Here is a 115,343-nt window from a genome sequence, read left to right on the forward strand (position 1 = left end):
GTCACAGCTTGCCGCTGGGCCATCGTTAGCTCCATGAAAACGGGCATAGCCCCGAACCGCCGCCACACTTGCGAACCACGCCGTTACGCGGAGGTTTTCAAATGAGGCAACGTATCCGGCTACGCGGAGGTTTTCAATGAGTCAACGCGATCCCTAGACCCCGCGCACAGCTTGCCCTATCGTTGGGGCATCAACGGTCATTGGCCGGAGGAGCTCCGCTGCGGAGGTAAATCATGGGTATCATTTCTTCCGGTTTCCGTGGACGACGGTCCGAGAATTCTGCGTTGCCTCCGGGACAGCATGAAACGCAGGACTTTCCCGTTCTGACCGCTGGACCCGCTCCGCTCATTCCCCCCGATGAATGGGAGTTCTTCATTACTGCGGAGGATGGCCAGCGTCTCGCATGGTCCTGGGATGAGTTCATGGCTTTGCCACAGGAGGAGATCACCGAAGACATTCACTGCGTGACCAGCTGGTCAAAGTTGGGAACGACGTGGCGTGGAGTTTCAGTGGACACGCTTTTCGAAAACGTGGAGACCACCCGCGACTTCGCCACCGCCCATTCCTTCGGCGGCTACACAACCAATGTTCCGCTGTGGGATCTCCTGGGCGGTAAGGCCTGGGTGGCCTGGGAATTTGATCACGAACCTCTTGAACGGGCACACGGCGGTCCGGCGCGGCTTTTGGTGCCGCATTTGTATTTCTGGAAAAGCGCCAAGTGGATTCATGGCTTGGAACTGACTGACGAAGACGTTCCAGGTTTCTGGGAATCGAATGGATATCACCTTCACGGCAATCCGTGGCGCGAGGAGCGGTACTCGTGAGGCCTTTGCCGTGAGTTCTGTATGGCGGGTCGCGGAAGTGGTGGGCGGGGAACTGGAAAACGCCACAGCCCGAACCATTAGGCTGCGCGTGGATGGTTTGATGGGATATCTGGCCGGGCAACACATTGATATCCGCCTCACCGCAGAGGACGGGTATACAGCCATCCGGTCCTACTCCGTGGCATCGGCAAGTACGGATGAGCATCTGGAAATCACCGTTGATGAACTGCCCGACGGCGAAGTGTCACCTTACCTTGTCCGGGACCTGGCCGTGGGGGACCAGTTGGAAATCCGGGGACCGGTGGGCGGCTGGTTTGTCTGGCGGCCAGCCAATGCGAACCCGGTGCAGCTGATCGGGGGAGGGTCAGGTGTGGTGCCGTTGATGTCGATGATCCGTGCCCATCGGGCGTCCAACAGCGGGGCCCCTTTCAGGTTGCTCTATTCCCTCAGATCTCCGGATTCTTCGCTTTATCGGGACGAGCTGCACCGTTTGGATCAGGAATCAGCCAAGCTGATGGTCGATTACATCTACACGCGTTCGACGCCGGACGGCTGGCCGGCAGCGCCAGGTCGCCTTACTTCCGAGGGCCTTTTGGGCAAGATCTTCCCAACAGAGGAGAACCCCGATGTTTTTGTTTGCGGCCAAACCGTCTTTGTGGAGACCGTTTCGGACTGGCTTGTAATGGCCGGTTATCCGCCGGAGTCCATAAAGACCGAGCGGTTTGGCGGGACGGGAGGCATCCGGTGAACAGCACCGACGACTTTGCTGTCCCCGAGTCCGATGACCAGGACATTGCAGCAGCACCCCATGACCCGATTCCGTATGTAGACGGGAACGCCGCAGCCGGCGCCCTATCCGAAGTGTTCCGCATCGACATCATCGCGGCGCTGGGACGCTGCAGACACTGCGGTTCCGTCAGGGCTTTTGGCGAGGCCATGGTCTTCACCGACGCGCCCGGAATTGTGGTCCGGTGCCGCGACTGTCAGGGCGTGCTGCTGCGATTGGTCCAAACACCAACCAAATACTGGCTGGATTTGAGTGGCCTCAGCTACTTGGAGATCGACCGCGAAGAGTAGGCGTCCGTTGCCTTGGCACCGCGAGCGGGGCCGCCTCACTGCCCAATCCTGGAAGATGTGAAGTTTACCCATGCGCTGGCCAGGAGTCGGTCACCGGTTCTCCTAAGTCTGAATAGGAGTGAGCTTATTCCTATTTTCTGGCCAAAGTACGAATAACGGCGTCATTGGTGATGGCTTGTGACGATCCAGTGGCGAGCAGCGCGGGTTGCCACCGCAGAGACGCTCCGGCGCTTCTCGTCGTCGTCACGGTGGTGCTTGGTGTATTCGTTCACCGGGAGGCTGCGGGTTCCCACCCGTGAACGCGTCTGTCGAGCAGCAGCACCAGAACCAAGTTCCTGATTCGGCGCGCAGGGCTGCTAATCGTCGCGTGGTTAGGAGTGAAGTAGCCGATTAACCGCCGCCATTATCGCTTTGAGGAGACCTGGCGACAAAGTGCTCAACCCGGCGGTCCGGGACCAGCCAGATCAGCGCCACAACGGTGAAGATGGCGATCCCGAACAGGGGCTGGACCAGGGTGGCTGCGATGCCGGCCATATAGATCACGGGGGATGCTTTGCCTTTCCAGTCCCGGCCGACAGCCCGGGCAAGGGCCCCGTCCTTGCCTTGGGCGGCGATCAGGCGACGTTCCAGGATGTAGTACCCGAGCGCTGCACACAGCAGGTTGATTCCGTATAACAGGACGGGCACCTGTGTGAAGCCGGACTCATCCATCCACCGTGTCGTGAAAGGGAAGAGAGACAGCCAGAACAGCAGGTGCAAATTGGCCCAGAGAATCCCGCCGTTCACTCGACTGGCCAGGTGGATCATGTGGTGGTGGTTGTTCCAGTAGATCCCGACATACACGAAGCTCAGAAGGTAGCTGAAGAGGGTCGGCAGAACTGCGGCCACGCCCTCCCAGGTTGGCGTTTCCGGGGTGTGCAGCTCCAGGACCATGATGGTGATGATGATGGCCAGCACGCCGTCACTGAACGCCTCGAGCCGGTTCTTGTTCACCGACCCCGGTCCCGTCGCACGTAGCACTGCTTTCGGCTCACCCTGTCATCAGCCATAGTCGGCTCCTCTGAAGGTCTGCACTGTCGGGGACGACGCGCACCTGGTGGATAGAGTACACCCGGTCGCCGAGTGGCCCGCCAGCCCAAGATACAAACACCAGCGGAGGCCGCCTCTCGCATCACTTTGTGCTGCCACTCCTCGGTCCTGCAGAAAGCCTCGTGATCATCTCCGGTGCCTGGGGATATTCCTGGCTCACTTCTTGCTATCGGTCAGCCATGCGTCCAGTTCCTCATCAGTGGAGGAGTCAATCAGTTGTACTAAAGCCCAGTTGTCTCGATGGTTTGGGGCCGCGCGGAGGTGGTCCTCCCAGTCTTCGGCGTATTCACGGAGAGCATCGATTAGATCAATGGTCGCTTCTTCCAACGTCGTCCCGTCAGCCGCCAGGGGCAGGCCGGGCAGGAACATGCCCCAAACCCCGTCCTCGTTGACGACCTGCGCTTTTGCCGAAACGTTATTCACTAAGAATTCCTTGGACAATCTGGTGTTCACCACAGAGGCGGAGCTCCCTCCAAGCTCAATCATAAACAGGCTGCTGCCTACGCACGCATCTGGATGATCGTCTTCCCATTCCGTCGGGTGGCAGGGTTGAGGGCATTGAGCGCATCGTCGAATTCTCCGACGTTTCCGATGTTTGTCCGCAATCGTCCGTCTCGGATTCGCTGGACGATTTCACCCAGCTGCGCACGATCCGATTCGACAACGAAATCCACTGCCAGACCATCCGTAGGGCGGGCTTCAACCGGACCGGTGATGCTTACCAGTGTTCCGCCGGGCCGGATCAGGGCCGCTGACTGCTTCTGGATGTCGCCCCCGATCACATCGAATACCAGGTCAACCCCGCTGACGTCTTCCAAGGTGTCATTGGCGAGATCGAGGAACTCGTGCGCTCCGAAGTCAAGTGCCTTCTGTCGATCGGCAGTGCGTCCTGTGCCGATGACGTAGGCGCCCGCTTCACGTGCCAGCTGAGTCACCATCGCTCCGACTGCCCCAGCGGCGCCATGCACCAGAAGGCTCTGCCCCGACTGGATGCGGCCATGGATAAACAACCCTTGCCATGCGGTCAGGCCAGAGATGGGCAGGCTCGCGCCAACTGTGAAGGCGACGTCCCCCGGCAGCGGTGCAAGGTTACGTGCCTCCATCGCCACATACTCCGCCAAGGTCCCATCTCGGTGCCAGTCCGCAAGGCCAAACACTCGTTGACCCACCGTCAGCCCTGTGGTGCCGTAGCCGAGCGAGGTTACGACGCCGGCCACCTCGTGCCCAATGATGGAGGGTGTCCGATCCCGGCCGGCTCGATCAGTCCAAGTCGAGGGCCACCCAACCTCAGTCGGGACGAATCCCCCGGCATGAATCTCAACAATGACGTCGTTTATCGATGCCGACGGCTCCGGCCGTTCGGCCATCCTCAGCCCGGCCATTCCGGCGGACTGATCTGTCACAACAATTGCTTTCATCAAAAGCTCCCTCTACTCGACCCTGACCTACCCCGCAGTTTTACTTTTGTACCTTTAGCTTCCACTAATTTGCCGAGACTGACCCCGGGTGGGAGTGGTCCGGTGCCGCGACTACGAGGGCGTCCTGCTCCGGTTGGTGAAACACCAACCCAATATCCAGCCGTTTCCTGCTGGTATCGTTTCGGTACCATCGAGCTAAGGCTATGAATCTGGGTGTCCCTGAAGACCTCGATCCTCCACTGGAGAAGTTGGCCACCGAGGAAAACACGTCCAAGACCGCGCTCCTGTCGCAGGGGGCAGAGTTGCTTATGCAGCGCCATGCACGCAGACGTGAATTCAGTGAAGGCCTTGATTTCGTCATGACTCATGATGCTGAGCTGCTGACGCGCCTTGGGGACGCGTGACAGCGTACATGGACATGGAAGACGCCCCTTCACGTCGTCGATGGGTACGGCTTCCACACCCGCGATGTTGGATTGTTGGCCTCGGCGTTGGCCAGGCCGACTACAAGACCCGCAAAGGCTCCGCGATCACCACAGGATGATCGCGGCCCACGTCCTCTAAGAAATCCGCCTCGAAGAACTCCGCGTTCGCCCTGATGTAGTCTGCCCACTCGTCAGGGACATCGTCCACATAGTAGATCGCCTCCACGGGGCACACGGGATCGCATGCCCCGCAGTCAACGCACTCGGACGGATGGATGTAGAGCGACCGTTCGCCCTCGTAGATACAATCCACCGGGCATTCGTCAATGCACGCCTTGTCCTTAACATCCACGCAGGGCTGTGCGATCACGTAGCTCATGGCGCACTAAACACCGGTGTAGACGGTCTTGCCCCAGGTGTAGAAGTCCAGGGCGGACCTGCCTTGCTCGCGGAAGGTGTTGGTGGAGGAATCCTTCACACCGCCGAAGGGGACGTTCAGGTCCAGCCCGGCAGTGGGTCGGTTGATCTTCACCACGCCGGCTTGGGCGCGAGCAGCGAAGTCCGTGGCGAGAGCCAGCGAGTCCGTGCAGATGCCGGCGGTGAGCCCATAGCGGGAATCGTTGATCGCAGCCAAGCCTGCTTCATAGTCGGCCACCTCAAGAACTGCCACCACTGGCCCGAAGATCTCTTCCGTCACGGCTGCGTCGTCGAAGGGCAGTCTGGTGAGAATCGCCGCCGGGAAGAACAGCGCGCCGGCGGGGTCGCCGTCGTACTGTCCGTGCAGAAGTGTGGCACCGCGTTCGACGGCGGTACGCACCGCTGCCTGGTCCTGCTCGAATTGCTGCCTGCTCACCACAGCGCCCATACGGGCGTCGCCATCAAGTCCGTCGCCGGTGGTGTAGTCGGCGGCCTCCTGAACCAAAGCATCGAGGAAGGCGGAACGGATGCCGGGCGTCACGTAGACGCGGGACGTCGCTGTGCACGCCTGGCCGGTCAGGCCGAACGCGCCTGCCGCTACTACCTGCGCAGCTTTGCGGGGGTCGGCGTCATCCAGCACCAGGACACCGTTCTTGCCGCCCATTTCGAGCTGGACGCGGGCGCGCCGGGCATTGAGGATCTCCTGCAGTCCAAGGCCAACATTGGTGGAACCCGTGAACGACAAACCGGCAATCCGGGTGTCCCGGGCCAGCGCGTCACCCACCACGCGTCCCTTCCCGTGAACCACGTTGAACACGCCGGCGGGAAGTCCAGCATCCTGCAGGGCGCGCGCCAGGTGGGTTGTGGACAAGGGAGTGAGCTCGGCCGGTTTGATCACCACGGCGTTGCCGCTGATCAGGGCAGGCGCAGTTTTCCACGCCGGAATGGCGATGGGGAAGTTCCACGGCGTAATCAGTCCCACCACGCCCAGCGGTTCCCGACGCGTCGTGACGGTGGTGTCCGGCAGGCCGCTGGGCAGGACTTCGCCGGTTGCTGCCCAGCCGAGTGAGCCGAAGAAGCGCAGCACGTCCGAGGCACGCTTGACCTCACCCTTTGCCTCCGCAAGGGTCTTGCCTTCCTCACGGACCAGATCCTCGGCGATGGCGTGGTGGCGCTCGTTGAGCAGGTTTCCGGCCGCGATGAGGATGGCGCCCCGGGCTGGTGCGGGCAGGGCCGCCCATGACGGCTGGGCTGCGGCGGCCGCGGTGATGGCGGCGTCCACGTCCTGGACGGTGCCACTGGGTGAGAGCGCTGCGACTTCGCCGGGCCGGGCGGGATTCATTCGCTGCGTGTCCGCGTTTCCGAGCCATTGGCCATTGATGAGGTGCTGGGCGGTCATCGTCTGCGGGTCGGTGATCGTCTGGGGGTCAACTGCTGTGGAAGTCATGATGTTCCTATCGGATTTGAGGGGAGGCTAGAGGCTGCGGATGAGGCCGCCGTCGCACCTGAGCGCGACGCCGGTGATGTACGACGCCGGCGCGCTGCACAGGAAGGCGGCAGCGGCACCGAACTCGGCAGGTTCTCCATAGCGCCGGGCGGGGATGGTCTTGCGGGATTCGAGCTGGATGTCTTCGAGCGTGGTATCGCGGCGCTTGGCGGCGGCGTGGTCAAGCTGGGTGACCCGGTCGGTGGCGATGCGGCCAGGCAAGAGCAGGTTCACTGTGACCTCGTCCAAGGCCACTTCGGCAGCGAGGGTCTTGAGGTAACCGGCCAAGGCAGCCCGTCCGGTGTTGGAGACGGCGAGGTTGGGGAGCGGGGCTGTCACACCGCTGGATCCGATAGCCAGGATCCGGCCCCATCGCCGTTCCCGCATTCCGGGAAGCACGTGGGAAACCAAGGCGTGCTGAGGTTTGACCAGGAGATCAAACGCCGCCGAGATGTCGTCCGAACTGAGCGTGGCTGCGGCACCGGGTTTGGGGCCTGGGCCGTTGAGGACCAGGATGTCGATCGGTCCCAAATCCGCGACCGTCTGTTCCACGGCCGATTCGATGCCCTCGGGCGTGGTTAGGTCTGCCTCGATTGCCACAGCGTCGAAGCCTTTGGTGGATATGTCCGCGGCACCAGTCCCGTACGCGGCCTGCAGTTCACCGACGATCTCCTTGGCACGGTCCCGACGACGGCCCACGATCGCCACGCGCACGCCTTCGGCAGCCAAAGCACGGGCAACGGCCAGACCCAGCCCGCCAGTGGATGCAGCCACCAAGGCTGTCTTGCCAGCAATTCCCAAATCCATCAGAAGCTCCTTGCCGGGGCGGCGGCATTTTCAAGGGCCGACGCTGCCTCGCGAAGATGTGTGGCCATACTCCCGCGCAAGGCTTCGGGGAAGCCCGCTGCAGGGGCGCGAACACCCGAGTCCTTAATGAGTCCCCGTTCGCGCAGGCATTCCTTGCGAATAGCCAGCGCCACCTTCGCTTGCTGCTCGAAGTTGATCAGCGGCAGATAGGGGAGTAGTTCGCGCTGGGCTGCTTCATAGCCATCCTGCTGCCATGCCCGCACACACGCTATGAGGGCTTCGGGGTACGAGAAACCAGTCATGGCACCTGCTGCGCCGGCCATCAATTCGTCCAGCAGTCCCTGCCCGCCGAGGCCACCAAAGACTGAAACCCCGACGCCGGCACTCAACTCCGCGATCGCGACGCTGGTAGGCGGTGCTTCGGCCTTGACGGCAATGACGAAGTCGCATGCGGTGACTACGGAGATCAGGGCAGGCGTGGCAACGTTGACGCCGCTCGCCAGCGGATAATCCTGCAGGACCACCTTGGCGCCAGTAGCCCGGAAGATGGCCTCCAAATGCGCAGTCACCGTTTCAGGCTTGGCCGAGTTAGCCTGCACCATCACTGCTGCCAAGCGGTCTCCGGCAACCTCCTGCGCTGCCCGGACTTCCTCAATGGCGGGTCGGGTGGCCAGGGCGGTCACGCCCACTACCAACGGCAGCGCGGTGCATTCGACGACGGTTTCCAGCACTTGCCGGCGTTCCTCAGCAGTCAGTGCGGCTGCTTCGCCGAAGACTCCCAACACGGTGAGTCCCGTGGCACCGATGGCCTCGTAATGCTCCACGAGCTCGGACAAACTGTCCAGGTCCACGTCCAGCATGCTGCCTTGGAATGGCGTGGCAACAACGCCCCACACTCCAGGAGCCAAAGATTCACGGTGCTGTATTTCATGGTTTAGGGATTCGGGTTTTAGGGATTCGGGCGCGACTGATGGCGGCATCGGTATCTCCTCTATTTCCTTTGAAATGGTTTTTGTTGGCGAGCCGGGTCAGTGGTCGTGCCGGAACACTGAGCCGATCAGCGCCCCGGCCAGACGGGCGAGCGCTTTTCCTGGAAAGCACGCACGCCTTCAGCGGAGTCTTCACTGTCCAGCGCCGCCATAAGAGCCGGCAGTCGCAGGCCGCGCGCTTCCTTGGCTGTCAGGTGGGAAGTCTGAGTGACCATCTGCTTCACGGCCCGGACCGAGGTGGGTGCGCACGCCAGGACCTGGTCCACCCAACGCTGCACAGCGGCGTCGAGCTCTTCAACAGGAACTACCTCGTTGACAAGACCCATGGATTGCATCTCGGCGGCGTCTGCCTTGCGGCCTGTCAGGAGCATCCCCATGGCCTGGGTATAGGGGATGCGCCGCACCATCTGGTGGATGCCGCCGTCGAGCGCTAATCGCCCAACGCGAGGTTCCGTCAAGCCGAACTTCGCGGTGTCGGCTGCCACCACGATGTCGGCACCCAGCACAATTTCCATGCCGCCACCCAGGGCGTAGCCATTGACCTTTGCGATGACCGGGATGTCCAAGCTGGTGCGTAGGCTGAGGCCACCGAAGCCGTTGGGGTCCAGGCCGGCCCAATACTCCAGTCCGGTCTTGTCCACGGCCGACGCCGACATGTCAGCACCAACGCAGAAGGCACGGGACCCAGCACCGGTGATGACAACCGCACGTACGGACGGGTCCTGCTCAAGCTGCGCCCAGATCTCGTTGAGCCGTGCATGCGTGGCGGCATCCACGGCGTTGAGGACGTGTTGACGATCGATGACCACCGTCGCCACGTGGTTCTCGATGGTCAGAGTCACAGCATCCACTGGCGCCTGAACTGGTGCTTGAACTGCTGTCGCCGTCATCGCAACACACCCAGCTGCTGCAGGCGCTCGATCGTCTCTTCATCGAAGCCGTTCTCCAGCAGGACCTCCACATTGTGCTCACCGAGTCGCGGCGCGGCGCGGCGGATGGTGGGCGGAGTAGCGGAGAGCCGGATGGGAGCGTTCAGCATACGGACCGTTCCTACGCCGGGGTGCTCTGCTTCCACGATCATCCCGTTGGCCTCTGTCTGCGCGTCGGCCAGTGCCTGTTCCAGGGTGTGCACGGGAGCATTCAGCAGCCCCTGCTCCTCAAGCTGGTGCGTCCAGTACTCGGTGGTATTGGTGGCGATGCGCTCGCGGAAGATGGCCTGCAGTGCCGGCTTGTTCTTGAATTGCTGCTCAAGGTTGGCGAACTCGGGCCGCTGGGTGAGGTCCTCGTCCAGGCCAAGTGCTTCAGAAATCCTGGCCAAGGGATCGGGCGTGAAACCACCCACCATGCACACGGCGCCGTCGGTGGTTTCGAAGACACCGCTCAGCGGCATGGCGCCCCAGTTGACCTCGTAGCCGCGGTTGAGCTGCATGCAGGCTTCCTGCATCTGCAGGTGCAGCATGGAGTCGTACATGGTCACCTCCACCTTCTGGCCCACACCCGATGCCTCGCGGGTGCGCAGCGCCAGAAGGATGCCCTGCATGAGGTGCATGCCGGTGATGTAATCGCACAGGGTGGTGGGGTAGATGGAGGGCTTGGCGTCATCGGATTCCCGGCGCCACATCACTCCGGAATACGCTTGCGCGATCGCGTCCTGGCCACCTTTATGCGCGTAGGGTCCCTCAGGACCGAAACCGGTGCCAGAGGCCCAGATGATTCCCGGGTTCGCAGCTTTCAGGTCCTCGTAGCCGAAGCCCATCCGTTCCATGACTCCGGAGCGGAAGTTGCTGACCACAACGTCTGCATCAGCTATGAGCCGGTGCAGCACCTCGCGCCCTTCGTCTGTGCGCGTGTCCACGGAGACGCTGCGCTTGTTCCGGTTGATGGACAGGAAGATCGGGTTGTCCTGGCCGTCCTGGTCGGGGAAGGAATTGCGTGAAATGTCGCCTGCGCCGGGGCGTTCCACCTTGATGATGTCCGCACCGTAATCGCCCAGTAGTTGGGTGCAGGAGGGGCCCATGAACACCTGGGTGAAGTCCACGATCTTGATGCCGTCCAGCGGCAGCGGGGTAACTGCCGCCGCAGCTGTGGTGCCGGTGGCAGCGGCGGTGGGTGCCGGCGTCGTGCTTTCAGTCTGATCGAGGAGGACGGTGCTCATGCCGGCACCGCCGTGGTTACGTCGACGCTAGCGTTCGACGACGGGACGTCGCCCGGGTCTGCACCATGCCGGCGCATGCCCTGCTGGATATCCAGCGCGGAGACGTCTCGGACCAACACGTTGTTTTCTACGGCGAGGGCCGCTGCAACGCCGACGGCCTGGCCCATTGCCATGCAGGGCGGGATCTCGCGCGACATTTTCTGTGCCTCCGGGGTGGCGGAGTARTGGCGGCCGGCGACCAGGAGCTGGTCCACTTCCTTGGGGAGCAGCGAGCGGTACGGGTAGTAGTAGTCACGGCCGCGGGCAACGGTGTCCGCGAAGTGGCGGCGCTGGGTGACGTCGTCCTTGGTCATGACGTACTCGCCTTGCAGGAGGCGGGTTTGGCGGACGCCCATTTGGGAGGCGACGTCCAGCATGTAGCAGTTTTCGAAGCCAGGCAGGTTGGCGCGGACGTATTCCACGGCCTCGGAGATGCGGTCCCTGGCTGCGAACTCAGCGGCAGTCATGTCCGCCGGGTCAACGCCGTCGAATCCGCTCATGTGCGGAGCGTTGCACCAGACCACGCCGTCGATGGGGGTCTTGAGCCACCAGAGTTCCCACGCGCCGCCGAGGAGGCGCTTGATCTTGCGGTTGATGGCCCGCGCTTCCTTGGGGTTGGCCTGTTCGAAGGCTTCGGCTGCCTTGGTGTTCACATTGCCGAGGCGGAAGACCAGCGTGGTGAGGTAGTTGTCCTTGGCATAGCTGGCGCCGGCGCGCGAGGCGACGTCAATGTCACCGGTGGTGTCGATCACGACGTCGGCCATGAAGGCCTGCGGGCCCAGTTTCGTTTCGCAGATGACGCCCTTGATCACGCCGTTGTCCACGATGGGACGGGAGAACCAGGAGTGCAGTCGGAGGTCCACGCCAGCCTCGCGAACGAGGTCGTTGGAGACGCGCTTCCAGCCGTCGGGATCGAAAGCCGCTGCGTAACAGATGGGCTTGGGGTTGGTGTGGGAGTGGAAATCGAAGGTGCCGTAGCGGCCCCACTTGTTCCAGAGTTCCTCGGACGTTTTGCGGTCATCGGCGGGCGGGACGATTGCCAGGCCAAGCTTCTGCAAGCGCTCCACGTACTCGGAGACGATGCCCGTGACGGTGATTTCCTGGCCGTTGATCATGTCATCGAGAACCAGGACCATGCCACCGGAGGCCAGGCCGCCCAGGGATGAGTAGCGTTCCAGGAGCGTGACTTTGGCTCCCGAGCGGGCAGCGGTAACCGCCGCGGCGACGCCTGCGGGACCACCGCCGACTACCAGGACGTCGGATCGTGAGATGACCGGGGCGGTAAGGTCCGCCGTCGTAGTGCTGAGTTCAAGGGTATTCATGGGAGGTTCCTTACTTTCCGACGAAGATGCCGTTGGAGCGGCGTGCGGCGAGGTAGAAAACGATGCTGAGGATGGAGAGGACGGCCACGTAGACCGGGAAGATCCAGGTGAGGTTCAGGGACTGGAACCAGACCAGAAGGTAGGAAGCGGTGCCGCCGAACAGGGCTACGCCGATGCCATAGCCCAGGGCCACACCGGTGCCGCGGATGTTCTTGGGCATCAGGGATGAGCTGACCACGTTGTAAAGGGTCATGTTCAGCACCAGGACGATTGAGCCGCCCAGGAGGACTGCGGCGAATCCGCCAATGCCTGGCTGGACGTACATCAGCATGAGGAACACGGACGGGATGGCGAGGATGCGGGTCACCAGGAACCAGCGGGACATTGCTTTGCCGTCGGCCAGCTTGCCGATGATCCAACTGCCCACTACGAGGATGACGGCCAGGATGGTGGTGAGGGCGAAGACCGCGGTGGGATCTTCCTTGAAACCGCTGCGGGCTGCGGTGGGAAGGCCAACGTTCCAGGCGTAGTTGTAGGCCTGTGCTGCGCCCACCACGAAGATGATGGCAAGGACGGAGAGCCAGTGCTTACGGACTCCGGACCACACGGCACGTGGAGTGTTCGTGGCCATTTCCTCGGCCTTGAGGGTTTCCGGCAGGGAGCGGCGGAGGTAGAGAACCACAAAACCGAAGGCAGCGCCGATGATGAACGGTACACGCCAGCCCCAATCGGCCATGGCTGCGCCGCCGAGGACAAGGCTGCAGAGGAAGCTCACCAGCGAGGCCAACAGGATGCCGATGTTCACGTAGAAGGACATGATGCCGGCCACGTAGCCTTCGCGGCCTTCCGGGGCGAGCTCTACAGCGTGGGAGGTGGAGAGCGGGGCTTCGATTCCTGTGGAGATACCTTGCAGGACGCGGCACACCAGCAGGATGACGCCGGCCCAGGCGCCGATGGTGGCGTAGTTGGGCGTGATGGCAATGACCAGCGTGGTGCCGGCCATGAGCATGATGGACAAGAGCATGACCCGACGCCGGCCGATCCGGTCGGCAAGCGTCCCCAGCAGTATGCCGCCAAGGGGGCGGAAGGCGAACCCGACGGCGAACACGGCCAGTGCGTTCAGGGTGGCGGAGAGTGGCTCGGTGTTGGGGAAGAAGTTCGGTCCGATGAAGGCTGACAGGAGGCCGAAGACCATCCAGTCGTACCATTCAAGGGCGTTGCCGAGGCCCAGGCCCAGCAGTCCTTTGCGGACCTGGGGAGTGAACTTTGCGTTGGCGGGGGAGGAGTGGCTGGTGCTTTGTGACGGGACGGCGTTGTGCGTCGTTTGGGTGTTGAGCATGGAAGTGTCCTTACGCTGACGCCCCGGAGGGCGTGGGAGGGTATGACGCAGGAACGCCTGTTGGAGGAGGCGTGTTGTGCGAAAGTGGCAAGGATTGTCTGCGGCCACGGTTCGTGTCCGGACAGTTAAGGGAAAACGCTGGCGCCGTTGAGGGGCAGCAGTGTTACCACGCGTGTGGTGCGTTGACCCAGATGGCTACGCATACCTCTTCGTAGCTGTTCTTGTACCAGTGGGGGATCTCTGAGGAGTAGGTGATCGAGTCGCCCTCTTCGAGGCTGTAGCAGACGCCGTCGAGATAGACGTCCTTACGGCCGGAGATGATGTAGCAGAACTCTTCACCGCTGTGGGTAAAAGGGGTTGCGCTGGTGTCGTGCCCTGGGGGCGTGCTGATCCATTGCGCTTCGATGCTTCCGTCGCGGTTGGGGGTCAGCAGTTCGTGTACGGCTTCGCCCACGGATTCGCGGGTGACGTTCTTCAGGTTGCGTCGATCGGATCTGCGGACCACGGGTGAGCTGGATTGGTCCTGGCCAATGAAGAATCTCCCTACAGGGATATCCAGGCCGTGGGCCAACTGGGCCAGCGTGGTGAAGGAAGGGTTGGCCATTCCGCGTTCGATTTGGCTGACGATCGCCTGGCTGAGGCCGGTGATGTCCGAGAGTTGGGCGAGGGTCAGGCCCTTTGCCTTGCGCATGGTGCGCACCTTGTTCCCCACAGTTGCCAGCAGTTCGCTGGTGGCTGGCGGTGCAGGAGTCTCGGTAGTCATTGCCGCATCCTTCGTTGGTGAGCTAACTCACACAACTATAGTGAAGATTTTTAGCGAGTCAATGGTTTTCTTTATTTTCGTGAAGATCTTTAGGAAAGTGAGGGTTGGAGTTCGCAAATCGTGCCGAACACGAAGGCCTCGATCATCTGCACTTGCGGCCTGAGTTCCTGAAGATGCCCGGCGTTGGGGAGGAGCCTGATGCTGATCTCCAGTTCCGTGGCCAAGCGGCGCATGCAGATTGCGCCCACCATGTGGCTTGATGTCTTCAGGCTCAGCACGGCGTCCATGGCATCTTCCATGTCCAGGTTGTTCAGGGCATGATGCAGCCGATCAACCCGCCACGGCAGGAGATCTATGTAGTTGCGGACGAACGTTCTGACGATGGATGGGTCTCCGCCAAGTTCTGCCTGGAGTTCGGTGAGGATGGTGGGATCAACCAGTGAGTCTGTGCACTCGTCATACTCAGACACCAAACCCCTCCCGCCTCCGAACAATAGATTCACGATTCAACAGTAGGCTCCGGGGAACTCTGAGGGCGCCGGAAAAGCAAAGCTTGATCCAATCTTGAGCGGACTCAGAGGGAGTCTTGATCGAATCCACGGAAAGTATGTAAAGGAAATGGAGTAACCGCTGAATCGKGGGATCAAGGCGTGGGTAAAGGAATGGAAATCAGCATGAACGGTGGTGTTCGACCCTCGCTGGGTCTCATGGTCATCATCGTGTTGTGCCTGACGGTCCTGCTGGGTATTGGTGGAACGTCAGCGTATGCCTTGTGGGAGCAGGGCTCCCACGCTGGCAATGATCACTCAGACTCCGCTGGGACTTCTGGGACTGCCGGATCCGGGGCACCGTAGGGCGGACTGCCCTCCACATACCCCTCCAAGAACGCAGTCAGCCGTTCTTCGAGCACGGAGCTCTCCCGCAGCTCGCACTCCCAAACCGTTAACGTGTCCCAACCCGCAGCATGCAGTTGTTCCCTTTGAGCGAGGTCGCGTTCACGGGTGCGCATGCGTTTGGTCTCCCAGAACTCCGCATTGGCCGTGGGGGAGTTCAGGCCAACCTTGCAATCATGGAAGTGCCAGAAGCAGCCGTTGACGAAAATGACCTTACGACGGCTCGAGAACACCAAATCAGGCCGGCCCGGCAGCTTGCTCCCGCCAGCTTGACCATGCAGCCGGTAGCGGTACCCCTTGGCATGCAGGAGTTTCCGGACCAGCAACTCGGGCTTGGTGTTCTTGCCCCTGATCCTGGACATGTTTCGGCTGCGCTGCTCCGGCGTCAGCAAGTCCCGGCTCTCGCCCATAAAGTCCAGCCTACCCACCCAAACTCGCTACGGGTGGGCGACGCTGACCGTCCGGGGAGCCTGGAAGGACAGCAGCCGCAGCCATTCGGGGTTGGGGTCCTGGAGCCGGACCCCCTTCAGTGCCGCGGTAGTCTCCTGAACCACGACGACGGTCTCCAGCTCTGCGAGCTTGGCACCAAGGCAGCGATGGATTCCTGAGCCGAAGGCCAAGCCGTACGGTGTGGGTCTGTGATGGTCACGGCCTTCCCCGGCAGGTTCCCCGGTGCCTTCCCCGGCTGCCCACGGAAAGCCATGGTTCCCTGTCAGCTCCACCAGGATTTCTTCCCCTGCAAGGATTGGCTCGCCGTTAAGTTCGGTGTCGCGGGCAGCCACCCGGCGCCACGTAGGCACGGAAGATTCAGTGGCCAGCACATGCCGAACAATGTCCCGCGCCTTGGCGCCGGAGGAGGCCTCGTCCCAGGAAATTCCCCGGGAGCCCTCGGCAAGACGGAAGAGCGTGGTGCTGATGAGCTGCGTGGTGGTCTCCTGGCCGGCGATGAGCAGGAAGTAGCCCAAGGAACAGATCTCCGGGGTGCTGAGCCCGTGGTCTGCGAGTGCCCTGAACAGGTTTGGTTCCGGGGCGGCTACGGCTTCAAGCACCAGCTCCCGCAGCCACGCGTAGAAGTCCGCTGCAGTATGGGCCAGCTCGAGCTGCCGTGCGGGATCCGGCCATCCCCAGAACAGTTCAAGGGAGTCCAGGCTCCACGCCTTCAATTGGGGGAGGTCGCGGACGGGAAGGCCGAGCATCTCCAGCATGATGACTGCCGGCGGATACGCGGCCACTGCCTGCACCAGGTCAACGTTTCCTGCAGCGCCGAGGAGCTGGGCTGCGGCCGCGGCTGACTCCCTCGAGAGCTGCCGGATGCGTGGTTCCATGGCAGCAACCTTGGCGGGAGTGAAGAAGCCCGCAACCAGCTTGCGGGTGGCAGCATGCGATGGGGAGGCGTTGCTGGCCAGGACGGGTGGAAGGGCGAATCGTGCTTTCTGCAGGATGCGGAGGGCCTGACCACTCAGGGGCGTCACGGCCAAAAGTGCGTTGGCTGGGCTGAAGTCGCCAGGCCGATGAAGGACCTCGCGGACGGTATCCGGATCGCGCAGCACCTTGTAGGGGCATGTGGTGACGGTGCTCATGCCGGCACCCCGGCAAGCCAGGAGGCTGCCTGTTCGCGGAACACTTTGGGCTCCATTCCGGCGGCTTCGTGCTGGATGGCACCCAGCAGGGGGACAGGCCAGTCGGAGATGGTGGCACGGTTGCTTCGCTCCACTGCGCCGGGGACCGCGGGCCAGCTGCCAAGCACAACACCGAGCACCGGCAGGCCCCTCCGATCAAGGGCTTCGAGCGTCAGCGCCGTGTGGTTCAACGTGCCCAGCGACGGCCGCGCCACAACGGCGAAGCCAGCCGAATCGCCCAGGAGCGTTCCCAGGTCAGCCAATGTCCCGCCGTCGTGGTCCAACTCCACCAGCACTCCGCCGGCACCTTCCACAAGGACGTGGTCATGGGTGTTGGCCAGTGCGCGGATTCGCTGGGCATGCGAAGCAAGCTGCGGCAGCGCCACTTCGTCACAGGCAGCAGCGGGGACGGGGGCCAGCGGCTGTTCCAGGACGATGCCGGCCTCGGCCGTGAGCGGGCCGGCGAGCCGCACCACTTCCGCACAGTCCGAATCGCCGTCGACGTTGCCGCTTTGGCAGGGCTTGTAGACCGCTACCGAGCAGCCGCGCTGCTTAAGCGCTGCGGCGAGTGCCGCCGTCGTAATGGTCTTCCCGACGCCGGTATCAGTACCGGTCACCAGGATGATGCGGGGAAGTTTCATGAGGTTCGCTCCAGGATGTCGCGCAGCACTGAGCAGGCGTGGTCGAGGTCGGTGGGGGTCAGGTTTGCCCGGGCTGTGAGCCGCAGGCGGGAGACGCCGTCCGGCACTGAAGGTGGACGGAAACAGCCCACCTGGACGCCGGCAGCATACGCGGCGTGCCTCGCAGCCAAGGCCGCCTCCGCTGAAGGCATGGGGATGGATTGAACTGCTCCGGCAGAACGCTCGACGGCGGCTGAGCGTCCCAGCCTGGGCTGCAGTTGGGCGGCGAGAGCGGCTGCGTTGTGATGGACGGCCGCGGCGCGCCAGGGTTCCTGCTGGATGATTCCGACGGCGGCCAAGGCAGCAGCCGCCGCGGGTGGGGCCAACGCGGTGTCGAAAATGAAGCTCCGCGAACGGTTTACCAAGTGCTCTCGCAACAGGCTTGAACCAAGCACGGCCCCACCTTGGCTGCCCAAGGCTTTGGACAGGGTGGCCGTGCGGACGACGCCCGGATGGTCCGCCAGGCTGGTGCCAGCCACCGCGCCGCGCCCTTGAAACGGGCCGACGCCGGCAACGCCCAGGCTGTGGGCCTCGTCGATCAGCAATACGGCGTCGTGTTCCTGGGCGAGGTTGAACAGCTCTTGCAGTAGAGCAGCGTCGCCACCGACGCTGTAGATGGACTCAACAACCACCAAGGCCCGCGGCTGTGTCCGTCCTTCCAGGAGGCGTGCCGCGTCCGCAGCGTCATTGTGCTTGAATTCCCGCACTTCGGAGCGGCTCAGCCTAAAACCATCGATCAACGAGGCATGACAGTGCTCGTCCGCCACAATCAACGTTCCGGGACCACCCAAAGCCGTGGTGACACCCAGATTTGCGAGGTAGCCGGAGGAGAACACCAACGCAGCCTCCGCTCCCGTGAACAGGGCAAGGTGGTGCTCCAACTCAAGATGCAGTTCCGTGGTGCCGGTGACCAGCCGGGATGATGCAGCGCCAGTGCCCCAGCGCCTGATCGCGTCCGCGGCAGCCTCCGCCAGGCGCGGATCCGTAGACAGGCCCAGGTAATCGTTGCTGGCGAGGTCGATCATCAGGCGGTGTCCGTCTTCTTTGCCCGAGGCGGCCTGCGGGCCACGCACCGTCGGGTTCCGGACCAGCCCACGGCGCTCGCKGACCTCTGCCTGTTGCTCCAGCCAGGCGGTCATGGAGACGCTCATGCGCTGGCCCCCAACCTGTCTGCGGCCGCGGAGACTGCTGCCACCATGCCCGCAGTGATGGTCCTGATCTGGGACGTGGAGCTGATGTAGGGAGGCATCGTATAGACAAGGTTGCGGAAAGGACGGATCCACACTCCCTGGCTGATCGCAGCCCGGGTCACTGCAGCGACGTCCACCGCGTCCGCCAACTCAATGACGCCCACGGCGCCGATGGTGCGGACGTCCATCACGCCGTCGAGCCCCAACGCCGGGGCCAAGCCCTTTGCGAGACCTGCGCCTACGCGGTCAACGTCTGCGCGCCAACCGCCGTCCCGCACCAGTCCGAGGCTCGCATTGGCAACGGCGCAGGCAAGCGGGTTGGCCATGAACGTGGGGCCATGGAGCAGCGCAGCAGCACCACCGCTGGAGACCACCCGGGCCACCTCGCCTGTGCACAACGTTGCAGCCAGAGTCATGTACCCACCGGTGAGGGCCTTGCCGACGCACAGGATGTCCGGAACAACGCCAGCATGGTTAGCCGCGAACAACTCGCCGGTTCGGCCAAAGCCCGTGGCGATCTCGTCCAGGATGAGCAACAACCCGTGGGCGTCAGCCACCTCGCGGAGGATCCGCACGCACTCGGCCGGGTAGATGAACATCCCGCCGGCTCCCTGCAGGACAGGTTCCATGATGATGGCCGCGAGCTCATCGGAATGCTCACGGGCCAGCGCCTCAACAGACGATCGCCACTCACTGATGTCTGTTGGCGTGGCGGTCGCCGCGGCTGGGGGACGCGGCGCGAACACGTTGCGCGCCAGCAAACCAGGGAACGCGGAGTGCATACCGTCAACGGGATCACAAACGCCCATCGCCGCGAACGTATCGCCGTGATAGCCACCGCGGATCGTCAGGAAACGCTGTCGTCGTGGACGTCCGGAAGCCGTCTGGAACTGCACCGCCAGCTTCAGCGCCACCTCCACCGAAATGGAACCGGAATCAGCCAGGAACACGCGCTCCAGCTGGCGGCCAGGCTCGGCGGGGGCCAAAGCCAACAGGTTCTCCGCAAGATCCACGGCAGGCTGATGCGTCAATCCGCCGAACATCACATGGCTGAAGGACCCCAGCTGACGCTGAACCGCGGCGTCCAGCACAGGATGGCGATACCCATGGATCACCGACCACCACGACGACATCGCATCCAGCACCTCATGCGTGCGGCCGTCCTCGTCCCGAAGCCGCAGCGCCACGCCGTCGGCCGCTTTAACTTCCCAGAGCGGCAGCCTCCCGGACGCCGGAGCGTAAGGATGCCACAGGCTCGCCCGGTCCCGCTCGATCAGCGAACTCATCGGGACACCCGCCCATGTCGCGAGCACTCCGCCGACCACCCCAGCGGAGTCACCTGAACCTTCATCCGGCGGCGGCACTGCGCGCAGTACCGGGGCGGCTCCATCGCCAACCGTTGATGGCAGCCCTGGTGGGGGTCCGACGTCGGGCGCTCGCCTTTGGTGCCACCGGCAACCGAGCCGCCGCAGTGCCCGCAGTATTGCGCCGTCACGGCGTCCACCGCGGTCATAGCGACTTCTGGAGTTCCTTGATGGGCATGTTGAGCTCCACCAGGAGGTTGAGGTCGGCGGTGGCGGGGCGGCCCAGGGTGGTGAGGTAGTTGCCGACGATCACGGCGTTGATGCCGCCGAGCAGGCCTTCGCGGGTGCCGAGGTCGCCTAGGGTCAGTTCGCGGCCGCCAGCGTAGCGGAGCACTGTCCGTGGCATGGCGAGCCGGAAGCCGGCGATGGCGCGGAGGGCGTCCTTGCCGTCCATGATGCCTTGGTTTTCGAGCGGTGTTCCCGGGCGCGGATTGAGGAAGTTCAGCGGAACTTCGTGCGGTTCCAGTGCGGCCAGCTGCGCGGCGAGTTCAGCCCGCTGCTCCAGGGTTTCGCCCATGCCGATCAGGGCGCCGCAGCACAATTCCATGCCGGCGGCCTTCACCATATTGCAGGTGTCCAGCCGTTCCTCGTAGCTGTGCGTGGTGACGACTTCGGGGAAGTAGCTCCGGGCGGTTTCGAGGTTGTGGTTGTAGCGGTGGACGCCCCACTCGGCCAGCTGGTCAACCTGGCGCTGGGTCAACATCCCCAGGGAGCACGCGATGTTGATATCAACTTCCTCGTTGATGCGGTCGATCGCGAACTTGATCTGGTTCATGAGCTTGATGTCGGGACCACGCACAGCTGCGACGATGCAGAACTCAGTGGCACCGGTGGCGGCTGTTTCCTTGGCGGCCTTCACCAGCTCGGGGATATCCAGCCACACGCCTCGCACAGGGGAATCGAAAAGGCCAGACTGGCTGCAGAAGTGGCAATCTTCGGGGCAGCCGCCGGTCTTGATGGAAATGATGCCCTCAACCTCGACGTCCTCGCCGCAGTGCTTCAGCCGGACCTCGTGGGCGAGTTGCATGGCGGCCGGAATCGCTTCGTCAGGAAGTTGGAGGATCTCAACAAGCTGGGCTTCGTTGAGGCCTTCACCGCGTTCAAGGACCTGCTCACGTGCGATGTCCAGGATGGCGTAGGCAGTGGCCTCTTGGGTTGTTTGAGTCGTCATGAACTTGACGGTATCCGCGGGCGCGCATCGCGATTTTGTGGGGTACGCACAAAGGGGTGCTAGGGATTTTGGAGCGCCTTTATGGAGCCTGGGCGAGACGGCTGGTGCAGAAGTTACAGCTGTGAAACATCGTTGTGACTGATTTGACCCGCTGCGTGACTAGCGTCGTTGGCGAAGCACCGACCACGAATTTCGAAAGTGAGCACGGATGAGCGACGTTCTGACAGACACCCAAAGAGCTACGACGGCGGGGAACGCCGATGCGATGAGCGCGGCAAAGGAGAGCCTGGAAGATTACACGCTCCGGTTCGCCCCACGCTCTTACCGGAAGTGGAGCGCCGGTGTGGTGGCGACCAGTGCCCTTGGCGGGATCGCCTACCTGGCTGACTTCTCCATCGGGGCAAACATCGGCATCGCCTACGGCACCGTGAACGCCATTTTCGGCATCATCGTGGCCGCGGTGATCATCTTCGCCACCGGCTTTCCGCTGGCGTATTACGCCGCCCGCTATAACATCGATCTTGACCTCATCACCCGTGGGTCAGGCTTTGGCTACTACGGGTCAGTGGTCACAAACATCATTTTCGCCACCTTCACCTTTATCTTCTTTGCCCTCGAAGGCTCCATCATGGCCCAGGGCCTGCAATTGGGGCTCGGTGTCCCGCAGTGGCTTGGCTACGCTGTTTCCACGATCATCATCATTCCGCTGGTGATCTACGGGATGAAGACGCTGGCTACTTTGCAAGTCTGGACCACCCCTTTGTGGTTGCTGCTCATGGTGGTTCCCGTTGGCTATCTGCTGCTCTCACACCCGGACAGCATCGACGCCTTCTTCGCTTACACGGGCGCTTCGGGCGAGGGCGGCACTAATCTCGCCTCCGTGATGCTGGCCGCTGGAGTCTGCCTCTCGCTGATGGCCCAGATCGCAGAGCAGATCGATTACCTGCGCTTCATGCCACCCAAGACCGCGGAGAACAAGGGTGCTTGGTGGCGTGCCGTGATTCTCGCCGGACCGGGCTGGGTTATTTTTGGTGCCATCAAACAGGTTGTGGGAATGTTCATTGCCATCTACTTGATCGCCAGGCTCGATCCCGCCGCCTCCGTCCACGCCAACGAACCCGTCCACCAGTTCCTGGGCGTGTACCAGGAGATGATGCCGGCCTGGCTCGCGATGTCACTGGCCGTTGTGCTGGTGGTTATTTCGCAGATCAAAATCAACGTCACCAACGCCTATTCCGGCTCACTTGCCTGGACCAATTCGTTCACCCGCATCACCAAGACCTACCCCGGCCGGATGGTGTTCGTGGTGGTCAACCTGGTAATCGCGTTGATCCTCATGGAGTCGAACATGTTCGAGTTCCTCAACACGATCCTTGGGTTCTACGCGAACTGCGCCATGGCCTGGGTGGTCACTGTGGCGTCCGATATCGCCATCAACAAGTATCTCTTGAAGATCTCGCCTAAGGTTCCTGAGTTCCGTCGGGGCATGCTCTACGCCGTCAACCCGGTCGGGTTCGTGTCCATGCTGGTGTCCGCAGGCATCTCCATCGCGGTCTTCTTTGGGGCTTTCGGGGTTGGAGTCCAACCGTATTCGCCGATCTTCGCCGTCGGCCTGGCTTTGGTACTTCCGCCGGTCCTGGCTTTGGCGACGCGCGGTCGCTACTACCTGCGCCGCACAGACGACGGAATTGATCTGCCCATGTTCGACGCCGATGGAAACCCCAGCGACGAGAAGCTCCTCTGCCACGTCACCGGCCTTGAGTTCGAACGCCCGGACATGCTCCGCTCAGGCCAGGACGGACCCGACGGCGAACCCCGCTTCATCTCCTCCCTCGCCTTGTCTACGGACAAGTCGGGCGCCCTGGTGCTGCCAGCCCAGAAGTAGGCGCGCTTGACCCAACTGGGGGACAGCACATGTTCCTATGAGCCCTCATAGCGACGATTGCTGTCCCCTAGTTGGGCTGACGCTGCGCACGAATAGTCAGGATGCTTAGAATGAGGCATGGCACAGGACGAGCGCAACGAAGAGACAGGGCCGACCGAGGAATCTGAGCAGGCCGAGGGATCCGAGCGGGCCGGGCAATCTGAGCGGGCCGAGTCAACAACCGACCTCGACGAGGACATCGCGATGGCTTTGGAAAACCACGTCCTTAACCCCGCGGAGGATCCTGAAGATGCGTCGGATCCACGGACTATGTATCCGTCGGGGGAGTTCGAGCCGCAAACCCAGGACTATCCGGGCTGGACCGAGGCAATGATCCCGCGGCCGGACCACGGGGAGCATAGCTATGTGGGCCATCATCGCATGATGGGATTCCGGACCTTGATTACGGGCGGCGACAGCGGGATTGGGAAAGCCGTCGCCATTGCCTTCGCCCGCGAAGGTGCAGATGTGGCGTTCACGTATTTGCCGGAAGAGGAGCAGGACGCCGAATTGACCGTCCAGCTCATCGAGGCCGCGGGCAGCCGTGCCCTCGCGCTTCCAGGGGATCTGAGGGACGAGGATTTCTGTCAGGAAGTCATCGCCCAAACCCTCCAAGAATTCGATGGGCTGAACGTTCTGGTCAACAACGCAGGTTTCCAGATGACTACAAGCCAGGGAATCGAAGACCTCAGCAGCGAACAGTTCGACCGGACCTTTAAGAGCAACGTGTACGCTCTCTTCTGGCTTACGAAAGCAGCTTTGCCCCATTTGCACCCGGGGGCCTCGATCATCAACACCTCATCGATCCAGGGTTACCACCCGAGTCCCTCGCTGATTGATTACGCCGCCACCAAGGCCGCCATCAACAGCATGACGTTCTCGTTGGCAGAATCCCTGGGCCCCAAGGGAATCCGGGTCAATGCCGTAGCTCCCGGGCCGGTGTGGACGCCCTTGCAGCCACCAACACAGCCGGAGGAGAAGATCGTAAAGTTCGGTCAGGACACACCTCTCGGCCGGGCCGGTCAGCCTGCTGAACTTGCCGCCACGTATGTCCTGCTGGCAACAGACGAGTCCAGCTACATTTCCGGATCAGTCATTGGAGTGACCGGCGGAAAGCACCTCGCCTAAGCCGCCAGCCACCGGTTCCCTCCGGTCGAGAGGATCTTCCAAGAAGTCAGGGCTTGAGCACCACCTTGATGCAGCCGTCCTGCTTCTTCTGGAACTTTTCGTACAAGTCAGGTGCGTCGTCCAGACCACCCGTGTGGGTGACCAGATGCATGACTCCCAGCGGATCGGCGTCGTCCTCTACCAGGGGGAGCAGCTGGTCAGTCCAACTGCGGACGTTGCATTGCCCCATGCGGAGTTGGACTTGCTTGTCGAACATGGTCATCAGCGGCATGGGATCGGCCTGGCCGCCGTAAACGCCGCTGAGTGAAATAGTCCCGCCGCGCCGCACCAGATCCACTGCCGTGTGGAGGGCAGCAAGGCGGTCCACGCTCATGGTCTCCATGGCTACCTGTGCCGGCTTGTCAGGGAGCAGGGAAACCGCCCGGTGCAGGAATGAGGCCACCGGTGAACCATGGGCTTCCATACCCACTGCATCCACCACCGCGTCCGGGCCACGGCCGAGAGTCTCCTCGCGGATTGTGGCGGCTACGTCCGGGCTGTAGTCCATGGTCTCCACTCCGTGTGCTTCCGCCATTGCCCGGCGCTCAGGAACGGGATCCACACCAATGACGCGGAAACCCTTGTGGACGCCAATTCTGGAGGCGAACTGGCCCACGGGACCGAGTCCGAGCACTGCCAAGGTGCCGCCCTCGGGGACGTTGGCGTATTCGACGGCCTGCCATGCAGTGGGAAGGATGTCGGAGAGGAACAGGTAGCGCTCGTCGGGGAGGTCGGAATCTACTTTGATGGGTCCGTAGTCTCCGAAAGGCACGCGCAGGTACTGTGCCTGGCCGCCTGGGACGGAGCCATAGAGTTCTGAGTATCCAAAGAGTGCAGCCCCTGTGCCCTTGGCTTTGACTTGCGTGGTTTCGCACTGGGACTGAAGGCCTTGGTTGCACATGTAGCACCGGCCGCAGGAGATGTTGAAGGGCACGACTACCCGGTCGCCCTTCTGGAGCCGGTGGACCTCCGAGCCCACTTCTTCCACGATTCCCATGGGCTCGTGGCCGATGACGTCGCCCTTGTGCATGTAGGGGCCCAGGACTTCATAGAGGTGCAGGTCCGAGCCGCAAATGGCTGAAGATGTTATTCGGACAATGACGTCCGTTGGTTCCTGGATGGTGGGATCGGGGACATCAATGACGCTCAATGAGCGCCTTCCCTGCCACGTCACTGCTTTCACAATCGCTCTCCCTGCTTTGGGGGCTGGAGGTGTCCCGCGCTGCAGGAGACCATCCCAGCGAAGCAGAGTTGGCAGCGGCGCACAAGGTCTCCAGTAGCCTCGACAGCCCTTGATGCCCGGCCTACATTGATGGCTATGAGCGAAGAACCGAGCGAACCGGACCAAACACCTTCCGAAACCTCAGCGCCTACTGAAGCCTCAAAACCCGCGGTACCTGCCGACGTCGAGCATGAGGACAGCAGCCCCGGGACGGGTGACTTCACTACCGAAGTGGACCCAACCTTCATCCCTGATGAAAGCGGCGAGACGCCGGAGGAGAAACGCGCCAGGGAACATCCAGAGCCGACGGGTAGCTAAACGCGCTCCTAGGCGATCAAACAGCGGACGACGGCGGCCCTCCGGTGACTGCGTCGGTCACCTGCGCCTTCGATTTAGTAAGTAACCTGATAATTGGTGTTAAGCTGGTAGGAGATGTCCACGTGATCAGAAAGCGTTTGGAACGAACACGGGATGGGTACAACTTTGGGTACTAAGCACAGCATGGGCTAGGGACGGCGCCCAAACAAAGCCGTTCACGAGGGAGGCAATCCACATGGATACGGGGCAACTGGTATTGATCATCGTGTTGGCCGTCGTCGTAGTCGCAGCTGTGATCATTGCGGTGGTAGTTGGGCGCAAGAAGAAGGCCGAAGTCAATCGCCGTCGCGCAGGGGAATTGCGCGAGAAGGCAGACCAGGAAGCCGTCGGCGCACATCAGGCGAAGGCCCAGTCGGCACAAGCCGAGGCAGCGGCCGTTCAGGCAGAAGTCGAGGCCAACCGGCTTCGGCGCGAAGCGAACCGGCACGCGGAGAAGGCAGATGAAGCGAGCGGGCGCGTTGAAGAGCACCTGCGCCATGCCGACAAAGTGGACCCGGACGTCAGAACTGGCCGTGACCGGGAGAACGACACGGATCGTGGACGTGACCGTGACATGGATACGAGCGATGAACGGCTTACGCGGGATCGCTCGGCACGGGAAAGCGCCGTCAGGGAAGAGCCTTTACGAGAGCGTTCTACGCGGGAGGGCTCTACCCGGGACGATTCTGTGCGGGACGGTTCCAGGCGGGACGGAGATAGGAACGTGTAAGTTCCTACGGTGAATCGGAGGCAGGAAGTGAGCATCGTGGTAAGGCGACCGGGACAGGTGGTGCGCCCGATGGATTCAAGGCAGAACAGGCATGCAGTTGACGTCGTTCTTGGCCATTTGGGCGAGATCGGCCCAGCTGTAGCGGCCCTGCGCCGTGAATCGTCGCGGCTCGCTGAATGGGGAGAAGAACTGGCCCGAGTACGCCTCCGTGGCGGTAGCGTGTTTGCTGCCGGCAGCGATGGTTCTGCGCACGAAGCCCAGAGATTCACCTCCGAACTCGCGGCTCACGATGCCAAAAATGGTTCGCCCGGCGATGGCTCTGCCTTCAAGGCCTTATCTGTCAGCAATAGCGCCAACGACGGGGCCCGCGGAAGCCTCAGTGACCAGATCCGAGGCTCGGTTCGGCAGGGCGACATCGTGGTGCTGCTCGCTGCGAAGGGAATCACGGACGATCTCCGCGAGGCCGCTGCCGCTGCCAAAGCTGCCGGGGCACGGGTGTGGGCGTTGACAGGCAGGGAGTCCAAGGACCTTGCCCAGGCTGTCAACGAAGCCATTTGCATCGACACCGATCCGCCCCATGCCGAAGAAGCGCACCTCGTTGCCGTGCTGGCCCTTTGCGAGTGCTTCGATGATTCGATGAGGCTGCGGGGCCAGGGCTAAGCCATGTGATCTGCCACTCATCCGGAATAGTTGCATACGCTGCACAGTTGCCCAGAGTGAACCCCGATTCATTCTGAAAGGAACTGCGCATGCTGTTTTCCCCCTTGGCCCTTGGTGAGCTGGAACTTCCCAACCGACTGGTGATGGCGCCGCTGACCCGGCTGCGGGCTGGCGCTGATGGAATTCCGGGTTCACTGATCGCTGAGCACTACCGGCAACGCGCCTCCCTTGGGCTGATTGTCAGCGAGGGAACATACCCGACGCCGGCCGGTCAGTCGTACCCGGGCCAGCCTGGCTTGGTCACGGACGCGCAGATTGCAGGCTGGAAGACGGTCACCGATGCCGTTCACTCTGAAGGCGGACGTATTTTTGCCCAGATCATGCACGGCGGCCGCGTGTCCCATGCGGACATCACGGGCGGCCACGAAATCGTGGGCCCGAGTGCCCTTGCCATCGACGGCGATGTCCGCACTCCCAACGGCAAGCAGCCGTACCCGGTGCCGCGGGAACTCCGCACGGACGAGCTCCCGGGAGTCATCCAGGATATTGTCACGGCCTCAAAGAACGCCATTGAGGCAGGATTCGACGGCGTGGAACTCCACTCCGCCAACGGATACCTGCTGCATGAATTCCTTGCACCCAACTCGAACGTCCGCACCGATAGCTACGGTGGCTCCCCGGAGAACCGTGCGCGCTTTGTGATCGAGACCGTCAATGCCGTGGTTGAGGCACTGGGCGCCAACCGCGTGGGCATCCGGATCTCCCCTGAACACAATGTGCAGGGCATCGCCGAGACGGATGCCGCGGACGTTCGCGCTACCTATGAAGTGCTGGTGGAAACTATAGCGCCGCTCAACCTGGCGTACCTCAGCATCCTGCACCACAACCCGCAGGGCTCCCTGGTCCAGGATCTTCGCCAGCGCTTCAACGGCACGTTCCTGGTGAACACCGGTTTCAGCGAAATCACGACGCGCGATGAAGCCTTGGCAATCGTCGCCGATGGCCTCGCCGATGCCGTTGTGGTGGGCCGTCCGGCCATTGCCAACCCGGACCTCGCCCGCCGCTGGCGTGAAAGCCTCCCGCTCAACGAGCCCGATGCCTCCACCTTCTACGGCGAGGGCGCCGAGGGTTACACGGACTACCCGTTCTACGCGAACTAAAAGCGCACCACCCCAGGCAAAACCACGACGTCGGCACTCAGCGTAGTGCCGACGTCGTGGTTTAACGTGTGGCCACCCAAGTAAGTCGCAGTTGAGCGCGTTTTGCGTGCTCAGAACGCGCTCAACTGCGACCTAGTTGGGTAAGTCAGGTCCTGCTTCCTATAGGATTTGTGGCATGTCTGAACCTTCGCCGGCTCTTCCCCGCCCGGGCTTTCCCGTCAGCCGCCAGGTGTTGGCCGACCACGTTTATGAAGCCCTCCTCGAGTGGCTCATGGATGGTCGGCTCGAACCCGGGGCCGCCGTCAGCATCGACGGAATGGCGCGGGAACTGGACGTTTCTCCCACCCCGGTGCGTGAAGCGTTGGCGCGACTGGAGCATACGGGCATGGTGCGGCGCGTGGCGTTGAAGGGATATCGGGTAGCTCCCGTGTTCACACGCGAGGATTTCGCTGAACTCATGGAAGCCCGGCTTTCGATTGAGCCCGTGAATGCCCGCCTTGCGTGCGAGCGCATGACGTCGGAAGGCCTGGACGCCCTGAAGCAAGCGGTCGAGGATCTCAAGACTGCACCCCGGGGCGGCACGTTTGCTGAGTACCGCAGCTACCTTGAGGCTGACGAGCGCTTCCACCAATTGATCGCGGCGCAAGCCAGGAATCAGTTCCTGCTCGCCGCTTACAACACCTTGGGCGGGCAGATCCAGCGCTTCCGTTTGTTTGGGGGAGTCGGCATCACTGACGCGGAGCAGGCTATCGCCGAGCACCAAGCCGTCCTCGACGCGATGACGAGCGGGGACCCCGGGAAAGCGGCCGACGCAATGGTCAATCACGTGGAAAAGGTGCGGGGTCGGGCCATTGCTGACGCGCCGGAGGACTGAATACTGCTGCTTGATAAGGGCTCGTCGCTGGTGCGGCGGGCCTTTTTCATGCGCTGAGTGAGCCCCTTCACAGAAATATGTAAGACATATAGGATCTAGGAAGTTTCGCGAAAAGGGTTGACAGCTTTGCTTGGATCATAAATCCTATAGGAAACAGGATTCCACGAAGGAGTGATCATCATGGCGTATACCGCCGAGAATTGGCCCATCACCGCGGCCCTCCTGCAGTTCCCCGGGGCAGACGCTGCAGGACAACACGTGAACGACGCCGATGCTTCCGTTTGGGCTGCCGTCCTGCAGGAAGTGAAGGAGGCGGGCTTTGCCAACGCCGACCTCACGGACAGCTGGGTCCGTCCGGGCGATCTCAGCAACGAGCGCCTGACCGAGTTCAAGCAGACGGCAGACGAAGTGGGCATCGGAGTGCCGGTCATTTCCGCAATCCGCCGCAGCGTCATCCACCAGACGGACTGGGCCGACAACCTCGCCTACAGCCACCGCACCATCGACGCCGCTGCAGAGCTTGGTTGCGAGGTCGTGTCTTTTGGTCTTCACCAGGCCCTCACCCCGGAGCAGCAGAAGCAGTTGTGGTTCTGGACCGTGGAGGGATACAAGGACCCGGTAGGGGACAAGGAACTGTGGGGCAACGCCGTCTCCCGCCTTCGTGAACTCGGCAAGCATGCAGCAGAGGCCGGCATCCTCATCTCCCTGGAAATGTACGAGGACACCTACCTCGGGACTGCAGATTCATCCGTGCAGTTGGTTCAGGACATCGGTTTGGACAACGTCGGCCTCAACCCGGACCTCGGCAACCTCATCCGCCTTCACCGTCCCATCGAGGACTGGCGCGGGATGGTGGCCAAGACCCTGCCGTACTCCAACTATTGGCACATGAAGAATTACATCCGCGACGAAGATGTGGCCCGCGACAGCTACATCACCATGCCGGCACCCATGGAAAGCGGCCTGATCAACTACCGCGAGGCGTTCAAGTTCGCTCTCTCGGTCGGTTTCCAGGGCATCCTCTGCACCGAGCACTACGGTGGCGACGGCCTCAGCGTCACGGCCAGCAACCAGGAATACCTGCGCCGCCACGTCCTGCCCAAGACCGAGGGTTACACACTCGGCACGAGCCACGTAGCACAAGGACGCCAGGCACCGGTAAACCAGCTCGCAGGAGTCTAAGGAATGACACAGATTTTCGACAACCCGGCAGACTTTGCCGATGAAGCATTGGATGGCTTCGTTGCCGCCAACCGCGGCTATGTTGCCCGGGTGGATGGCGGCGTGGTCCGCTCCACCGAAGTACCTGCCGGTCAGGTGGCGTTGGTGGTCGGCGGCGGTTCCGGACACTACCCGGCCTTCGCCGGATTGGTCGGCCCCGGACTCGCAACGGGCTCGGCCTGCGGCAACATGTTCGCCTCCCCGGCAGCTGGCCAGGTGTACCGCGTGGCCAAAGCGGCCAATGCTGGAGGCGGAGTTCTGCTGAGCTACGGCAACTACGCTGGGGATGTCCTGCACTTCGGCCAGGCGCAGCTCCGCCTCAACGCCGAGGGCATCGAAACGCGCACTGTCACCGTCACGGACGACATCGCGAGCGCGCCGATCGATCAACTCGAGAAGCGCCGCGGCATTGCAGGCGACCTGACGGTCTTCAAGATTGCCGGCGCCGCCGCCGAAGCGGGACTGAACCTCGACGACGTCGAGCGTTTGGCCATCAAAACCAACTACCGCACTCGCTCCCTGGGCGTGGCCTTCGACGGCTGCACTCTTCCGGGTGCCAAGGATCCGCTGTTCCACGTTCCTGCCGGGCAGATGTCGCTGGGCCTCGGGATCCACGGTGAGCCTGGGATCTCCGAGCACCCGATGCCCACGGCGTCCGAGCTCGCCAAACTCCTGGTTTCCAAGCTGCTCGCGGACAAGCCCGACGACGCCGGGGACCGCGTGGTGGCGATCGTGAACGGCCTGGGCACGGTGAAGTATGACGAGCTCTTCCTGCTGTTCGGCAAGGTCGAGAAGCTGCTCACCGGCGCTGGTCTCACCGTTGTTGAACCGGAATGCGGCGAGCTGGTGACCAGTTTGGACATGTCCGGACTGTCCCTGACGCTGCTCTGGCTGGACGATGAACTCGAACAATATTGGGCCGCGCCCGCCGATACCCCCGCTTTCCGCAAGGGCAGCATGGCGCCCCGTGCAGCACGCGCCGAGGCACTGATCGTCGACGCCGAAACCGCCGAGGTCGAACAGCCCACCCCGGCGGCGGCGGAACTCGGGCGGCAGGCAGTGGCCATCCTCGCCCAGGTGCGTGACGTCGTCGTCGAACACGAAGACGAGCTCGGCAAGCTGGACGCTATCGCCGGCGACGGTGATCACGGAATCGGCATGCGTCGTGGCGTCGACGCTGCGGCCGCTGCAGGCGAAGCCGCATCGGGCTCATCGGTAGCGCGAATCCTCCTCGCGGCCGGCGAAGCATGGAGCGAACGTGCCGGCGGAACTTCGGGCGCATTGTGGGGCTCGGCGGTCATTGCGGCCGGGCAGTCGCTCGGGAACCGTGAAACGTACAGCTCCTCGGATGCCGGCGACGCCGTGAATGCCTTCGTCCTGGCCATCACCGAACTCGGCAAGGCCGAGCCCGGAGACAAGACCATGGTGGACGCCCTCCTGCCGTTCCGGGACGCGTTCCTGACCGAGCTCGACGGCGGTGCTCCGGTGGATCGGGCACTGGCAGCAGCTGCTGCGGCTGCTGAATTGGCTGCCGCGCAGACCGCTGAACTACGGCCGCTCAAGGGCCGGGCGCGCCCACTGGCCGAGAAGAGCCTCGGCCACCCGGATCCCGGCGCGGTCTCCTTTGGCCTGATCGCCACGAGGATCTCCCAACACATCGATTCACTACTGGCCAGCGCTGCTTCAGCGGCTCCGGCCGGAAACGGAGCCTGAGAATGAGCGATACACAAGGCTGGCGCATCGTCGTCGGCAATGACGAAGCTGGTGTGGAATACAAGCAAGCACTCCTGGCACTGTTGGAATCCGACCCGCGCGTTGCATCTGTAACCGATGTCGGAGTGGGTGCCAACGATTCCACGGCCTATCCCCACGTCGCCGTCGACGCCGCCCGCAAGGTAGCTGACGGTGACTTTGATCGAGCCCTCCTGATCTGCGGCACCGGGCTGGGCGTGGCCATTGCGGCCAACAAAGTCCCCGGAATCCGTGCGGTTACGGCCCACGAYAGCTACTCGGTGGAACGGTCCGTGCTGAGCAACAACGCGCAGGTCCTCACGCTCGGGCAACGGGTGATTGGCTTGGAACTGGCCAAGAAGCTGGTAGGGGAATGGCTCGGCCACCGCTTTGACCAAAATTCATCCTCCGCCGCCAAGGTGGACGCCATTTGCTCCTACGAGCCCGACTACACGAAGGCAGTTTGATCATGACCGTTCCTGAAGCAACCGAAGGCACCGCGGAAAGCGCAGCCCGGAAGATCGCCGTCGTAGGCTCTGGTTACATGGGCGGCGGCATCGCCCAGGTCCTGGCGCTCGGTGGGGCGCGCGTGGCTTTGGCCGATGTGTCTGCCGAGATCGCGCAGAAGAATTTCGACCGCCTGCTGGTCGAATCCGAACAGTTCATCGCCGATGGTCTGTTCCCGGCGGGATCCACTGAAATCCTCAAGCAGAACCTGTGGGCTGCGAAGGACATCGAGGAAGCCGTTGCTGATGCGGACTTCATCGAGGAATGCGTTCCCGAGGTCCTGGAAATCAAGCACCAGACCCTGGCCCGGATCAGCGCCGCGGCCAAGCCGGATGCCCTGATTGGCTCCAACACGTCCACGATTTCCATTGCCGCCCTGGCAGAAGCCGTGACCAACCCGGAGCGGTTCCTGGGCATTCACTTCTCCAACCCGTCGCCGTTTATCCCCGGCGTGGAGGTCATTCCGCACGCCGGCACTGCCGCCGCCTCGGTAGCCGCTTCCCGCGAGCTGGTTCACGCGGCCGGTAAGCAGACCGCCGTCGTGAAGGACGTTACGGGTTTTGTGCTCAATCGCCTGCAGTACGCGCTGTTCCACGAAGCTGCGCAACTGGTGGAGCAGGGCATCGCAACAGCGGACGACGTCGACACCCTGGTGCGCACGACGTTCGGCTTCCGCTTGCCGTTCTTTGGTCCCTTCGCGATCGCGGACATGGCCGGTTTGGACGTCTACAACTTCTGCTACAAGTCCCTGCAGACCGGCTTCCCGGAGCGGTTTGCAACGCCGAAGATCCTGTCGGACCTCGTGGAGGCAGGCAAGCTCGGCACCAAGACCGGTGCCGGTTTCCTCAACGTCCCGGCCGAGCGCACGCCGGAACTCATCGCGTATCGGAACAAGGCCTACGTCGCCATGCAAAAGCTCATTGAAGAGCTTGGCCCGGCACCCATCAACTAGTTCTTTTTTAGGAGATCCTTCATGAGCACTTTCCCAGCTGAACGTACCGCCATCGTCACCGGCGCCGTTTCCGAGCGCGGCATCGGCCGCGCAACAGTGAACTACTTGGCCGCCCAAGGCTGGAACATCGGCATCATCGATCTTGATGACGCCGCCTGCAAGGCTGCAGCGAAGGAAGTTGCTGCAGAATACGGGGTCCAGGCCCACGGAGTCGGCGCGAACGTCGCCAGCGAAACCGAAGTCCGGGCTGCGATCGATGAACTGGAAGCCGAGCTGCCGCAGATCGTCGCCTTGGCCAACGTTGCCGGCGTCAGCTCACCCATCGGCTACCTGGAACTCGAACCGGCCGAGTGGGACCGCGTGCTGAGCATCAACCTCAACGGTGTCCACTACGCCACACGTCGCGTGGCCGAATCCATGGTGAAGAACCGGATCGGCCGTATCGTGAACATCTCCTCGGTCTCTGCCCAGCGCGGTGGCGGAACGTTCTCCAAGACCCCCTACTCGGTTGCCAAAGCCGGTGTCATCGGCTTGACCCGTGCCACGGCCCGGGAACTGGGCGAATACGACATCACGGTCAACGCGATCTCACCGGGCCCCATCGATACCGACATCATGGGCGGCACGCTGAGCCAGGAACGCAAGGACGAACTGACCAAGGACCTCGTGGTGAACCGCGTGGGCTCCACCCGGGACATCGCCGCTGCCATCGCCTTCCTCATCAGCGAGGACTCCGGATACATCTCCGGCCAGACGCTGAATGTGGATGGCGGTCTGTACATGCACTAGGGGGCAGCCATGAAGGCCTGGACCCGAGAACGCAAGATCTACCTTGCCGTGGGCATCCTTGCCTGCGCAGTGGGCATGGTGCTCATTTTCTTCCCGCGCTGATGGCGCGCTGCGTTAGCCATCTCAACCCCAACTGATTGCTCAAAGAGGAGTTTCAATGTCCGTTGCCTCAACTTCCACCAAGGAGTTGCTGGATTCACCGATTCTGAAATCGGCCATATCCAAGGCTTCTCGGCGGCTGATGCCGATGCTTGTCATCCTGTACGTGGTGGCATTCCTTGACCGCACCAATGTGGGCTTCGCCGAAGCTGCCCTTGGGGTGGACAAAGGCATCACAGCAGGTGCTTATGCCCTGGGTGCCGGTATCTTCTTCATCGGCTATGCACTGTTCGAGATCCCCAGCAACCTGCTGCTTACCAAGTTCGGCGCCAAAGTCTGGCTTGCCCGCATCGCCATCACCTGGGGCATAGTGTCCGCGTGCTTCGCCTTCGTGCAAGGCGAGACCTCGTTCATCATCCTCCGCTTCCTGCTGGGTGTCACCGAGGCAGGACTCTTCCCAGGCGTCATCATGTTCCTCGCCGCCTGGTTCCCCAACAAAGTCCGCGTGAAGATGTTCGCCATCTTCTACCTGGCTCAGCCTCTCTCCCAGATGCTTGGGGCTCCGCTGTCCGGGTGGCTCATCAACATCGGCGACCAGGTTCCCGGGGTCGCCGGATGGCAGGTCATGTTCTTCGTTGAAGGTTCGCTGGCCATTGTGGCCGGCATCGCGTCCTTCTTCTTCCTCATCAACAGCCCACAGGATGCCAAGTTCCTGAGCAAAGAAGAGAAGCTTGCCCTGACAGATGTCATGGCACTGGAAGACACCGTCAAGGAAGAATCAGGTCCGCGCGGCGTCCTGGCTGCCATGCGCAACGGCCGTGTCTGGTACTTCACCGTCATCTACTTCTGCCTGCAGATCGCGGTCTACGGCGTCACGTTCTACTTGCCGCAGCAGGTGTCCCAGCTCACCGGCCAAAAGGTGGGGCTCGCCGTCGGACTCCTGGCCGCTATCCCGTGGTTCTTCGGGATCTTTGCCTGCTACTTCGTTGGCAAGGCGGCAAACACGGTTGCACGTCGCCGCCGCTGGGGCACAGCATTGTTCGTCTCCACAGGGCTCTGCATCTTCGGTTCCGCCTGGGCCGGCGCCAACCACCTTCCGGCGCTCGGCATCATCTTCATCAGCCTCGCGGTGTGCAGCTTCCTGTCCACCGGTCCCATCTGCTGGTCATATCCGACGGCGTTCCTCACCGGAACTGCTGCGGCTGCGGGTATCGGGCTGATCAACTCCCTGGGCAACCTCGGCGGTTTCGTCGCACCGATCCTTCGCACCACGGTCAACCAGGTCACAGCCTCGGACACGGGCACCATGGGTGTGTACGCTCTGGGTGTCCTGCCGTTCCTGGCCGCGGTGATGATGTTCGGCACCCGGGCCTTCACCAACAAGGCCGACGAGTTGCTGGACAAGTAACCGTGAGTAGTGCTGCCCTTACAGGCCCCTTGTTTATTGGGGTCAGTACCAAGATGTACATGGGTTATGCGCAGAGTTTGGCGTGGCTGGAGCAGTTGCTGGCAGAAGTGGACGCCCGTCCGGCCCTTGGGGCCGGGCGGGTGGTCCCGTTTGTGATCCCGTCATTCCCGGTGCTGCCCACAGCGTCCGCGATGATTCAGGGTTCGCCCTTGGTCCTCGGGGCCCAGAACTGTGGCTGGTCGGATGGGCCGTGGACTGGCGAAGTCTCACCGTCGATGCTGGCCGAACTTGGCGTCGGCCTGGTGGAGATCGGCCATGCCGAACGGCGTCGGTACTTTGCCGAAGACGATGCGATGGTAGCCCTGAAGCTTCGTGCCGCCGTCGACGCCGGCCTGACGCCATTGCTGTGCGTCGGGGAGTCCGTGCTCGCTGAACCTGAAGATGCCGCAGCTACCGTCTTTGGTCAGGTCAAGGCGGCCGTGTCCGGAGACTGGTCGGCTGCTTCCCACTTGGTGATCGCCTACGAACCCGTGTGGGCGATCGGCGCTGCACAGCCGGCGTCGGCTGCTTATGTTTCCCAGGTTGTAGCTGCACTGCGGGCATTGCTCGGTGCCCACGGATTGGCCGAGTTGCCCATCATCTACGGCGGCTCGGCCAAACCAGGTCTCTTGCCGCAGCTGCATGGTGTCTCCGGTCTCTTCCTGGGCCGCTTCGCGCACGAGGCCACAAACTTCGGCCGTGTGTTGGACGAAGCCCTCGCCCTCCCCATCTGACTGGCATTTGTGGTTGTTCCCAGTGCTGGGAACAACCACAAATGCCAGCTACTTGGGCCGGGTGTGCGCTTAGGTGACCCCACGCTGGCATAGGGCCACAAAGCCGCCAAGGTTTTCCAGACCCTCCGGGTGCGTCGGGAGGTAGTTGGTCAGTTCAGGCGAACGCACGACGACGGCACGCCACTGCCCCCGCGACACCGCCACGTTGATTCGGTTGCGTAAGAGCAGGAACTCCATTCCGCGCGGCACTTCCCCTGCTGCTGACGCGGCCATGGAGACGATGACCAGCGGTGCTTCCTGGCCTTGGAACTTATCTACCGTTCCTACCCGCACTTTTGCCAACCCCGCTGCGCGGAGCTCGTGCTTGATCAGTTGTACTTGGGCGTTGTAAGCCGCGACCACCAAGATGTCGGTTTCCTCGAGAGGCCGGCTCGCCGGGGCATCAGAGGGGTCAGTCCACGGCAGGCCCACGTGTGCCTGGACCTGACGGACAACCTCTGCGGCTTCCTCCGGCGATGACGTCGAGTTGCCCGTATGCGGGACATACACACAGGAAATGCCAGGGCTGGCACCTTCCAAGTGGCGAAGTGATGCGGCCGGCGCTGCTTCGAGTCGGTTGTCATAGGAGAGCTCGGAGACTGCGTCACATAGGGCGGGATGCATCCGCCAGGACAACGCGAGGAAATAACCGAGTTCGGGGGGCAACGTGTTGTAACCAGCCGACAACCACCCCAGCGCAGATTCGTCCACGGGTTCAGGGTGTTTGCCCTGGGTGACTTGCGGTAGTTGCTGGGGATCACCCAACAGCAGGAGGCGTTTTGCTGCGCGGCTCACGGCCATCGTGTTCGCCAGGGAGAACTGGCCGGCCTCGTCAATGACCAGCAGATCCAGCGAGCCAGCCGGAACTTCCTTGCCTACCATGGCCCACGCAGTACCGCCGACCAGAGCACCGCCCGGTTTGGACAAGATGTCGCTGACGTCGGCCTTGGCGCACGCACTCCACGGCACCGGTTCACCGTGTTTCACTTCCTTGGCCACGCGTTGTGGATCCACTCCTGCTTTCTCCACGGCAGCGCAGAGCATATGCTCCACCACGGCATGGGACTGGGCCACGACGCCGACTTTCCAGCCATCTGCCACCAGCCTGGCCAGCACGTGGGCCCCCACATACGTCTTTCCGCTGCCGGGAGGGCCCTGGACGGCCAGGTAGGAATGGTCCAGGGCCTTTACTGCTGCAGTGATGGCGTCGACGTAGCCATCAGGGCCCGGTTCGACGGCAGGCAGAGATTGAAGGCTACGTAGTTTTGGCGGCTTCCTTCGCACCAGGTCCAACGCTGGATCTTGAGGCCATTCCGGCAGGGAATCCCTTAGCCTGCTGGCCAATGCTGCAAGAGCAGCCCTCTGGCCGTTCGTCGGAATCGGATTGTCTGGCGTTAGCGCCATTGGTAGCTGGCTAAACTCCGTGGAGTCCTTGCGAAGTCCTTCGCAGATGGTGACTGTCTCGGCGTCGTCCGTCTCCCCGACCTCAATGACGTCCGTGCCCCACCAGCCAGCACGGCCGAACACGGAGGATTCATTTGCCACCAAGGCATCGGGCAGGGGCGGACCGTACATGCGGAAATACGTCTTGCCGGGCTCCAATCCCGCGCCGTCCCCGGAACGGCCGAGCAGTTTCACGATCCGGGCAGGGCGACTGCGAGGCGTTGGTTTGGCCCAGTCCTTCAGCACCACAGCCTGCTCCACCGTGAAAATATCGCGGCCGTCCTCCCACTGGGACACTGGCTTTTCCAAGCGGTCGAAGTGCGACCACCAATATTGTTTGTCCTCACGCCGGTGATATCCAACGCCCGCTGCCACAATCGCTATGGCTCGGGAATCGGGGGACACCCTTTCCTCATCCGGCAGCGCGGCAACGTAGTCCAGCAGGACGGTTTCTTCCGGTGCGGCCTCGTATTTCTTCGGTTCAGCTGCGGTCTGTGAGTCCTCGGACCCGTCTGACTCTTTTCCATCCCCGGCGTCGTCGCCGGCCGAGCCCTGCGGCACGATGGACCGCTCGGCGGCGCGGGCAAGGAGCCAGTTGCGCAACTCCAACGTTGAGAGGCAGTCGTACTCGTTGTAGTCCCTGATACTTTCCAGAATGGCGGCAGCCTGGTCAGCGTTGTCTGTGTCCCGTGCGGTGCAGTAGTCGGCGTAGGCAACCACGGAGGCTCCGGCGTCGGTGACATCACCGGAGCGCAAATGCTGGCCCATATACAGGGGCTCGAGCTTTTTGATGCTGTACGAGTTCTCTGACACGCGAATGCTGTGCCGGACGGTGTCGTAGAGGTCCACCAGGACGCCTTGGCGCAGGAGGTCGTCGACGGCGGTTTCGCCCACCACGTGCGTCAAGGACAGGTTGCGCAGTGCCGTCTTTTCGTAGGCAGCATAGTGGTAGATATGCATGCCGGGGTAGCTGGCACGGCGTTTGGCCACGTACTCAAGGAAGTCCACGAACGCCTGGCCTTCTTCAGCCCGCGAATGTGCCCAGAACGGGCGAAAAACCGGTTCGGCGCCAGGCTCCACGGGATTTTCGATGACTCCGAAAAGGTACTCTAGACCCCATTTGCCCGTGGCTGGATCCTGCCACAGGGGATCGCCCTCGAAGTCAAAGAAGATGTCCCCGGGGTCCGGAGTGGGGAGCCTGCCGAGCGTGTTATCCGACAGCACCTTATAGCTCACGGCCTTGGCTTCCCCGGCTTTGTCCGTGTAGTTCACGGTCCCATCAGGGGTTCCTGTGCCCGTCTGGAGCTGGGCTTGCTCCCGAAGGCGCAGCAGCGTGGGGTCGCCAACTTCCGGAAGCGCGGCCAGTTGGTCGATGGTGGTGACCCCGGCTTCCATCAGCTTCTTGCGGCGGCTGATACGCATACCGGCAACCATAAGGAGGTCACGGTGCAGTTTGACTTGCTCGGCGCAGTAATCGCAGCGGCCGCACGCGGAGAAACGGGAGTCGCCCCATTCGACGGGACCTGAAGCCATGTGGGCCGTGGTCATTTTGAGGAACCGTTCCCGGCGTTCTTTGAAAACCGGCAGAATCTCCGCGAGCGGGTGATCGCTGTGCACCCGGTTGCCCAGGACCAAGGTGACTGTGGGATCCGGCGCGATACCGGCATGAAGGAGTTGGTCGCCGTAGGCCGCCAGCTGCAATAGGGCAGTGACCTTGGCATGGCGGGCAAGCTTGGTATCGAAGACGGCGTACTGGCCGCCAGGACGCTTGACCAGGAAGTCCGAGCGCCCGTGGAAATGGCCATCGAAGAATGCGGCCTGAAACACGATATCCGCTCCGGAGCGCAAGGCGTCGATGGATTCCGCATGCTTGGCCAAAAGGGTGGCGCGGTCCATGGCGGAGACGGGAACGACGTCGTAAACGCCCTTTCCTGTAGCCGGGTCCCACGGCCCGAACTCAGCCACGAACTCATCCAGGACCCGATGCTCGTGGACATCGCCGAGCTTTGCAGTCCGCTCCAACATGGCATCTGAGGCGAAGTCAGGCTTGGGGGAGCGGCTCAGTTTTTCGTCGAGTTTCCTGAGCAGCTGGTACTCACAGGTGGCAGCGATGACAAGATCGCTGGCGGAAAACACCAAATCCTGCGGCGCGCCAGCTATCTCCGAATCGAGAAAGAACACCGTGACCTACTCCCTGTTGCCGGATGAACCACTGCAAAGTGGACCATAAAGCCAAGCTATCAGCGGCCCCCGACAATTTAGGACCCCACCGGCAGACCCAAAGAATGCGGCAGACTGTGCGGATCTCACGCGGTGAGGTCCCGGCGTCGGAGCAGGTAGGCCGCTAGTCCTGCTCCGGCCACGGCAATGCCGGTCATGGTGAGGGCAGCTGCGGGGTCGAACGTTTCGATGGGCATCGCCGCTGTGTGCCGGAACGGGCTGAGATCCTGAAGCCAAGCGGGCAGGCGCATCAGTTCGCCGAACTGTCCCAGAACCAGCCCTACGGCCAGGAACCCCCACCCGAAGGCAATACTCATCCGGGGGATCGTGGCGAACGCCACCGATGTAACGGCGACGAATACGACGGCGGCCGGCACGTGAGCCAGGGCAGCACCAACCAGCAGGCCCGGCGGCCCGCTTGCCACCCCTGAGAGGGCAAGCCCCAGGGTGGCTGCTGTTCCCGCGACCACGGCGACGACCACTGCCGAGGCGGCGGAAAGGATCAGGTTCGCCGCCAGCCACCGTGCCGGGGAACGGGGTGTGGGAAGGAGAAGTTCGGCCCGGCCCTCGGCTTCTTCTGCCCTAAGCCGCAGGACCACTTGGATGCCGGCAGCCGCGGCCAGGACGCCCGCGATGCCCAGAAGCGCCGTGGTGAAGACGTCGATGAGCTCACCGCGGCCACCAGGGACGAGCCGGATGATCAGCTCACGGAGCGACTGGTTGCCACCGATGACGTTGGTGACCACTGGTCCAAGTCCGCCGGCGATGCTGCCGAGCAGGGCCGAGAAGATGCACCAGCCCAGCAAGGTCAGCCGTTGTTGGCGCCACGCCAAGCCCAGAAAGGAGGTACTCCCGAGGGCCGCCCGGTCCCGTCCGGCATGTTCGGGCAACAGGCTTTCGCCCAGGTCCCTTCGACTCCTGAGCGCCAGGACCGCCAGGGCCAGAACAAGGCTCACGGCGGCCAGGACCAGCAGCGGTGTTGGGTCTGCGACCGTGAACGGCCGGGAACGTTGCCCCCAGCCGATGGGCGAGAGCCACGAAAACCATCCGCTGGTCACATGGGTCAGATCAGAGGATGGGGTACCGAAGGCGTCCCCGATGCCGCGCACGAAATAGGCTGCCCCGACCAGTCCGGCGGCTGCGCCGTTGGCTGCCCGGCCCGAGGGCATGATCTGCGCCACCACCGCACTGACGGCCACGAAGAATGCCCCGACGGCACCCACGGCGGCTCCTGCCGTGAAGGCTCCTGACCCCGGCAGTCCCGCGGCAAGGAAACCGCCCGCCACACAGAGCGCCAAGGTCAGATTCGCTATCCCGCCCAGGATCAGGGTGGCCATCAGGGGCGCTGCTCTGCGGACCGGGACGGAGCCGATCAGCTCTGCCCTTCCGAGTTCCTCATCCATGCGGGTGTGCCGGATGACCAGAAACGTGCTCATCAGTCCTGCCAGGACAGCGGTGAAGGAGTAGCCCTGGAAGAACACCACCGCTCCGATGCCGGTGCCGTCGGGCAGTCCGCGGACGAACAGGAACGCCGGGCTTGCCCCGGCCACAGATATGATCGCCGCCCGGGATGCCTCGTCAGCAAATTCAGTGGCGACGGCATTGGCGATGATGAAGCCCAGAAAAGCGATACCCAGGATCCAGACCGGCAGCAGCACGCGTTCCCTTCGCGCCTGGACGAGAAATAGTCCCATCTCGCCGGACATCAGCGCACCTGGCTGTTCGCGTTGCCGTAGTGGCTGAGGAAAAGGGACTCCAACGACGGCGGAGACACCGTCAGCCCGCTGATCCCGGCGGTCGCCGCTGCTTCCAAAACAGTGGCAAGATCGGCCGGGTCCACATCGAACTCAACGATCTCACCGTCAGTGGTGACGTCCTGCACTCCGGGCAGGGCCGTCAACAACGCCGAGTTGGTGGCCTCGACCCTGAAATGGGTGAGCTTCAGGTGCCGCAACTCCGATAGCGTCCCCGACTCCACGGCCCGTCCTGCCCGGATGATCGTCACTCTTTTGCAGAGGTGCTCGACCTCGCTAAGAATGTGGCTGGACAGCAGCACCGTTGCACCGTCTGCGGTAACGCGCTGAACCTGACGGCGGAACACCGACTCCATGACGGGATCCAAACCGGCGCTGGGTTCATCGAGCAGATACAAGCGCGCCGGGCGGGCGAACGCCGCGATCAGCGCGACCTTCTGACGGTTTCCCTTCGAATACGTCCGTGCCTTACGCCGCGGATCCAACTCAAACTCCTCAACGAGGTCCCGGCGAAGCCGTTCATCGACGCCCCCACGCAGCCCGGTGAGCAGATCGATGACTTCCCCACCTGAAAGGTTCGGCCACAAGCTCACATCTCCAGGAACATATGCAACGTCGCGATGAGCGCGGACCGGATCCTGCCATGGATCCAGACCGAAAACCCGCGCGGTTCCTGAGCTGGGGCGCATAAGTCCCAGCAAGACACGCAGGGTTGTTGATTTCCCGGCACCGTTAGGGCCCAGAAAGCCGTGGACTTCGCCTTCATGGACCTGCAAATCCAGTCCATCCAGGGCACGGGTCCTGCCGAAAGTTTTGACTAGCCGTACAGCGTCGATGACTGGTTCTGATGCTGATGACATGGCTGATCCTGTCCCTCGGTCCAACGACCGAGGCGGATGCCAGAGCCGTTCCGCGGGCCCAACAGCCAGCGGGCCGACCAGGCTTCCCGGCTCTCCGAACCACAGCCTACGTCCGCCAGCCCGTGCGGGGAAGAGTGCGAGGGAGCAACCCTGCTGGATACGCTGGGACAACGGCCAAGAACATCCAAGGACGGAACACCATGACTGAATCAGCACGTACCACCGCCGATCCCGCTTTCGAAGCCGCTTACGAGGCCGCACAGAAGAGCCTCAGCGAGGGCGGAATCCCCATCGGCGCCGCTTTGGCCCGTGACGGGAAGGTCATCGCGAGTGGGCACAACGAGCGTGTCCAGCATGGCGATCCGATCGCGCATGGCGAGATGTCCGCGTTGCGCGCGGCAGGGCGGCAAAAGAGTTACCGGGACACCACGCTCTACACCACGCTTGCGCCCTGTGCGATGTGTACGGGGACCATCATCCAGTTCAAGATTCCGCGCGTCGTGGTGGGCGAAGCGGAGACGTTCCCGGGCGAGTTCGACCTCCTGCGTTCGCATGGTGTGGAAGTCGTGGTCCTCGACGACCCGCGCTGCGTGGACATGATGCGGACGTTCCAGGAAGACCACCCTGAACTGTGGGCCGAGGACATCGCGGAATAACTGCAACAGAAGAGGGCGCGACGGCGGCACCAAGGGCGGGATGCCGCCGTCGCCGGCTGCGCAGGAGCCACATACCAAACGGCCATCCGACGACTATTTGGCAGGCTTCCTCGGAGCCGACCGGCGGGAACGGGCCGCCGGAGTTGATGGGATCAGGTCCTTGACCTGGGCCAGGACAGTCGGGTTCACGCCGCGGGAGCCCAAATCTTTGGCGAGGGTTTCCACCTCTGACTTTGCCGCCGCGGTGTTATCCGCCTTCACATGCAGCTCCGTTCGCAGTTCCACGAGCTTCCGGTAGGCCAGGTTGTTCGCCGCGCCGCTGCCCTTCTGGTAACTCGCGAGCCCGGCATCCGTCAGCGCCAGTGCCCGCTCGGGATCGGCGCTATGGTGCTTAACCATCTTGTCTTCCTTGCGGCGATAGAAGTCATCTCCCACGGACTGCGCGACGGCGGTGGCCGCCTTGACGCCCAAAGGCTCGCCGCCGAACCGCTCGGCTGCCTCGGTCAGGGCGTCCAGCCCTTTGCTCAGGTGCGGCGACATGGATCCTTCGAAGGCGAGCGTGAGTCCTACTTCGCGCGTGAAGAACTCGGGTGCAAACCGGTCCTCCTCCCGTGTGATCGGGAAGCCGACCCGCAATGGCAAGGTGTTGGACGCCTGGACGATGCCCTCGGTGGAATAGATGGCGCGGACCAGGTACTGGCCGGGCTCATCGAAAGCGAAGCCCTGCACTCCAAATGCCAGCTGGACCAGTTGGCTGTAACGGTCGCTGCCATCGCTCGTGACGCCGGCGGCTGGTTCCAAGGTCACCGGTTCAGGGAGGCCGTAGAAGCAGACCACGGATTCGTGCAGCACCACCGTTCCGTCCGGCTTCTGCACGTATACGGTGGTGTTCCCGAACCTGGGATCCAGGCGGCCATCCACGACTACAGGTACATCGCTGGTGTTCCGTAAGCGGAATTCGATGGACACAGGCTCCATGTAGTCGAAGTGGCTCTTGGCTGAGAGGGTCAGTTCAATATCGCTGCCCGGTCCGGAGACGGTCATGGCGCCGGCAGGGGATTCCAGATGCCCACCGGAAGCCCACGGGTCTCCGCCCATAATCACGGATGCACGGTCGCCATGGCGCATGTGGAGCAGTTCGTCGTCGTCGAATCTGAACCGGAAGTTGCCCCAGAAGGTATCCGTGCCGTTGCGCTGATCGTATTTCCAGTCGTAGTTCATCCACGACAAGGAATCCGGCCTCGCCTTGTCCCACGCATGCAGGAAGTTGAAAGCGTGCCCTGCCTCGTGGACCCACGTGTACAGGAAGTGGCGCATCGCCCAAGCCTGGTCCTGCGTGGTGGGATTGGAGACCAGGTTCGTGAACCAGGAGTGGTTGCGGAAAACTGCAAAACCCTGGCGATCAGGGCCGCGACCCGCGCCGCCAAAGCCCGCAGCGGCGTCGAACATAATGCCCCCAACTCCGGCGGTGTCGAAGAGACCTGCCTGCACGCCCCAAAGGTTCCAGGCAGGCCATCCGGAGTTGAACTTGCCGAAGGAGGTCTCCATGGCATCGTGAAGTTCGCCGACGTTCCACGAGGCGAAGCCGGCAGCACTGTCATCGATCACCGTATGGACCGGATCGATGGTGACGGCGACGCCCGCGTCGCGGTACGCGGACTCGATGGTGATGGTCCGGTTCGCCAGGTCCGCAGGGCGGTTGTTGTGTAAGTGGGTGCTGTAGACGGGCGCTTTGGGTTCGACGTCCACGGACGTGCAGTAGTCGAGCTCAAGGTTCATATCGCGGAAACAGCCCGAACGGTAGGCACATGCGTATGGCTGCCCGGCAACGCCGCCGGCCGTGAACGTGACCACTGCGCCAGTGATTGCGCCGTGGGACCAGGAGACGGTGATTTCCACCGTTGAGGCAGGATGCGTCCCTTTCCAGAAGCGGACGGTTCCCGTGATGTGTGCATCTGCGCGGGTCATGGTGACCACTGGGGTATCCACAATCCAGGACTCCACGTAGGTCTTCACGAGTTGGTTGACGCCACCGGTTTTAACCCAGCGGGTGCTGTATAGATCGCCGCTGACTTTGTTCAGCACCGGGGATTCCACGCCCTGACGGGGATCGACATCCAAGCGGAGATCCAGCGCACTGCCGACAGGGCCATTGCCTGCCTGGTTGCCTTCATAGCGGCCGCTCACGGGAGCGGAGCGCCAGCACCTCCACCAGTCTTCGGAGGGCCATGTCAACGTGCTGGGCTGGGCCCCAAAAGCGTGGGGTCCAGAAGCGTGCGGCCCAGAAGAAGAAGGAGGGAACGGGATGTCAGTGGGGTTGCTGGGGACAGGGTTGTAGTGGGTGCCGGGGACGTTGGGGGTGTCCATGTGAGGATCTTTCTCGCTCTGTAAGCAGTCAATATGCGTTCGTCCATCACAGGATGACCAGATGGACGGCATGACGGTTCAGGGCGGGGCGATGCATGTGAGGAGTCCCAAAGGGGGTGAAAGTGGCCATGCCCAGAAGCCGTGTGTAACCCAAAACGAGAATACTCCACCRAATGGATTATATCTAGGGAGGCATCTAAATTTTCTGCGCGGCAACCTGCCGGATCGCCTAGTCAGCCGCAGCAGCCAAGCGTAGGCTGGCAACATCGGCGTCGGAGCCGAAGGACCCCGCGTCGATGAACCCCATTCGATGAAGGAGGACCCATGAGTGTCGTACGTGAATTCATGACGACGGATGCCCAGTGCATTCCGGAGGACCAGACTCTTCAGGACGCCGCCCGCATGATGAGGGACTTGGACTGCGGTTCACTTCCCATCTGCGGCAATGACGGCAGGCTGACCGGCTTCATCACTGACCGCGACATCGTGGTCAAGTGTCTGGCCGAGGGAAGGGACGCGCGCGAAGTCCGGGCAAGCGAACTCGCCACCGGTAAGCCGTACTGGATTGACGCTGATGCCAACGTTGACGAAGCCATCAACATGATGGAAGAGCATCAGGTTCGCCGTCTTCCCGTCATCAAGGATCACAAGCTGGTAGGCATCATCAGCCAGGGAGATATTGCCCGCAACCACTACGCAGAACAGCGCGTGGGCGAAATGGTGGAGCACATCTCCTCCAAGGAGCACATGTCCCACTAGCGGCCAACCAGCCCGCTGTAATCCAGGTAATCCAGTAATCCAGGTAATCCAGCCGCCGCGAAGCGCTCCCCGTCAGAGGAACGCCTCGCGGCCCGTTCCTTCGCGCAGCACGAGTTCGTCATCCTCTATGGAGACAATCAGGCTCCTGGGTTTACCAGCGAGCTTTTTCGTTGCGCTGAGCTTTCTGCTGCGGACTTCAACTCCCACCGTGGCGCCTTTCGCCGGCAGCTCCACCGTGATTTCGTCGGCCATTCCCAACAGCATCTTGGTAGACACATCCCGTTCGGACACAGCTTCCTTGCCGTTGACGGTCACGCTCACGTCATCGGAAACAAACCCGTCCTGAAGGATGATGAGCAGTTCCTGCATGCTCCAACTACAGCACTAACAGCGCTCCCGGCATAGGCTTTCCGGAACCTGGACCTGAAAACTGTCGGTCATGTGAGGCAAACTGTCAGGGTGACTCAATCTCTCCAGCACCAGTCAGCCGATTCTGCCATCCATCAACTCATCGCCAACGAACTCGGCGTGAAGGCCTGGCAGGTCAAGGCCGCGGTGGAACTGCTCGACGCCGGATCCACCGTTCCCTTCATCGCCCGCTACCGTAAGGAAGTCACCGGGACGCTCGATGACACTCAACTGCGCGATCTTGAGGAACGCCTCCGGTACCTGCGTGAGCTGGAAGAGCGGCGCAGGACCGTTCTCGAGGCGATAGCAGCCCAAGGCAAGCTGACCCCGGAACTGGAAGCCGCCGTCGTCGGTGCTGACACCAAGGCGCGGCTGGAGGATATCTACCTCCCCTTCAAGTCCAAGCGCCGAACCAAGGCACAGATTGCCCGCGAAGCCGGGCTGGAGCCGCTGGCCGACGTCCTGCTCGCCAACCCACAGCTGGACCCCGAAACAGAAGCCGCCAAGTACCTCAACGCCGAACACTCCATTGAGGATTCTGCCGCCGCGCTCGCAGGCGCCCGCGCGATCCTGGTGGAGCGCGTCGCCCAGGACCCTGACCTGGCCGAGGACCTGCGTGAGCGGCTCTGGAAGCAGGGGCGCATGGTCTCCCGTGTCAAGAAGGGCATGGAGGCCGAAGGCCRGAAGTTCAAGGATTACTTCGAGTTCACGCAAGTCCCGTCCGGAATGCCGTCGCACCGGGTGCTCGCCTTGTTGCGGGGTGAAAAGGACGGCGTACTTGAGCTGGATCTCGCCGAAGCAGACCCCGCCGACGACGACGCCCTGGCCGCCGCCCGCGGCCGCTACGAGAACGCTGTGGCCAAGTGCCTTGGGGTCGCCAACCACGGCCGTCCCGCCGACCTCTGGCTCACCCAGACTGCCCAGCTCGCCTGGCGCGGTCGCATCCTGGACCGCCTCACCACGGATCTTCGCGGACGCATGTTTGCAGACGCCGAGGATGAAGCTGTTCGGGTCTTCGCCGCGAACTTGCGTGATGTCTTGCTCGCTGCGCCTGCCGGCAACCGCTCGACGCTTGGACTGGACCCGGGACTCCGCACCGGAGTTAAGGTGGCGGTGGTGGATGGCACCGGCAAGGTGGTTGCCACGGACACCATCTATCCTCATGCGCCGGCGAAGAAATGGGACGAGGCGTTGTCCACTCTCGGCCGCCTCGCCAAGCAGTACAACGTGGAACTCGTGGCGATCGGCAACGGCACGGCGTCGCGGGAAACGGACAAGCTGGCCACCGAGCTCATTAAGTCCCTTGAGGCCGCAGGCTCCAAGGGTGTCCAGAAACTGGTTGTTTCCGAGGCCGGTGCTTCCGTGTACTCCGCGTCGGCCCTGGCAGCTTCCGAGCTCCCCGGCATGGACGTCTCACTCCGCGGCGCTGTCTCCATTGCGCGCCGGCTTCAGGATCCGCTGGCCGAATTGGTGAAGATCGAACCCAAGTCCATTGGTGTGGGCCAGTACCAGCACGACGTCACCGCCGCCAAGTTGGACCGCTCACTGGACGCTGTGGTGGAAGACTGCGTGAATGCCGTGGGCGTGGACGTCAACACAGCGTCCCCCGCGCTGTTGAGCCGTGTGGCCGGCGTCGGACCGTTGCTGAGCGAAAACATTGTGGCGTACCGCAACGAGAATGGGCCGTTCGCCAAGCGGAGCGACCTCAAGAAGGTGCCCCGGCTGGGAGCGAAGGCATTCGAGCAGTGCGCCGGCTTCCTCCGGATCACCGGGGGAGCGGAGCCGTTGGATGCTTCCAGCGTGCACCCCGAGGCCTACTCCGTTGCCCGCAAGATCCTCGTCGCGGCTGGCGAAGGGCCCACCACTTCACTGGATCCGCAGACATTCGTGGACGGCACGTTCGGCCTGCCGACCGTCAAGGACATCATGACCGAGCTTGAGAAGCCTGGCCGCGACCCCCGTCCTGCGTTCAAGGCAGCATCGTTCTCGGAGGGGATTGAAAAGATCTCCGACCTCAAGCCGGGCATGATCCTGGAAGGCACAGTTACCAACGTTGCCGCGTTCGGTGCTTTCGTGGACGTCGGAGTGCACCAGGACGGTCTGGTCCACGTGTCCGCGCTGTCCAACAAATTCGTCTCGGACCCCCGCGAGATCGTGAAATCCGGACAGGTAGTGCGGGTCAAGGTACTTGAGGCCGATCCCGAACGAAAGCGCATCTCCCTGACCTTAAGGCTCGACGACGAACCCGGCACTGCGGGCGGCCGCGGCTCCGGCGGGCGTGCTTCGGGTGGAGGTAACCCTGGCGGAGGCGACCAGCGCGCACGAACTGCTGGAGGGCAGCGCTCAGGTGGTCAGCCGGGTCAGCGTGGGGGTGGTCAGCCGGGCCAACGCGGTGGTGGGCAGCCGGGCCAGCGCGGTGGTGGTCAGCCGGGTCAGGGTGACCGTCGCCAGGGCAAGCCGCAGCAGTCTGAAGCTCCCGCCAACACAGCTATGGCCGAGGCACTTCGTCGGGCAGGGCTCGGGAAGTAGCCAGCCGCAGCCGACGAAACCCCACCTTGTTCGCCTGTCATGCCGTACTACGGGATGATGGGCGAACAAGGGCGGGTTTTGACAGCGGAGCAAGCTACGACGGAGTGACTACGACGGAACCGACGAGCCATCCGGAACTGAACTGCCGCCGTCGTGGTCCTTTTCCTTCTGCCACGGCCAGCGGCCAGTGATCTCCAACTCAAGCGAGAAGCTCAGGAACGTCCGGATCAGCACGATGATCGCCAGGACGCCCACGCTCTCAAACGTGGGCGTCACAGCGACTGTCCGAATGATGTCGGCGGCCACCAGGAGCTCAAGGCCCAGGAGGATGGACCGTCCCAGCAATTGCCGGTAGGCGCGGTAGGGAGAAAACGGGGCGAGGCCGCTAGCCCGTTTGGGTTGGTACCCGCGCAAAGCGAGCGGGATGGAAACCAGCGCCCCAACCACCATGACTGCCACGCCGGCGAAGTCCATGTACCGGCCGACTTCTTCGATGATGTGCTGGAAATCCATGGCCCTCTCTCGCCGTTACTTTGCGGGCTGCGGTTACTGTGCCGGTGCGGGGATCGGGAAGAAGACCCGCGGATCCTGCAGCAGTGCCGGGTAGTCGAAATCGGAGCGCTTGACCACGTCAGTGACTTCGAAGTTCCGGGCGAACTTACCCTCAACCGTGATAGGCCGTCCCTGGACCAGCCCGACGGCGAAGATCTGGCCGCCGTCGAACGGGACGGCGATCTCGGTCTTGCCGGGAAGAGTATTGAACGCAGCTTCCTGGGCTTGGCGTTTCCGCGTGGGCTTCTTCTCCAGTACCTTGGCAGGACGCTTCTTGGGGCCTTTGAGTTGGCGGCGGGACTTCTCTTCCGCGTACACAAATTGGTACTCGCCGGATTCTGAATCTGCGGCAGCCTTGGCCTTGCCGTGAGGAGGCATGCTCACAGTGGTGAGCTGTTCCGGGCGGATGTCTTCCACATTGGCCCGCAGGATCCAGAGACGGTCCTCTTCGGGGTCTGCGGGGTGGAATTCGTGCTTGGGCTCGGGCCAGATGTATTCGAGCTTTTCTTCGACGCCCGGGAAGAGCGGTCCGTAGAACTTGGGGTCCTTGCCAATGAGCTTGGAGCGGTGGCTGAGGTGCAGGTCCTCGTAGCCCAGCCACGGCGGCATGATGATCCGGGAGGCGTAATCCGGGTGTGCAGCCTGGGGTGCGAACTCCGCGATGTTGTTGCGGGTGTTGTCCGGGTGGCCGCGCTGGATCCACTCGTCGGCCATTGCCAGGCCGTACATGGTGAGGGCGGGGACGTGGCCCATCCACATACGGACGGCCGGGTGCTGCTGCCAACCGTACTCCGGGATGACCAGTGCGCGGAGGACCTGGAGGGCTTCGACGCGCTGTTTGCCGAGCCTTGAGGTGTCGAGCGCCGCGGCGCTCTCACGGAAATCGGCGAAAGGGAGGAAAGTCTGCATCCTTTCAGTTTGGGGGTCCCGCGGCGAAGAACCAAGTTGAGTGCTCCGGGACACGTGCGGATATGGGGCCTAGAGTTGTCGAGTGGAAACTTTTGGCGAGAAAACGACGACGACGGCGCCCCCGGTTGCCGAACTGCACCTGCACATCGAAGGGACTCTCCAGCCAGAGCTGATCTTTGCCCTGGCCGAACGCAACGGCATCGAACTGCCGTATGAGGACATCGAAGAACTGCGTGAGAAGTACGAATTTACCGATCTGCAGTCCTTCCTTGACCTGTACTACGCCAACATGGCCGTCCTGCAAACCGAGCAGGACTTCACCGACATGACCCGCGCTTATCTTCAGCGCGCCGCAGCCGGGGGAGTGCGCCACGCGGAGATCATGATGGATCCCCAGGCGCATGTGTCCAGGGGTGTCCCGCTTGAGGTGTGCGTCAACGGTGTCGCGAATGCGCTGGCGACGTCGGAGGAAGACTTCGGCGTTTCGACACTCCTGATAGCGGCCTTCCTCAGGGACATGTCCCAGGACTCCGCGATTGAAGTGCTGGACCAGTTGCTCGCGATGCACGCCCCCATCGTCGGCATTGGGCTGGACTCAGCAGAGGTGGGCAATCCGCCGTCGAAATTTGAGCGACTCTACCAGCGTGCCGGTGACGCCGGGTTGCGAAGGATCGCCCACGCGGGCGAGGAAGGGCCGGCCGCCTACATCACCGAGGCCCTGGACGTGCTGCATGTGGAGAGGATCGATCACGGTATCCGCTGCATGGAAGACACGGAAGTGGTGCAGCGGCTCGTCGCGGAGCAGGTGCCCCTGACTGTTTGCCCGCTATCCAACGTTCGCCTGCGTACGGTGGACAAGCTGGCTGACCACCCACTGCCGGAGATGCTTGCCATCGGTTTGAACGTTTGCGTGAACTCGGACGACCCTGCCTACTTTGGCGGCTATGTGGACGACAACTTCGAGCAGTTGGCCAAGGTCCTTGACTTCTCGGTTCCGGAGCAGGCCACTTTGGCGGCAAATTCGATCCGTTCTTCGTTCGCCAGCGACGCCCGGAAAGCTGTATTGCTGGATGAAGTGACGGAGTGGGTCAAGGCGTCCGTGCCGGGCCAATAAACCCTGAATTGGTGCTAAAGGCGAGACCCGTCGATCACTTCCGGCCCCGGGAATGTCACACTCGGTCACGACACACGGTGTTTACCAATATCAGTCGCGCGAATTAACAATTCATTGGCAAACTGCAAGGGATTATTCACCGTAGAAGGAGAAGCATGGGCGCCAACACCGCCGAGAACACCAACCTTCGTCTGAAGGCCGTACTGGACATCCTCGCTGAGGGCGTATGGTCTGGAGCCTCGCTGAACGCAGGGGAAGTCCTGGCAGAGGCCATCGGACGCGTTCCTTTCAACGACCATGAGGCTGAACTTCTCAGTGGGGGCATTCCCCGCGGCCACAAAACCCTGACGTCGGCATCGGCAAAGCTGGTCAAGGCCGGCTGGCTGGTCAAGGGGCGTTCGGGATGGACCATCCCGGACGACGGACTGCGGGCGACGGTCGCCTTCCCTGACGTTTCGGCTTTCGCCGAGGCCCTCGACGCCGGAACACCGGTACCAGCCGATGTTCCCGTGCCTACGGCCCCGCCCGCAAAGGCCAAGACGAAGCGTGCGGCAACGTCGAAGAAGGCTGCAGCTCCGAAGGCTGCCGCAGAACCGAAGGTAGCTGCCGCGAAGGTGTCTGCGCCGAAGGCTGCCGCTACTAAAGCGACCGCCACCAAGGCTGCGCCGGCCGCGAAGAAGGCTTCCACACGGAAGGCTCCTGCGAAGGCAGCGGCGGCTCCCGCCGTCGAGACCCTGCCGCAGCCGGACGCCGTCGCGATCGCGGGTGACTTCAACAAGATCCTGGGCGCTCCGGAAGACTGGGCTCCCCAGTACGACGAAGTCCAGATGGAGTTCAACCCGCTGGTTCAGCTGTGGACGCTGACGGCTGAACTGCCGGCCGGTTTCTATACGTACAAGATCGCGCTGAACCGTTCATGGGATGAGAACTATGGCGCGTTCGGAGTCCGCGATGGTGCCAACCACGAGTTGAACCACGACGGCGGCCCGGTCACCTTCACGTACGACCACGCGACGCACGACATCGTGGTGGGCTGACCTAGTCCCAGCCGTTCACCAGGCCCGCCCTTGTTCGCTCCACTCGCTCTTGTACGGTGAGGAGAGCGGACAAGGGCGGGTTTCGTGGGTCAAGCACTCGGCATCACGGGTGCGCGCAGCTAGATTTGGTCCATGACTGACTCGCTGGAAAACCGCTACGGCGATGAGACGCTAAGAGTCACAGCCCGCATCACGGGCGTGGTCCAGGGCGTGGGATTCCGCTACTGGACTGCTCGCAAAGCGGATGAGCTCATGCTGAGGGGGACCGTCAGGAACAATCGCGACGGATCCGTGCAGGTGGTCGCCGAGGGATCGGTAGCCGGTACCGAGGCGCTGGTGAGTTGGCTCCATTCACCACGGGCACCTGGTCGTATCGAGAACATTGAATTCGAGGTTTCCGATGCCACGGGGGAGTTCGACGAGTTCCGGATCGTGGGCTAAACCGCTTTGGTCAGGACCCTGGAGACGATGTCGTAAGCCCGGACTCCACTCCGGCCAGGAGTAGTTCCGCATCGTACGCAACCAAGCTGTCGACTTGGAGCCTGATGGCGGTAGCAAGGTGGATTGCATCAGCGCTCCGAAGTCGCCGGGGCGAGGCCGCGGCATACATGAGATCGGACCGCGTCACATCGACCAGATTGATGCCGGCGAGGACGCTATTAACCACTTCGAACGGCAAGTCCCGGCGACGAGCGGCGCAATGGAGTTCCGTGTATAAGAGCATGGAAGCAACAAGATGCCCTCCGGCAGCCGTTATGTCCGAAAGATGGGCGGCTGCTATTGCTGACTCCCGCTCTTCCACTACGAGTTTTAGTACGGCTGAAGTGTCGACATAAACGATCACCGGTCGCCGCGCAGGTCCGCCAAAATGCCGGCGGTATCCATCTCACTTGCGACGCGCGAAAGAATTTTGAAGTCAACGGGACTCGTTGTGGCTGGCCGTACGCTTCCAGCTTGGAGCAAGCGTTCAAAGGGCGAAGCTGACGGCGGAATCAGTGTTGCGGCCACTTCACCATTATTGGTGACATCGATGATTTCGCCGTTCTTGACCCGCTCCAGGATCTTGCTGCTCTGATTGCGCAGTTCACGGTGTGGAATTGTTGTCATGATTGGCCTCCGTAGCAATCGTAGCACCCCCCAATCGAAGGCCACTGAAGTGCAATAGCTCAGGCCGCGACAGAGGAGCGCGTCGCTTCAACGTAGTGCTCCAAAGGCTTCAGGGCAGGCTGTGACGAAGCATCCCGGACAGCATCCGCACCGACGGCGTTGGCCACAGCCAGGGCATGGCTGTACTCAAGTCCGGAGCGGAGGGCCAGGACCAAGGCGGCGCAGAAAGCATCGCCGGCTCCGATGGTGTTGGCGATATCCGTGACCCGAACGGCAGGAGCTTCGGCCACGCGTTCGCCGTGCTCAAAGATCGCCGAGCCCTCGCCGCCGTACGTCACGGCAACGAGGGGGGCAGTGCGAAGTGCCGGGATCAGGGCGTACTCGGTCTCGTTCACGATCACCAGGTCGCAGCGTTCCAGGAGCTCCGGAATGATGGGCGCAGCAGGCGCTGCGTTGAGGGCAAAGTAGCCTTTGGTCCGGCGGGCGGCTTCCAGCACCACGTCCTGGTCAACTTCGAGTTGGCAGAGGACTGCTTCTTCCTCCGCGAAGGAGACTCCCTCCACGGACACGTCGGCGTTCGCGCCCGGGCACACAACAATCTGGTTCTCGCCTTCGCTGTCCACAAGCACCAGCGCAGTTCCTGTCGCGGCATTCACCTGCGCGATGTCCTGGACGTCGACGCCGGCACTCGCCATGGCGTCCAGGAGGCTCCGGCCTGCTTCGTCCCGGCCAACTGCCCCCACCATGCGGGAAGCGCCAGCGAGCCGGGCTGCGGCCACGGCCTGGTTGGCGCCCTTGCCGCCGGGCTGCTGACGGAGGATGGCGCCGCCCACGGTTTCGCCCGGCGTCGGGAGGCGGCTGGCGGTAGCCGTGATGTCGAGGTTGATGCTGCCTACGACCGTAAGCGCGGGCAGCAAAATGGGCGCGGAGGATTGAGGGGAGGAGCTCATGGAAGGACCTTTTCGGGAGGATTCAGGAGGACTGGATGACGGAGAGGTGACCGGCCTTGGCGGCCACGAGGCATTTGGCCAGGTAGAACGGGGAGCCCTTGCTGCGGACGTATTGAGTGAGGACCAGAACCGGCTCGGACGGGCGAAGATCCAGCAACTTTGCGCGGCTGGGACCGGCCGTACTCAGACTGATTTCGCATTCGCCAGGCCCAAGTGACGCCCCCGGAAGCCCGCTGAGGACCTCCAAAAGCGTCGAAGCCGAAAGGGTGGGAGCTTCGGCTGCTTCTGCGAGTGCCTCGGCTTCAGGGATGGATTGAGCCACGTTTTCCTGCAGGTGGGCCACAGGCTCGCCATTGCGGATCAGTACGCTTTCCCAAAACCAGACGTCCTGGCCAGGCTCCACGCCGATTCCGGGGGCCACGAATTCCGAGGCTGGCTGCTTGATCGCAGCAACGCGTTTGACCTGGATGTCCTGGTCCGGCCCGCCAAGGAGTTGATCGAACGGGCGGATGTGTTCGATGCCAATCCGGGGCAGTGAATCGGCTACGAATCGTCCGACTCCCCGCCGCGCCCTGGTGAGTCCGTCTTCCTCCAGCAGCATCAGCGCTTCCCGGATCACGGTGCGGCTGACATCCATCATGACGCCCAGTTCGGTCTCGGTTGGGAGTAATGAGCCCGGAGGGAGGAGCTTGGTCCTGATTGCCTCGGCTATGCGTGAGTATGCCGCAACGCGCAAGGGCTGGCCGGGTTGGGGCGCAATGGGTCGGGACAGGAACTGGACGGCATTGTCGGTCAAGGGTGCCTCGCTTGGGTTTGGTTACGGACACTGTACCCGAAAAATGTGATAGGTTGCACAAGCTCGTAATACATGCTTGTATAACAACTCACATCTCGTGGCGCCGCCTGCGCCCTCGGACAAAGGAGTTTGATGTGAATATCCCCAACACAGCGGTAGAGACGCAGTCTTCCGAAACCATAGAAGCGACGCCGGACACCCGCCCCGGCGGCCGGGCCGCCGTCCTGCTGATCACGACGCTGGTTCTGGCTGTGCTGTCGTTTCAGCTCAACGCCAGCATGATCACCCCGGCACTCCCGCACATCGGCTCCTTCTTTGGCGAGACGCCCGAGGCTGTGGCGCAGGTTCAGTCGATGTTCTTCCTGGCCGGCGCCATCTCCGGACCCGTGATTGGACGCTGGAGCGACTTCATTGGCCGCCGAACGGCACTGCTGTTGGTCCTGGCCATCATGGGCGCTGGAACTGTGCTGTGCATCTTCGCCCCGAACCTGCCGCTGCTGGTGACTGGCCGTTTCATGCAGGGCGTCTCGAGCGCCATCTTCGCGCTCTCCTACATCGTGCTCAACGAATACTTGCCTGCCCGCCTCTTCGGCACGTCCATCGGCATCATCGCCGCCATCAACGGCGGTGTTGGCGGCGTAGATGGCTACTTTGGTGGGCTCATGGCTGAAACGCTCGGCTTCCAGTCGATCTTCGTTGCCGTCCTCGCCCTGGCCGCGATCGCCGTCGTCTGCGTCATCAAGATTGTCCCCGGCGGGAAATCCGCTGTCGCTCCGGGCCGGATGGACTGGTGGGGTGCAGGTTCCCTGTCCGTGTTCCTGGTCTTTATCACCTACTTCGTCTCCACGGGCTCTTCTGCCGGCTGGACCTCACCTGCCGCACTGGGCCTGCTGGCTGGCAGCATCGCTTCCTTCACCGCATTCTGGCTCATCGAGAAGAAGCGCTCCACGCCCCTGGTCGCCGTCCACCACCTCCGTTCGCGCCAGGTGTGGCCGGTCATCGCCACCACTGTGCTGACGCTCGCGGGAATCTTCGCCATTATCAACTTCACCGTGGTGCTACTCAGCCAGGACAAGGAAAACGGCTTCGGCCTGCCGGCTTCGGTCGCAGCGCTGCTGTTCCTGACCCCGGCAGCATTGATCGGCGTGTTCGCGGCACCGCTCGCCGGCTGGATTGCCGACCGCCGTGGCTGGATCAAGACCGTCCGCGTCGGCACGGCCACGAGCCTGGTCTGCGCCATTGCTGCTGCATTGTTCGCCGACAACCAAGTAGCCGTCCTCATCGCCATCGCAGCCTTGGGCATTTTCTACAACGGCTTCTTCCTTACCGCGATCAACGGCCTGTCCGTCCTGCTCTCGCCCAAGGAAGCACCGGCCGCACTGCCGGGAATCAACGGCGCCTCATTCGGCATCGGGGCGAGCCTCGGCGTCGTGGTTGTTGCCCCGTTCGCTGGTCAGGGCACTGCTGCCGGGTACTCGGCGGCGCTCTGGATTTCGGTGTCCATCACCGTCCTCGCCTTCCTCGTCAGCCTGTTCATAACAGCTCCGAAGGGCGAAAAGATCTAACGCCCGACGGCGGCACGCGGCACCGCGCGTCCGCCCAGCACTTCTTCACAGCACCCCGCTACATCCTGAAACGAGAGACCATGACCACCCAGCGCACTGCCGCCCCCTTCTACCTCGACTGCGATACGGGAATCGACGACGCCCTCGCCTTGGCCTACCTGCTCGCAACTCCGCGCGCGGAACTCGTGGGCATCGGCACCGTGAGCGGCAATATCAGTGCCGCCGGCGGCGCCCGGAACACCCTGGACCTGCTGAAACTGGCCGGGCATCCGGACATCCCCGTAGCGATCGGCGCACACGATCCGCAGGTCGGCAGCTTCCATGGTGGTGCGCCGCATGTCCATGGCGACAACGGAATCGGCGGGGTGGAGTTGGCTCCGTCGGATCGTGAGCCCATTGAGGCAACGGCTGCTGAACTGCTAGTGCAGCTGGCACGCAAGCATGCTGGGGAACTTCGCATTGTGGCAATCGGGCCGCTGACCAACATCGCCGAAGCCCTCCGGCTGGAGCCAAGGCTGCCGGAGCTCATCGCCGAAATCACCATCATGGGCGGTGCGGCCCTGGCCCCGGGAAACATCACGCCCGTGGCGGAAGCCAACATCGCCAACGACCCCGAGGCTGCGGCGGAAGTCCTCGCTGCCGATTGGAACGTGACGCTGGTACCGCTGGACGTCACCATGACCAACGTCCTGGAGGAGACCCATCGCCAAGAGTTGCTGGCATCCGAGCACCCTGTTTCGCAGGCACTCGGCGAGATGCTTGGCTACTACTTCGGCTTCTATGTGGACATCTTCGGGCGGGCTTGTTCAGCAATGCACGATCCCCTGGCTGCTGCCATTGCCGTCAGGGGAGTGGAGTTGACTGTGGCGCCCACCGTTCGCGTGGAGGTCGACACAACAAACGGTCCCAGCCGCGGCCAGACCGTGTGCGATCTCCGGGGGCAATACCTCGGGTTCCCAGACCAGCGCGGTGCGCGGTGCCGCGTGGTGCTGGAAATCGGCGAAGACTTCGCGCCGCACCTGCTGGGCACCATGCAGGCGGCCTGGCTCTCGGAAGAGGAGCTCGCCGCTCCCGTCGCCTAATTGGCGGGAGACAACAAGTAGCGACGACGACGGCGGGGAGGTCCCGCCGTCGTCGTGGTCTAGGGTGCCTAGGCGTACATGAGCGAGCCGGGCGTTGTCAGTGTTTCGCCTGTTTCGAGCCACGTCTTGAGTCCGGAGAGGATCATGGGCCAGCCGCCGTACAGCTGCTCGTTGGCGCCTTCGCGGAGCTGATCGTGCGTGACGGTGAGGTGGCACGAATCGCCCACGGGTTCGATTTCCCAGGTGATCCGCGACGTTCCTTCAGCTTTGACGTCCTCGCCCCACAATGCCTGCATCGTCTGGACGAGCCGCCGCGGGGGATCGACTTCGATGTTCTCGCCCTCGCCCAGGGGCTCGTCCGCTTTGACGTTCCGCATTTCAAACCGGCCGCCAGGAGTCCAGTCCGCCGTGAACGTGTTCCCGAACTGGTATTTGCTCCGGATTTCACTGTTGGTGATGGCTTCCCAGAGCCGTTCCGGAGTGGTTTTGATGTAAATCTCGAAGATCTTTTCCATGGGACTTTCCAATCTGGATTTGAGGTCGCTGAGTGCAGCGGCCCATGGTTCTGCGTATTTGCTCACCCAGCGATCGTGGATGAGCCTAATGGGGACGGGGTTCAGGAAATGCAGCTTTTCGCGTCCTCGGCGGCGCGTGACCACCAGTCCGGCATCCTCCAACAACTTCAGGTGTTTGGCGATRCCGAAGCGGGTCATCTCGAACCGGGCTCCGAGGGCGGTGAGGGTCTGCCCATCCTCACGGAACAGCTCATCGAGCAGCTCCCGCCGGGTGGGGTCTGCCAGTGCTTTGAACACGGCGTCCATGGCTTCAGAATAGGTGACCATTTGGTCACGTGTCAACGGTTTTGGACTTGCCGGTTTGTTTCCGGGAACGGGGTCCTGGACCGTGCTTGGATAGTCGCATGCCTGCTACTCCGAGCGTTGCCGTCTGCGGCCCGGCCTCGTGGAACCAGCTCATCCTCCTGGACCACCTCCCCGAGCCCGTTCCGCACATGCAGTTCGCGCGACGCGCCTGGGAGACGGTCGGCGGAACGTCGGCGGGGAAAGCGGTGCACCTCGCGGATCTGGGCATCGGCGTGCGCTTGTGCTCGCCACTGGGGGAGGACGACGACGGCGGGCGGGTCCTCCGCGCACTCACCAATGCTGGCGTCACCGTAGAAAGGATTGCCTCCGACCGGACTGAGCGTCACGTCAATCTCATGACCGACGACGGCAGCCGGGTATCTCTCTACGTCTCGGTGCCTTCCGCCCCGGCGGAGGAGGATCTTGCGACGGCGGCTGCCGTGGTTGCTGGCGCTGATCTCGCCGTGATCGACCTCAGTGAATTTGGCGTGCTGCTGCTGGAGCGCGAAGAGGTTCACGAGACGCCTATATGGGTGGACCTTCATGATTACGACGGATCCTCGGCCTTCCATGAACCGTTCCTGAGGGCGGCCGGCGTGGTGTTCATGAATGACGACAGGACGGATGATCCGTGGGCGCTGATGCATTCCTGCCTTGCGCGCGGGCCTCGCTTGGCTGTCTGCACACTCGGGGCGGAAGGTGCTGTCGCCCTGGAAGCGGACGGCACCCAGCATGAGGTTCCCGCAGTTCCCGCGGACGTGGTGGATACGAACGGCGCCGGGGATGCGTTCATGGCTGGTTTCCTTGCTGCGACACTGCGGGGCGCCCCCGTTTCCGATGCCCTTGAGGCAGGGGCGGTTCAAGCCCACGTCGCGATTGAGAGTGAACATCTGCATCCTGTGTTGGGGCGTTGAGCACCCTTCACCACTGCATGGCCGATCCTGTTTGTTGCGGGCACGTTGGTGTACCTGATCTGCACGAACTCCCGTCCGCTACTGAAGTTTGTTGAGGCCAAGTTCACGGCAGGCATATAGGCAGCATTTCAAGACCCAACCACGACCTCTCACGTTCTGAGGGGTGTGTGGTGGTGGTTGCGTCGTGGTGTTTGGTGGGGGTCGATGTGTGGTGGTGGGGTGAACCAGGGCACGCCGGTGGTCATGTCGATCCGCCACTGTTCCTTGTGGATGACGTGGTGGTGGTGGCTGCAGAGAAGCGTGCCGTTCTCGGTGGAGGTGGTGCCGCCGTGTGACCAGTAGGTGATGTGGTGGGCTTCGCACCAGGGGGCGGGCATGGTGCAGTCGGGGAACGCGCAGCCGCCGTCCCGGGCGGTGATGGCTTTGCGGATGTGGGGCGGGAAGATCCGGGTGGTGCGGCCGATGTCCAGGACGCGGGAGTCGCTGCCGAGCAGGACGGGGAGAATGTCGGCGTCGCAGGCGATTTTGCGGATGGTGGTGGGGTGCATCGGGCCGGTGAAGGTCGCGGTGCCGGAGCTGAGCCGGGAGTGGTCGGTGCGTCGTTTGAAGAGGTCGCGTTCGTCGATGGTGAGGGTGAGTTGGGGGCGGAGTCCGCCGTTGGCTGGCAGTTTCCCGGTGGTCATCGCGACGGCACAGGCTCCGACGAGTCCGTCGAGGAGTTTCATGGGGCGGGAACGCCGGTCCAGATCCGGTCCGGTGGGATTACTATCCGTGGTGAGTCGGGGGTTGGTGGCGACGTTCATGGCGGTGGTGAGCGTTTCGTATTGTTCGGCGGTGGCGAAGATTTCCAGGTGGTGCAGTCCGTGGCGGGGTTTGCGGATGAAGGTGCCTTGGAGTTGGCGGAGGATTTCTTCGGACGGTTCGGGTCCGTCCTGGTCGATCTGGTCGTTCCAGCGTTTGGTCATTTTGGTGACGAAGTCGGGGTCGGACTCGATGGCGGTGCGGGTGAGGGCGTGTTCCATCCGGGTGAGGGTGTCGTCGTCGGTGAGGAGGCGTACTTTGTCCAGGGCGGCGCTGATGATGCTCGCGGACCGGGTGGGTATTTGCGTGGTTTCGAGGGCCTGGGCCAGGATTTCACGGCGGGCCGGGATGTGTTGCCCGGCGATTCCGGTCCGGGGGAGGACCTGGAAGGCCAGGGCGAGCCGGCGGTTGGCTTCGCTTTTGCTGATCCGCAGGCTGGCGCGCAGGAATTCCGCGGCATTCCGGTAGCCATCATCGGCCACCGCAGCAGCGTCTGCAGCGGTAATAGTGCCTGCCGAAGAGAAAGCGGCGGATCCAGCAACAGCACCTGCCGAAGAGATAGCAGCGGATCCAGCAACAGCTCCGGCTGGGTCCAGGTCCGTGGTTCCGGGGTCGGTCCAGCCTGTCTGCCATCCCGTGCCGGCGGAGGATGAGGGCCGCGCCTGCTGGGCTTGCGTGCGGGTCCGTTCCACTGCGTGCGCCGCGATGACCTGCAGGTATTCCACGGTCCGGGAGATCTCCTCCAGCCGCACGGCGAATCCCGCGGCCTCGGTAAACCCGAATGTCAGGGCACCGGCCATGGTGGCGGAACGCAGGCTTTCCAACGCCTCAACGCTGTCAGCCAGCGCACCCTCAATTCCCGGCGCACCGTCTAGCCCCTTAGAACCAATAGGCCCAAGGAAATCCTGAAGCCCCTTGTAACTATCAAGCCCAAGGAAATCGTCGGAGCCCTTGGAACCAATAAGCCCAGGGGAAACGCTCAGCCCCGAGGAAACAGGCTCGACGTCATCACGCTCAGGGAAGGGCAGCGGTTCAATGCCGCGAAGCAGCGCAATGGCCCTGAGGTTCTCCAAAACGGTGACTGCCGCAGTCGGGCTTTCACAGCCGGCTTGGCCGTTGGCAGGTAGGGTGTGGCTGGCTCGGGGAACACGTCGGGGGCGCAACGTGGCACCAGACATCGCTGCCCGACGCGCCAACATCTCCCCAATACTTCCCATGAATAAACCCTCTCACCAGGGTCTGACATTTTTTGCTCGACCTGATTTGGAACCAGGAAACGCGGGAAATATCGGCTATTTGCTAGTGACTTGCTCCCGCAGAATGTCCGCATGACCGCAGTGCTGTGCGAGCTCCCGGAGCATGTGCAGATATACCCAGCGGAGGGGGAGCGGGCCACGTCGATTTCCGAGCACGAGGTCATCCAGCCCTAAATCCGAAGCAGCCAGCCGTGAGGCCTCGCACGCTTCGCGATGTGCCTGCTGAATGCTTGCGATCGTGTCGGTGTCCTCGAGAATGAAGGACTCGTCAGGCGTGGCCGGGATGCCGATTTCGCTGCGGGACCGGCATGAGATGGCCTCATCGAACCACACCTTTTCGACGAAGGTTGCGTGTTTGACCAAGCCCAGCAGCGTCGTGCGCGACGGGACCAGCCGCCGTCGTGCTTGTTCTTCCGTCAGGCCGTCCAGTGACTCGTAAAGTGCACGCCGATGCTCATCAAGGAAAGCATCGAACTGGGCACGTGCGTCGTGGTTGATGACATCCTCAGCGAAGGTCGGCGGGAAGACGCTCATCCGAAAACCACCGTGCCGTCGTCGTCGATTCTCCAACCTGGGTTGTGCGCGATCTCCCAGACGATGCCGTTCGGATCCTTGACGTGGCCGTGGAAAATGCCCCCAAAAGCGCTGGCCTGGGCGGGCTTCAGGACAGTTGCACCAGCCGCCATTAAGGCATCCATGGTGCTGGACACTTCGGCCGCACTATCGACGTTATGCGAAAGCGTCACGCCGCTGACGCTGCTCGTCGGAACGTCGCTACTCGTCGAAATGGCGCTGTTGAGGTCTTGGTCGAACTTTTCAGCGTCGAAGAGGCCAAGCATCAAGCCCGGTCCGACCTGGAAGAAGATGATCTCCCCGGGCACGTCCATGAGTGGATCCCAACCGAGCCCGTCCTTGTAGAACGAACGGGCTCGGTCGAGATCTGCGGTGGCAAATGTAATGAAGTGCAGTCGCTGGTCCATACGGACATGCTAGCGACAGGGCACGACGGCGGGACTTAGCTCAGATGCTGACGGGCGCCGTTGAGGTCGGAAGCCGGGGCCGCGAAGAGAGCAGAGACGTGGTCGCCAAGCTCGTTGACGTGCGTGTAGCCCGGGAACTTGCGGTGCGGAGCAGCTGCCTTCATGGCGTCGTCCAGCAGGGCCTTGACCACGAACACCACTGCGGCCGCTGTCTGTTCCTTGGGCTCAGTCTTGTGGCCGGACTGGGCTGCCTCGAAGCCGTCGGCGACACCGAGAACCCAGGCTTCGGAAGCGGCCTTGATGGCGGCATAGCTGGCGCCAGACGCTGTGGGCTTGGCTGCAGCAACAGCCGAGACGATGGCCAGGCGTCCACGCGGCGATGCTTCCAAATCGGAGTAGAACGCACGCGAAGTGTTCCGGAGCGTCGTCATGATACTCGTGTGCAGGACGTCCCAGTCCTCGTCTCTCTGTCCGACGATTCCCTCGCCGCCACGCCATCCGCCGACGAGGTGAATCAGTCCATCCACCGATCCGAACTCGCTCCTGACGGAACCTGCCAGAGCCTCGACCGATTCCGGGTCCGAAAGGTTGCAGGTGTAGGGCACCACACCGTCGTGGGAGGCCGCGAGTGCTTCAAGACGCGCAGCGTCCAGATCCACGGCGGCCACACGGGCTCCCAAGGCAACCAGCGAACCGACCACGGCCTGACCCGCGGCACTGGTGGATCCCGCAACGACGACGTTGAGAGGCTGAGTGGATTCGGCGCCGGATGCCACGTCGTTGTGGTCATTCGTGATTGGCATGTGTGTCCTTCCAAAGGGAAAAGCTGGTCAGAAGGAGCCTACCCAGTGATACAGACCGGCTTATCAATAAACAGCTTGAGAGTAAGAATCTCTCATGCTCACGCACCGCTGGCTCAGCCTGAGCCCACGGACGAGGTGGGCTTGGAAGTGGGAGGATGAGTCTGTGGAACCCTTCTTCGACTTCCTTGGCAACTTCTGGTGGCTCATCTTCCCTATTGGCGGGATGGCCGGCGGATGGGCAAGGTCGTGGTCGAAAGCCAGTGAGGAACGCCATCGCCGCAAGGTGGAGTTGTACAAGCTGAAGAACCAGCTTGCGGTGCACGAGCAGGCCAACCAGGCAGAAGTCGTTTCTTTGATGGCAACGCACGATGCCGTGAACCATAAGTGGCTGGACTACGAGCTGGACGTTGGGAAGCTCATCGACTACCCGCTGATGACTGACGTCCGCGAGCCTCTGACGGTCGCATTCCTGCGCGCCAAAAAGGAAGCAGATGGTCTGCGCCCGGCGGCGCCCCAAGACATAACGACGCCGGCCCGGCTGGCTGAGTATCGTGCCGCTGTCCACAGCTTCGAACTCGCTTTTGATGTGGCCGAACGGGAGGCCAGGCGAATCAAGGACAGCAACTTCACCGGTCCCGAACGTCAAAGGCTGGCAACGGCGAGGAAACTGCTGCGCATTGCAGAAGACTCCGCGGCTACCCCTGCAGAACGTCAAACGGCGTACAAGCGTGCCCGCAAGGAACTCGACGGCCTGATCGTCCTTCCGGAGGCGACCCTTGCCGCGCTCGAAGGCAAGATCGCTGGAATGCTCGGCGCGCGACAAGACCCTGACACCGACGCGCGGATCGCTTGAACTCGGCCCAAACAACGTCAGGAAGCCACAGAGCCCAGTTGAATCCCCATCACTTTCCGAACGATCGAACCCGCGAGGTCGTCTTCCAAATGGGTCATCCCGATGTGCTCGGCCACTCGGCGGGAGGCGATGTTGTCGGGGTGGATGATGGCCACGAGACGGTCGACACGAGCCTCGTCCCGGGCAAAATCTACGCAGGCTTGGGCAGCTTCCTTGGCGTAGCCTCGCCCCTGGAGGTCTGATCGCACGTGGTAGCCGACCTCCAGTTCGCGGCGCCCATTCACTGTTTGCCAGGTCAGCCCGCAGTCGCCCACAAAACCGCCGTCGTGCGTTTCCAGAATCCACAACCCGTACCCGTGGCGGGCGTAATTGGCCTCGTTCCAAGCGATCCAAGCCGCAGCTTCTTCCCGTGATTTCGGAGCGGGGTAGTACGCCATGACCTGAGGATCGCCGAGCATGTGGGCCATAGCCTCAAGATCTGCAGGCGTCATCTCACGGAACCGCAGTCTGGCTGTGGAAAGTGGGAGCATCTCCAGAGCCTACAGACCGTAATCAGGCCGATACCCGCAGCCCCGCGCGCTGAGCGCAAGGCTGTGGCCTCCGGACCTTCTTTGAATCCAAAGTGGCCGTTTTGCAACCCAAACAGGGTGCAGAAGGGCTGAACTCGGCCCAAACAGGGTCAGGAAGCCACAAAGCTGGGCCAATGAGCGCACCCCGAAGTTAGCCCCGACCCATGCCCGTCGACGGGTCCTCGTCACCTTCCGAGGGGTCTGCCCGGAGTTCGTCCGGGGTTCCGTCGGGCAGGCCTGCCGGTCCGGGGACGTCGCCGGATGCGGCAGGCACGTCGCGGTCGCCTTCCCGGTCCTGGTTCATGTCACTGTCAGTTTCTCCGGCAGTGCGGGTTGCGGGTTCCTCGTGGGCCTCGCCGTCGCCAGCCACGGCGAACGAACGGCCAGACGTTGCCTGCGCCTGCTCTTCAGGCGTGTCGGAGTCCATCGCATTTGAACCTTCGCTGATGGAAGAGTGGACCTGGATGTCGTCGTCCTTCGCGCCAGGCTCGGGCACGTGTTGGTCGTCCACGGGATCGGACGTGCCAGCCAGGTCTTCCATCGCGTTTTCGGCGGCCTTACGGATGCTGTCTTCAACGCCCATCAGAATGTCTCCTTTGCACGAATCGTCCGGTGGTCGGACTCGGATAATAAAGTAAGCCTACTTAGTTTCAGTTCGAAGTGACACCCTGCCCGGATTGACAAAGTGGGTCGGGTTTGGTTCATGGATCTGTTGCTAAATGCATGTCGTGCCGCACTTTGTACCGTTGATCGTTGGACGATATGGTGTCTTCAGACCGTTTTGCAGAGGGCGGCGATATTCGCTCCTTTGCTGTCTGCTGGGGACGCTTTTTCAGTCAGTAGGAACGTGCCACATGGTCAACCCCCGCCCCGAGCAGGAAGCTCTCCAGAACGGATATTTTCTGGATCTCGTCCTGGGTAGYGAAGATGTCGAGGCTTTTCTCGGCGATCTCGCTTCTTTCTCGGCAGAGAGCCTCTCTCACCGCAAGACTCCTGTTTATTGCGGCATCACAGTCCTTCGGCGCAAGAAATCCGCGACGGCCGCCAGCAGTGACGACCGGGCCCGGGTGATGGACGAACTCCAAAACACCTTCGAAGGCCCTTGTCTTACGGCCATGGACAAGCTGACCTCCGTGTTGGTCCCGGACCTTCTTCGTGAACACCGTTGGCCGGAATATGTCCAGGCCGCCTCCCATCAGGGGCTTCGGTCCATACTGAGCGTGCCGCTGTTGGTCGAGGGAGATACGCGCGCTGCCCTGAACCTTTACTCCGAGCGAACCCATGCATTCAGTGACGATGACGTGGAACGCGCCGAGGTGTTCGCATCGCACGCCTCCAAGTCGCTACGCCTCGCGCTAAAGATCGCCCAGCTAAGCGATGCGCGGAACGATCTTGCCGCTGCAATGCAATCGCGCACGGTGATCGACCTGGCCGTTGGCGCGATCATGGCGCAGAACCACTGCAGCCAAGAGGAAGCCTTCACTATCCTGCGAACGGCTTCGAGCAATCGGAACATCAAGCTGCGGCATTTGGCCCGGTCGATCATCGCCGCCGTGTCCTCGGGCAAAATCACGACTCACTTCGAGGAGTAAGGGCGAATGCCCCGCGTCGAACGTCCGCCCCGCGAACGCGTTTCGTAACCCGAAGCAACTATGGAGCAGACTTGGGTGGGTGACGACCAAAAGACCCCGGCCCGGCCTCGCAATTGCTGCGCTGAGCCTCGGGACGGCGCTGAACCCGCTGAACTCGTCCATGATCGCGGTCGCTTTGGTAGTGCTGCGGGAGGATTTCGCGCTCGACGTCGCCACCGTCACCTGGGTGATCACGTCGTTCTACCTCGCGTCCGCCGCCGGCCAGCCGCTCATGGGCAGGCTCGCCGACCGCTTCGGCCCCCGCCGCTTGTTCACTTTCGGCATGGGATTGGTTGCGGTCACGTGTGCGATCGCGCCCTTCCTTCCCAGCTTCGCTTTGGTGTGCGTGGCCCGGGCGCTGATGGCCGTCGGGACTGCGACGGCGTACCCCTCCGCCGTCGTGATGGTCACCGAACTGAGCAAGCTCGCTAACTTGCCGTCGACCCGGCCGCTGGGCAGGATCCAGATGGCGAACACCTCGGCCGCTGCGGTGGGCCCGGTGGTGGGCGGATTGCTGGTGAGCTTGGTCGGCTGGCAGGCCCTGTTCGCGATCAACGTGCCAATCGCGCTGGTTGCACTCATTGTGGTGCACAAGGCTGCCCCAGCTGACTCCGGCCGCGAAACGGGCAAGCTATCGGCGCTGATCCGCGACTCCGACATCCCCGGCATCCTCGCATTCGTCACCTCGCTCATGCTCGCGATGATGGCGCTGCTTAACGTGATGCCGGCCTACCGCTGGTGGCTTCTGGGCGCTGCGACTGTGATCGGCGGGCTTTTCGCCTGGCGCGAGCTGCGCTTCCGGCCGCCGTTCCTGGACCTCCGCCTGCTGGGCAGGAACAGGCCGTTGCTGCTGGTCTATTTGCTGTTCATCGTCTTCAGTGGCGTCTACTACTTTGCCTTCTTCGGACTGCCGCAATTGCTGCAGGAAGCAGGTCATTACGACGCCGGTGTAGTAGGCCTGCTCATGCTGCCCCTTGCGGCATTGTCGGTTGTGGTGACGCCACTGACGGTGCGGCTGATGGAGCGGTTCGGCGTCCGTTCCGTCCTGATCGCCGGTGTGCTGATTCTGACTGTTGCGGCAGCGGGTCTGGGCGCGCTCACGTTGTCTCTGTGGGCGCCTTTGGTGTTCGTGCTGACCGCGATGATGGGCATTCCCTATGGGTTGGTGAGCACGGCCTCGAACCAGGGGCTCTATGTTTCAGCACGACCGGAGGAGCGCGGAGTAGCTGCCGGAATCTTCCAGACCTGCAGGTACCTTGGCGCGATCACGGCAACCGTGCTGATTGGCGTTCTGTATGGCTCGGGCGTGAACCAAGCCAACTGGGGACTCATGGTGCTGGTGATGCTGAGCCTGAACGTGCTGGTGTTGGTGCTGGCCGTGATGTGGCGGAAGCCCACTGCGGACACGCGATAGAACAACCGACGCAAAGAATCGCGCCTTCCGCGACATGTTCCGGCATTAATTCGTACTCACCACTGCAATAGTTACGCCCCAAATTGCAGGAGAAGTAGATGCTTGGACTCGAAAATACCCCGGAAATTCTTAGTGGCTCGCCCGCACCCGAATTGTGGCTGGTGCTGGTAACCATTGCGATCCTTGTGACTCTGGTGACGCTCGCCGCCGTGGTGGCTTCCCGCCTGGTGTTGCCACTCACAGCCTTGTTGCAACGACGACGGCGTGGGGCAGGCCCGCGACATCGCAGCTCCCGCAAGGCGGAGTTGTCAAAAGGAAGGCACTAAAAGGAAGGCACCAGCCACTCCTCTTGCTTAATGTGTTAGCCACCACTAACGTATTATTCGTGTTGGATGCCCTGGAGATAGCTGCTGAGCCCAATCGGCGTCGGCTGCTTCATCTCCTGGCCGGCAGCGAACAGGCGGTCAGTGACTTGGCTGCCCATTTCGAGGTCAGCCGATCCGCTGTTTCACAGCACCTGTTGTTGTTGGAGAAAGCGGGCCTGGTGATGGCCCGCAAGGAAGGGAGAAACAGGTACTACAGGCTCGATCCCCAGGGGATGGGCCGACTCCGTGATCTTGTTTCACAGTTCTGGACCAACGAACTGGACCTTCTTGCATCCGATGCTGCCGCTCTTGCCCAAAGCCGCGGCGGCGACCAACAACAACAGCCCGACCACTAAAAACTTTCAAAGGCGATGACGCACATGAGTTTCGACAAAACCATCCACCTGCCGGTCACAGCCGACGAGGCCTTCGCCCTCATCACCCAGCCCGAGCGACTTCGGCGTTGGCAAACGGTCGCAGCCCGGGTGGACCTCCGGATCGGTGGGGATTTCCGCTGGACCGTTACCCCCGGCCACAACGCGGCGGGAACTTTCCAGGAAATCGAACCGGGCAAGCGCGTCGTCTTCACGTGGGGCTGGGAGGGCCAGGATGATCTTCCCCCTGGTGCCTCCACCATCAGCATCACCTTGGAGCCCGACGCCGACGGCACGTCCCTCCGGTTGCGGCATGAAGGACTCACCGAGGAGCAGGAAACATCCCACGCGATGGGCTGGAACCACTACCTTGATCGTCTGCTGGCTGAGGCTTCGTCCAAGGACGGCGCCGGAAGTGACGACTGGGCATGGGCGCCCGATCCCATCAACCAACTGAGCTCGGCTGAAGCTTCTTTGGCGATCCTTCTTGGCGTGCTGCGCAACGTCGCTCCAGAGGACACTGCGAAGCCCACGCCGTGCGAGGAGTTCAACGTCAGCGAATTGCTGGACCACTTGGCCGGATCGTTGAAGGGCATCGGACGCGCGCTCGGAGCAACACCTGTGGACCACAAGGACGCGTCGCCAGAGGGGCGGATCGCCGAGTTGGCCCAGCCCGCGCTGGAAGCCTTCAGCAAGCGCGGACTGGAAGGCACCGTGGATATGGGCTTCGCCGAATTGCCGGCAACCACGGTCGCCGGGATCCTGAACCTCGAACTGCTCGTCCATGCCTGGGACTTCGCCAAGGCGACCGGACAGCAAGTGGCGGTGTCCGACGTCGTGAGTGATTACGTGACGGAACTTGCCCGGCAGACCATCTCCGAGCAGGTCCGCTCCGGCGGCAGCTTTGCGCCCGAGCAGCCGACGGCGGAGACAGCCAGCAGCCTCGATCGGCTCGCAGCCTTCACCGGCCGCACTGTCACCCTCTAAACCCTTAGAACCCAACAAACAAAAAGCAGGAAAGAAGGACCATCATGTCCAAGTTCGTTTTTATCTACCACGCACCCATGACCCCCGCCGAGGCCGCCCCGCCGTCGCCGGATGACATGGCAGCCGTCATGGGGGAGTGGAACGCTTGGGGTGCCAAGGTGGGCGATCGTCTGGTGGACTTCGGCACGCCGCTGGCCAACGGAGTCCGCGTGGCCTCCGATGGCAGCACGGCGCCCAGCCAGCGTGAAGTGGCCGGCTACAGCATCCTTGAAGCCGACAACCTCGACGCCGCCGTTGAGCTCGCCAAGGTTCACCCGCACCTGAACATGCCCGGTGGCTGCGAAATCGAGGTTCACGAGGCGCAGGAGATCCCGGGAATGTAGCATTCGAAGAACCGGTCCCGGCACGTGCCCGCCGCTGATGGCAGCGGGCACGTGCGGATTCTCAGAAAGCGGAATGCGATGACAACCAGTCCAGATGGAACCGCCACCACCGTCAGCAAGACGTTCAGCCGCACCACGAAGGTGGCTACGACAATCGACGCCGACGCCGCCACAGTTTGGCGCGTCTTGACCACCGCGGCCGATTACCCCCGATGGAACTCCACCATCGTGTCCTTGAAGGGTGAAATCAAACCCGGGTCCAGCCTCCAGCTGGTTTCCAAGATGGATCCCAGCCGCACGTTCAAACTCAAGGTCAAGGAGTTCGAACCCACCAACCGACTCGTCTGGGGCGACGCGATGGGCAGCCGCGTCTACACACTCACGGGTACCAATGGCGGACAGACTCTCTTCGAGATGAATGAACGCATCGGCGGGCCGATCTTTCCCCTGTTTGCGAGCAAGATCCCATCCTTCGACGCGAGCTTCGAACAGTTCGCGGCCGACCTGAAAACGGCTGCCGAGGCAGCTCAATAAAACAGTCGACGACGGCGGCAGTCCCTGGGGCGGTTGGCAAGACGCCTGCGGAGGTGCTGAGGGTCTCAGCGGTTGCCGCGGGCCGGCTCTGCAGTGGACTTGGCGGTGGTCTCGGCAGTGGTGAGGATGACCAGCTGCTGGGTGGCCCTGGTCATCGCAACATAGCGGTCCACGGCTCCTTCGATGCCCGTCCCGAATTCCTCCGGATCAATCAAAACCACGAGGTCGAATTCGAGTCCCTTGGATAGCTCCGGCGCCAGCCAACGCAGGCGCGGCGACGCTGGGAGCGAGCCGCGTCCGACGTCGTTCTTGCTGATGACGCAAGCGATCCCTTCGGCGTGCGCATCAAGCCACGTGGTGAGGATCGAGTCCAAGTCTGAGACAGATCTGTAGATGACCGGGAGGCCGCTGCTCCGGATGGAGGTGGGCACGTTGGCGTTCGGGAGGGCGGCCCTGATGACGGGCTCGGCCTCCGACATGACTTCCTCGGGCGTGCGGTAGTTGATGCTGAGATGCGTCAGGTTCAGGTTGCTCAGCCCAATGCGCTCCAGACGTTCCTGCCAGGACTCGGTGAATCCGTGCCTGGCCTGCGCGCGGTCACCCACGATGGTGAAGCTCCGGGACGGGCACCGTTGTAGGAGCATCTGCCACTGGGCGTCGGTCAGTTCCTGCGCCTCGTCCACCACCACATGGGCGAAGGGGCCCGCGAGCTGGTCCGGGTCCGCGATCAACACTGACTCATCCATAAGCTTCTCCTGCATGTCCTCGCCGCGCAGCATCGACATGACCAGCATTTCGGAATCGTCCGCCGCCACGAGGTCTTCTACCACGCGGTCCATGAGCTCACGCTCGGCAGCGGCTTCGGCCTTCTGTCGACGCCTTCGCTTGGACGCCTCAGGATCACCCAATCGTTGCCGGGCTGCGTCCAGGAGGGGCAAATCCGGCGCCGTCCAGGCATTCGGATTGGCCCGCTGAAGTTTCCCTACTTCATCGGCACTGAGCCAAGGGGCGCACAGACGCAGGTACGCTGGCACCCGCCAAAGGTCGGCCACGAGATCCGGGTAATGAAGCAGCGGCCAGGCCCGACTGAATGCTTCCACGAGGTCCAGATTCTGCGCGAAGGATCGACGAAGCAAGTCCTCCGGAACCTCGTCCGTATCGAACTTATCCACCAAAATGGTGAGCAGTTCCTCCCAGACTTCCTCGCGCGCCTCGTTGTGGGGAGTGCCTGGTGTTGGCACGCCGAAGGCCTCGGCCCAATCGTCTGCGCTGAGCCAGACGTCGGCCCAGGGTGTCTCGACTTCCAGGCCCTCCTTCGGCGGTGACTCGTAGAATCTGACGGCTGGCTCGATCGCCTGCACCAGGTCCGCCGAAGATTTCAGGCGGGCAGCCTCGGGGTCGGCTTCAACTGCAGCGTCGGCTCCCTCGGGCACCAGATCCCGGAGGGTGCACGTCTGCACACCCTCTTCGCCAAGACTGGGAAGGACATCCGCAACGTACGTCAGGAACGGGCGGTGCGGGCCGACAAACAGGACGCCGCCCCTGCGGTGACCGAGGCGAGGGTCCGAGTAGAGGAGATACGCGGCGCGGTGCAAGGCGACCACCGTCTTACCTGTACCCGGACCGCCGTCGACCACTAAGGCACCCCGGGAAGAAGCGCGGATGATGGCGTCCTGGTCCGCTTGGATAGTGCCCAGCACGTCCCGCATCCGAGCCGAACGGCTGCTCCCCAAGCTGGCAATGAAGGCTGAAAGGTCTTCAAGGGCAGCCGTGCCGCCGGGCGGATCTGCGGAGGCCTGGCCTGCGGAGGCCGGGTCCGCGGTGAAAGCTTCGTCCCAGTAGTCGGTGATCCGGCCGCGGGTCCAGCGATAACGACGGCGGCCTGCCAGGCCCATGGGATTGGCGTGGGTGGCTCCGAAGAACGGCTCTGCGGCGGGGGAGCGCCAGTCGATCAGCAGCCGGCGGCCGTCACTGTCCGTGAGGCCGAGCCGCCCGATGTAGAGCGGTTCCGTGTCGCCGGAAGGGACTACGCGACCGAGGCAGAGGTCTAGTCCGAAGCGACGCAGCGCACGCAGTCGGCCGGTGAGCCGGCGGGTTTCAACGTCCTTCTCCACTGCCTCCTGGCCGAAGCGACTGGGGGCTTTCCGTATGGCATCGAGCTGATCGGACAGCTCGGAGATGGTCTGCTCGAGGCTTTCAGCGATGGCTGCGAAGTGCTGCTCGTCGGCGGCGATCAGGGCTGGATCTGCTTTGGGCGCGAGGTGCTCGGGAAGGTTGAACGCGCTGGTTGTGAGGGGCACGCTGTCAGCTCCTTTCTGGGCTGGGGGCGCCGGAACCGCGCGTCTGAAACAGCGCATACTTCCGGCGTCGGCTCTCAATTTTGCAGCAACCCCCGGGCCTTGCGGCAAGCCCCCCAGTGCCGTATAGATTGAAAGTGAGGAGACACAACGTGTCTCCTTTTTCGTGCCGTTTTCCCGAGGCGCCGCAGCACCCTCTTGACTTAAGAACTGAGTGGCCTCAGAATTGAGTTAACTCAGTTATTCAGTCAGGAGAACCCCAATGAAAGCCTTCGCCCTCAACAAATACAAAGAAGCCTTGCAAGAGGTTGACGTTCCCGAGCCAGTGGTCGGCGAGCATGACGTGCTGGTGCAAGTGAAAGCGGCCGGCCTCAATCAGTTGGACGAGAAGATCCGGCAGGGGGAGTTCAAGCAGATCCTCCCGTACAGGCTGCCGCTGATCCTCGGCAACGATCTCGCCGGAGTCGTAGTTAGCGTTGGCGCGCAAGTACGGTCCTTCAAGCCAGGCGATGAGGTCTTCGCCCGCCCGAATCAGGACCGCATCGGGACGTTTGCCGAGCGGATCGCTGTGGCCGAGGCGGACCTGGCCATCAAGCCGGCGTCGATCAGTATGGACGAAGCTGGGTCCCTGCCCTTGGTGGCGTTGACCGCCTGGCAGGCACTCGTGGAACGCGGCAAGGTTGGCCCTGGTCAGAAGGTCCTGATTCACGCGGGAGCCGGGGGAGTGGGCTCCATCGCGATCCAGCTTGCCAAGTACCTTGGGGCCACCGTTGCGACGACGGTCAGCGCCAAGAACGCGGACTTTGTTCGCGAGCTCGGGGCGGACGTGGTCATTGATTACCGGACGGAGGACTTCGCGGAGATCCTCCACGGCTACGATCTCGTGCTGGACAGCCTCGGCGGCGAGAATCTGGAGCGATCGCTGAAGGTTCTCAAGCCCGGCGGAAAGGCCATCGGCATTTCAGGCCCGCCGGATCCCGGCTTTGCCCAAGAACTCGGCGCAAACGCAGTGATGAAGGGCGCTGTGGCCCTCATTAGTGCTGGCATCCGGCGTAAAGCCCGTCGTCTCGGCGTCACCTACGAATTCCTCTTCATGCGCGCCAACGGCAGCCAGCTCCGGGAGATTGCCGCGCTCATCGACGCCGGGGAGATCCGTCCCGTCGTCGGCCGGGTAGTCCCGTTCGACCAGACACCGGTCGTCCTTGCCGAACTGGACAAGGGCGGCGTTCGCGGCAAAACAGTCGTCAGCCACTGAGTCAATCAACTAGTGCCAATCAAAAGTCAGGAACAAACATCATGAGCAACGTCATCACCGCCTACAAGGACGCACCGGTCAGCACAGTTACCGCCGGTGGCGTCACCTACAGTTACCGTGAGCTGGGCCCGAAGGGCGGGATCCCCGTCGTCTTCCTGGTCCACCTCGCCGCGACAATGGACAACTGGGACCCGCGCGTCATCGACCCCATTGCCCAGAAGCACCACGTGATCACTTTCAGCAACCGTGGTGTCGGTGCCACAACCGGCAGCGTTCCGGGCACGATCGAGGAGATGGCGGATGACGCCGCGACCTTCATCAAGGCGCTCGGGTACGGGAAAGTAGACCTCTTTGGATTCTCGCTCGGAGGCATGATTGCCCAGGCTTTGGTGGTCAAATACCCGGAGCTGGTGCGGAAGCTCGTCCTTGCCGGCACTGGTCCTGCAGGTGGAAAGGACATCGATAAGGTTGCCCGCGTCACCTACTACGACGTCCTGCGAGCCACCCTGACCCGGCAGGATCCCAAGGAATTCCTGTTCTTCAACCGCAATGCCGCCGGCAAGCCTGCCGCAAGGGCATTTATCCAGCGGCTCAAAGAGCGCACCACCAACCTGGACGCACCCATCAAAACCAAGGCTTTCCAGACGCAGTTGAAGGCCATCAAGAAGTGGGGTCGCACGGAACCGGCCAACCTGGGCGCAATCACCCAGCCGACACTCATTGCCAACGGCGACAACGACCGTATGGTTCCATCCCGGCTCTCCGAGGACATGCATCGCCGGATTCCGGGCAGCGAACTGGTCATTTACCCCGATTCGGGGCACGGCGGCATCTTCCAGTACCACCAGGAGTTCGTCCCCGTCGCCCTGGAATTCCTGGGCCGCTGATACGGTATTTGAATGCAGGCTGTGCCCCAGACCCTTGGCCGACGTGAGCGGAATAAGCAGGAGAAGCTTGACCGCATCACCGCTGCGGCCCGCGAGCTCTTCACCCAGTACGGCGTAGACGAGGTCACCACCCAGCAGGTGGCTGACAAGGCCGACGTCGGATCGGGAACCTTGTTCTTGTACGCCAAGACAAAGGCGGAGCTGCTTCTCTTGGTCCACAACGTCAAATATGGCGACGCGCTCAACTCAGGTGTCGCCGCCGCGGAACAGGAAGAAGCCGTCCTTGACGGGATCATGGCGATCATCCGACCCATCATCGAATGCAACCGGATCCAGATCGAGAATGGCCGCACCTACCTGAAAGAGATCGTCTTCGGCGATCCGACCGAACCGCACCACGCGGAGGCTCTTGCGCTGACCATGCGCACGGAGGCCGCCATCGCAGAGGTGCTGGGCCGGGATGAGCACTTGACGGCCCGTGACCCAGCGAAAATTGCCCGCGTCATCTCGGCGATCATGTTCGTCAGCATGAGCTCCTCCGCCAATGGCGGTCTCACTGACGAGCAAGTTGGAGACGAAATCCGCGATCAGATCAACGTGGTTTTGGCCACGCGGAGCTAGCTATGCGACGCCGACCAGGACCTGGTCGATCCGCGCCAGAAGGCCCGGCCAGCCGTTGCCCATTCCCTCGAGGGCTTGCTGTCCCATGGGGGTGTCGAGGCGGAAGCCTGCGTGCTCAAAGTGCAGGATGGTGCCGTTCTCCGTGGCTTCGAGCTGCCACGTGATAGTGGTGTCCAGAACACCTTCGGCGAACATGAACGTGATCGCTGAGCCGGGCTCGACCGTGAGGACTTCGCATTGCTGCTGGCCCCAGCCGCCCATGTCCATGGTGAAACGGTGACCCACCACGGGTGCGATGTCGCCGGCAGCCCACCAGTGGGCGAGCAGTTCCGGGGTGGTCAGGGCAGCCCACACTGCCTCTTTGGGGTGCGGGAAAGTGCGCTCGAGTTTGATGGCGTTTTCGGTCATGGAGTGTTTTCCTCATCCAATAGTTCGGCCAGGGCGTCGAGCCGCTGGTTCCAATATTGCTCGTAGTGCTTCAGCCAGTTGCTGGCCTCCTGTAGGCCGTCGGCCTCAAGGTGGTAGATCCTGTTCCGGCCTTGCCGTTCCTCCCGGATCAAGCCAGCCTCCCGCAGGACCGCCAAATGCTCGGAAGCTGTAGAACGGCTGAGGTCCAGACGGCCCGTGAGATCGCCTGCCGTCAATGGACCCTCACGGAGGCTATCGAGGATGGTACGCCGAGAAGGGTTCGCGAGGGCGCCGAAGACGTCGGGAAGCACTCGATGATGATATGTCGGAAATTTCCGAAATGACAACCTGGGCACTCCCAAGCCCGCGGCCGGCACACAGATTATCGTGAGGATTCCACCGAGGTCTGAACGGATCGCCTCGCAGGATGGGACGCTGACGCCGATTTCCTTGCCCGCCGGCGAATGACCAACTCGGCAACCGCGAGGTTGATAATCCAGGAGGCTCCCATGAGCACCGCACGGGTCGCCTCGTCTGTAGGACCGAAAACAAGCATCCAGGGCAGGAACACAAGGGCTTGTGTTCCTGCGCCGAGACCGATTGCGTAAGCCCGGGTCATCCAGGCACTGTGCACAACGAAGTCCCGGCGCCGAACAGCCATGAATCCGAGGACGATGCTGACCACCATGGCCGATCCGAAGATGAGCCGAAGTATCAGGAGCGCCTCACCGTCGCCCTCCGGTAGCGCGTAGAACATGGACATCCACAGGCCGGAGAGTGCGGCAAGCAGGCCGGCAGGAACGAGAATGCGCCCCGTCATCCGGTGCCACTTGCGCCTGCCGCTACGAAGCGAGGGGACGAACTGGAAGGCTCCGAGCAGGCAGTAGACGGTGACGCAGACAATGTGGGTGACCACTGGTATGGGTGAGTCGAAGAACCGCTCGTTCTGTGGCGTCACGGCCCTGCCGCCCGTCAGTTCGGTGAGGCGGGCTGCCCCGGCAATCACCGGGATGAGGCTGAGGAAGATCAGACCAGCGGGGACGGGCCATTGCGCCCGTCGAAAACGGCTTCGGAACACTGCGATGGAGCTTTCTGATCTCATGCTCTGGCCTTTTGACTCGTAGGTGTACGGCGTACACCTCCATGAGGGAAAGCGTAGGTGTACGCTGTACACACTGTCAATGGTTGGCGTAAGCGATCAGGCTGGAGGGCCCATGAGCCAACAAGTGGAGACCCGCAGGATTCCCCTGAACCGGGAGCGTGTGCTTCGCGCCGCCGTCGAACTTGCAGACGAGGTTGGCAGTGACGCGCTCAGCATGCGACGACTCGCTCAGGAACTCGGCGTCGTACCCATGGCGCTTTACAAACATGTAGCCAATAAAGAGGAACTCCTCGACGGCATGGTGGACACCATTGTGGGCGAGATCGATCCTCCAAACCGCGATGCAGATTGGAAGAGTGCTGTCCGGCTGAGAGTGCTTTCGGCACGACGGGCCCTCATGGTGCACCCGTGGGCTCGTTCCGTGATCGAGACCAGAACAAACACGACACCGGCTGTGCTGGAGTACATGGACACCCTCGCCGGGCTGTTTCTGGCTGGCGGGCTGACCCCCGACCTCACCCATCACGTCATGCACGCTTTGGGCAGCCGCATGTGGGGATTCACTCAGGAAGTGTTTGACGGCTCAGAAGGACGTGAGCCAAGCGAAATCACGCCTGACGCCCAGGCAGCGATGATTCAGCACATGGCCGAGAGCCATCCCCACCTCCTGAAGATCGCCCTGGCCGCCGCCCACGACGACGCGTCAGTTGTGGGCCACGGTTGTGATGACCAGTTTGAGTTTGAGTTCGCTCTCGATCTGCTGCTCGACGGCGTTGAGGGACTTCACGAGCGCGGCTGGAAGTCTGGCGGATAAACAGTCGTCTCCACCAGATTCAGCAAGGTGGAAAGATCAGACCAGCGCGGTCATGATGTTCCAGCCCTCTCCGATCTGCTTCCGCGGCTCCAGATGGCGGCTTCCAATGCCGGGATAGAGCCACAGGACCCCATTGGTATCCCGCGCGATGATCTGCGAGTACCCCTGGGTATGGATGTCGAAGTTGCCGGTAGCAATGATCGCGGTCATGGTGTTCCACCCTTCGCCGACTTGCATCCGCGGCAGCCATCCGCCGGTTCCGTTTCCGGGGTAGAGCCAGAGGCGACCGCTGGCGTCCCGGGCAAGGAGGTCCATTTTCCCGTCCTCGTTGAAATCGCCGCGACCGATGAGGGCCGTCATCGCGTTCCAGCCTTCGCCGATTTGGAACCGTGGGAGCCATCCGCCCTGGCCGTCACCGGGATACAACCAAAGGCGCCCCTCGGCGTCCCGGGCCATGAGGTCCACCCTGTGGTCACCGTTGAAGTCTCCTGGTCCCACCAAAGCAGTCATGACGTTCCAGCCCACGCCCACCTGCATTCGGGGCTGGAGAACCCCACGGCCCGTGCCGGGGTAGAGCCACAAGTCGCCGTTTGCGTCCCTGGCGAGGAGGTCGTCCGTGTACTCGCTTTGGAATTCGCCCGGACCCACAATCGCCGTCATGGCATTCCAACCCTCGCCCATTTTGAAGCGGGGTTTTATCCAGCCACCATGGTCATCGCCGGCGTAGACCCAGAGATCGCCCGCTGCGTCACGAGCAAGAACGTCGTGAAAGTACTCGGTACCGATGTAGATATAGTCCCAGTTGTTGCTGGGGACGCTCAAAGCGCGGTTTTGGTCTGCTTGGGCAGGAACCACCATGAGGCCCAAGAAAAAGACCGTAACCATGGCCACAGCTGCGCCAAGGATAAGCGGGCGTCTCCGGCTTCCAACCCTTTGCAATGCATGAGTAGTGCGCCGTGCATTAGTAGTCGACCCTGATCGGAACATCACTGTTACCCCCATTAGCAACATAGCCATCACGCGATGGATCGGAGCTTATCCGGATCGCCGAAGTTTTGTTAGGGGCTGACGGAAAGCCCTGTCGTCCTATAGACATTCAGGTTTCACCGGTCGGGACGGAATCGAGGAGCAATGAGGCGGTTTCGCTACTTCACAGCGGCAGCATCGGTTGCCGTCCTGTTGCTCACCGGCTGCACCGGAACAGCGGACCCCAGCGCCCCGCCGTCGAGCCCGTCAGCAATCCCCACAGGCACGGCTTCCGCCTCATCCACAGGTTCGCCATCCGCAACGCCTCCAGCGGTGTTGGCCAAGCTCGCCAGGATTCCCTGGGACGGTGGTCCGGACTTCTATAAGAAGTTCAGCAAGGCCGACGCCGCAGGGTGGGGCGACCCGGGCTTCTTCCCCATCGGAGTTTGGTACGCATCCGGGAACGGCGAGCAGCTGCAGTTCGACAAAGCACATGGCATCAACTTCTACGTCCAACTGAACCCGGACACTGACTATGCGCTCTTCGATCAATACGGGATGTTCTCGCTGATGAAAGTGAAGAACGCACCGGATGCCTGGGCTCAGCTGCCGGGCAACTACGTCGACGACGAAGTAGATGGCAGGTTCGGCTGGGACGAGGGCGTAGTCCACATGAACCAGACCATCGCAGAGTTGAAGGCCAAGGAGGAGGGCCGGTTTACCTATGCCAACTGGACTCCATCCCTCATCAGCTACGACGCGCCGATGGACATCACCAAGCGTTACTGGGAGACCGTGGACGTGGCCTCGACGTCCAACTACTACTACGCAGGTGCCTGCCGCGAATGGCGGCTGCGCACACCCCAGGGATACAACCCGACGACGACGGCCACCTGCCAGACGTCGTCCGCGTACGGGGAAAGCCATGCAGGTGATGCAGGAGGTCAACGCCGCAAGGGGTGTGTACTCGCCCATCTGGATGGTCCCGACCGTGCTTAGCCCGGAGGGTGAGCATGACCTGTCCGACCAGATGACGCCGGACAGGGTGAAAGCCCAGGTGTGGGCTATGGTCATCCACGAATCGCGCGGAATCGTGTGGTTCACGCAGTCACCTGGCGGCGGCGACGATAACCCGTGCATGTCCGGAGATGCGCTGGCCGATGTCCGCATCCACAACACCGCCTGCTCCCGGGACCAGGTGCAGGCCATGGGTGAGATCAACGCGGAAGTGAAGGCTTTGGCGCCCGTTCTGAACACGCAGAGCTACGTGTGGAACTTCGGTGACGGGCTGGACACCATGCTGAAAAGCTACAACGGCGACGCCTACATTTTCGCGATGACGCAGGACGCGCAGACCGGGCAGCGGACCTTCACCCTGCCAACAGGTGTCACTCCCAAGACGGTTGACGTGGTGAACGAGAACCGCACCATTGCCGTCAAGGACGGGAAATTCACGGATGACTTCCCCGTTGAATCGACGCACCATGTCTACAAGGTGAGGCTGTAAGGGCGCTGCTTTGTTCTTAGCCCGGCTCGCCGTCGTTGTTCGTCAGCAAAAACTTCCGCAGGAGGTTCGCCAGCTGTGTCCGCTCGGATTTGGTGAGGCCCTCCAGCATCTTCTGCTGATTCTCCACGTGGTGCTCAACGACCTCATCTACCAAGGCGAGCCCCTCGGGCGTGAGGCTGATCAGCAGTTGCCGGCGGTTCTCAGGGTTGGTCTCCCGATGAACCAACCCGCGGGATACTAGACGATCCACGCGGTTGGTCATGGCTGCGGAGCCGATCATGGTGAGGCTGGCTAGCCGCCCAGGTGTTAGCGGCGCTTCGGCGGCTGAACGACGCAGCGTAGCCAGGACATCGAACTCCCACGGCTCCAGCCCGAACTGGTTCATGAACTTCTGAACGTCGAGAGCAGCCAGCCGACTGGCCCTGTTGAGTCGGCCGAGGACACCCATGGAGCCGACGTCGAGGTCGGGGCGCTCCTTGTTCCACTGCTCAAGAATCATGTCTACTGCGTCGCGGTCCATAGTCCTCCAAGGCTTGACCTCAAACAGTACAACACCTAGATTGTCTTACATCAAATAGTTTGACATCAAAATGTATGAAAGTGAACAATGCCACCGAGTATAGAGACTGTCAGCAGCAAACCGGGAGGTTCGACCCTGACCAAGGCGTCATCCCGCGACCTCTTCATCACCGCACTCGCACCGATGGTCTGGGGCTCGACGTACCTGGTGACCACTGAGTTTCTTCCCGCTGACCGACCCCTCCTGGCAGCAACGGTCCGGGCTCTACCGGCGGGCATCGTTCTGATGCTCGTTACTCGAGCCTGGCCGCGGGGGAGTTGGTGGTTCAAGGCCGCTGCGTTGGGTGCACTCAACATTGGGCTGTTCTTCTTCCTCCTGTTCTTCACCGCGTACCAACTGCCCGGAGGCGTCGCAGCGCTGGTCGGGTCCGTCCAGCCCCTGTTCGTGCTGTTCCTTGGCGTGCTGCTGCTGGGGCAGAAGATCCGCGCGGCGCACATCGTGGCCTGCGGCGTTGGAGCAGCGGGAGTTGGCTTGCTCGTTCTGCGTTCCGACGCCACGTTGACGGTCATTGGCGTCATAGCCGGGATGGCGGGGGCGCTGAGCATGGCGGCCGGCATCGTCCTCACTAAACGCTGGGGGAGGCCTGACGGTGTGGGCCTGCTCGGCTTCACTGGGATGCAGCTGGCCATGGGCGGAGTCATGCTCCTGCCCGTGACGTTGGTTGTCGAAGGACTGCCTGGGTCGGTTTCTGTGCCTAACCTGGCGGGCTTTGCTTACCTCAGCGTCATCGGTGCCTTGGCCGCCTACGCGGTGTGGTTCCGCGGCATCCAACGCCTGCCCACGATGGTGGTGTCGTTCTTGGGATTCCTGAGCCCGCTTGTTGCTACAGTTCTGGGGTTCTTGTTCTTGGGGCAGTCGTTGTCTGGGTGGCAGCTAGTGGGTGCGGTGCTGGTTTTGGCGTCGGTGTTTTTGGTGCAGCGGCCAGGGGCTGTTGCGGGCCCAAGCGTCTCGCGGAAGGCGAAGGCACCCAGGTAATGGCAAGGCCAACTGCTCGACGGCGGCGCCCTGCCTGATAACGACGCTTGGGCGACAGCAGCAGTGGCACCGGCAAGCACTACATCTACAACAACGACTTCTACTGCCCGTCGCGCACCTTCCTGGCCCACATGACTGGCCGCGCGAGGTCCGCAACAACCTCTTCGTCGGACCGGGCGGCGCCCTCAAGACGGCCTCGGCTTCTTATGGGAACAACGCGTATTTTGGCGGTATGTTGCCGCCCGCTGGCGAAAGGAGGTCGGTGGCAGTGGGCAGAGCTTGTTGGACGTGCTGGAGGACCGTCTGTTGGCCGAACCGCCTTTAGGCGCGCTGGCGCATTAGACGTCGGTGGCGACTGCGGCGAATCCGCGGAATKGGCTTGCGACGGCGGATCGGCGGACGTTCTCTGAGGGGTGTTGGCTGAGGTTGGGCCAGCGAGGGGCGAGCGGAATCCGGCGACTCGCCAAAACAAACTTCGGACACAGAGTCCTGTTCAACACATAGATTAAGTGGACCAGCCATGAAAAGTCAGCCAGGAGACTCCGTGAGTTCAGTCCAGTATCGCGCCCAACTAGAACGAAAACGCAAGCAGCGAGCTGACGTGGAAAAGCGGTTAGGCGAGTATCGAAAAAAGGAGACTGTCAAACGCTCCGGTGCCGCCAGGGCTCGAGCCGCTGCCGATAAATCCACCGTGCCAAGCCATATCGCCAATAAGCGCCGAGAGGCCGAGCGACTAGAGAACGAGGCCGCCATAGCGGGAAAGGAAGCTGGTCGGTTGCAAGATAGGGCAGCCGCTATCGCTCACGAAGAATTGCGACTGCAGTCGCGACTAAACTCCGCGGAGCGCTCCGAAGCTGATGCCGCCGAACGAAAACGTAAGCGTGAGCAGCAGAAGGAGGATCGAAGCAGAATTGCTGAGAACGGGGTCATGAGGCGTCGCATTGATCAAGCGGAAACAGTAGCGAAACAAGCTATGCGAAACCTGCCGACACCCAAGTCCGAACGTCTCCGGATCTTGCTCTTGGGCTCCTCTTCTGAAGGTGACCTGCGTATAGGGCGGGAGCAGAAGAGAATCCGCGCAGCCGTCGAAAGTGCGCTTCACCGAGACCTAGTAGAGTTAGACGTTCGTCCTTCAGCGACAACTGACGACCTACTTGATGGTATTACCAAATTTCGGCCGCACATCGTGCATTTTTCAGGCCATAGTGATGATGACCTAATCATGTTTGAGCGTGAGCAAGATGAGCACCATGAAGGCCTCGAGGTGAGTGCCAAGGCCTTCATTTCTGCCGTAAAAGCGACTGACCAACCACCATTACTGGTTCTACTCAACTCATGCAATTCTGCAAGGCAGATTGACAGGATAGTTGAGGAAGTAGCCCCCTTTGCCATTGGTATGGCAGATGAAATTGACGACGGGGATGCCATTACATATGCCGCACAATTCTATGCAGCTATTGCCAACGGGCAGTCAGTTCGGTCATCCCATCTTTCAGCCCAGGCCGCCCTTGAGCTTGGTGGACTCGAGGGGGCGGACCTTCCCACGCTCGCCTCTGCTTCCGATGTCGACCCCGCAACTACGGTGCTAGTCAAACCAGCCGTGGCGTCCTAGTCTGACCAAGATAAGAGACCCATTAGGGAGGAGTTCCCAAGCCAACCAGCCGTTTTATGAGCTGCAAGTTTTAGCAATTGAGTATGAACTCAAACTGATTCGGCACTTCATGCTGAGGTAGTGTCAGGTAGGATTCTATTCGAGTAGTTTAGGGCTGTGCTATATTTCGGAGGGTTCCCTTAGGGACCGTTGGCGCGCTGACTGGTGTGACCGCTTTCGCCACTCGGCGTTCTGCGGGCGGAGTTCGAATCTCTGGCGCGCCACTTGACAAACAATGCTTCCATTCGTGTTCAGTGGCTCGCCACCCGTTCTCTTGGTCCGGGTGACTTATCCAGCGTCCTCAGCAAGTATGTCCGGATGTTCCCTCATCCTGGTCTATTCAATAGTCAAGGAATCCCTCGCCATCTTCGACTGGAGTCGCAGCGATTTGAAGCCAAGGACGGTTTCATTCTTCTTGCAACTCGGGACTTCGAAGCTAACGGAAAAGGTTTCCCCAGAACTCCCTTCCCCCTAACTGTCGGAACAGATCTCCAGGGATCGTTGACTACGATCTCGGCAGACTTGTTTCCGGGTAACATTCTTGTTACCCGGGTCGGTGCTAAATTTGATCAACCTGTTGGCCACGATCTTTCCGATTTTCTCACGAGCCTTCACATGCTCCGTTCGCCAAAGAATATACCTGTTATAAATTCTATTATTCATTTGATGAATTCTTTGGCTGCGAGGGGCAGATCATCTCGCGAGATCGGTGGGTCATTTGAGACATATTTTGCTCTTTCGATTCAGCTACCGCACAGTTTCCAAGCGATAGATGCAGTTCTCAATGTACACAAACGTGACCTTGCGGCACTTCTCATTGGTGCGCCTCATCCCGAGACTCTACGAGAGGAAGTTATAAGTAGGGTCTTAGAAGCGAGTGAGGAGCTCAACACTAAGGCGGTGGGTGAGCTTTTGCTTCTCAATAGGCAAGGTTTTATTCATTTCATTCCGACAGGTCAGTATCGTGGGCCGCATCTCCGCCGGTTCGAACGAACCCGAGACCTCGCCACTCTTGCTAGCTTTGCAAGGGGCTTTTTACGTGAGGGTTTTGACTACGCGAATTCCTCGAGGGCGCAAGCCCTTGGTATCTATAAGAATCTTGAACATTGGATCACCCACCCGAATTTGGTTTTGGACGTAAGCAAGTCGCAAAGTCTGGCATGGACGGCTCTCATCGATGCCCTCCAATTAGGCGACCGTCTTGCCGCCTGGGATGACTACTTGTTGAGAGATGACGCCAGCTCCTAGAGGCATTGGCACTCTCGTGACTGGTCCGAACTGAGCGCACGCATCTTCAGCTGAATTCTGTGCGTGGACCAGCGTTCCAGCCCACGGTTCCATGCCCAGCACGACATAATAAAGGCACAGGGCAGCGTCCCGAATCGCATTTAGACACAGGAGCAACACCTTGACAGCACCAGCCACATCCCGGGAACTCAATGTCGCACCCGGTTCAGTGGTCTGTGTCCGTGACGAGGACTGGCTCGTTACCAGCGTGGAGAAGTCGGTAGACGGCACCTTAATAAGAGTCCAGGGACTCAGCGAACTCGTCAGAGATACCACGGCTGCCTTTTACTCTGCGCTGGACACCATCGAAGTCGTAGATCCGGCCAAGTCCAAGGTCGTAGCGGACGGCACTCCAAACTACCGCCGGGCCAGGCTCTTCTTGGAGACCACTCTCAGAAAGACACCAACACCTCAGTCGGCGGAGTATCTGACCGTCTCCACGCGAATGCTGTCAAGGAACCTCAAGTACCAGCAGATCGCGGTCGCGAAAGCCTTGGACACCAAGAACATCCGTCCGCGCATCCTCATCGCAGACGCGGTGGGCCTCGGCAAGACGCTCGAGATCGGCATGATCCTCAGCGAATTGGTCAAGCGCGGCCGCGGTGATCGCATTCTTATCGTCACTCCTCGGCATGTGCTGGAGCAGATGCAGCACGAGCTCTGGTGCAGGTTCGCGCTGCCCTTCGTCCGCCTCGACTCCGCTGGTATCCAGAAGATCCGGCAGAAGCTCCCGGCCACCCGCAATCCCTTCACTTACTACAAGCGCGCCATCATCTCGATGGACACGCTGAAAAGCCCCCGATATCGCGCCCAGCTTGGCAAACTGCACTGGGACGCCGTGGTGATTGACGAGGCACACAACGTCACGAACACCCAGGCAATGAACAACGAGCTCGCCCGGGTGCTGGCGCCTAACACCGAGGCGCTCATCTTGGCCTCCGCGACTCCGCATAACGGCCGCAACGAATCGTTTGCGGAAATCTTGCGTCTGCTGGATCCCACGGCAGTCAGGCCGGACGGCACTTTCGATCCCAAAGATGTTGAGAACCTCATCATCCGCCGGCACCGTCACAGCCCTGAGGTCGCCCAGGAAGTGGGTGCCGACTGGGCTGAACGGGAGGAACCCGACAACAGGCTTGTCAACGCTTCGCCGGCGGAGAACGCCATTGCAGAGGAGCTCTCTGACGTCTGGCTCTACCCTGAAGGCAAACCCGCGCCCTACTCGGGCCAGAACGGCGCGCTGTTCTCTTGGATTCTTGCCAAGGCATTCCTCTCCAGCCCTGCTGCGCTGCTCGAAACGGTAAACGAACGCCTCAGGAAACTGGACGAAGATTCCCCTTCCGAGGCCAAAGAAACCGAAGCACTCAAACGTCTCAGCAAGCTTGCAGAAGCCGCAAACTTCAGCGACTCGGCCAAGTACACCGAGCTCGTTAGCTACCTGAAGACGATCGGCGTGGGCAAGGGCTCGACGATGCGGGCGGTGGTCTTCGCCGAGCGCGTCGCCACCCTTAAGTGGCTGCAGGAGGCACTGCCCAAAGCCCTCGGCCTCAGGCCCGAAAACGTCGGCCTCCTCCACGGCGGCCTCAGCGACGTCGAGCAGCAAAGCATCGTGGACCAGTTCAAGCGCGGCAACAGCCCGCTCCGTGTTCTGGTCACCGGCGACGTCGCGTCCGAAGGCGTGAACCTGCACGCCGAATGCCACCATCTGATCCACTTCGACATCCCCTGGAGCCTGATCCGGATCGAACAGCGGAACGGCCGCATCGACCGCTTCGGTCAACGCGAGAAACCGCAGATCACCACCCTTCTCCTGAACCCGAACAACACCCGCTTCTCCGGCGACATAAAGGTCCTCACACGCCTGATGGAACGCGAGTACGAGGCGCATTCGGTCCTCAACGACGTCGCTTCCCTCATGGGGCAGTACAGCGTCAAACAGGAGGAAGATGCGATCCGAGACGTCCTACTCGGCAAGAAAGATTTCGAGGAAGTCGTCGGAGAGCCAGCTGCCGACCCGGATTCCGGCGACCTTTGGGACTTCATCGACTTCGAAGCGCTGAAGGACGACAAAAACACAGAGACCGTCCCGGTCGAGAAGCCGCTCGGTCTCTATCCCACAGATCTGGACTTCATGGACGAAGCCCTCAACGAGGCCTTCGGTGATCCACATAAAGTCCTCGGCTGGACGGTTCACGCCGGACACGGCCTTGCCGAACTCAACCCACCGGTCGATCTCCAGCACCGCCTGGGCTACCTCCCGCAGGATTATCTGTCAGAGCGGCGCGTCACCGAGCGCCTCAAGCTAGCTACGACTGTCGAGGCTGGCAACCGGGAACTGAACCGCGCCCGCGAATCCGATGACATGATCTGGCCCGAGGCGCACTACCTCGGACCGCTCCACCCCGTCCTGGATTGGGCCAGTGACCGCGCCCTATCGTCGATGTCCCGCAGCGAAGTCCTCGTCGTCCGCGGGGACGTGGATATCTCCCAGGTCCTGCTCATGGGTACCCTGATGAATCGCCGTGGACAGGTAATCTCCAAAGCCTTCATCGCGGTGGACTTCCCTGACTCCGATAACCCGACGTTCTGTCTTTCCGCGCCCCTCGAAGATCTCGGTGAGCACCTGAGCAGCATCGGCGTCGATGCCAAGGCGACTAATCCTGGTCCAGTCACTGTTAACGGGCTGCAAGCCCTACTGCCGCAGGCGGTGGAAAGCGCCCGGCAGACCATGCAGCTGACATTCGAAGCAGCCGCTGACTCCGCGAACGAGCGACTTCAGGCATGGACGAAGCGCGCCACGGGCTGGACCCAACTGTCATTCGACTTCGCTCAGCGTGCCGAAGTGAAGAAGCAGAGGGTACGTGTCAGTGAGGAGCAGCGCATCGCCGAGTCCCTCGCCCCCGCCCAACGCCTAGTCCGCCCCCTCCTGATCGTCGTTCCACGATCAACCCCTGTCGCTGTCCCGGAAGGTGCTGACCAGTAATGCCGTCCTTTGATTCAATCGTTGTTGGCGAAAACTGGATTAGCGAACACTTCTTCACCACGGATTCCACCAAAGAGTCTTTCCAGGCCGAGGTGGTTAAACTACGCAAGAGCTGGGATGAAGCCGCAAAGGAAGGGCACTCCACCACTCTGAGCCGCTTCGCCGAGGTCCGCGGACGTCTCCAGATCCTGCTCGCCGGATTGTCGGAAGACCCGGCGGCTGCGCCCGAGGCGTACGCACTCCTGCGCGGTGCCCTTGGTTTTAAGGGCACGACGACGACTGTCACCTTTGAGCGGAGCGGCACGGGGACGATTGTCCCCGGCGTGTGGCTCGCGGAGAACTTCGAGGTCGTGCTCGTCGAGGCCGCCCCCGCCGACGCCTTGGAGGACGTTTTGTCCACGGTCCTTCCGCTGGGCCGGGTGCTGGTTGACGGCAAGGAGCCCCATCCAACACTGACGGTGGCAAAGGTCGTGTCCGAGGCCTATCTTTCGGATAAAGCTCCAAAATTTATAGTGATTGTGGCTGGCCGGTGGCTGGTGCTGACAGAGCAAGAGCGCTGGGCCGAGGGCCGCTACCTCGCGGCGGACGTTCTTCTGGTCGCGGACCGCAATGATACGAAGAAGAACGCTGAGATGGACCGGTTTCTGGCGATCTTCGGCCGGGACTCGCTCATGCCAGCGCCGGATGGCTCCATCTGGTGGGATGCCGTTCTCGAGGCCTCCGTCAAACATACTGTGGGCGTCTCTCAGGACATTCGCGAAGGTATCCGGCGCTCCATCGAAATCATCGCCAACGATGTCCTCGACCGCCGCCGTGCAGCCGGTCTCGGCGTCGAGGACATAGATGGGCAGATTCTTGCCCGTCAGTCACTGCGGTTCCTCTATCGAATACTGTTCCTGCTATACGCAGAGGCCTCCCCAGAGATGGGTGTCCTCCCTGTCGGAGCTGGTGAATACAACGAAGGCTATGGCCTGGATCGCCTGCGGGAATTAACGCTGGTCAACATCCAGTCCCCTGAAGCCCGGCGCGGCACTCACATCTACGAATCACTCGCGCAGCTCTTTCATTTGGTGGACCGTGGCCATGCCCCCGCAGGGACCAGCCCGTCCGATGATGCCTCCGGCGAAAACGAAGGCCTGATCTTTCAGCCGCTCAAGGCTGACCTATTCCACGATGCCGCAACCTCTCTCATCAACTGCGGCCAGCTCAGCAATTCCGAACTGCAGCGGGTTCTTCAGCACCTCCTGCTCAGCAAGGAAACTAAAGGCAAAGACCGCGGCTTCATTTCCTACGCGGAACTGGGCATCAACCAGCTCGGGGCCGTCTATGAGGGTCTGATGTCTTACACCGGGTTCATCGCCACTGAGCCTCTGCACGAGGTGGCGAAGGACGGAAACCCGGAGAAGGGTTCCTGGGTGGTTCCGGTGGAACGGTCCGAGTCCATTGATGCTAAGCACTTCGTCGTGGAAGAAGACGAACGGACGGGGGAGCAGCGCCCGGTCTTGCACCCCGCAGGCTCGTTTGTCTTCCGGCTCGCGGGCCGCGAGCGCCAGCAGTCCGCCTCCTATTACACCCCTGAGGTACTGACTAAATTCGTCGTGTCCCAAGCGCTCGAAGAACTGCTGGACCAGAACGAGCAAACGACCGCAGCCGATGACATCTTGGACCTCACGGTCTGCGAGCCGGCGCTGGGGTCAGGCGCGTTCGCCCTTGAAGCGGTCCGCCAGCTCGCTGACGAGTACCTGAAGCGCAAGCAGGATGAGCTGGATATCCGGATCCCTGCTGATGAATATCCGCAGGAGCTTCAGAAGGTCAAGGCCCAGATCGCCCTGCACCAGGTCCATGGCGTCGACCTGAACTCGACGGCGGTGGAACTCGCGGAGGTTTCACTCTGGCTCGACACTATGGTGAAGGACCTTCAGGCGCCCTGGTTCGGACTCCGGCTGCGCCGCGGAAACTCCCTGATCGGTGCGCGCCGGGCCGTATACTCCCGGCAGGCGGTGAATGACAAGTCATGGCTGAAGAGCGCCCCCCAGGACGCGCCCCTGACAGGGCTTCTCGAGGCCATGACTGACGAGAGGGACGATGCCAATGTGGTGGGACGTGTTCACCATTTCCTGCTCCCCGCCGAGGGCTGGGGTGCAGCTGCCGATGCCAAGGAAGTCAAGGACCTGGCAGGGGAGGCCCAGAAGGAGCTCAAGGCTTGGCGCACCAGGATCAAGTCCAAGCCCAGCAAAACGCAGATCGACCGCATAGTAAACCTCGGGCGCCGGGTCGAATCCCTGTGGAAGCTTACGCTGCGCCGGCTGCAGGTCGCCGAGGCGGAGGCCCGCCGGGACATCGACTATTTCGGCAAACACTCCTCGGTTGGTGGGTCGGGCGTTACGAGCATAGAGGCCCAGGCAGTCACCCGCGAGCAGATAGAGCAAACCCTCACGGACCCGGACGGCGCGTACCAGCGACTCCGCCGGATCATGGATGCCTGGAACGCGCTTTGGTTCTGGCCGCTGACTGATCGCGCCACCAGCGGGGCGCAACCGCCGACCCTTGACGAATGGCTTTCAGCACTAGAAATGATCCTTGGCCTGCAGGGCAAGGAATCGAAAATGGTCGGCCAGCAGACTTTTGGCGCTTCATCGACCTGGGAAGAGCTGAATGACGCCGAAAGGGCGGACCTGGACTTCGCTCTTGTGTCCGACGTCGAGATCGCCAAAAAGCAACATCCCTGGTTGCGGGTGTGCGAGAACATCGCCGCAGATCAGGGCTTCTTCCACTGGGAGCTGGACTTCGCTTCCGTCTTTGGACGCGGTGGCTTTGATCTGCAGGTCGGTAACCCGCCATGGGTCAGGCCGGACTGGGATGAAGACGCGGTTTACTCCGAGTTTGATCCTTGGTGGCAGCTGAACGAGAAGAAAACACAAGTTTCCAAGGCATCGAAACTGACTGAAGCAAAGTCTGACACGACCCAATCTGAATTCATGTGCGCCCAAGCTGCCAGTATCGTTGCCGTCCGCGGCTTTCTCACATCCGCAACAAATTATCCAGTTCTATCAGGGCTAAGGCCAGACCTGTATCGGTGCTTTATGGAACGGACATGGCGCTCGTCTTCCGGTCATGGAGTCGTGGCACTTATCCATCCTGAGTCGCACTTCACGGAAGAGAAGGCTGCGCGTCTGCGATCTGTTGCCTACAAGCGGCTGCGCCGGCATTGGCAATTCCGAAACGCCCTGCATTTGTTTGAAATTAAGGAAACGCGTCAGTTCGGGGTTAACGTCTATGGATGTCCGAGGAAGTTGCCCGAATTTATCAATGCATCTTGGCTGTACCACCCGAGCACCGTGGAGCGTTCTCTTCAGCATGATGGCGGTGGTCATCTTCCGGGAATCAAGGCCCCCGATGGGTCTTGGGATGTACGACCCCATCGAGGTCGTATCCTGACCGTGGACGCAGAGAGGCTCGAAGTCTGGTCCCGAATTGCCAATGACGGTTCCTCATGGGAACAAGCGAGGATGAGTTATTCCGTTGCTGACACCAGCGAAAAAGCCCTCCTCCTGCTGACTCAGGGGCGTCCTCTTATTGAGAGTAACCTGGTGTACGCCAGTGGTTGGAATGAAACCACAGATCGAACCGCAGGCAAATTCGAGCATGGATACACACGGCCTGAAGCATGGAGTGAAGTTATTCTCCAAGGACCGCACATTTATCCTGGGTTGCCTATTTTCAAAGAGCCGAATTCGACGCTCAAGAACAATCTGGACTGGAGCGCGGTGGATCTGTGGGCACTGGACGAAGATTTCATCCCATCCACGGCGTATGTAATCTCCAGTGAGCAATCGGTGGGCTCGACCGACTGGAATGGTGGGGTTAATAGATACCGCCTCGCGTGGCGTAGACGACTCGACATGGCTACGGAACGCACTCTTCAGGCGGCCATAATCCCCCCTGGCGCAAAACATGTGGACCCGTTGGGATCCGTAGCGTTTACATCCGAAGTTGACACGGTCCTCGCTGCCGCGGCTTTCACGACTCTTCCCTTAGATTTTCTTATCAAATCCAGTGGATCTACCGATCTGCGGCAGGCTCAGCTTCGGTCTGTCTATCTACCACTCTCCTGGCTCTCTCTTCGAGATGAGGCGCTGGTCCGCACTCTGAGGCTGAACGCAGTGACTCGCGCCTATGCCCCGCTCTGGAATCGAATGCTGTCGGCCCGATGGTCTGAGGTCCGCTGGACGACTATCCCTTTGGGGGCCGAACACGAACTGTCTTTGTCCGCAACGAAGGAATGGGATAAACAGACGCCACTCAGATCGGCACATGCTCGGAGACAAGCGATGCTCGAGTTGGATGCCCTCGTAGCTTTCCTCTTTGAAATATCGATCGAAGACCTTTGCTCCTTATATCGAACACAGTTCCCGGTCCTACACGGTTATGAACAGAATGATCTCTATGACGCGAATGGGCATAAAATCCCGGGTGAGTTGAGTAAGGCTTATGGAAAAGCCAACGAGGCTCTGACTGTAGAGGAGCGCACCTGGACGCATCCGAAGAGCGGCGTCGAGTACGTTTTCGAGTTCCCGTTCCAGAGCTTTGACCGCGAGGAAGACATGCGGAAGGCCTACGCGCACTTCTTGAGCATGTTGGAGGAGAAGTCCTAATGTCTGAGCTTCTCCCCACGACCCAGGCCGGGGATCTGCGTCGAGGACTTTCCGACTATCTCGCAACGACGTTCGCGCTCACGGACGGGAACGCGCAGTCCGCAATCAAGGATTTCCTGGCGGATCCGGAGCAGGGGCTGTTCAAGGGGACTTACGTCCGGCTGCGGCTTCCATTCGAGACGGCCGAGCCCGGCTGGCGGGACTGCCTTGACTGGTATGAGGGATTTGAACCTTACGGCCACCAGGCTAAGGCATTCCAGCGGCTCAGCAGCAAGGGGTCGGCTGGAGCACCGCGGCGCCCGGAACCCACATTGGTCACCACGGGTACTGGCTCCGGAAAGACTGAGGCGTTTCTCTACCCGATCCTGGACCATGTGCTTCGCGCCAAGCGGGCTGGCATCACGGGTATCAAGGCAGTCATCCTTTACCCGATGAACGCGCTGGCCAACGACCAGGCGAAACGCCTGGCCGAGTTACTGACGACTCACTCGGAGTTGTCCGGCGTCACTGCCGGTATCTACACCGGCCAAAACGATATCAACCGCACCAAGGTGGCCCACGACGGCCTGATCAATGATCGCGACGTCTTCCACCAGGACCCGCCAGACATTCTGCTGACCAACTACAAAATGCTGGACATGCTCCTGCTGCGCCACACAGACGCGCCTCTGTGGCAGAAGTCGGCGACGAGCCTGCAGTACGTCGTCCTGGACGAATTTCACACCTATGACGGTGCCCAGGGGACGGATGTCGCCATGYTGCTGCGCCGGCTCGGTCTGACGCTCAAGAGTTACTGGCCGGATGACCTGACGGAGCATCCACACGGCTTGAGCGAAGAAGACCGCGCCCGGCCGCTCGGCCGGGCGACCCCGGTCGCGACATCCGCGACGCTGGGCAGCAAAGGCGACCCGCAGGCAATGCTCCGATTCGCAGAGACGGTTTTTGGTGAGGGCTTCCCATCTGATTCCGTCGTCACGGAGTCCAGACTCACCCAGGACGCGTGGACGGCACTAGGCAGCGGAACAGTTCGGGGCCGCGACCTGAATTCCATCGTTCTCGATATCACCGCCACCAATGACGCAGTCGCGGAATTACGCGAGGCTGGCCAGGGCCCGGAATCCGTTGTCGGCCCAGTGCTGGAGACGCTCTTCGGCGCGGTCCCCGCGGACTTACTGGACGCGGTGCGCACACACCCCTTTACAGCAGCGCTGTTGGCGCATGCGAGCTCCGCGGTTGCGCTCTCGGACCTAACCAACGCGATATTTCCGTCTTATTCGCTTCCATCCGAGGTAAGGCCGGACGCAGCGGAGGAATTTGTTTCCCACGTCATCGCGTTGCTTAGCCACATCCGTGCCCGCCACGGCAGGGCCGCTCTGACTGTGGAAACGCATCTGTGGATTCGCGAGATGTCGCGCGTGGACGCCGCAGTGGATGTTTCGCCGAAATATCGATGGGCGGACGACGGCGTTGACCAGTCGCCCGAGATGTTCCTACCGGCACTCTATTGTCGGCATTGTGGCCGCTCGGGATGGGGTGCTGTCCTGGCCCCCACTGGCTTGGACCTGGAGCTGGACGATTCGAAAATTCGCGAAGCACGCGTGACCAACAACCCGCGCTTCCGTACGCTCATCTCCGCCGCTGCCGAAGCGGACATCATTGAGTTCCGGCAGGACGGCTCCGAGCAGGTCCAGGGCCTGCACTGGCTCCACACAGTCAACCGTGGCCTCTCCACAACGCCTCCGAAGGCAGACAGCGCCGACCTCGCAGAGGGGCGAATTATTCCCGTCCTGATGTTGACCGGTAAAGATGCTGACGACGAATCAAAAAAGGATGTCTGCCCGTCCTGTCTCGCCAAGGATGGCATCGCCTTCATGGGTAGCGCCATTGCCACTATGCTCTCTGTGAGTATCTCTAACCTCTTTGGCGCCGAAGGTCTGAACGACGAGGAAAAGAAGGCTCTCGTCTTCACCGACAGCGTCCAGGACGCCGCGCACCGGGCCGGATATGTGCAGTCCCGATCCCACACTATGACCCTCCGAACGGCACTGCGACGCGCCCTCGGCGAGCAGACGGCCACACTCTCGGAACTCGTCGATGCCGCGATTACCTCCGCAGGCACACCGGGCGCGCGTTACCAGCTGATCGCGCCCGAATTCGTTGACCGTCAAGACTTCAGACCGTTTTGGGATCCGAAGGCCACCCCGGGTGAACGCCTCCGGGCCCGGCGATCAGCCAAGCGACGACTCCAGTTTGACGCACTCCTGGAGCTCGGCCTCCAGTCCCGGACCGGGCGGACCCTGGAACTCACCGGTTCCCTGGCCGTCGAAACCGACGCGGGCAACCCTACTCGCATGCTCGCCGTGGCCCGGAACGCCTATGAATCGGCCTCGCATCAGACCCTGGTCGGGGCCACCGGACCCACGCCGCAGCAACTGCTGCAGTGGATCCGCGGCACGGTGGAAAGGGTCCGAGTTCAGGGAGGAATCCACCACGAATGGCTCAAAAACTACATCGCAACCGACGGTAAGCGCTGGCAGATTTGGGGCGGGCGACCCAAGGGCGAAGGTATGCCGGCGTTCCCCTCCGGCAGACCCGCTCCTGCGTTCCCCCGGATCGGCAGTGCCGCTGCCGCTACCGACAACCTGGACGGCGTCACGTCCACGGCATCCTGGTACGCACGCTGGACGGCCCGCTGCCTTGGCGTGGCCCCCAGCGACAGCGGCTATCTGGCTAAGTCACTCATTACAGCCCTCGCCGAGGATGGAACTCTCGGGTGCTCAAAGACAAACTCCGGCGCCGATGTCTACTGGCTTGATCCAGAGAAGATCGTGCTCTCGGTCCCTGAAGGCGAGGACCTGGCCGCAGGGCGCCACACCGTCCAGTGCAAGGTCTGTCAGGCCATCACCCCCGGGAGCCTGACGGTCATCGACCAGTTGGTTGGAGGCCCTTGCACTCTGGTGCGCTGCAGTGGCACTCTGCAGCGGCATGCCGCCGACGCCGGCAACTTCTACCGGGACCTGTACTCCTCGCGTGAAAGCAAACGCGTGGTGGCTCGGGAACACACCTCCCTGCTTGACGACGCGACGAGAATCCTTTACGAAAGGCAGTTCAAAGCCGGTGCCGACAACCCGCAGGCTCCCAACGTACTGGTCGCCACTCCTACTCTGGAGATGGGCATCGACATTGGTGACCTGTCGTGCGTGATGCTGGCGTCGCTGCCGACGTCAGTGGCTTCTTATCTGCAACGTGTCGGCCGGGCCGGGCGTCTCACTGGAAACTCTCTGGTCCTTGCCTTCGTGCGAGGCCGAGGTGAGCACCTGCCCAAACTCCATGAGCCGCTCTCCGTCATAAACGGCGAAGTAAGGCCACCGGCTACGTATCTGGACGCCGAAGAAATCCTTGGCCGCCAATATGTTGCTCACGTTGCGGACCGTTTCGCCCGGACCACCGGACGTCCGCATCCGGTCGACGCTAACCAAGCCCTCGGGACTGTAGCACCGGGATCGTTCATCGGGGATCTCATCGAGGATGCCACAGCGAACGCTCCAGCCTACTTGTCCGCGTTTCTGGGCCAGTTCGGCGATCGGATTTCTGCGGACAGCGCCGCCCGCCTGACGGCGTGGGGGTCGAGGCGCGACGACGGCGAGCCGAGCGCTCTTGCCCGTAACCTGGTCCGCGCAGCCGGGGAATGGAAGGCCGACGTCGAAGAATTGGACGCCCGGCGCAAGGAAATCGGCAACGCCCTGCCTGAGCTGGAGGCGGCGGTCGCGCTCGCCGAAAGACTGGACGACAAATCATCGGACGCACATCAGGCCCTCCGGACGGCGAAGGCTACCCTCAAGATGATTCGGGATCAGCTCAAGCAGCTCCGCGGCCAATACTGGATTTCGGTCTTGGAAGCATACGGAGTACTGCCGAACTACACACTTCTGGATGACTCGGTCAGCCTGGATGTTGGGCTTTCTTGGAAGGATGCCGATACTCAGGAATTCGTCACAGATACCGTTTCTTGCAGTCGAGGCGCGTCCGTCGCCCTCAGCGAATTCGCACCCGGCGCCACCTTCTACGCGCAGGGCATGGAAATCCTGATCGACGCTGTGGACCTGGGTCCCCAACAAGCGCATATCCAAAAATGGCAGGTGTGCCCGCAGTGCGGTTGGATCAAGACGGACCTCGGCTCGGCTGCGGCCGTCCAGAACTGTCTTCGCTGCGGTACATCAGGAATCGCGGACATGGGCCAGGTCCTCGATGTTGTGGTCATGAAAAAAGTCTCCGCGGAGGTCCGCCGAGATGAAGCGGCCATCAACGATCGCCGCGATAATCGTGTGCGGGAAAGATTCACCATCATTGCAGCGGCGGACATTAATCCTCAGCACCTGCAGAAGCGTTGGTTCGTGGAGGGCTACGACTTCGGCGCCGAGTACTACAACCGGGTAGACATCCGTTGGCTCAATACAGGCCGAACCGCTTCCAACGGCGGAGTGCGGACCATCGCTGGCGACGATGTCAGGGCGCCGATGTTCCGGCTGTGCTCGTATTGTGGGCAGCTGGACCAGTCCGCCAAGGAGAATCTGCCCACCGAGCACCGTTTCTGGTGCAAGTACCGCAAGGCATCTAAGGAAAGCATCAAAGAAGTGGTTCTCGCCCGGGACCTGAATACTCAGGGCGTCGTGCTGCATCTTCCGCTCGATGTGACCTACGGCGACGACTTCTCCGTTCCCAGCCTCCAGGCCGCCATGCTGTTGGGCCTTCGGGAAGTCCTGGGCGGCGCCCCAGATCACCTGGGGGTGCTGCGGATAAATGATCCTGCACACGGCGGCAACCGAATCGCCCTTATGCTTCACGACAAGGTACCCGGAGGCACCGGCTACCTAGCCGAGTTCGCCAATCCCGAACGCGTCTGGGAACTGCTCCATGCTGCATGGCGTACCGTGCGGGACTGCACCTGCCGATTCGAGGAGCGCCTGGCGTGCCATCACTGCCTGCTTCCCTTCGCTGACCCCTGGACTGTCGACAAGGTGGCGCGGGCAAGCGCCGAACGACTGCTTGGCCTGTTGTTACGCTCTGGCGAGGCTTCTCCCGACGGCGACGTGTCGCCGTCGTTCTCCGATTGGACTATCACGGCTGAGGCGCCTGACGCCGAGACCTCTATCGAGTCACTGTTGGAAAAGCGCTTCCGTAAGGCATGGTTGGACCGGCTCAAAGCCGTGGGCGCACACACGAAGGTGACCCCCGGTGCGCTGGCGGACACCATTACGTTCCGGATCCCGGGACAGCAGTTCCAATGGCAGCTCATCCCGCAAGTGGACGTCGCCGGAACCCGCCCCGACTTCCTCCTCAAAGGACCGCCGGACCCTAACTTTCCCGTGCTCGCTATCTTCACTGACGGCTTCACCTTCCATGCATCCGCGGAACACAACCGGATTGCGGATGACGCAATCAAGCGTGACACGCTCCGGCACACCTCTGAGCTATCCGGGGATGTAGTGCCTTGGGCGGTGACATGGCAGGATGTGGAAGCGTTCGAGGGTGGTCTGTCTGGTCCCCCGGTTCTGCCCATCTGGGCCAGTGCCAAGCTCAACGCGCAGCTCATGGCCAAGTACCCCGTGAACGCCGCGATCATGGACCTTTTGGGTCGGGACGCGATAACGATGCTCTGGGAATGGGTCAATCGTCCTGATCCCGAGGCCTGGACGGCCTTCTCTGAGCTCGTTCCGCTCATGTTCATGAAGCAGAGACCCGAGCTTGGCAACCCAGATGCGATGTATTCTCACGCGGCGGCTCTTTCACAAGGAGTAAATTCGGCATTGCCTGCAGGCACGACACCGGCCTGGACACACAGCTGGGGGAGTCTCGGCTTCGCGGCCGCCGGGTCGCCGAAGAGCATTTCCACGATTTCCGTAGGGTTGTGCCTGGATGACCGATCGCAATCGGTGGGTTCTCCGTCACACAAAGAGTCCTGGCGAGAGTGGTTGAGACTCTCGAACCTGCTGGCGTTCAAATCGATCGGGCTGACGATCGGCTCAGTGATGTCAACGGTCAGCGCCGGTGGATCGGTCGAGGAGGAAGTCGCGCGACTAGAAATTTCAGACGGGCTCAGTCCTGCCTGGAACGAATTGCTGGAACAGGCCACAGAACTCGAAAAAACACTCCTGCTTGCCATAGCCAGTGCGAACATCACAGTGTTGCCCGAACTAGGGTTCGAAGTGGACGGCCTGCCGGTCTCGATTGCCTGGCCACAGTATCGAATTGCCGTCATGCTGGACGGTCACACCGGGAGCTCCGAGCTTGAGGCAGCGGGCTGGGAAACAGTGGGCACAGATGTTGACGACATTCGCGAACTGCTGAAGACGAAGGGGGCTTGACATGGCGCTGGTGACATGGATCAAGCAGAAGGACAAGATCGACGGCTCAATGAAGAACAAGGTGTACGCCTTCTTCGAGAAACTCCAGAAGGATGACACGGCGCCAGGTCTCCATATCGAGCCAATGCAATTGCCCGCGGACCCACGCGTAAGGACGGGGAGGATCGATCTCAACTACCGGGCAGTGCTTTTCAAAGTCGCCTTCGATACCATCCCTCACTACTTCTACTACGGGGCGTGGCCGCACGACGAGGCAATCGAGATTGCCCGATCCAGCATTCTGAAGGTGAACTCTGTAAATGGTGTCCTGGAAGTTATCCGGGCTTCCACACCGGACAGTGTTCCGTCTGCCCCTCCAGCCGTTCCACCCAGTGTCCCTGGCATTTCTATGCCAAGGGAGGACCTGGCGTCCGCGGTTAAAGAGACAGACGACCTCGCGCCTGGGCCGCAGACGTCTCCAACTTGGACAAACCCGCTGCTGAGTTGCGGCATGGATCCGGCTGAGTTGGTTGCGCAGCTTGGCTTTGACACTGACCTTTTGGGCCGGGCATTCGCTGCAGCTTCAGATGAAGAACTCCTGGACATTTTGGATGAAGCACCAGAATGGCAGACAACTGCGCTCCTTGAGCTGGCTGCGGGCACTTCCGCCCAAGAAGTAAGAGACAAGCTCGCGTTGACCGACTACGTTGACGACCCTCATGCGACGGATGAGGAGAAGATCCGCAAATCGTTGGAGCATCCGGCGACGAAGATGCAGTTCACCTTCGTCGGTGACAACTCCGACGAGCTGAAGAAGGTCATAGAGGGTGGCGACTTCGACTCATGGCGCACGTTCCTTCATCCCGAACAGCGGGTGTATTCCGAACGCCATTACAACGGATCCTTCCGCCTTTCCGGTGGCGCCGGAACGGGGAAGACGGTCGTCCTCTTGCACCGGGCCCGAATGCTATCTATGGCTGAACCGGCGTCGAGAATTGTTCTGACGACGTACACGACGACGCTGGCTGATTCCCTGCGAAGTGGCCTTATGAAGCTGGACGCTGATCTTCCTCATGCGGCAAAGCCGGGTTCTCCTGGCATACACGTCTCCGGTGTAGATTCGCTTGTCAGCAAGGTGTTCCGTGGCGCCCAAGAATCAGAACAGCGGCGCGCCATGAAGGATCTCTTCGGGCTGGAGATGTCGGCCCCGGGGAAGATTCTGGAGACGGACAATGCGCGCCAGCAGTGGGAGTCAGCGCTAAGAGAGTCAGACCATCAGCTGGAAGTGGAGCTCGCCAACCCCACATTTCTTCAGCAGGAGTACGAAACTGTGATCCTGCCCAACTTCATCAGCGGCAAAGACGAGTACCTGAAGGTTCCGCGCGCTGGCCGGGGCACAGCCCTGAACCGAGCGAAACGGCTTGCAGTGTGGAAGATCGTGGAATCCTACCGGTACTACAACCGGATCGAGATGCATGCTTCGTTCGTGGAGCTTGCACACCTGGCTGCCCTCGTGCTTCGGCAGCGGGCACAGTCCAACGGGATACGTCTTGCAGACCATGTTCTGATCGATGAAGGGCAAGACCTTCACGCGGGCCACTGGCTCTTCCTACGGGAACTTGTTCAGCAGGGGCCGGATGATCTCTTTATCGCCGAAGATTCGCATCAGCGCATTTATGGGCAGAAGGTTCCACTGTCCCGCTTCGGCATTGGGATTGTCGGGCGGTCACGCCGCCTGACGCTTAATTACCGAACCACGCAGCAAAACCTGGCCTATGCAGTCCGAGTTCTCAGCGGGACTTCTGTGACCGACATTGAAGGTGACCAGGAGTCAATTCATGGGTACACATCTTCCCGAGTAGGGCCGTGGCCCGAAGAGATAGCCTCGACCTCCATCGCTGAGGAATTGGACAACCTTGCAGCCTACTTGCGGAAGTGGCAAGAAGAAGGGGTTTCGCTGGAGACTGTCGGAATCTTGGTTCGCTCCAACTTCCAGGTTGGCAAGGTTATCAATGGGCTGAACGAACGTGATCTTGACGCCAGGGCGGCAAATGCGCCGTCCATGCCCGGAGTTCCGTCAGTCATGACTATGCACCGGTCAAAGGGCATGGAGTTCACCAGAGTGGTTCTTTTTGGAATGTCAGATCAGTCCATGCCCGCTGCCTACCAGGTAGGCAATTTGGCGCCTGCAGAGCAGGCTGACGCTCTTCTCCGAGAAAGGTCACTGCTGTACGTTGCGGCAACACGCGCACGGGATGGCTTAATCGTGTCGTGGAGCGGTAAACCGTCGGAGCTGCTTGGTAGAAAGTAGTTACTGCGCACGGCCCACCGGACAAAGGGGTAAATGATGGTGCAAACTGCTATGGAAAATAAAGCGCGCTGGTGGAATGGGGATGCCTCGCAGCGCTACTGGATGGAACTGGTCAATGTAGACACATGGGGGAGTGAGCTCATCGCCCCGGATACGCCTCGATACGACCTGATGCACGATGTTCGGATCGGTGATGTCGTACTTCATTGGGTGGGCAAGAACAACCCGAAGAGATTCAAAGCGGGTATGTATGGTGCATCGATTGTTGCCGGCGAGTTGCAGCCGCGGGCGGGAGACTGGTTTGGGAAACCGGCCAACACGATCCCCTTGACTAGATACACGGCCCTCGCGCGCCCATACCTTTTGGCAGATCTCAGGACCGACCATCAGGAAGACATCCTGAGAGTTAGGAATGAGCTGGAACGGGAGTTTGCGGACACTGGCCACACCATCTACTTTCCGTTCCAGAGACATCCCAGCAGCGGGCTGAAGCCGAATCAAGGGTACCTCTTCAAGCTGCCCAGGGAAGTGATCGATCGGGTCCACGGACTGCTGCCTGATAGTGACTGGGGTGGATTTGACCAGCCGCTGATTGCTCCGCCAGTCGGGGGACAGAACGGCGTCAAGCAGCGGTACGCCGGCTTTTGCGCCGACCCTATATTGAAGAAGAAGATCGAGATGCAAGCCGTTCGGCAGGCGGCTGCCCACTATAAAGCCGCTGGGTATAGCGTCGAAGATGTAGGGGCGTATCGGTCCTACGATTTGCTCGCCACCCGTGGTGATGAAGAGCGCCATGTTGAGGTGAAGGGTTCTCAAGGCTTTGTCCAAAAGGTGATCCTGACGCGCAACGAGGTTACACATGCGAATGACTTTGGACCGACGGACCTGGTTGTGGTGGCGGAGATTCCGTGGGAGCGCCGCCTCGATGGTTCCATCGATACTGATGACGGAACCATGAGCGTATACCCTGATTGGCGGCCATCTCCGGAGAACCTGAAGCCGCTGAGTTATGAGTACTTCCTGGATTAGGGCTTTTTCTGCTTGGGGGTCGGATCACCGACCCCCAAGCCAGCTGGCTAGTAGACCTTATCCACTAGCTTGTCCGCAAGGTCAGCCGGTGCAAAATCATGAGTGTGATAAGTAGTCCAACCCTGCTCGGCCAGCCATTCGTCCCGTTCGTCATCCCGTTCGACAAGTACCGCCACGCGCTGAGTTGGCCAGGACAGATCTACCTGCCACTGATTTTCGGGGCCGATATCAACACCCCAGTCCCCGAGCTCCAAGGCCACTTCGACGAGCTCGGGTATGAGTTCTTGTAGCTCTGGACCGGATTCAGTGAAAACTGTTCGCCAGGGGCTTTGACGCACGCCGACAGGGACGTTGTCGTCATGGGGCCCATCGGAAGCGACGATTGGTTTTTCAGCGCTAAGAGAGCCAACGGGATTCAGCGATGCCCAGTCCACAAAGCCCAGCCCGATCTGTCCATGGACGCCAAACAGGGAGCCCCGGTCGAGATTGGAATTGAAGAGTTCGCAGCTTGTTTCAGGCACAAGGACGCAGCAGTGGCAGGCGGCCAGGTTTCGTGCATCGGTACCAGATCCCCGGGATTCGATGCACACAGGATCGGCCGAACACCAGGACGTGCGAAACAGGCCTTCATCCAAGGAAGGGCCCAGGCGCCTGGGACTTGCCTGCGCTGCGATGCCGCCCAAACTGCCTGCTGAGTCGGACGATGCCGTATACAAGAGCACTCCGACCTGATCCTGACCTACGTAGAGGCGTTCCCGGATAGAAGATGCAGGGTAGCCGGCGTCCAGTGACAGCTGGTCGATGATGATGTGGGAGAGCGTGTGGATCAGGGTCTCCACAATGCTCACGGGAATGGGCTCCTGGCCTCGCTGTTCAGCTGCGCGCTTCGCGTTCAGACGGAGAGTTTTCTCCCTGCTGGCTGCGAAATCCGTTTCAGCCCAAGCCTCAACTTGTGATCGGTCCAGTGCCACGAAGAGTCCCTCGCCCAGCGTCTCAATCGCGGGCAGCCAATTCTGGCGATTGTCATCAGGTGACAGCGGTGACAACTTGGCGTCAGGCTTGTCGTCGCTCCTCGGGTACAGACGGCTAAAGCCGTACAGGGCGCGGACCTCCCTGAGCCGGGTAACTTTTCGTGCAGCCTTGATCCAGTGCTGATGAGCTTCCGGTACGTCGACTTTCTCAGCTACGAAGTCGGTGTCCGGGCTATCAGGTCGACCGTTCATCAGCGCGAGGAACTCCTGCTCACGCAGCTGATTTTCGGAAAGTTCAGTTTCTTCACTGCCGTGGAATTGGCGCCTAATTTCAGCGTGAAGTTCGTCAACAGAGAAGCGGCCGTCAAATTCCTGAACTACACCCTCAAGGACCCAGGTGGAAGCTGGCTCCAGAGCCTGCGGCTGACTGAGCTGTGAGGCTTTGGACGTCACAACCTTGGCGAGAAACTCCGAATATGGCGGGATGGAAATTGCAGACCTCACCACGGGGAACCAGACATTTGACGCACCGCGCTGAACCGTCTTAGGAGCCTTGCCGCAGTTGCGTTCCCGATAACCCCAACCGAGCCAAGGACGGTTGCCTTGGCATTTCATTTCTTTCAAGGCGATCGAGTTGAATGCATCGGCCATAGTCCGCGACTTTCCACACGTACACCGCACCACCATATCCGCTAGCGACGATGTACGACCCTCGGACGAAAGAGATAGAAGATGATCCGTGCCATTGCTCGGGTTGTGACCATGAACCCAGTAGGAGTAAGGGAAGTCGTCAATGTGTCCGTCCTCGCACGCGATAACGAAACGGGAAGGAGTGAGCGGCGCCAAGGATTTACACAAACCACACTTTGGATCCTCATGGGTAGCCTGGAACTGCTCGACCTTCCCGAGGCGCTTGCAGTTCGGGCAAACAAGCAGCTGCGGAAACCTAACGACTGGGATCTTGCCCCGAGCTCCTGCCGGAGGTAGCAGGAGCTCGGACACCCCCAAGCTCCGCGCGAGACGAGGCTCGCTTACAGGCTTAAGATGTTTCCTGTCCCACTGGTCAATACTGGTTATCATGAAGCTGTTATTCTCAGCGGGGAATAGACTCCCCACCCCGAATGTAGAAATCAGCTGACTACGTCGGGCAGCGTATGTCTTTCTAGCCACGGGAGGCGTCCTTCCTCATAGGGGCTGGCCGGAGCGCGGTTTCCGCGTCAACGTCGCGCATGCTTCGTGGTGTGGGCCAGGGAATGCTGCTGGTGCTGTAGACGAAGTCGGGATCCTCGAGAGCCTTACTCGAATCGATAAGAAGAGAACGAGGTGAATTCTTCTTGCCTTCGTAGGGCAGTTCAGCGTCGGCAAGGGCAGCTTGCCTCCAGATATTCAGCAGCCGCTCGAGCTCCTCGCGCGTTGCCGAGGCCTCGTCCGGTTCCACCGCAGCTACGCGCTCGCCGATCCAGGACATGATTTCGTCCACTGCCGGAGACTCGTCCCTGACGTGGCCGGCGGTGCCCCGCAATTCTGGGACGAGCATCCGGAGCGCCGAAACCAGCGTGGCGTGGAGTCCGCGATCGCGTGACCTGGCCGCGAAAGGCGTGGCACTCGTGGCTTCCACGGCACGGTACAGAGCGCCGTGGAAGTCGTTGAACGATTCGTAGTGAGACCGGTCCCGAGTTCGCGCTGCATTGAAGATCGTGACAACCAGACCCGGGTGCTGGCGCCCGACGCGGCTGGTGGCCTGGATGTATTCGGCGCTCGACTGCGGCTGACCCATGACGGCCATCAGCCCCAAACGGTCCACGTCCAGGCCGACTGAGATCATGTTGKTGGCGAGCACCACGTCCTCGGGTTTTTGGCTACCCATCAAGCCCTTCTCCAAGGACTTGAGCGCCTCTGGAATTTTGTGATTTTCCACGCGGCTGGTCAGCTCGCTCAATTGGATCCCGCGCCCTTCCAGCCTTCCGTCTCGCTTTGCCAGCAGATTCAGGCGGGCCCTTACGTCGTCGTATACCTGCAGGTAGGCAGAGCCAAGCACGCGCAAGCTATTGAAGTAACCGACAAGGGTCCAGTACGGGTCACGGTCCTCAGTTGCGGCCCCTTCGATCACGTTCGATGAATGAAGAAGGGACGCATAGGTGCGTACCATGAGCGTGGCGTGACTTGTTCCAGATGCCAGGACGCCTACATATTGCCGTGTGCCGAACTGATCGGAGGGCGCCTTGTTGGCGAAAAATGAGTCGTTCGGGTCAAGCCCGGGTGGCGGGAACAATCTGGATTCGCGGTTGAAGACGGATCGGATCTGATCCCTTGCCCGTCGGATGGTTGCCGTCGAGGCGATGATCTTAGGCCTTCGAAGTGCGGAGCCTTTTTCACGTCCGATGCCGCTTGCCGCCAGGTCAACGGCCGTCTCAAAGAGACCAACGGTCGAACCAAGTGGGCCCGAGATGAGGTGCAGTTCATCCTGGATGATGAGATCCGGGCCCAGATCTGCAGGTGAGATGCGTCCGAACAGGGTTGCGATTTCCCCCCGCCAGGACATCCCGGCAAACTTGTCCACAGTCCCGATCACGAGTTCAGGACGTTCCCGGTACACGTCTGTGTCGACGATATGAACGGGTAGTCCATCCACGAACTCGCATGCCGTGTTGGCGCAGCTTACAAGCATCCGGTCGGGTTCTTTTACGATGCGATAGTTTTCGACCGTGAGTCGAGTGCCACACCAAGGGCAGGCCTCTATCTGCTTCGGATTTCCTTCCACGACTTCCTGATGGTTGCGAAGCTTTCCCAGGTTCGTTCGTGCAGTTGCGATGTCGTTCGGAGTTGCGCCTCCCCCCACCCAAAGCCCGATGCCAAACGGTGCACCGCCGACCCGGTCCTCATTCTCCAGTCGAACTGATTCCAGGGAACAAATGAGCATGGCAGCACGCTCGAATTGTTGAATCGTCAGAAGCCGGAGCGTGTAGCGCATGATGACGGCCACGCCTCGGACGCTAGTGTTCCGCAGCCGTCGGAGCAACAGGAGGTATGCGACAAGCCCAAGGTAGGCTTCAGTCTTTCCGCCACCTGTGGGGAACCAGAGGAGATCGGCAATGTCGCGTTCCGGGTGCTGGTCGTCGGTCACCGACGGCAGGTTGATGAGGATAAAGGCAATCTGGAAGGGGCGCCACGCCTGGGCGCCAGGTACAAACTCACCCTTAGCGCCGTTTCTCACCCAGTCCTGGCGCGAACGCTGCATGTGCATCGCTTGATTCGCCAGTTGAAATGCCTCAAATGCATTCTCATCGTCGACCAGTAGCTGGATGCCAGCTCTGATTCGGTCGTGTGCCGTCGCGGCCTGCACCATGTGATCTGATGCGACACCGCGCAGATGCGGGGGAACCTGATTTTGTCCGTCTGCTGTCATCGAGTCAGTGGACGCCGCTATCCAGGATGCGTAGTCATTAGCGATCAGGTTCAGTTGTGCCACGACATCGTCGCGTGTGGCCGAACCCATGAGCGAGAGCGACAAGTTGGCGTTGCTGACTCCAGCCATGGACCGGGGGACATCCTGCCGGGGAACAAACGTGGTGGTCACTCGCTGACAGAGCCGGCCATCGACGTCGGACGCCTCCACATCGACCGCGCAACCGTGCCCGGCGCCGAAAACCATGTGGTTTCGGTAGAGGAGTTCCGAAGACGCCAGGTCGGGGTCCGAGGGAAGGGTGGTGCGCAGCTTCGAACGATCCACAAGAGCGGGCTTCTCGGTGAAAACCGAGAGGCCAGCTTGGAACCAGCATGCTACGTCTTTGTCGGATGAAGGCTCCGGCTTTGGCTGAGTGTTCCGCAGCACCACGGTTACAGTGACGACAGTCTCTTCGGGAATGCGCACCAAGGCGTACAGCTCTAGTGCCCCGCCCTCCAACAGATGCTTCTGAGGCCCAGTTGAAGTCAGATCGATTTCCACAGTGGGAGGTTCTGCAGGCAAACGCTGCCAGTCATATACGTCGCGGCGTTTGCTACCACTGTCCCGGACAGTGGGGATAGGGGCATATCTGGCGGCCGTAGACGAGACGAACAGAACTTTAGAAAACGCGGTGTCGACTGAGACCGTCATACCTACGCTGCTGGGGTAGGTGAGCCGAGCGTTCGCCACGGGGCTGTCAACGGAGGCCTCGCCGGACGTTACAGCTACGGACTCCGGCTCGTCCGGTGCCTCTGCATACGTGTCATCTGCCGCTGGCCAGAGGACCCCCGTTACGTACCGCTCAAGAGGGCGCTCAGTGATTAGTTCCTCGGAAGCGCCGGGCCCGTAGAGGTCAGTGACAAGGCGGTCCACGATTTCGCGGCGGAAGGCGTATTTTCTGTCCAGTTCTGACACTGTAATTCTCCTAATCCTTGATCCGGCTAATAAGGCCAGTTAGCCGGGGCACCAGCCACATACCAGAGGAGCCAAGTCCTGCGAGTTTGGTCTCCTCCGGATGACCGGTGGCGCACTCGATAGATGTGATCCGGGCACCGGTAAAGGCGCTGGGCCACTCATGGCCGCGGTGTCCTTTGAAGCCGAAATTCTGCTTCAGTGCGTAGGCAAAAGATTGACTGGTTCGGCCAAGCACGCGGCCGTCGCTGGTAGTTAGCGTGTAGCGGGGAACTTCACCGGGCTCAGGCTGGGAGAAGAAGCGGCCGGAAACCACTTCACCCAAAAGATCATCCAGTACGAGGCTGTCTTGCACCGCCTGAGCGTCTCCGTTTACCGGGTAATAGGGCGCAACATCATCGATGTCGGAGTTCAAGAACTCCATCCTGGCCGTGTATTGACCGAATTTCCCGTAAGCCTTCTCGAGCCATCGCCCTGTTGACCTGTCGGCGCGCTTGAGAATGCTTTTCGGCAGTTTGGTGGACACGACTTCTTCTCGAGCCCGGCTCAGCGCTACATACTTCTGCTTCAACGAGGCTGCGTTCTGTTCTGCGGCGGGAGATCCGAACTCCGGTTGCAGATAAAGGACATTAGTGAACTCGAGCCCTTTTGCCCGATGTACCGTCGAAACGATCAACGGTGCGACGTCTGCCACGGTGAGGGTTAACGGGATCGATCTGCTGCGGAGCCGCCGGCTGAGCTCGGTGACGTTAAGTGAGTCGTACGCGGAGAAGTTGCCCTCGGCTGTCTTCAGCGCGAGCCAGCGGTCTGCGGCGGCCTCATCGAGGAGTTGGTGCAGGCGCAACTTTATCTCATCCGCGGCATACGTCCTGTCTTCCAAGTCCTTGAAGACCTGATAAACCCACGGGGCCACGCTCATCTCCTGCGCCTTCCGCCGGGTCAGGTGCGGATACCCGTTCTCCCACAAAAGTTCACTCGCGACGAGGACTTCGTAGTTGGTCGAACACAGTAAGGCGGTCGTGTCGCCGTCATTCGGACTGAGCGCACCGGACTCGTTCAACACGGAGGTGCTGGAGACTTCTCTGCGAAAGTCGTCCAGGAGGCTGTGTGCGGCTTCGCACGCCGGACTGTCAAGCGCTCCCAGGTTGCGGATCTCGTCGCCAACAGAGATGAGGTCCCGCGTGCGATCGGTCATTGCCCTGTAGTGCTTTGCAAGCGTTTGTTGCTCGGCGCCAAACTCCTTGACGAGGGTCTCGACGAGGTCCGCGGAAGTGAGTTGGGACTCCGATTCTTCCAATTGAAAATCGTAAATGCCCTGCAGGGGGTCGCCGAGCACTGTAAAACCTAGGTCATCACCGAGAACGGAGAACAACGCCAAGACGAGCTCCGCACGGTCTCCCACGAGGTCCTGAGCCTCATCGACCAGGATGTGCTTCAGATAAGTGAGCCGATCGGGTACCTCGTCTCCAGCAATGTATTTTGTGGCTTTTCGGATCCGGGCGTCAAAGCTGTTGCCTAGAGTCTCTTCGTCCATGTCGATCAGAATCTGCGCCGCAAAGGAGTCGAAGGTGCGAATCTGGAGTCCATCGAGATCATGGGCGCGTGCCCGTTTCCTGACAGCTTCGACAGCCGCCCGCGAAAAGCTGAGTACGAGGATCTCGTCGGCAGGATTGAGCCCATCCTCCACCAGCGTCTTTACTCGGGCCAGAAGGACCTCGGTCTTGCCCTGACCAGCGGCGGCCGTCACAAATAGTCGTGCATCCGGTTCGGCCTCCGCTACCGCCCGCTGGCTTTTGTCGAGTGCAATCTCAGCGAGCACCTATTGCCTCCTGCTTCCATAGGTAGTCCAGCTGTGTGAAGGCAAGTTTGTGGCCATACTGGTCCAGGTTGTCCTTGACGTTAACAATGAGCACTTCTTCGCTGCCTCCGTTGAGCGGCCCACGCAACCCGCGGCCGATCATTTGGATGTACTTATTGGGTGAGAAGGTCGGCCGACAAACGTAAACAGCGTCGACCTTGGGCGCGTCGAAACCTTGAGTGAGTACGTCGAAGTTGGTCAGCACTCGGATCTTGCCGTTGCGGAAGTCCTCGATGATTGACCGCCGGTGGCCGGGATCCGTCTTTGCTGAAATAGCGGCTGCTGGAATGCCTTCCACAGATAAAACCGCGGCAAGGGCTTCAGCATGCTCAACAGAGGCGGCGAAAACGAGAGTGGGCCCTTTCGTCTCGGAGGATTGGATGTGGTCCAAGATGGCTTCGTTCCGCTTTGTGCTGTCTGCTACCTGTTGGAGGTCGAGACGTGCCTCAAGCATGGCACTCTGCGATTCTTCGTCGGAGGCCGAGCGCATGTCCTTTAACGTGAGGTCGATGCCCTGCAGCTCCTTATGTTTGACTCGTGCCAGAACTCTTAGGCCCTGTAGATACTCGTGTGCGTCATCGGCGCTGAACTCATCAGGCTCAATAAGGTTCCTGCCAAATCGGGCAACGAGCCTTTCCGTCTCCTTCTCATTTGTGCCCCGATAGGGTGTCGCGGAGAGACCAAGTAGTGAACGAGACTTGTCTGTGAAAGAGCGGCCGAACCATGCGAGCACGGGTGTGTAGGAGGTCGCTGTCGCACCATGGGCCTCATCGATGATCACCAGATCAGGGTCTGACATCCACTCGTATATCTGGCGCCTGTTTTGCTGGATGCTGGCAAGTGTCTGGATTGTCGCGACGACGAGGTGAAGTTTGGTCTCCTCTCGAATGGCTTTGTTACCTCCCCAAAGCCGGCTGACTGCCATCCGTTCCCCCGCAGAACCGACCGCCTGCCACACATATGTCCAGGTCTCTATCGCCTGCTCGCAGAGTTCCTCCGACTGCGCTATCCAGATGATGAGTCTGTGCTCTTCTCTGGGACTGGTAGCGATGTCACGGATGACGGATTCCACGGCCACGCGTGTCTTACCAGCGCCGGTTGGAAGCTGCACCAAACCACGGCTGTGTTTGGTCCGTCCAGCTAGTAGGTTGACAATCTTTCTGCTAGTTGTTTCCTGATATTGGTGCAGCGGGTTCAAGCCAACCGGTCCGACGAACTCCTCCCGCTCAGGCTTCCTCTTGATTGATTCGCCAGCCATAGCAGGGGAGAAGCCGAGCTCCTTCACGAACTCTTGGGCTGTCCGGCCTCCACGGAAATGATCAGGTGCTTCGATGCCTTCCTCGGATAGTGCAGGCTTAAGCACTTTGAGAAGGCTGCTGCCGTGTAAGTTGCTTACGATCTCGAAGAGACGTTCGTCAGTAAGCTCCAGTTCCCTCGCCTCCAACATCCGTGTGACGGCATCGGGGATTAGTGTTCGAAGGGTGTCCCGTCCAACGAGCTCGGCGACTTTGCCCGCATCTGTCTTTTGCTTGTTCGCATTGCGGATTCGGGTGCTTGCTGCATCATCCTTCTTTAGCTCGCGCATCGCTTGCATGACCTGCGATGCGGTCTTCTTGCTGCCAAAGACGCCGAGGATTGTGGTCAGCAGTGCCTGTTCCCCTTGAGGTGCCCGGTAATACAGGACTCCGTCCTGTAGGACGGACACCCTCGGGGTGGCCTCAGCGCGAGAGTCAAAGCTATTTGTGCGCACCTCGTCGACGGAGATGCAAGGAACGCAGAGCGTCTGCACTGCAACTTCGCTTGCTGCGCGTTTGAGAAATGGAAATCGGGACCTTATAGTCTCCGGCTCTTCGCCCTCAATAGGAGTAGCACGCGCCGATATGTGGAACTCAATGGATGTCGGTTTCAGTCCCCAGTTGTCCACGAGCGCTGAGTCTAGATTTGAGTGCCCCGTGTAAACGACAGGCACGTTGGCTATTTCCACGAGATAGTCGCGGCTTTTGACGTCCGTTGCGCTTATCAAGTCCTGGGTACGATACCGGGAATTTCGTCCTCCGCTGAGCGGCACTAACAGTTCTCTAGGTGCCCGCACATCCAGGGCAGCAAGGGCCCCATAGAGTTCATGGAGTTTCGACATCGGCAGGCACTTCTCGGCGTGCGAAAGGACGACGCTCCATTCAATCCGCCCAGGGTCCGCTGGCAGGCGTAGGGCCATCGCTTCTGACTCGCCGGGAAACGGCAAGTAGTCGAGGGGGATCCCATCAACTTTGCCCACACAATGTTTAGTGTCGACCAACCCTAGCGGAGTCTCAAAAGAGCCGTAATTCCTTACCCACCACAGGTCCGGGCCCTCGATACTCTCCGCTGCCCGATAACCGCTGCTGAACTCAATTTTCGTCGGATACTGGGTCCGGCTCAGTATCGTCCGAGTAACCCGGGCGCGAGTGATGGCTGAAGCTTTAGTTAGAAGGTGGAGCCCATCAGTGGTTAATGCCTGGTTAAACCGCACACCGGACCCTGAAATCTGGTTTGACACGGAGATACGATCGGACTCGTGCGTCCTCCAAAGATCGTAAGTTTCCCCTCCGTGTGCCATGTGGGGTTCGGCGAGCAATGTTCGTACGCCTAGGTTTCGCATCAGTGTGAGGTCATGTGCATGGTACTGCTCGTCCACCAAGACGTGCTCATCCCCGATGCTTGACTGAGGTATCAATCCACCGGATACCCAAAGGTCCCCAAGGGGACGCCATTGATGGTCGCGGCACCGCACAAGAATTCTTGCGGGCTCTGTCCTGTCATTCAGGATGGACAGACTCTCAGGAACCATCAGGGAGCGTGTCAATCTCCACAAAGATTCAGCTAGATCTCGATCTGAATAGTCGCGTGCGACATCGCTCGCATAACGGGTAACGATGCCGCGGCCATCTTGGGCTTGAAGATCAAGTGCACGGAGATGGGCGTTCGCATTCCCATGATGCATCAGTTCATAGGACACAAGGTTGGGGGAATCGTCGTCGGGGCTCATAGGGAGGAACACTCGCGAGATGACTGGCGCTTGGATGCTTCCGTCCGACATCAGTACAACTCGACTACGCCGCATTGCGGCGCGGTAGTCCGGGTAGGATTTGTCGATCATGGCGGCGAGCTGCAAAGCATTCTCGTAGTCTTGAAGGTCGCCGCCTACAACAACTTCTTCCAGCCAGTCTTCGATTGAGGCGCGCTTGAGATTGGCTTCCTTGAGAATGCGCACAACTTGGGACTCTCGTCCTCGTAAAGCCGACGGATGAAGCCAATGCCGGTCAGCGGTGACCCATGAGTCCCAGAGAGTCATGAGTCGCGTGGCTTCGTCAAGTGCGGGCTGCACCTTGATTTCGCTGGGGCGCCTGAGTACGCCTGATCTGTCGGGCAGACAAGGTGCGAATGGCAGTATCTCGAAAATGGGTTTGTTGATGACAGAGTCTGCCCACGAGCTTGACTCCTTGTCCCGCGACGGAAGAATGTCCAGAAACAGAGCAGGATCTTCGGGCGTCCCGAGGTATGGCAGGGCGGTTGCGACCATCCGGGGAAGAGTGCGGGCCAGGATCTCGCGATTGTATTGGGACTCCAGCATGCTGTGACGGTCCTCGTTCATCTTGAAGGCCGCGTTAATGATGCCGCGAAGTGAAGTCTCATGCTGCGTCGGGAAGTAGTTCCAGAAGCGTCCCATTTTGCGTCGCTGGTTGCCTGTCATAGGCACAGCCCACGTCACATCTACTTGTTGTCTTGCGACGATACTTCCCGCCTCGGCTGCAGCTTGAGGGCTGACTTCGTGTTTGTGGCTGAAGATGAGCCACTCACTGCCTGTGGCCCCACAGCTAAGAGCGACACGATTCTCGTCTCGACTGGCCGTCCACGTCACCGACGTGTTCTGCACCCGGTCCTCAAATTCGAGGGATCCTATTGATTCGGAGAAGAGGAGGAATTCTTCTGGGAAATCCTTCATCTCTTCTGAAAGCCAGCTGCCCTTACCTGCAAGGGGAAGCTTGACGACTGTAGTTGCCCACTCCATCAGTTCAGCCAATGACGAGTCCTGGGCTGCATGCCTCCTGGGATCGATTGGCGCAGCCAAACGCAGGATTGGGTAGGAGCTTAAGCCCGGCTGCAGGACTTCAAGCAAGTTCCGGCTGTGGGTCTGGCTCCATGAGACGGATCCGCTGCGGCTGAAGATTTGGGGCTCATCAGAAATCTGTATTACGGACTTGAAGCCAAGACCAAACCGACCAATCTGGTCATCTCTCTTTTCCGAAGAGTGGGAGAGCATCAACGTCCGATAGCCAGCCTCGGTGAAAGGTACTCCTTCGTTGGCGCAGTACAACGAGTCTTGGGTCAGAACGATGCGGATGCGGCCGCCAGGATCCGAAATGGCGTCTGCAGCGTTCTGGACAAGCTCGTTGAGCTGCTTACGGCCATACCCGCCCTGCGAGATCGCTGCTTCGATGTTGCTATGTTCGCGAATGAGGTCCGGGCGTGCCCTGTATGCGTTTAGAGCACTTTCAGTCTCAGCCGCTACGAACCTGCCGAGAGCAGACGTGCTTCCCTCCCATTGACCCTGTCCCACGGTTAGTTCCCCCTGCTGCTCCCGATGCGAACCTAGCCCTGCCATCCAGGAGAGCTACAAGATCATGAATACCATCGGCGGCTGACATTCGGGAGCTTATTCGCATTCTGCGTGCGACTTTTCAAAAATGTTTCAACAGTTGAGAAGCGATGGCCTGACCGAGTGCAACAGGAACAGCGTTGCCGATTTGCTTTGCAATTGATGTCTTCGAACCTATCCATAGGCGGTCATCGGGGAAGCCTTGAAGGCGTGCCGCCTCGAGATGGGTTATCGCACGGTGCTCGGTTGGGTGAAGATACCGGCCCTTTTCCGGTTTGAAGAATTCGGTTCTGACCGTCACCGACGGGCGGTCCCAGTGCAAGCGCCCCATTACATC

General features: G+C 61.5%; 99 protein-coding genes and 1 pseudogene (1 of these 100 running past the window's edge). 49 read left to right on the forward strand and 51 right to left on the reverse strand.

The features are described 5' to 3' along the window. The first annotated feature begins 233 nt into the window (after positions 1 to 233). Genes AB4Y87_RS00005 through AB4Y87_RS00015 form a run of 3 tightly spaced genes read left to right on the forward strand, consistent with a single transcriptional unit; the run spans position 234 to position 1,901 of the window. On the forward strand, positions 234 to 824 hold the full coding sequence (locus tag AB4Y87_RS00005; protein ID WP_442002446.1) for a molybdopterin-dependent oxidoreductase: 591 nt from the start codon (positions 234 to 236) through the stop codon (positions 822 to 824). Beyond that, a complete protein-coding gene (locus AB4Y87_RS00010) occupies positions 775 to 1,572 on the forward strand; it encodes a ferredoxin reductase (protein WP_442002447.1) in 798 nt (265 codons plus the stop codon). The genes AB4Y87_RS00005 and AB4Y87_RS00010 overlap by 50 nt, the downstream gene beginning before the upstream one ends. Beyond that, on the forward strand, positions 1,569 to 1,901 hold the full coding sequence (locus tag AB4Y87_RS00015) for a DUF6510 family protein (protein ID WP_442002448.1): 333 nt from the start codon (positions 1,569 to 1,571) through the stop codon (positions 1,899 to 1,901). The genes AB4Y87_RS00010 and AB4Y87_RS00015 overlap by 4 nt, the downstream gene beginning before the upstream one ends. Before the next feature lie 390 nt (positions 1,902 to 2,291). Here the strand turns inward: AB4Y87_RS00015 and AB4Y87_RS00020 are convergent, their stop codons facing one another. The 3 genes from AB4Y87_RS00020 to AB4Y87_RS00030 form a co-directional block, all read right to left on the reverse strand. Then, entirely contained in the window at positions 2,292 to 2,894 is a 603-nt protein-coding gene (locus tag AB4Y87_RS00020; protein WP_442002449.1) for a TMEM175 family protein, read from the reverse strand. A 252-nt stretch (positions 2,895 to 3,146) separates the two neighbouring features. Beyond that, on the reverse strand, positions 3,147 to 3,413 hold the full coding sequence (locus tag AB4Y87_RS00025; protein WP_442002450.1) for a hypothetical protein: 267 nt from the start codon (positions 3,411 to 3,413) through the stop codon (positions 3,147 to 3,149). A gap of 77 nt (positions 3,414 to 3,490) precedes the next feature. Beyond that, positions 3,491 to 4,408 (reverse strand): NADP-dependent oxidoreductase, encoded by a 918-nt coding sequence (locus AB4Y87_RS00030; protein WP_442002451.1) that lies wholly within the window; start codon positions 4,406 to 4,408, stop codon positions 3,491 to 3,493. Positions 4,409 to 4,611: 203 nt separating this feature from the next. Here AB4Y87_RS00030 and AB4Y87_RS00035 point away from each other — a divergent pair, with 203 nt between their 5' ends. Next, on the forward strand, positions 4,612 to 4,812 hold the full coding sequence (locus AB4Y87_RS00035) for a hypothetical protein (RefSeq protein WP_442002452.1): 201 nt from the start codon (positions 4,612 to 4,614) through the stop codon (positions 4,810 to 4,812). A 100-nt stretch (positions 4,813 to 4,912) separates the two neighbouring features. On the opposite strand, the gene fdxA is transcribed toward AB4Y87_RS00035, so the two are convergent. From fdxA to bioB, 17 genes are all read right to left on the reverse strand, one after another. Beyond that, a complete protein-coding gene (gene fdxA / locus AB4Y87_RS00040) occupies positions 4,913 to 5,212 on the reverse strand; it encodes a ferredoxin (protein WP_442002453.1) in 300 nt (99 codons plus the stop codon). Positions 5,213 to 5,218: 6 nt separating this feature from the next. Further along, positions 5,219 to 6,697, reverse strand: coding sequence for an aldehyde dehydrogenase family protein (locus tag AB4Y87_RS00045; RefSeq protein ID WP_442002454.1), 1,479 nt, complete (start codon positions 6,695 to 6,697; stop codon positions 5,219 to 5,221). 27 nt (positions 6,698 to 6,724) lie between these two features. Beyond that, entirely contained in the window at positions 6,725 to 7,543 is an 819-nt protein-coding gene (locus AB4Y87_RS00050; protein WP_442002455.1) for an SDR family oxidoreductase, read from the reverse strand. Continuing rightward, positions 7,543 to 8,523 (reverse strand): dihydrodipicolinate synthase family protein, encoded by a 981-nt coding sequence (locus tag AB4Y87_RS00055; protein WP_442002456.1) that lies wholly within the window; start codon positions 8,521 to 8,523, stop codon positions 7,543 to 7,545. Before AB4Y87_RS00055 ends, AB4Y87_RS00050 begins: the two co-directional genes overlap by 1 nt. A gap of 77 nt (positions 8,524 to 8,600) precedes the next feature. Beyond that, positions 8,601 to 9,422 (reverse strand): enoyl-CoA hydratase-related protein, encoded by an 822-nt coding sequence (locus AB4Y87_RS00060; protein ID WP_442002457.1) that lies wholly within the window; start codon positions 9,420 to 9,422, stop codon positions 8,601 to 8,603. Then, positions 9,419 to 10,687 (reverse strand): CaiB/BaiF CoA transferase family protein, encoded by a 1,269-nt coding sequence (locus AB4Y87_RS00065; protein WP_442002458.1) that lies wholly within the window; start codon positions 10,685 to 10,687, stop codon positions 9,419 to 9,421. Before AB4Y87_RS00065 ends, AB4Y87_RS00060 begins: the two co-directional genes overlap by 4 nt. After that, positions 10,684 to 12,048, reverse strand: a complete 1,365-nt coding sequence (locus AB4Y87_RS00070; RefSeq protein WP_442002459.1) for an FAD-dependent oxidoreductase — start codon at positions 12,046 to 12,048, stop codon at positions 10,684 to 10,686. Before AB4Y87_RS00070 ends, AB4Y87_RS00065 begins: the two co-directional genes overlap by 4 nt. A 10-nt stretch (positions 12,049 to 12,058) precedes the next feature. After that, positions 12,059 to 13,387 (reverse strand): MFS transporter, encoded by a 1,329-nt coding sequence (locus tag AB4Y87_RS00075; RefSeq protein WP_442002460.1) that lies wholly within the window; start codon positions 13,385 to 13,387, stop codon positions 12,059 to 12,061. 163 nt (positions 13,388 to 13,550) lie between these two features. Then, positions 13,551 to 14,150 carry a helix-turn-helix domain-containing protein gene (locus tag AB4Y87_RS00080; protein WP_442002461.1) on the reverse strand — a complete coding sequence of 200 codons (600 nt, stop codon included), beginning with the start codon at positions 14,148 to 14,150 and terminating at the stop codon, positions 13,551 to 13,553. An 89-nt stretch (positions 14,151 to 14,239) separates the two neighbouring features. Beyond that, entirely contained in the window at positions 14,240 to 14,620 is a 381-nt protein-coding gene (locus AB4Y87_RS00085) for an Hpt domain-containing protein (protein WP_442002462.1), read from the reverse strand. Between the two features lie 332 nt (positions 14,621 to 14,952). Beyond that, a complete protein-coding gene (locus tag AB4Y87_RS00090; protein WP_442002463.1) occupies positions 14,953 to 15,453 on the reverse strand; it encodes a very short patch repair endonuclease in 501 nt (166 codons plus the stop codon). 27 nt (positions 15,454 to 15,480) lie between these two features. Next, positions 15,481 to 16,623 carry a cytochrome P450 gene (locus AB4Y87_RS00095; protein WP_442002464.1) on the reverse strand — a complete coding sequence of 381 codons (1,143 nt, stop codon included), beginning with the start codon at positions 16,621 to 16,623 and terminating at the stop codon, positions 15,481 to 15,483. Then, a complete protein-coding gene (gene bioD / locus AB4Y87_RS00100) occupies positions 16,620 to 17,303 on the reverse strand; it encodes a dethiobiotin synthase (protein WP_442002465.1) in 684 nt (227 codons plus the stop codon). Before bioD ends, AB4Y87_RS00095 begins: the two co-directional genes overlap by 4 nt. Then, complete coding sequence (locus AB4Y87_RS00105) at positions 17,300 to 18,481, reverse strand: 8-amino-7-oxononanoate synthase (RefSeq protein WP_442002700.1); 1,182 nt, start codon at positions 18,479 to 18,481, stop codon at positions 17,300 to 17,302. Before AB4Y87_RS00105 ends, bioD begins: the two co-directional genes overlap by 4 nt. A gap of 8 nt (positions 18,482 to 18,489) precedes the next feature. After that, positions 18,490 to 19,818, reverse strand: coding sequence for an adenosylmethionine--8-amino-7-oxononanoate transaminase (bioA, locus tag AB4Y87_RS00110; protein WP_442002466.1), 1,329 nt, complete (start codon positions 19,816 to 19,818; stop codon positions 18,490 to 18,492). Next, positions 19,815 to 20,045, reverse strand: coding sequence for a biotin synthase auxiliary protein BsaP (gene bsaP / locus AB4Y87_RS00115; protein WP_442002467.1), 231 nt, complete (start codon positions 20,043 to 20,045; stop codon positions 19,815 to 19,817). Before bsaP ends, bioA begins: the two co-directional genes overlap by 4 nt. Continuing rightward, positions 20,042 to 21,067 carry a biotin synthase BioB gene (gene bioB / locus AB4Y87_RS00120; RefSeq protein ID WP_442002468.1) on the reverse strand — a complete coding sequence of 342 codons (1,026 nt, stop codon included), beginning with the start codon at positions 21,065 to 21,067 and terminating at the stop codon, positions 20,042 to 20,044. The genes bsaP and bioB overlap by 4 nt, the downstream gene beginning before the upstream one ends. 208 nt (positions 21,068 to 21,275) lie before the next feature. On the opposite strand from bioB, the gene AB4Y87_RS00125 reads away from it, so the two are divergent. Both AB4Y87_RS00125 and AB4Y87_RS00130 read left to right on the forward strand, forming a co-directional pair. Then, positions 21,276 to 22,952 carry a purine-cytosine permease family protein gene (locus AB4Y87_RS00125; RefSeq protein WP_442002469.1) on the forward strand — a complete coding sequence of 559 codons (1,677 nt, stop codon included), beginning with the start codon at positions 21,276 to 21,278 and terminating at the stop codon, positions 22,950 to 22,952. Positions 22,953 to 23,195: 243 nt separating this feature from the next. Further along, complete coding sequence (locus tag AB4Y87_RS00130) at positions 23,196 to 24,119, forward strand: SDR family oxidoreductase (protein WP_442002701.1); 924 nt, start codon at positions 23,196 to 23,198, stop codon at positions 24,117 to 24,119. A 46-nt stretch (positions 24,120 to 24,165) separates the two neighbouring features. Here AB4Y87_RS00130 and AB4Y87_RS00135 read toward each other — a convergent pair whose 3' ends face one another. Beyond that, entirely contained in the window at positions 24,166 to 25,341 is a 1,176-nt protein-coding gene (locus tag AB4Y87_RS00135; protein ID WP_442002470.1) for a zinc-dependent alcohol dehydrogenase, read from the reverse strand. Positions 25,342 to 25,476: 135 nt separating this feature from the next. On the opposite strand from AB4Y87_RS00135, the gene AB4Y87_RS00140 reads away from it, so the two are divergent. From AB4Y87_RS00140 to AB4Y87_RS00195, 12 genes are all read left to right on the forward strand, one after another. After that, on the forward strand, positions 25,477 to 25,698 hold the full coding sequence (locus AB4Y87_RS00140) for a hypothetical protein (RefSeq protein WP_442002471.1): 222 nt from the start codon (positions 25,477 to 25,479) through the stop codon (positions 25,696 to 25,698). Positions 25,699 to 25,933: 235 nt separating this feature from the next. Beyond that, positions 25,934 to 26,467 (forward strand): hypothetical protein, encoded by a 534-nt coding sequence (locus AB4Y87_RS00145; RefSeq protein ID WP_442002472.1) that lies wholly within the window; start codon positions 25,934 to 25,936, stop codon positions 26,465 to 26,467. Positions 26,468 to 26,536: 69 nt separating this feature from the next. Beyond that, complete coding sequence (locus AB4Y87_RS00150) at positions 26,537 to 27,127, forward strand: SIS domain-containing protein (protein WP_442002473.1); 591 nt, start codon at positions 26,537 to 26,539, stop codon at positions 27,125 to 27,127. 89 nt (positions 27,128 to 27,216) lie between these two features. Next, on the forward strand, positions 27,217 to 28,287 hold the full coding sequence (locus tag AB4Y87_RS00155; protein WP_442002474.1) for an alkene reductase: 1,071 nt from the start codon (positions 27,217 to 27,219) through the stop codon (positions 28,285 to 28,287). Between the two features lie 175 nt (positions 28,288 to 28,462). Next, the gene (locus AB4Y87_RS00160) at positions 28,463 to 29,161 is read left to right on the forward strand and encodes a GntR family transcriptional regulator (RefSeq protein ID WP_442002475.1); all 699 of its coding nucleotides are present in this window, start codon (positions 28,463 to 28,465) and stop codon (positions 29,159 to 29,161) included. A 180-nt stretch (positions 29,162 to 29,341) separates the two neighbouring features. Next, entirely contained in the window at positions 29,342 to 30,343 is a 1,002-nt protein-coding gene (locus AB4Y87_RS00165) for a sugar phosphate isomerase/epimerase family protein (RefSeq protein ID WP_442002476.1), read from the forward strand. 3 nt (positions 30,344 to 30,346) lie between these two features. Further along, positions 30,347 to 32,095: a dihydroxyacetone kinase subunit DhaL gene (gene dhaL / locus AB4Y87_RS00170; RefSeq protein WP_442002477.1), complete on the forward strand. Its 1,749-nt coding sequence runs from the start codon at positions 30,347 to 30,349 to the stop codon at positions 32,093 to 32,095. A gap of 2 nt (positions 32,096 to 32,097) precedes the next feature. Next, complete coding sequence (locus AB4Y87_RS00175) at positions 32,098 to 32,580, forward strand: ribose-5-phosphate isomerase (protein ID WP_442002478.1); 483 nt, start codon at positions 32,098 to 32,100, stop codon at positions 32,578 to 32,580. A gap of 2 nt (positions 32,581 to 32,582) precedes the next feature. Then, the gene (locus AB4Y87_RS00180) at positions 32,583 to 33,572 is read left to right on the forward strand and encodes a 3-hydroxyacyl-CoA dehydrogenase family protein (protein ID WP_442002479.1); all 990 of its coding nucleotides are present in this window, start codon (positions 32,583 to 32,585) and stop codon (positions 33,570 to 33,572) included. A 21-nt stretch (positions 33,573 to 33,593) separates the two neighbouring features. Further along, the gene (locus AB4Y87_RS00185) at positions 33,594 to 34,361 is read left to right on the forward strand and encodes an SDR family NAD(P)-dependent oxidoreductase (RefSeq protein WP_442002480.1); all 768 of its coding nucleotides are present in this window, start codon (positions 33,594 to 33,596) and stop codon (positions 34,359 to 34,361) included. Between the two features lie 157 nt (positions 34,362 to 34,518). Next, positions 34,519 to 35,868 (forward strand): MFS transporter, encoded by a 1,350-nt coding sequence (locus AB4Y87_RS00190; RefSeq protein ID WP_442002481.1) that lies wholly within the window; start codon positions 34,519 to 34,521, stop codon positions 35,866 to 35,868. 2 nt (positions 35,869 to 35,870) lie between these two features. After that, positions 35,871 to 36,641: a triose-phosphate isomerase family protein gene (locus tag AB4Y87_RS00195; RefSeq protein WP_442002482.1), complete on the forward strand. Its 771-nt coding sequence runs from the start codon at positions 35,871 to 35,873 to the stop codon at positions 36,639 to 36,641. Between the two features lie 69 nt (positions 36,642 to 36,710). Here AB4Y87_RS00195 and AB4Y87_RS00200 read toward each other — a convergent pair whose 3' ends face one another. The 3 genes from AB4Y87_RS00200 to AB4Y87_RS00210 form a co-directional block, all read right to left on the reverse strand. Further along, complete coding sequence (locus AB4Y87_RS00200) at positions 36,711 to 40,304, reverse strand: TM0106 family RecB-like putative nuclease (RefSeq protein ID WP_442002483.1); 3,594 nt, start codon at positions 40,302 to 40,304, stop codon at positions 36,711 to 36,713. Between the two features lie 125 nt (positions 40,305 to 40,429). After that, positions 40,430 to 42,049: an ABC transporter permease gene (locus AB4Y87_RS00205; protein ID WP_442002484.1), complete on the reverse strand. Its 1,620-nt coding sequence runs from the start codon at positions 42,047 to 42,049 to the stop codon at positions 40,430 to 40,432. Beyond that, positions 42,049 to 42,957 carry an ABC transporter ATP-binding protein gene (locus AB4Y87_RS00210; RefSeq protein ID WP_442002485.1) on the reverse strand — a complete coding sequence of 303 codons (909 nt, stop codon included), beginning with the start codon at positions 42,955 to 42,957 and terminating at the stop codon, positions 42,049 to 42,051. The genes AB4Y87_RS00205 and AB4Y87_RS00210 overlap by 1 nt, the downstream gene beginning before the upstream one ends. Before the next feature lie 200 nt (positions 42,958 to 43,157). Here AB4Y87_RS00210 and AB4Y87_RS00215 point away from each other — a divergent pair, with 200 nt between their 5' ends. Continuing rightward, a complete protein-coding gene (locus tag AB4Y87_RS00215; RefSeq protein WP_442002486.1) occupies positions 43,158 to 43,613 on the forward strand; it encodes a nucleoside deaminase in 456 nt (151 codons plus the stop codon). Positions 43,614 to 43,706: 93 nt separating this feature from the next. Here the strand turns inward: AB4Y87_RS00215 and AB4Y87_RS00220 are convergent, their stop codons facing one another. Next, positions 43,707 to 45,980, reverse strand: coding sequence for a hypothetical protein (locus AB4Y87_RS00220; protein WP_442002487.1), 2,274 nt, complete (start codon positions 45,978 to 45,980; stop codon positions 43,707 to 43,709). A gap of 324 nt (positions 45,981 to 46,304) precedes the next feature. Here AB4Y87_RS00220 and AB4Y87_RS00225 point away from each other — a divergent pair, with 324 nt between their 5' ends. Continuing rightward, positions 46,305 to 46,739: a CBS domain-containing protein gene (locus AB4Y87_RS00225; protein ID WP_442002488.1), complete on the forward strand. Its 435-nt coding sequence runs from the start codon at positions 46,305 to 46,307 to the stop codon at positions 46,737 to 46,739. A 72-nt stretch (positions 46,740 to 46,811) separates the two neighbouring features. Here the strand turns inward: AB4Y87_RS00225 and AB4Y87_RS00230 are convergent, their stop codons facing one another. Next, the gene (locus AB4Y87_RS00230; protein ID WP_216926150.1) at positions 46,812 to 47,108 is read right to left on the reverse strand and encodes a hypothetical protein; all 297 of its coding nucleotides are present in this window, start codon (positions 47,106 to 47,108) and stop codon (positions 46,812 to 46,814) included. Between the two features lie 90 nt (positions 47,109 to 47,198). Between AB4Y87_RS00230 and AB4Y87_RS00235 the strand changes: the two genes are divergently transcribed. Beyond that, on the forward strand, positions 47,199 to 49,676 hold the full coding sequence (locus AB4Y87_RS00235; RefSeq protein ID WP_442002489.1) for a Tex family protein: 2,478 nt from the start codon (positions 47,199 to 47,201) through the stop codon (positions 49,674 to 49,676). A 108-nt stretch (positions 49,677 to 49,784) separates the two neighbouring features. Here the strand turns inward: AB4Y87_RS00235 and AB4Y87_RS00240 are convergent, their stop codons facing one another. Next, positions 49,785 to 50,189 (reverse strand): DUF1622 domain-containing protein, encoded by a 405-nt coding sequence (locus tag AB4Y87_RS00240; RefSeq protein WP_442002490.1) that lies wholly within the window; start codon positions 50,187 to 50,189, stop codon positions 49,785 to 49,787. Positions 50,190 to 50,222: 33 nt separating this feature from the next. After that, on the reverse strand, positions 50,223 to 51,137 hold the full coding sequence (locus AB4Y87_RS00245; protein ID WP_442002491.1) for an MSMEG_6728 family protein: 915 nt from the start codon (positions 51,135 to 51,137) through the stop codon (positions 50,223 to 50,225). Positions 51,138 to 51,219: 82 nt separating this feature from the next. On the opposite strand from AB4Y87_RS00245, the gene AB4Y87_RS00250 reads away from it, so the two are divergent. The 3 genes from AB4Y87_RS00250 (at position 51,220) to AB4Y87_RS00260 (ending at position 53,729) form a co-directional block, all read left to right on the forward strand. Beyond that, complete coding sequence (locus AB4Y87_RS00250; protein ID WP_442002492.1) at positions 51,220 to 52,251, forward strand: adenosine deaminase; 1,032 nt, start codon at positions 51,220 to 51,222, stop codon at positions 52,249 to 52,251. 155 nt (positions 52,252 to 52,406) lie between these two features. Further along, positions 52,407 to 53,288 (forward strand): pullulanase X25 domain-containing protein, encoded by an 882-nt coding sequence (locus tag AB4Y87_RS00255; RefSeq protein WP_442002493.1) that lies wholly within the window; start codon positions 52,407 to 52,409, stop codon positions 53,286 to 53,288. Positions 53,289 to 53,420: 132 nt separating this feature from the next. After that, positions 53,421 to 53,729, forward strand: coding sequence for an acylphosphatase (locus tag AB4Y87_RS00260; RefSeq protein WP_442002494.1), 309 nt, complete (start codon positions 53,421 to 53,423; stop codon positions 53,727 to 53,729). A 10-nt stretch (positions 53,730 to 53,739) separates the two neighbouring features. On the opposite strand, the gene AB4Y87_RS00265 is transcribed toward AB4Y87_RS00260, so the two are convergent. The 4 genes from AB4Y87_RS00265 to AB4Y87_RS00280 are packed head-to-tail and all read right to left on the reverse strand — an operon-like array spanning position 53,740 to position 56,141. Next, positions 53,740 to 54,132 carry a type II toxin-antitoxin system VapC family toxin gene (locus tag AB4Y87_RS00265; RefSeq protein WP_442002495.1) on the reverse strand — a complete coding sequence of 131 codons (393 nt, stop codon included), beginning with the start codon at positions 54,130 to 54,132 and terminating at the stop codon, positions 53,740 to 53,742. Then, positions 54,129 to 54,395: a type II toxin-antitoxin system Phd/YefM family antitoxin gene (locus tag AB4Y87_RS00270; RefSeq protein WP_442002496.1), complete on the reverse strand. Its 267-nt coding sequence runs from the start codon at positions 54,393 to 54,395 to the stop codon at positions 54,129 to 54,131. The genes AB4Y87_RS00265 and AB4Y87_RS00270 overlap by 4 nt, the downstream gene beginning before the upstream one ends. A 59-nt stretch (positions 54,396 to 54,454) precedes the next feature. Beyond that, on the reverse strand, positions 54,455 to 55,345 hold the full coding sequence (locus tag AB4Y87_RS00275) for a ribokinase (RefSeq protein ID WP_442002497.1): 891 nt from the start codon (positions 55,343 to 55,345) through the stop codon (positions 54,455 to 54,457). Between the two features lie 22 nt (positions 55,346 to 55,367). Beyond that, positions 55,368 to 56,141, reverse strand: a complete 774-nt coding sequence (locus AB4Y87_RS00280) for a GntR family transcriptional regulator (protein WP_442002498.1) — start codon at positions 56,139 to 56,141, stop codon at positions 55,368 to 55,370. A 134-nt stretch (positions 56,142 to 56,275) separates the two neighbouring features. On the opposite strand from AB4Y87_RS00280, the gene AB4Y87_RS00285 reads away from it, so the two are divergent. Both AB4Y87_RS00285 and AB4Y87_RS00290 read left to right on the forward strand, forming a co-directional pair. Then, positions 56,276 to 57,706, forward strand: a complete 1,431-nt coding sequence (locus AB4Y87_RS00285; protein WP_442002499.1) for an MFS transporter — start codon at positions 56,276 to 56,278, stop codon at positions 57,704 to 57,706. Positions 57,707 to 57,786: 80 nt separating this feature from the next. After that, positions 57,787 to 58,788 carry a nucleoside hydrolase gene (locus AB4Y87_RS00290; RefSeq protein WP_442002500.1) on the forward strand — a complete coding sequence of 334 codons (1,002 nt, stop codon included), beginning with the start codon at positions 57,787 to 57,789 and terminating at the stop codon, positions 58,786 to 58,788. 68 nt (positions 58,789 to 58,856) lie between these two features. Here the strand turns inward: AB4Y87_RS00290 and AB4Y87_RS00295 are convergent, their stop codons facing one another. Continuing rightward, positions 58,857 to 59,609, reverse strand: coding sequence for an ArsR/SmtB family transcription factor (locus tag AB4Y87_RS00295; RefSeq protein ID WP_216926161.1), 753 nt, complete (start codon positions 59,607 to 59,609; stop codon positions 58,857 to 58,859). A 98-nt stretch (positions 59,610 to 59,707) separates the two neighbouring features. On the opposite strand from AB4Y87_RS00295, the gene AB4Y87_RS00300 reads away from it, so the two are divergent. Further along, entirely contained in the window at positions 59,708 to 60,562 is an 855-nt protein-coding gene (locus AB4Y87_RS00300; protein WP_442002501.1) for a carbohydrate kinase family protein, read from the forward strand. Positions 60,563 to 60,711: 149 nt separating this feature from the next. On the opposite strand, the gene AB4Y87_RS00305 is transcribed toward AB4Y87_RS00300, so the two are convergent. The 4 genes from AB4Y87_RS00305 to AB4Y87_RS00320 form a co-directional block, all read right to left on the reverse strand. Next, positions 60,712 to 62,580 carry a DUF222 domain-containing protein gene (locus AB4Y87_RS00305; RefSeq protein ID WP_442002502.1) on the reverse strand — a complete coding sequence of 623 codons (1,869 nt, stop codon included), beginning with the start codon at positions 62,578 to 62,580 and terminating at the stop codon, positions 60,712 to 60,714. A gap of 75 nt (positions 62,581 to 62,655) precedes the next feature. Continuing rightward, a complete protein-coding gene (locus AB4Y87_RS00310) occupies positions 62,656 to 63,153 on the reverse strand; it encodes a DinB family protein (RefSeq protein ID WP_442002503.1) in 498 nt (165 codons plus the stop codon). Next, positions 63,150 to 63,599 (reverse strand): VOC family protein, encoded by a 450-nt coding sequence (locus AB4Y87_RS00315; protein ID WP_442002504.1) that lies wholly within the window; start codon positions 63,597 to 63,599, stop codon positions 63,150 to 63,152. The genes AB4Y87_RS00310 and AB4Y87_RS00315 overlap by 4 nt, the downstream gene beginning before the upstream one ends. A gap of 35 nt (positions 63,600 to 63,634) precedes the next feature. Continuing rightward, positions 63,635 to 64,402 carry an SDR family oxidoreductase gene (locus AB4Y87_RS00320; RefSeq protein ID WP_442002505.1) on the reverse strand — a complete coding sequence of 256 codons (768 nt, stop codon included), beginning with the start codon at positions 64,400 to 64,402 and terminating at the stop codon, positions 63,635 to 63,637. Positions 64,403 to 64,565: 163 nt separating this feature from the next. On the opposite strand from AB4Y87_RS00320, the gene AB4Y87_RS00325 reads away from it, so the two are divergent. Continuing rightward, positions 64,566 to 65,255 carry a hypothetical protein gene (locus AB4Y87_RS00325; protein WP_442002702.1) on the forward strand — a complete coding sequence of 230 codons (690 nt, stop codon included), beginning with the start codon at positions 64,566 to 64,568 and terminating at the stop codon, positions 65,253 to 65,255. Positions 65,256 to 65,272: 17 nt separating this feature from the next. On the opposite strand, the gene AB4Y87_RS00330 is transcribed toward AB4Y87_RS00325, so the two are convergent. Then, on the reverse strand, positions 65,273 to 65,785 hold the full coding sequence (locus AB4Y87_RS00330) for a GNAT family N-acetyltransferase (RefSeq protein WP_442002506.1): 513 nt from the start codon (positions 65,783 to 65,785) through the stop codon (positions 65,273 to 65,275). Between the two features lie 190 nt (positions 65,786 to 65,975). Then, positions 65,976 to 66,407 carry a hypothetical protein gene (locus AB4Y87_RS00335; RefSeq protein ID WP_442002507.1) on the reverse strand — a complete coding sequence of 144 codons (432 nt, stop codon included), beginning with the start codon at positions 66,405 to 66,407 and terminating at the stop codon, positions 65,976 to 65,978. A gap of 271 nt (positions 66,408 to 66,678) precedes the next feature. On the opposite strand from AB4Y87_RS00335, the gene AB4Y87_RS00340 reads away from it, so the two are divergent. The 7 genes from AB4Y87_RS00340 (at position 66,679) to AB4Y87_RS00370 (ending at position 71,512) form a co-directional block, all read left to right on the forward strand. Beyond that, positions 66,679 to 67,416, forward strand: a complete 738-nt coding sequence (locus tag AB4Y87_RS00340) for an ANTAR domain-containing protein (protein WP_442002508.1) — start codon at positions 66,679 to 66,681, stop codon at positions 67,414 to 67,416. A gap of 79 nt (positions 67,417 to 67,495) precedes the next feature. After that, complete coding sequence (locus AB4Y87_RS00345) at positions 67,496 to 68,869, forward strand: MFS transporter (RefSeq protein ID WP_442002509.1); 1,374 nt, start codon at positions 67,496 to 67,498, stop codon at positions 68,867 to 68,869. Between the two features lie 98 nt (positions 68,870 to 68,967). Then, positions 68,968 to 69,195: a hypothetical protein gene (locus tag AB4Y87_RS00350; protein ID WP_442002510.1), complete on the forward strand. Its 228-nt coding sequence runs from the start codon at positions 68,968 to 68,970 to the stop codon at positions 69,193 to 69,195. A 59-nt stretch (positions 69,196 to 69,254) separates the two neighbouring features. Beyond that, positions 69,255 to 69,590, forward strand: coding sequence for an ArsR/SmtB family transcription factor (locus AB4Y87_RS00355; protein ID WP_442002511.1), 336 nt, complete (start codon positions 69,255 to 69,257; stop codon positions 69,588 to 69,590). A 24-nt stretch (positions 69,591 to 69,614) separates the two neighbouring features. Further along, complete coding sequence (locus tag AB4Y87_RS00360; RefSeq protein WP_442002512.1) at positions 69,615 to 70,595, forward strand: TIGR03086 family metal-binding protein; 981 nt, start codon at positions 69,615 to 69,617, stop codon at positions 70,593 to 70,595. A 44-nt stretch (positions 70,596 to 70,639) separates the two neighbouring features. After that, positions 70,640 to 70,978, forward strand: coding sequence for a YciI family protein (locus tag AB4Y87_RS00365; protein WP_442002513.1), 339 nt, complete (start codon positions 70,640 to 70,642; stop codon positions 70,976 to 70,978). Positions 70,979 to 71,056: 78 nt separating this feature from the next. After that, on the forward strand, positions 71,057 to 71,512 hold the full coding sequence (locus AB4Y87_RS00370; RefSeq protein WP_442002514.1) for an SRPBCC domain-containing protein: 456 nt from the start codon (positions 71,057 to 71,059) through the stop codon (positions 71,510 to 71,512). Positions 71,513 to 71,577: 65 nt separating this feature from the next. Here the strand turns inward: AB4Y87_RS00370 and helR are convergent, their stop codons facing one another. Next, positions 71,578 to 73,869, reverse strand: a complete 2,292-nt coding sequence (gene helR, locus AB4Y87_RS00375) for an RNA polymerase recycling motor ATPase HelR (RefSeq protein WP_442002515.1) — start codon at positions 73,867 to 73,869, stop codon at positions 71,578 to 71,580. A 202-nt stretch (positions 73,870 to 74,071) separates the two neighbouring features. On the opposite strand from helR, the gene AB4Y87_RS00380 reads away from it, so the two are divergent. The 3 genes from AB4Y87_RS00380 to AB4Y87_RS00390 are packed head-to-tail and all read left to right on the forward strand — an operon-like array spanning position 74,072 to position 76,572. Continuing rightward, entirely contained in the window at positions 74,072 to 75,064 is a 993-nt protein-coding gene (locus tag AB4Y87_RS00380; protein ID WP_442002516.1) for an NADP-dependent oxidoreductase, read from the forward strand. A gap of 41 nt (positions 75,065 to 75,105) precedes the next feature. Beyond that, the gene (locus tag AB4Y87_RS00385) at positions 75,106 to 75,951 is read left to right on the forward strand and encodes an alpha/beta fold hydrolase (RefSeq protein ID WP_442002517.1); all 846 of its coding nucleotides are present in this window, start codon (positions 75,106 to 75,108) and stop codon (positions 75,949 to 75,951) included. 12 nt (positions 75,952 to 75,963) lie between these two features. Beyond that, complete coding sequence (locus AB4Y87_RS00390) at positions 75,964 to 76,572, forward strand: TetR/AcrR family transcriptional regulator (protein ID WP_442002518.1); 609 nt, start codon at positions 75,964 to 75,966, stop codon at positions 76,570 to 76,572. Here AB4Y87_RS00390 and AB4Y87_RS00395 read toward each other — a convergent pair whose 3' ends face one another. From AB4Y87_RS00395 to AB4Y87_RS00405, 3 genes are all read right to left on the reverse strand, one after another. Further along, positions 76,573 to 76,980, reverse strand: a complete 408-nt coding sequence (locus AB4Y87_RS00395; RefSeq protein WP_442002519.1) for an SRPBCC family protein — start codon at positions 76,978 to 76,980, stop codon at positions 76,573 to 76,575. After that, positions 76,977 to 77,291: an ArsR/SmtB family transcription factor gene (locus AB4Y87_RS00400; RefSeq protein ID WP_442002520.1), complete on the reverse strand. Its 315-nt coding sequence runs from the start codon at positions 77,289 to 77,291 to the stop codon at positions 76,977 to 76,979. The genes AB4Y87_RS00395 and AB4Y87_RS00400 overlap by 4 nt, the downstream gene beginning before the upstream one ends. Positions 77,292 to 77,362: 71 nt before the next feature. Next, complete coding sequence (locus AB4Y87_RS00405) at positions 77,363 to 78,082, reverse strand: DUF2306 domain-containing protein (RefSeq protein ID WP_442002521.1); 720 nt, start codon at positions 78,080 to 78,082, stop codon at positions 77,363 to 77,365. 112 nt (positions 78,083 to 78,194) lie between these two features. On the opposite strand from AB4Y87_RS00405, the gene AB4Y87_RS00410 reads away from it, so the two are divergent. Then, on the forward strand, positions 78,195 to 78,896 hold the full coding sequence (locus AB4Y87_RS00410; protein ID WP_442002522.1) for a TetR/AcrR family transcriptional regulator: 702 nt from the start codon (positions 78,195 to 78,197) through the stop codon (positions 78,894 to 78,896). A gap of 36 nt (positions 78,897 to 78,932) precedes the next feature. Here the strand turns inward: AB4Y87_RS00410 and AB4Y87_RS00415 are convergent, their stop codons facing one another. Beyond that, positions 78,933 to 79,781: an FG-GAP repeat domain-containing protein gene (locus AB4Y87_RS00415; RefSeq protein ID WP_442002523.1), complete on the reverse strand. Its 849-nt coding sequence runs from the start codon at positions 79,779 to 79,781 to the stop codon at positions 78,933 to 78,935. Between the two features lie 246 nt (positions 79,782 to 80,027). Here AB4Y87_RS00415 and AB4Y87_RS00420 point away from each other — a divergent pair, with 246 nt between their 5' ends. After that, positions 80,028 to 80,861 carry a hypothetical protein gene (locus tag AB4Y87_RS00420; RefSeq protein ID WP_442002524.1) on the forward strand — a complete coding sequence of 278 codons (834 nt, stop codon included), beginning with the start codon at positions 80,028 to 80,030 and terminating at the stop codon, positions 80,859 to 80,861. Next, the gene (locus tag AB4Y87_RS00425) at positions 80,854 to 81,369 is read left to right on the forward strand and encodes a hypothetical protein (RefSeq protein WP_442002525.1); all 516 of its coding nucleotides are present in this window, start codon (positions 80,854 to 80,856) and stop codon (positions 81,367 to 81,369) included. Before AB4Y87_RS00420 ends, AB4Y87_RS00425 begins: the two co-directional genes overlap by 8 nt. Positions 81,370 to 81,385: 16 nt before the next feature. On the opposite strand, the gene AB4Y87_RS00430 is transcribed toward AB4Y87_RS00425, so the two are convergent. Then, on the reverse strand, positions 81,386 to 81,889 hold the full coding sequence (locus tag AB4Y87_RS00430; protein WP_442002526.1) for a MarR family winged helix-turn-helix transcriptional regulator: 504 nt from the start codon (positions 81,887 to 81,889) through the stop codon (positions 81,386 to 81,388). A gap of 87 nt (positions 81,890 to 81,976) precedes the next feature. Here AB4Y87_RS00430 and AB4Y87_RS00435 point away from each other — a divergent pair, with 87 nt between their 5' ends. The 8 genes from AB4Y87_RS00435 to AB4Y87_RS00470 all read left to right on the forward strand — a co-directional run bounded on the left by AB4Y87_RS00435 (position 81,977) and on the right by AB4Y87_RS00470 (position 103,184). Beyond that, positions 81,977 to 82,924 (forward strand): EamA family transporter, encoded by a 948-nt coding sequence (locus tag AB4Y87_RS00435; protein ID WP_442002527.1) that lies wholly within the window; start codon positions 81,977 to 81,979, stop codon positions 82,922 to 82,924. 544 nt (positions 82,925 to 83,468) lie between these two features. Beyond that, positions 83,469 to 84,536 (forward strand): CHAT domain-containing protein, encoded by a 1,068-nt coding sequence (locus AB4Y87_RS00440; protein ID WP_442002528.1) that lies wholly within the window; start codon positions 83,469 to 83,471, stop codon positions 84,534 to 84,536. A 357-nt stretch (positions 84,537 to 84,893) separates the two neighbouring features. Next, positions 84,894 to 85,823, forward strand: coding sequence for a hypothetical protein (locus AB4Y87_RS00445; protein ID WP_442002529.1), 930 nt, complete (start codon positions 84,894 to 84,896; stop codon positions 85,821 to 85,823). A gap of 160 nt (positions 85,824 to 85,983) precedes the next feature. Next, positions 85,984 to 88,845, forward strand: coding sequence for a helicase-related protein (locus tag AB4Y87_RS00450; RefSeq protein ID WP_442002530.1), 2,862 nt, complete (start codon positions 85,984 to 85,986; stop codon positions 88,843 to 88,845). Further along, positions 88,845 to 93,500, forward strand: a complete 4,656-nt coding sequence (locus AB4Y87_RS00455; RefSeq protein WP_442002531.1) for an Eco57I restriction-modification methylase domain-containing protein — start codon at positions 88,845 to 88,847, stop codon at positions 93,498 to 93,500. Before AB4Y87_RS00450 ends, AB4Y87_RS00455 begins: the two co-directional genes overlap by 1 nt. Next, positions 93,500 to 99,865: a DEAD/DEAH box helicase gene (locus AB4Y87_RS00460; RefSeq protein WP_442002532.1), complete on the forward strand. Its 6,366-nt coding sequence runs from the start codon at positions 93,500 to 93,502 to the stop codon at positions 99,863 to 99,865. Before AB4Y87_RS00455 ends, AB4Y87_RS00460 begins: the two co-directional genes overlap by 1 nt. Before the next feature lies 1 nt (position 99,866). Continuing rightward, positions 99,867 to 102,155 (forward strand): 3'-5' exonuclease, encoded by a 2,289-nt coding sequence (locus tag AB4Y87_RS00465; RefSeq protein ID WP_442002533.1) that lies wholly within the window; start codon positions 99,867 to 99,869, stop codon positions 102,153 to 102,155. Positions 102,156 to 102,188: 33 nt separating this feature from the next. Further along, entirely contained in the window at positions 102,189 to 103,184 is a 996-nt protein-coding gene (locus AB4Y87_RS00470; protein ID WP_442002534.1) for a protein NO VEIN domain-containing protein, read from the forward strand. Between the two features lie 47 nt (positions 103,185 to 103,231). On the opposite strand, the gene drmB is transcribed toward AB4Y87_RS00470, so the two are convergent. From drmB to AB4Y87_RS00500, 6 genes and pseudogenes are all read right to left on the reverse strand, one after another. Then, entirely contained in the window at positions 103,232 to 105,325 is a 2,094-nt protein-coding gene (drmB, locus tag AB4Y87_RS00475) for a DrmB family protein (protein WP_442002535.1), read from the reverse strand. Next, entirely contained in the window at positions 105,318 to 108,515 is a 3,198-nt protein-coding gene (locus AB4Y87_RS00480) for a helicase (protein ID WP_442002536.1), read from the reverse strand. The genes drmB and AB4Y87_RS00480 overlap by 8 nt, the downstream gene beginning before the upstream one ends. Before the next feature lie 10 nt (positions 108,516 to 108,525). Continuing rightward, entirely contained in the window at positions 108,526 to 110,331 is a 1,806-nt protein-coding gene (locus AB4Y87_RS00485) for a UvrD-helicase domain-containing protein (RefSeq protein WP_442002537.1), read from the reverse strand. Further along, the gene (locus AB4Y87_RS00490) at positions 110,321 to 114,430 is read right to left on the reverse strand and encodes a DEAD/DEAH box helicase (protein ID WP_442002703.1); all 4,110 of its coding nucleotides are present in this window, start codon (positions 114,428 to 114,430) and stop codon (positions 110,321 to 110,323) included. The genes AB4Y87_RS00485 and AB4Y87_RS00490 overlap by 11 nt, the downstream gene beginning before the upstream one ends. Before the next feature lie 156 nt (positions 114,431 to 114,586). Further along, a pseudogene (locus AB4Y87_RS00495) lies at positions 114,587 to 115,012 on the reverse strand (sacsin N-terminal ATP-binding-like domain-containing protein); the annotation flags it as partial. Positions 115,013 to 115,088: 76 nt separating this feature from the next. Beyond that, positions 115,089 to 115,343: the final stretch of a DNA cytosine methyltransferase gene (locus AB4Y87_RS00500; RefSeq protein ID WP_442002538.1), read on the reverse strand. Its footprint extends 855 nt past the window's final position; 255 of the gene's 1,110 nt are visible here — the last part of the coding sequence; its start codon lies beyond the right edge, outside the window — the gene reads right to left on this strand; the stop codon is at positions 115,089 to 115,091.

It is taken from the genome of Paenarthrobacter sp. RAF54_2, assembly GCF_052113945.1.
Lineage (GTDB): Bacteria > Actinomycetota > Actinomycetes > Actinomycetales > Micrococcaceae > Arthrobacter.

What these genes read in the sequence shown, in the direction of transcription:
- AB4Y87_RS00275 (WP_442002497.1), bottom strand. Translation starts at nt 55,345, where the DNA reads ATGAGCTCCTCCCCTCAATCCTCCGCGCCCATTTTGCTGCCCGCGCTT.
- AB4Y87_RS00390 (WP_442002518.1), top strand. Translation starts at nt 75,964, where the DNA reads ATGCAGGCTGTGCCCCAGACCCTTGGCCGACGTGAGCGGAATAAGCAG.
- AB4Y87_RS00330 (WP_442002506.1), bottom strand. Translation starts at nt 65,785, where the DNA reads ATGCTCCCACTTTCCACAGCCAGACTGCGGTTCCGTGAGATGACGCCT.
- AB4Y87_RS00075 (WP_442002460.1), bottom strand. Translation starts at nt 13,387, where the DNA reads ATGCTCAACACCCAAACGACGCACAACGCCGTCCCGTCACAAAGCACC.
- AB4Y87_RS00030 (WP_442002451.1), bottom strand. Translation starts at nt 4,408, where the DNA reads ATGAAAGCAATTGTTGTGACAGATCAGTCCGCCGGAATGGCCGGGCTG.
- AB4Y87_RS00150 (WP_442002473.1), top strand. Translation starts at nt 26,537, where the DNA reads ATGGATTCAAGGCAGAACAGGCATGCAGTTGACGTCGTTCTTGGCCAT.
- AB4Y87_RS00365 (WP_442002513.1), top strand. Translation starts at nt 70,640, where the DNA reads ATGTCCAAGTTCGTTTTTATCTACCACGCACCCATGACCCCCGCCGAG.
- AB4Y87_RS00315 (WP_442002504.1), bottom strand. Translation starts at nt 63,599, where the DNA reads ATGGACCAGCGACTGCACTTCATTACATTTGCCACCGCAGATCTCGAC.
- AB4Y87_RS00155 (WP_442002474.1), top strand. Translation starts at nt 27,217, where the DNA reads ATGCTGTTTTCCCCCTTGGCCCTTGGTGAGCTGGAACTTCCCAACCGA.
- dhaL (WP_442002477.1), top strand. Translation starts at nt 30,347, where the DNA reads ATGACACAGATTTTCGACAACCCGGCAGACTTTGCCGATGAAGCATTG.
- bioB (WP_442002468.1), bottom strand. Translation starts at nt 21,067, where the DNA reads ATGACGACTCAAACAACCCAAGAGGCCACTGCCTACGCCATCCTGGAC.
- bioD (WP_442002465.1), bottom strand. Translation starts at nt 17,303, where the DNA reads ATGAAACTTCCCCGCATCATCCTGGTGACCGGTACTGATACCGGCGTC.
- AB4Y87_RS00190 (WP_442002481.1), top strand. Translation starts at nt 34,519, where the DNA reads ATGTCCGTTGCCTCAACTTCCACCAAGGAGTTGCTGGATTCACCGATT.
- AB4Y87_RS00445 (WP_442002529.1), top strand. Translation starts at nt 84,894, where the DNA reads ATGTTCCCTCATCCTGGTCTATTCAATAGTCAAGGAATCCCTCGCCAT.
- AB4Y87_RS00255 (WP_442002493.1), top strand. Translation starts at nt 52,407, where the DNA reads ATGGGCGCCAACACCGCCGAGAACACCAACCTTCGTCTGAAGGCCGTA.
- AB4Y87_RS00225 (WP_442002488.1), top strand. Translation starts at nt 46,305, where the DNA reads ATGAGTGTCGTACGTGAATTCATGACGACGGATGCCCAGTGCATTCCG.
- bsaP (WP_442002467.1), bottom strand. Translation starts at nt 20,045, where the DNA reads ATGACCGCGGTGGACGCCGTGACGGCGCAATACTGCGGGCACTGCGGC.
- AB4Y87_RS00320 (WP_442002505.1), bottom strand. Translation starts at nt 64,402, where the DNA reads ATGCCAATCACGAATGACCACAACGACGTGGCATCCGGCGCCGAATCC.
- AB4Y87_RS00035 (WP_442002452.1), top strand. Translation starts at nt 4,612, where the DNA reads ATGAATCTGGGTGTCCCTGAAGACCTCGATCCTCCACTGGAGAAGTTG.
- bioA (WP_442002466.1), bottom strand. Translation starts at nt 19,818, where the DNA reads ATGAGTTCGCTGATCGAGCGGGACCGGGCGAGCCTGTGGCATCCTTAC.
- AB4Y87_RS00055 (WP_442002456.1), bottom strand. Translation starts at nt 8,523, where the DNA reads ATGCCGCCATCAGTCGCGCCCGAATCCCTAAAACCCGAATCCCTAAAC.
- AB4Y87_RS00010 (WP_442002447.1), top strand. Translation starts at nt 775, where the DNA reads ATGGATATCACCTTCACGGCAATCCGTGGCGCGAGGAGCGGTACTCGT.
- AB4Y87_RS00435 (WP_442002527.1), top strand. Translation starts at nt 81,977, where the DNA reads ATGCCACCGAGTATAGAGACTGTCAGCAGCAAACCGGGAGGTTCGACC.
- AB4Y87_RS00125 (WP_442002469.1), top strand. Translation starts at nt 21,276, where the DNA reads ATGAGCGACGTTCTGACAGACACCCAAAGAGCTACGACGGCGGGGAAC.
- AB4Y87_RS00470 (WP_442002534.1), top strand. Translation starts at nt 102,189, where the DNA reads ATGATGGTGCAAACTGCTATGGAAAATAAAGCGCGCTGGTGGAATGGG.
- AB4Y87_RS00370 (WP_442002514.1), top strand. Translation starts at nt 71,057, where the DNA reads ATGACAACCAGTCCAGATGGAACCGCCACCACCGTCAGCAAGACGTTC.
- AB4Y87_RS00160 (WP_442002475.1), top strand. Translation starts at nt 28,463, where the DNA reads ATGTCTGAACCTTCGCCGGCTCTTCCCCGCCCGGGCTTTCCCGTCAGC.
- AB4Y87_RS00260 (WP_442002494.1), top strand. Translation starts at nt 53,421, where the DNA reads ATGACTGACTCGCTGGAAAACCGCTACGGCGATGAGACGCTAAGAGTC.
- AB4Y87_RS00090 (WP_442002463.1), bottom strand. Translation starts at nt 15,453, where the DNA reads ATGGGCGAGAGCCGGGACTTGCTGACGCCGGAGCAGCGCAGCCGAAAC.
- AB4Y87_RS00220 (WP_442002487.1), bottom strand. Translation starts at nt 45,980, where the DNA reads ATGGACACCCCCAACGTCCCCGGCACCCACTACAACCCTGTCCCCAGC.
- fdxA (WP_442002453.1), bottom strand. Translation starts at nt 5,212, where the DNA reads ATGAGCTACGTGATCGCACAGCCCTGCGTGGATGTTAAGGACAAGGCG.
- AB4Y87_RS00420 (WP_442002524.1), top strand. Translation starts at nt 80,028, where the DNA reads ATGAGGCGGTTTCGCTACTTCACAGCGGCAGCATCGGTTGCCGTCCTG.
- AB4Y87_RS00210 (WP_442002485.1), bottom strand. Translation starts at nt 42,957, where the DNA reads ATGTCATCAGCATCAGAACCAGTCATCGACGCTGTACGGCTAGTCAAA.
- AB4Y87_RS00145 (WP_442002472.1), top strand. Translation starts at nt 25,934, where the DNA reads ATGGATACGGGGCAACTGGTATTGATCATCGTGTTGGCCGTCGTCGTA.
- AB4Y87_RS00180 (WP_442002479.1), top strand. Translation starts at nt 32,583, where the DNA reads ATGACCGTTCCTGAAGCAACCGAAGGCACCGCGGAAAGCGCAGCCCGG.
- AB4Y87_RS00060 (WP_442002457.1), bottom strand. Translation starts at nt 9,422, where the DNA reads ATGACGGCGACAGCAGTTCAAGCACCAGTTCAGGCGCCAGTGGATGCT.
- AB4Y87_RS00385 (WP_442002517.1), top strand. Translation starts at nt 75,106, where the DNA reads ATGAGCAACGTCATCACCGCCTACAAGGACGCACCGGTCAGCACAGTT.
- AB4Y87_RS00405 (WP_442002521.1), bottom strand. Translation starts at nt 78,082, where the DNA reads ATGAGATCAGAAAGCTCCATCGCAGTGTTCCGAAGCCGTTTTCGACGG.
- AB4Y87_RS00335 (WP_442002507.1), bottom strand. Translation starts at nt 66,407, where the DNA reads ATGGGCGTTGAAGACAGCATCCGTAAGGCCGCCGAAAACGCGATGGAA.
- AB4Y87_RS00360 (WP_442002512.1), top strand. Translation starts at nt 69,615, where the DNA reads ATGAGTTTCGACAAAACCATCCACCTGCCGGTCACAGCCGACGAGGCC.
- AB4Y87_RS00245 (WP_442002491.1), bottom strand. Translation starts at nt 51,137, where the DNA reads ATGCAGACTTTCCTCCCTTTCGCCGATTTCCGTGAGAGCGCCGCGGCG.
- helR (WP_442002515.1), bottom strand. Translation starts at nt 73,869, where the DNA reads ATGCGCTGTTTCAGACGCGCGGTTCCGGCGCCCCCAGCCCAGAAAGGA.
- AB4Y87_RS00095 (WP_442002464.1), bottom strand. Translation starts at nt 16,623, where the DNA reads ATGAGCACCGTCACCACATGCCCCTACAAGGTGCTGCGCGATCCGGAT.
- AB4Y87_RS00380 (WP_442002516.1), top strand. Translation starts at nt 74,072, where the DNA reads ATGAAAGCCTTCGCCCTCAACAAATACAAAGAAGCCTTGCAAGAGGTT.
- AB4Y87_RS00410 (WP_442002522.1), top strand. Translation starts at nt 78,195, where the DNA reads ATGAGCCAACAAGTGGAGACCCGCAGGATTCCCCTGAACCGGGAGCGT.
- AB4Y87_RS00050 (WP_442002455.1), bottom strand. Translation starts at nt 7,543, where the DNA reads ATGGATTTGGGAATTGCTGGCAAGACAGCCTTGGTGGCTGCATCCACT.
- AB4Y87_RS00415 (WP_442002523.1), bottom strand. Translation starts at nt 79,781, where the DNA reads ATGGTTACGGTCTTTTTCTTGGGCCTCATGGTGGTTCCTGCCCAAGCA.
- AB4Y87_RS00395 (WP_442002519.1), bottom strand. Translation starts at nt 76,980, where the DNA reads ATGACCGAAAACGCCATCAAACTCGAGCGCACTTTCCCGCACCCCAAA.
- AB4Y87_RS00270 (WP_442002496.1), bottom strand. Translation starts at nt 54,395, where the DNA reads ATGACAACAATTCCACACCGTGAACTGCGCAATCAGAGCAGCAAGATC.
- AB4Y87_RS00005 (WP_442002446.1), top strand. Translation starts at nt 234, where the DNA reads ATGGGTATCATTTCTTCCGGTTTCCGTGGACGACGGTCCGAGAATTCT.
- AB4Y87_RS00230 (WP_216926150.1), bottom strand. Translation starts at nt 47,108, where the DNA reads ATGCAGGAACTGCTCATCATCCTTCAGGACGGGTTTGTTTCCGATGAC.
- AB4Y87_RS00310 (WP_442002503.1), bottom strand. Translation starts at nt 63,153, where the DNA reads ATGAGCGTCTTCCCGCCGACCTTCGCTGAGGATGTCATCAACCACGAC.
- AB4Y87_RS00130 (WP_442002701.1), top strand. Translation starts at nt 23,196, where the DNA reads ATGGCTTTGGAAAACCACGTCCTTAACCCCGCGGAGGATCCTGAAGAT.
- AB4Y87_RS00240 (WP_442002490.1), bottom strand. Translation starts at nt 50,189, where the DNA reads ATGGATTTCCAGCACATCATCGAAGAAGTCGGCCGGTACATGGACTTC.
- AB4Y87_RS00350 (WP_442002510.1), top strand. Translation starts at nt 68,968, where the DNA reads ATGCTTGGACTCGAAAATACCCCGGAAATTCTTAGTGGCTCGCCCGCA.
- AB4Y87_RS00430 (WP_442002526.1), bottom strand. Translation starts at nt 81,889, where the DNA reads ATGGACCGCGACGCAGTAGACATGATTCTTGAGCAGTGGAACAAGGAG.
- AB4Y87_RS00045 (WP_442002454.1), bottom strand. Translation starts at nt 6,697, where the DNA reads ATGACTTCCACAGCAGTTGACCCCCAGACGATCACCGACCCGCAGACG.
- AB4Y87_RS00305 (WP_442002502.1), bottom strand. Translation starts at nt 62,580, where the DNA reads ATGGGAAGTATTGGGGAGATGTTGGCGCGTCGGGCAGCGATGTCTGGT.
- AB4Y87_RS00140 (WP_442002471.1), top strand. Translation starts at nt 25,477, where the DNA reads ATGAGCGAAGAACCGAGCGAACCGGACCAAACACCTTCCGAAACCTCA.
- AB4Y87_RS00065 (WP_442002458.1), bottom strand. Translation starts at nt 10,687, where the DNA reads ATGAGCACCGTCCTCCTCGATCAGACTGAAAGCACGACGCCGGCACCC.
- AB4Y87_RS00185 (WP_442002480.1), top strand. Translation starts at nt 33,594, where the DNA reads ATGAGCACTTTCCCAGCTGAACGTACCGCCATCGTCACCGGCGCCGTT.
- AB4Y87_RS00300 (WP_442002501.1), top strand. Translation starts at nt 59,708, where the DNA reads ATGCCTGCTACTCCGAGCGTTGCCGTCTGCGGCCCGGCCTCGTGGAAC.
- AB4Y87_RS00465 (WP_442002533.1), top strand. Translation starts at nt 99,867, where the DNA reads ATGGCGCTGGTGACATGGATCAAGCAGAAGGACAAGATCGACGGCTCA.
- AB4Y87_RS00165 (WP_442002476.1), top strand. Translation starts at nt 29,342, where the DNA reads ATGGCGTATACCGCCGAGAATTGGCCCATCACCGCGGCCCTCCTGCAG.
- AB4Y87_RS00205 (WP_442002484.1), bottom strand. Translation starts at nt 42,049, where the DNA reads ATGTCCGGCGAGATGGGACTATTTCTCGTCCAGGCGCGAAGGGAACGC.
- AB4Y87_RS00080 (WP_442002461.1), bottom strand. Translation starts at nt 14,150, where the DNA reads ATGACTACCGAGACTCCTGCACCGCCAGCCACCAGCGAACTGCTGGCA.
- AB4Y87_RS00215 (WP_442002486.1), top strand. Translation starts at nt 43,158, where the DNA reads ATGACTGAATCAGCACGTACCACCGCCGATCCCGCTTTCGAAGCCGCT.
- AB4Y87_RS00290 (WP_442002500.1), top strand. Translation starts at nt 57,787, where the DNA reads ATGACCACCCAGCGCACTGCCGCCCCCTTCTACCTCGACTGCGATACG.
- AB4Y87_RS00455 (WP_442002531.1), top strand. Translation starts at nt 88,845, where the DNA reads ATGCCGTCCTTTGATTCAATCGTTGTTGGCGAAAACTGGATTAGCGAA.